This window comes from Microtetraspora malaysiensis (genome assembly GCF_001528665.1).
Lineage (GTDB): Bacteria > Actinomycetota > Actinomycetes > Streptosporangiales > Streptosporangiaceae > Microtetraspora_A > Microtetraspora_A malaysiensis.
The window spans coordinates 374,833-489,470 of sequence record NZ_BBYJ01000007.1; the positions used below are offsets into that span (position 1 = coordinate 374,833).

111 protein-coding genes and 1 tRNA gene (2 of these 112 only partly in view) are annotated in these 114,638 nt (G+C 70.1%); 24 read left to right on the plus strand and 88 right to left on the minus strand.

Annotation, left to right across the window (positions count from 1 at the left end; translation table 11 throughout):
* The 4 genes from AWQ71_RS09475 to AWQ71_RS42585 form a co-directional block, all read right to left on the minus strand.
* On the minus strand, positions 1-65 hold the beginning of the coding sequence (locus tag AWQ71_RS09475; RefSeq protein WP_067129896.1) for a bifunctional glycosyltransferase/CDP-glycerol:glycerophosphate glycerophosphotransferase. It extends 3,259 nt beyond the left edge of the window; 65 of the gene's 3,324 nt are visible here — the first part of the coding sequence; it begins with the start codon at positions 63-65; its stop codon lies off the left edge, out of view.
* A 100-nt stretch (positions 66-165) separates the two neighbouring features.
* Positions 166-3,588 (minus strand): bifunctional glycosyltransferase/CDP-glycerol:glycerophosphate glycerophosphotransferase, encoded by a 3,423-nt coding sequence (locus AWQ71_RS09480; RefSeq protein ID WP_067129899.1) that lies wholly within the window; start codon positions 3,586-3,588, stop codon positions 166-168.
* Between the two features lie 58 nt (positions 3,589-3,646).
* The gene (locus AWQ71_RS42580; protein WP_169806532.1) at positions 3,647-5,317 is read right to left on the minus strand and encodes a glycosyltransferase; all 1,671 of its coding nucleotides are present in this window, start codon (positions 5,315-5,317) and stop codon (positions 3,647-3,649) included.
* Complete coding sequence (locus tag AWQ71_RS42585) at positions 5,314-7,185, minus strand: glycosyltransferase family 2 protein (protein WP_169806533.1); 1,872 nt, start codon at positions 7,183-7,185, stop codon at positions 5,314-5,316. Before AWQ71_RS42585 ends, AWQ71_RS42580 begins: the two co-directional genes overlap by 4 nt.
* A 306-nt stretch (positions 7,186-7,491) precedes the next feature.
* Here AWQ71_RS42585 and AWQ71_RS09495 point away from each other — a divergent pair, with 306 nt between their 5' ends.
* Positions 7,492-8,253 carry a polysaccharide deacetylase family protein gene (locus tag AWQ71_RS09495; protein ID WP_067129906.1) on the plus strand — a complete coding sequence of 254 codons (762 nt, stop codon included), beginning with the start codon at positions 7,492-7,494 and terminating at the stop codon, positions 8,251-8,253.
* Between the two features lie 165 nt (positions 8,254-8,418).
* Here AWQ71_RS09495 and guaA read toward each other — a convergent pair whose 3' ends face one another.
* On the minus strand, positions 8,419-9,981 hold the full coding sequence (gene guaA, locus AWQ71_RS09500) for a glutamine-hydrolyzing GMP synthase (RefSeq protein WP_067129909.1): 1,563 nt from the start codon (positions 9,979-9,981) through the stop codon (positions 8,419-8,421).
* 109 nt (positions 9,982-10,090) lie between these two features.
* Positions 10,091-11,149: an alkene reductase gene (locus AWQ71_RS09505; RefSeq protein WP_067129912.1), complete on the minus strand. Its 1,059-nt coding sequence runs from the start codon at positions 11,147-11,149 to the stop codon at positions 10,091-10,093.
* A 104-nt stretch (positions 11,150-11,253) separates the two neighbouring features.
* On the opposite strand from AWQ71_RS09505, the gene AWQ71_RS09510 reads away from it, so the two are divergent.
* Positions 11,254-11,757, plus strand: a complete 504-nt coding sequence (locus tag AWQ71_RS09510; RefSeq protein ID WP_067129915.1) for a MarR family winged helix-turn-helix transcriptional regulator — start codon at positions 11,254-11,256, stop codon at positions 11,755-11,757.
* 60 nt (positions 11,758-11,817) lie between these two features.
* Here AWQ71_RS09510 and AWQ71_RS09515 read toward each other — a convergent pair whose 3' ends face one another.
* Both AWQ71_RS09515 and AWQ71_RS09520 read right to left on the minus strand, forming a co-directional pair.
* Positions 11,818-13,527 carry a GMC oxidoreductase gene (locus AWQ71_RS09515; RefSeq protein ID WP_281195812.1) on the minus strand — a complete coding sequence of 570 codons (1,710 nt, stop codon included), beginning with the start codon at positions 13,525-13,527 and terminating at the stop codon, positions 11,818-11,820.
* A complete protein-coding gene (locus AWQ71_RS09520; protein WP_067129919.1) occupies positions 13,524-15,059 on the minus strand; it encodes a succinic semialdehyde dehydrogenase in 1,536 nt (511 codons plus the stop codon). The genes AWQ71_RS09515 and AWQ71_RS09520 overlap by 4 nt, the downstream gene beginning before the upstream one ends.
* Positions 15,060-15,221: 162 nt before the next feature.
* On the opposite strand from AWQ71_RS09520, the gene AWQ71_RS43225 reads away from it, so the two are divergent.
* Both AWQ71_RS43225 and AWQ71_RS09530 read left to right on the plus strand, forming a co-directional pair.
* On the plus strand, positions 15,222-17,390 hold the full coding sequence (locus AWQ71_RS43225) for a serine/threonine protein kinase (RefSeq protein WP_067129922.1): 2,169 nt from the start codon (positions 15,222-15,224) through the stop codon (positions 17,388-17,390).
* A gap of 32 nt (positions 17,391-17,422) precedes the next feature.
* Positions 17,423-19,552, plus strand: coding sequence for a beta-propeller domain-containing protein (locus AWQ71_RS09530; RefSeq protein ID WP_067129925.1), 2,130 nt, complete (start codon positions 17,423-17,425; stop codon positions 19,550-19,552).
* A gap of 57 nt (positions 19,553-19,609) precedes the next feature.
* On the opposite strand, the gene AWQ71_RS09535 is transcribed toward AWQ71_RS09530, so the two are convergent.
* Positions 19,610-21,364 carry a glycerol-3-phosphate dehydrogenase/oxidase gene (locus AWQ71_RS09535; RefSeq protein ID WP_067129928.1) on the minus strand — a complete coding sequence of 585 codons (1,755 nt, stop codon included), beginning with the start codon at positions 21,362-21,364 and terminating at the stop codon, positions 19,610-19,612.
* A 351-nt stretch (positions 21,365-21,715) separates the two neighbouring features.
* Between AWQ71_RS09535 and AWQ71_RS09540 the strand changes: the two genes are divergently transcribed.
* Both AWQ71_RS09540 and nagA read left to right on the plus strand, forming a co-directional pair.
* On the plus strand, positions 21,716-22,597 hold the full coding sequence (locus AWQ71_RS09540; protein WP_067129931.1) for an SIS domain-containing protein: 882 nt from the start codon (positions 21,716-21,718) through the stop codon (positions 22,595-22,597).
* An 86-nt stretch (positions 22,598-22,683) separates the two neighbouring features.
* A complete protein-coding gene (gene nagA, locus AWQ71_RS09545) occupies positions 22,684-23,826 on the plus strand; it encodes an N-acetylglucosamine-6-phosphate deacetylase (RefSeq protein WP_067129934.1) in 1,143 nt (380 codons plus the stop codon).
* Positions 23,827-23,956: 130 nt separating this feature from the next.
* Here the strand turns inward: nagA and AWQ71_RS09550 are convergent, their stop codons facing one another.
* On the minus strand, positions 23,957-25,075 hold the full coding sequence (locus tag AWQ71_RS09550) for a GuaB3 family IMP dehydrogenase-related protein (protein ID WP_174550693.1): 1,119 nt from the start codon (positions 25,073-25,075) through the stop codon (positions 23,957-23,959).
* Positions 25,076-25,168: 93 nt separating this feature from the next.
* Positions 25,169-26,650 carry an IMP dehydrogenase gene (guaB, locus tag AWQ71_RS09555; protein WP_067129937.1) on the minus strand — a complete coding sequence of 494 codons (1,482 nt, stop codon included), beginning with the start codon at positions 26,648-26,650 and terminating at the stop codon, positions 25,169-25,171.
* Between the two features lie 495 nt (positions 26,651-27,145).
* On the opposite strand from guaB, the gene AWQ71_RS09560 reads away from it, so the two are divergent.
* Positions 27,146-28,138 carry a helix-turn-helix transcriptional regulator gene (locus AWQ71_RS09560; RefSeq protein WP_067129940.1) on the plus strand — a complete coding sequence of 331 codons (993 nt, stop codon included), beginning with the start codon at positions 27,146-27,148 and terminating at the stop codon, positions 28,136-28,138.
* Positions 28,139-28,336: 198 nt separating this feature from the next.
* Positions 28,337-28,714, plus strand: coding sequence for a DUF5319 domain-containing protein (locus AWQ71_RS09565; protein WP_067130444.1), 378 nt, complete (start codon positions 28,337-28,339; stop codon positions 28,712-28,714).
* Here AWQ71_RS09565 and AWQ71_RS41485 read toward each other — a convergent pair.
* The 4 genes from AWQ71_RS41485 to groES all read right to left on the minus strand — a co-directional run bounded on the left by AWQ71_RS41485 (position 28,675) and on the right by groES (position 31,829).
* A complete protein-coding gene (locus tag AWQ71_RS41485; RefSeq protein WP_157570257.1) occupies positions 28,675-28,845 on the minus strand; it encodes a hypothetical protein in 171 nt (56 codons plus the stop codon). The genes AWQ71_RS09565 and AWQ71_RS41485 overlap by 40 nt on opposite strands.
* Before the next feature lie 52 nt (positions 28,846-28,897).
* Positions 28,898-29,524 (minus strand): sigma-70 family RNA polymerase sigma factor, encoded by a 627-nt coding sequence (locus AWQ71_RS09570; RefSeq protein WP_157570275.1) that lies wholly within the window; start codon positions 29,522-29,524, stop codon positions 28,898-28,900.
* 296 nt (positions 29,525-29,820) lie between these two features.
* Positions 29,821-31,446, minus strand: coding sequence for a chaperonin GroEL (gene groL, locus AWQ71_RS09575; RefSeq protein ID WP_067129943.1), 1,626 nt, complete (start codon positions 31,444-31,446; stop codon positions 29,821-29,823).
* 71 nt (positions 31,447-31,517) lie between these two features.
* Complete coding sequence (gene groES, locus AWQ71_RS09580; RefSeq protein ID WP_067129946.1) at positions 31,518-31,829, minus strand: co-chaperone GroES; 312 nt, start codon at positions 31,827-31,829, stop codon at positions 31,518-31,520.
* Between the two features lie 651 nt (positions 31,830-32,480).
* On the opposite strand from groES, the gene AWQ71_RS09585 reads away from it, so the two are divergent.
* Positions 32,481-33,725 (plus strand): class I SAM-dependent methyltransferase, encoded by a 1,245-nt coding sequence (locus AWQ71_RS09585; protein ID WP_157570258.1) that lies wholly within the window; start codon positions 32,481-32,483, stop codon positions 33,723-33,725.
* Between the two features lie 174 nt (positions 33,726-33,899).
* A complete protein-coding gene (locus tag AWQ71_RS09590; protein WP_067129950.1) occupies positions 33,900-34,724 on the plus strand; it encodes a hypothetical protein in 825 nt (274 codons plus the stop codon).
* A gap of 141 nt (positions 34,725-34,865) precedes the next feature.
* On the opposite strand, the gene tsaD is transcribed toward AWQ71_RS09590, so the two are convergent.
* The 10 genes from tsaD to AWQ71_RS09640 form a co-directional block, all read right to left on the minus strand.
* Positions 34,866-35,903 (minus strand): tRNA (adenosine(37)-N6)-threonylcarbamoyltransferase complex transferase subunit TsaD, encoded by a 1,038-nt coding sequence (gene tsaD / locus AWQ71_RS09595; protein WP_067129952.1) that lies wholly within the window; start codon positions 35,901-35,903, stop codon positions 34,866-34,868.
* The gene (gene rimI, locus AWQ71_RS09600; RefSeq protein ID WP_387408147.1) at positions 35,890-36,360 is read right to left on the minus strand and encodes a ribosomal protein S18-alanine N-acetyltransferase; all 471 of its coding nucleotides are present in this window, start codon (positions 36,358-36,360) and stop codon (positions 35,890-35,892) included. The genes tsaD and rimI overlap by 14 nt, the downstream gene beginning before the upstream one ends.
* Positions 36,357-37,079, minus strand: coding sequence for a tRNA (adenosine(37)-N6)-threonylcarbamoyltransferase complex dimerization subunit type 1 TsaB (tsaB, locus tag AWQ71_RS09605; RefSeq protein WP_067129955.1), 723 nt, complete (start codon positions 37,077-37,079; stop codon positions 36,357-36,359). The genes rimI and tsaB overlap by 4 nt, the downstream gene beginning before the upstream one ends.
* Before the next feature lie 59 nt (positions 37,080-37,138).
* Complete coding sequence (locus AWQ71_RS09610; protein WP_067129958.1) at positions 37,139-37,702, minus strand: class F sortase; 564 nt, start codon at positions 37,700-37,702, stop codon at positions 37,139-37,141.
* Positions 37,703-37,704: 2 nt separating this feature from the next.
* Positions 37,705-38,334: a hypothetical protein gene (locus AWQ71_RS09615; RefSeq protein ID WP_157570259.1), complete on the minus strand. Its 630-nt coding sequence runs from the start codon at positions 38,332-38,334 to the stop codon at positions 37,705-37,707.
* 141 nt (positions 38,335-38,475) lie between these two features.
* Positions 38,476-38,931, minus strand: coding sequence for a tRNA (adenosine(37)-N6)-threonylcarbamoyltransferase complex ATPase subunit type 1 TsaE (gene tsaE, locus AWQ71_RS09620; protein WP_157570260.1), 456 nt, complete (start codon positions 38,929-38,931; stop codon positions 38,476-38,478).
* 286 nt (positions 38,932-39,217) lie between these two features.
* Positions 39,218-40,270 (minus strand): alpha/beta fold hydrolase, encoded by a 1,053-nt coding sequence (locus AWQ71_RS09625; protein WP_067129964.1) that lies wholly within the window; start codon positions 40,268-40,270, stop codon positions 39,218-39,220.
* A gap of 56 nt (positions 40,271-40,326) precedes the next feature.
* A complete protein-coding gene (gene alr / locus AWQ71_RS09630) occupies positions 40,327-41,481 on the minus strand; it encodes an alanine racemase (RefSeq protein ID WP_067129967.1) in 1,155 nt (384 codons plus the stop codon).
* Between the two features lie 40 nt (positions 41,482-41,521).
* On the minus strand, positions 41,522-43,027 hold the full coding sequence (locus AWQ71_RS09635; RefSeq protein WP_067129970.1) for an NAD(P)H-hydrate dehydratase: 1,506 nt from the start codon (positions 43,025-43,027) through the stop codon (positions 41,522-41,524).
* Between the two features lie 129 nt (positions 43,028-43,156).
* Complete coding sequence (locus AWQ71_RS09640) at positions 43,157-43,507, minus strand: holo-ACP synthase (protein ID WP_067129973.1); 351 nt, start codon at positions 43,505-43,507, stop codon at positions 43,157-43,159.
* 252 nt (positions 43,508-43,759) lie between these two features.
* Between AWQ71_RS09640 and coaA the strand changes: the two genes are divergently transcribed.
* From coaA to AWQ71_RS09670, 6 genes are all read left to right on the plus strand, one after another.
* On the plus strand, positions 43,760-44,683 hold the full coding sequence (gene coaA / locus AWQ71_RS09645; RefSeq protein WP_245658196.1) for a type I pantothenate kinase: 924 nt from the start codon (positions 43,760-43,762) through the stop codon (positions 44,681-44,683).
* Positions 44,684-44,691: 8 nt separating this feature from the next.
* Complete coding sequence (locus AWQ71_RS09650; RefSeq protein ID WP_067129979.1) at positions 44,692-45,705, plus strand: DUF389 domain-containing protein; 1,014 nt, start codon at positions 44,692-44,694, stop codon at positions 45,703-45,705.
* A gap of 81 nt (positions 45,706-45,786) precedes the next feature.
* Positions 45,787-46,689 carry an ABC transporter ATP-binding protein gene (locus AWQ71_RS09655; protein ID WP_067129982.1) on the plus strand — a complete coding sequence of 301 codons (903 nt, stop codon included), beginning with the start codon at positions 45,787-45,789 and terminating at the stop codon, positions 46,687-46,689.
* The gene (locus tag AWQ71_RS09660) at positions 46,686-47,552 is read left to right on the plus strand and encodes a hypothetical protein (RefSeq protein WP_067129985.1); all 867 of its coding nucleotides are present in this window, start codon (positions 46,686-46,688) and stop codon (positions 47,550-47,552) included. Before AWQ71_RS09655 ends, AWQ71_RS09660 begins: the two co-directional genes overlap by 4 nt.
* Positions 47,549-48,502: an ABC transporter ATP-binding protein gene (locus AWQ71_RS09665; protein WP_067129987.1), complete on the plus strand. Its 954-nt coding sequence runs from the start codon at positions 47,549-47,551 to the stop codon at positions 48,500-48,502. The genes AWQ71_RS09660 and AWQ71_RS09665 overlap by 4 nt, the downstream gene beginning before the upstream one ends.
* 120 nt (positions 48,503-48,622) lie before the next feature.
* Positions 48,623-49,339: an ABC transporter permease gene (locus AWQ71_RS09670; protein ID WP_067129990.1), complete on the plus strand. Its 717-nt coding sequence runs from the start codon at positions 48,623-48,625 to the stop codon at positions 49,337-49,339.
* A gap of 66 nt (positions 49,340-49,405) precedes the next feature.
* Here the strand turns inward: AWQ71_RS09670 and glmM are convergent, their stop codons facing one another.
* From glmM to rplM, 3 genes are read right to left on the minus strand one after another with little or no spacing between them, the layout of a single operon-like run.
* Positions 49,406-50,764, minus strand: a complete 1,359-nt coding sequence (glmM, locus tag AWQ71_RS09675; RefSeq protein ID WP_067129993.1) for a phosphoglucosamine mutase — start codon at positions 50,762-50,764, stop codon at positions 49,406-49,408.
* Between the two features lies 1 nt (position 50,765).
* Entirely contained in the window at positions 50,766-51,287 is a 522-nt protein-coding gene (gene rpsI, locus AWQ71_RS09680; protein ID WP_067129996.1) for a 30S ribosomal protein S9, read from the minus strand.
* Positions 51,288-51,317: 30 nt separating this feature from the next.
* A complete protein-coding gene (gene rplM / locus AWQ71_RS09685; RefSeq protein ID WP_067129999.1) occupies positions 51,318-51,761 on the minus strand; it encodes a 50S ribosomal protein L13 in 444 nt (147 codons plus the stop codon).
* A gap of 483 nt (positions 51,762-52,244) precedes the next feature.
* Here rplM and AWQ71_RS09690 point away from each other — a divergent pair, with 483 nt between their 5' ends.
* The 3 genes from AWQ71_RS09690 (at position 52,245) to AWQ71_RS09700 (ending at position 56,975) form a co-directional block, all read left to right on the plus strand.
* Positions 52,245-52,979, plus strand: coding sequence for a CAP domain-containing protein (locus tag AWQ71_RS09690; protein WP_067130002.1), 735 nt, complete (start codon positions 52,245-52,247; stop codon positions 52,977-52,979).
* A gap of 127 nt (positions 52,980-53,106) precedes the next feature.
* On the plus strand, positions 53,107-54,495 hold the full coding sequence (locus AWQ71_RS09695) for a hypothetical protein (RefSeq protein WP_067130005.1): 1,389 nt from the start codon (positions 53,107-53,109) through the stop codon (positions 54,493-54,495).
* A gap of 110 nt (positions 54,496-54,605) precedes the next feature.
* Complete coding sequence (locus AWQ71_RS09700; protein WP_157570261.1) at positions 54,606-56,975, plus strand: hypothetical protein; 2,370 nt, start codon at positions 54,606-54,608, stop codon at positions 56,973-56,975.
* Here the strand turns inward: AWQ71_RS09700 and truA are convergent.
* The 49 genes from truA to AWQ71_RS09945 form a co-directional block, all read right to left on the minus strand.
* Entirely contained in the window at positions 56,965-57,870 is a 906-nt protein-coding gene (truA, locus tag AWQ71_RS09705) for a tRNA pseudouridine(38-40) synthase TruA (protein ID WP_067130011.1), read from the minus strand. The genes AWQ71_RS09700 and truA overlap by 11 nt on opposite strands.
* 107 nt (positions 57,871-57,977) lie before the next feature.
* Positions 57,978-58,472, minus strand: a complete 495-nt coding sequence (rplQ, locus tag AWQ71_RS09710) for a 50S ribosomal protein L17 (protein ID WP_067130014.1) — start codon at positions 58,470-58,472, stop codon at positions 57,978-57,980.
* Positions 58,473-58,658: 186 nt separating this feature from the next.
* Entirely contained in the window at positions 58,659-59,675 is a 1,017-nt protein-coding gene (locus tag AWQ71_RS09715) for a DNA-directed RNA polymerase subunit alpha (RefSeq protein ID WP_061253237.1), read from the minus strand.
* A 197-nt stretch (positions 59,676-59,872) separates the two neighbouring features.
* Positions 59,873-60,499: a 30S ribosomal protein S4 gene (gene rpsD / locus AWQ71_RS09720; RefSeq protein WP_067130017.1), complete on the minus strand. Its 627-nt coding sequence runs from the start codon at positions 60,497-60,499 to the stop codon at positions 59,873-59,875.
* A gap of 20 nt (positions 60,500-60,519) precedes the next feature.
* Positions 60,520-60,924 (minus strand): 30S ribosomal protein S11, encoded by a 405-nt coding sequence (gene rpsK, locus AWQ71_RS09725; protein ID WP_020542285.1) that lies wholly within the window; start codon positions 60,922-60,924, stop codon positions 60,520-60,522.
* A gap of 34 nt (positions 60,925-60,958) precedes the next feature.
* Positions 60,959-61,339, minus strand: a complete 381-nt coding sequence (rpsM, locus tag AWQ71_RS09730; RefSeq protein WP_067130020.1) for a 30S ribosomal protein S13 — start codon at positions 61,337-61,339, stop codon at positions 60,959-60,961.
* Positions 61,340-61,727: 388 nt separating this feature from the next.
* Entirely contained in the window at positions 61,728-61,841 is a 114-nt protein-coding gene (gene rpmJ / locus AWQ71_RS09735; RefSeq protein WP_003956441.1) for a 50S ribosomal protein L36, read from the minus strand.
* A 48-nt stretch (positions 61,842-61,889) separates the two neighbouring features.
* On the minus strand, positions 61,890-62,111 hold the full coding sequence (gene infA, locus AWQ71_RS09740) for a translation initiation factor IF-1 (RefSeq protein ID WP_012887858.1): 222 nt from the start codon (positions 62,109-62,111) through the stop codon (positions 61,890-61,892).
* 423 nt (positions 62,112-62,534) lie between these two features.
* On the minus strand, positions 62,535-62,966 hold the full coding sequence (locus AWQ71_RS09745; RefSeq protein WP_067130458.1) for a DUF1707 SHOCT-like domain-containing protein: 432 nt from the start codon (positions 62,964-62,966) through the stop codon (positions 62,535-62,537).
* 73 nt (positions 62,967-63,039) lie between these two features.
* A complete protein-coding gene (gene map / locus AWQ71_RS09750; protein ID WP_067130023.1) occupies positions 63,040-63,867 on the minus strand; it encodes a type I methionyl aminopeptidase in 828 nt (275 codons plus the stop codon).
* Positions 63,868-63,981: 114 nt separating this feature from the next.
* Positions 63,982-64,635 (minus strand): adenylate kinase, encoded by a 654-nt coding sequence (locus tag AWQ71_RS09755; RefSeq protein WP_067130026.1) that lies wholly within the window; start codon positions 64,633-64,635, stop codon positions 63,982-63,984.
* Positions 64,635-65,942, minus strand: coding sequence for a preprotein translocase subunit SecY (secY, locus tag AWQ71_RS09760; RefSeq protein WP_067130029.1), 1,308 nt, complete (start codon positions 65,940-65,942; stop codon positions 64,635-64,637). Before secY ends, AWQ71_RS09755 begins: the two co-directional genes overlap by 1 nt.
* Positions 65,943-66,110: 168 nt before the next feature.
* A complete protein-coding gene (rplO, locus tag AWQ71_RS09765; protein WP_067130031.1) occupies positions 66,111-66,566 on the minus strand; it encodes a 50S ribosomal protein L15 in 456 nt (151 codons plus the stop codon).
* A 2-nt stretch (positions 66,567-66,568) separates the two neighbouring features.
* On the minus strand, positions 66,569-66,751 hold the full coding sequence (gene rpmD, locus AWQ71_RS09770) for a 50S ribosomal protein L30 (RefSeq protein WP_067130034.1): 183 nt from the start codon (positions 66,749-66,751) through the stop codon (positions 66,569-66,571).
* A 3-nt stretch (positions 66,752-66,754) separates the two neighbouring features.
* The gene (gene rpsE, locus AWQ71_RS09775; RefSeq protein WP_067130036.1) at positions 66,755-67,387 is read right to left on the minus strand and encodes a 30S ribosomal protein S5; all 633 of its coding nucleotides are present in this window, start codon (positions 67,385-67,387) and stop codon (positions 66,755-66,757) included.
* Between the two features lie 70 nt (positions 67,388-67,457).
* Positions 67,458-67,835, minus strand: coding sequence for a 50S ribosomal protein L18 (gene rplR / locus AWQ71_RS09780; protein ID WP_067130039.1), 378 nt, complete (start codon positions 67,833-67,835; stop codon positions 67,458-67,460).
* A gap of 2 nt (positions 67,836-67,837) precedes the next feature.
* Positions 67,838-68,380, minus strand: a complete 543-nt coding sequence (gene rplF, locus AWQ71_RS09785; RefSeq protein ID WP_067130042.1) for a 50S ribosomal protein L6 — start codon at positions 68,378-68,380, stop codon at positions 67,838-67,840.
* A gap of 18 nt (positions 68,381-68,398) precedes the next feature.
* Positions 68,399-68,797: a 30S ribosomal protein S8 gene (gene rpsH, locus AWQ71_RS09790; protein WP_066933619.1), complete on the minus strand. Its 399-nt coding sequence runs from the start codon at positions 68,795-68,797 to the stop codon at positions 68,399-68,401.
* Between the two features lie 158 nt (positions 68,798-68,955).
* Positions 68,956-69,141 carry a type Z 30S ribosomal protein S14 gene (locus tag AWQ71_RS09795; RefSeq protein ID WP_061253226.1) on the minus strand — a complete coding sequence of 62 codons (186 nt, stop codon included), beginning with the start codon at positions 69,139-69,141 and terminating at the stop codon, positions 68,956-68,958.
* Positions 69,142-69,143: 2 nt separating this feature from the next.
* Positions 69,144-69,713, minus strand: a complete 570-nt coding sequence (gene rplE, locus AWQ71_RS09800; protein WP_067130045.1) for a 50S ribosomal protein L5 — start codon at positions 69,711-69,713, stop codon at positions 69,144-69,146.
* Positions 69,713-70,003 (minus strand): 50S ribosomal protein L24, encoded by a 291-nt coding sequence (gene rplX / locus AWQ71_RS09805; RefSeq protein WP_245658205.1) that lies wholly within the window; start codon positions 70,001-70,003, stop codon positions 69,713-69,715. Before rplX ends, rplE begins: the two co-directional genes overlap by 1 nt.
* A 9-nt stretch (positions 70,004-70,012) precedes the next feature.
* A complete protein-coding gene (gene rplN, locus AWQ71_RS09810) occupies positions 70,013-70,381 on the minus strand; it encodes a 50S ribosomal protein L14 (RefSeq protein WP_055482781.1) in 369 nt (122 codons plus the stop codon).
* A 342-nt stretch (positions 70,382-70,723) separates the two neighbouring features.
* Positions 70,724-71,008 (minus strand): 30S ribosomal protein S17, encoded by a 285-nt coding sequence (rpsQ, locus tag AWQ71_RS09815; RefSeq protein WP_067130051.1) that lies wholly within the window; start codon positions 71,006-71,008, stop codon positions 70,724-70,726.
* Positions 71,001-71,237 (minus strand): 50S ribosomal protein L29, encoded by a 237-nt coding sequence (gene rpmC, locus AWQ71_RS09820; RefSeq protein ID WP_061253673.1) that lies wholly within the window; start codon positions 71,235-71,237, stop codon positions 71,001-71,003. Before rpmC ends, rpsQ begins: the two co-directional genes overlap by 8 nt.
* On the minus strand, positions 71,237-71,656 hold the full coding sequence (gene rplP / locus AWQ71_RS09825) for a 50S ribosomal protein L16 (RefSeq protein WP_067130055.1): 420 nt from the start codon (positions 71,654-71,656) through the stop codon (positions 71,237-71,239). The genes rpmC and rplP overlap by 1 nt, the downstream gene beginning before the upstream one ends.
* A gap of 2 nt (positions 71,657-71,658) precedes the next feature.
* Positions 71,659-72,507, minus strand: a complete 849-nt coding sequence (gene rpsC / locus AWQ71_RS09830) for a 30S ribosomal protein S3 (RefSeq protein WP_066933634.1) — start codon at positions 72,505-72,507, stop codon at positions 71,659-71,661.
* Positions 72,507-72,860 carry a 50S ribosomal protein L22 gene (rplV, locus tag AWQ71_RS09835; protein WP_067130058.1) on the minus strand — a complete coding sequence of 118 codons (354 nt, stop codon included), beginning with the start codon at positions 72,858-72,860 and terminating at the stop codon, positions 72,507-72,509. Before rplV ends, rpsC begins: the two co-directional genes overlap by 1 nt.
* Before the next feature lie 31 nt (positions 72,861-72,891).
* Positions 72,892-73,170 (minus strand): 30S ribosomal protein S19, encoded by a 279-nt coding sequence (gene rpsS, locus AWQ71_RS09840; RefSeq protein WP_030451498.1) that lies wholly within the window; start codon positions 73,168-73,170, stop codon positions 72,892-72,894.
* An 11-nt stretch (positions 73,171-73,181) separates the two neighbouring features.
* A complete protein-coding gene (gene rplB, locus AWQ71_RS09845; protein ID WP_066933640.1) occupies positions 73,182-74,018 on the minus strand; it encodes a 50S ribosomal protein L2 in 837 nt (278 codons plus the stop codon).
* A gap of 142 nt (positions 74,019-74,160) precedes the next feature.
* A complete protein-coding gene (gene rplW, locus AWQ71_RS09850) occupies positions 74,161-74,463 on the minus strand; it encodes a 50S ribosomal protein L23 (RefSeq protein ID WP_067130061.1) in 303 nt (100 codons plus the stop codon).
* A complete protein-coding gene (gene rplD / locus AWQ71_RS09855; protein WP_067130065.1) occupies positions 74,463-75,110 on the minus strand; it encodes a 50S ribosomal protein L4 in 648 nt (215 codons plus the stop codon). The genes rplW and rplD overlap by 1 nt, the downstream gene beginning before the upstream one ends.
* Positions 75,107-75,760 (minus strand): 50S ribosomal protein L3, encoded by a 654-nt coding sequence (gene rplC, locus AWQ71_RS09860; RefSeq protein WP_067130068.1) that lies wholly within the window; start codon positions 75,758-75,760, stop codon positions 75,107-75,109. The genes rplD and rplC overlap by 4 nt, the downstream gene beginning before the upstream one ends.
* Positions 75,761-75,774: 14 nt before the next feature.
* Positions 75,775-76,083 carry a 30S ribosomal protein S10 gene (gene rpsJ / locus AWQ71_RS09865; RefSeq protein WP_012887830.1) on the minus strand — a complete coding sequence of 103 codons (309 nt, stop codon included), beginning with the start codon at positions 76,081-76,083 and terminating at the stop codon, positions 75,775-75,777.
* Between the two features lie 250 nt (positions 76,084-76,333).
* The gene (gene tuf, locus AWQ71_RS09870; protein WP_067130071.1) at positions 76,334-77,527 is read right to left on the minus strand and encodes an elongation factor Tu; all 1,194 of its coding nucleotides are present in this window, start codon (positions 77,525-77,527) and stop codon (positions 76,334-76,336) included.
* A 102-nt stretch (positions 77,528-77,629) separates the two neighbouring features.
* Entirely contained in the window at positions 77,630-79,678 is a 2,049-nt protein-coding gene (fusA, locus tag AWQ71_RS09875; protein ID WP_067130461.1) for an elongation factor G, read from the minus strand.
* 84 nt (positions 79,679-79,762) lie between these two features.
* Entirely contained in the window at positions 79,763-80,233 is a 471-nt protein-coding gene (gene rpsG / locus AWQ71_RS09880; protein ID WP_067130074.1) for a 30S ribosomal protein S7, read from the minus strand.
* 1 nt (position 80,234) lies between these two features.
* Entirely contained in the window at positions 80,235-80,609 is a 375-nt protein-coding gene (gene rpsL / locus AWQ71_RS09885; RefSeq protein ID WP_067130077.1) for a 30S ribosomal protein S12, read from the minus strand.
* Positions 80,610-81,214: 605 nt separating this feature from the next.
* Entirely contained in the window at positions 81,215-85,090 is a 3,876-nt protein-coding gene (locus AWQ71_RS09890) for a DNA-directed RNA polymerase subunit beta' (RefSeq protein WP_067130080.1), read from the minus strand.
* A 23-nt stretch (positions 85,091-85,113) separates the two neighbouring features.
* Positions 85,114-88,578, minus strand: coding sequence for a DNA-directed RNA polymerase subunit beta (rpoB, locus tag AWQ71_RS09895; protein ID WP_067130083.1), 3,465 nt, complete (start codon positions 88,576-88,578; stop codon positions 85,114-85,116).
* 414 nt (positions 88,579-88,992) lie between these two features.
* Positions 88,993-89,508, minus strand: a complete 516-nt coding sequence (locus AWQ71_RS09900) for an Rv1363c family protein (RefSeq protein WP_084258734.1) — start codon at positions 89,506-89,508, stop codon at positions 88,993-88,995.
* A complete protein-coding gene (locus AWQ71_RS09905) occupies positions 89,505-90,020 on the minus strand; it encodes an Rv1363c family protein (RefSeq protein ID WP_067130087.1) in 516 nt (171 codons plus the stop codon). The genes AWQ71_RS09900 and AWQ71_RS09905 overlap by 4 nt, the downstream gene beginning before the upstream one ends.
* A gap of 139 nt (positions 90,021-90,159) precedes the next feature.
* Positions 90,160-90,549 (minus strand): 50S ribosomal protein L7/L12, encoded by a 390-nt coding sequence (gene rplL, locus AWQ71_RS09910; protein ID WP_067130090.1) that lies wholly within the window; start codon positions 90,547-90,549, stop codon positions 90,160-90,162.
* 81 nt (positions 90,550-90,630) lie between these two features.
* Complete coding sequence (gene rplJ / locus AWQ71_RS09915; protein ID WP_067130093.1) at positions 90,631-91,155, minus strand: 50S ribosomal protein L10; 525 nt, start codon at positions 91,153-91,155, stop codon at positions 90,631-90,633.
* 228 nt (positions 91,156-91,383) lie between these two features.
* Positions 91,384-92,208 carry an SCO4651 family lipoprotein gene (locus tag AWQ71_RS09920; RefSeq protein ID WP_084258735.1) on the minus strand — a complete coding sequence of 275 codons (825 nt, stop codon included), beginning with the start codon at positions 92,206-92,208 and terminating at the stop codon, positions 91,384-91,386.
* 184 nt (positions 92,209-92,392) lie between these two features.
* Positions 92,393-93,106 (minus strand): 50S ribosomal protein L1, encoded by a 714-nt coding sequence (gene rplA, locus AWQ71_RS09925; protein ID WP_067130096.1) that lies wholly within the window; start codon positions 93,104-93,106, stop codon positions 92,393-92,395.
* Positions 93,107-93,180: 74 nt separating this feature from the next.
* Entirely contained in the window at positions 93,181-93,612 is a 432-nt protein-coding gene (gene rplK / locus AWQ71_RS09930; protein WP_067130099.1) for a 50S ribosomal protein L11, read from the minus strand.
* 141 nt (positions 93,613-93,753) lie between these two features.
* Positions 93,754-94,524, minus strand: coding sequence for a transcription termination/antitermination protein NusG (gene nusG, locus AWQ71_RS09935; protein ID WP_067130102.1), 771 nt, complete (start codon positions 94,522-94,524; stop codon positions 93,754-93,756).
* Positions 94,525-94,576: 52 nt separating this feature from the next.
* Positions 94,577-94,834: a preprotein translocase subunit SecE gene (gene secE, locus AWQ71_RS09940; RefSeq protein ID WP_067130467.1), complete on the minus strand. Its 258-nt coding sequence runs from the start codon at positions 94,832-94,834 to the stop codon at positions 94,577-94,579.
* A gap of 77 nt (positions 94,835-94,911) precedes the next feature.
* Positions 94,912-94,984, minus strand: a tRNA-Trp gene (locus AWQ71_RS09945).
* Positions 94,985-95,181: 197 nt separating this feature from the next.
* Here AWQ71_RS09945 and AWQ71_RS09950 point away from each other — a divergent pair.
* On the plus strand, positions 95,182-96,387 hold the full coding sequence (locus AWQ71_RS09950; protein ID WP_067130105.1) for a pyridoxal phosphate-dependent aminotransferase: 1,206 nt from the start codon (positions 95,182-95,184) through the stop codon (positions 96,385-96,387).
* 64 nt (positions 96,388-96,451) lie between these two features.
* Here AWQ71_RS09950 and AWQ71_RS09955 read toward each other — a convergent pair whose 3' ends face one another.
* The 4 genes from AWQ71_RS09955 to AWQ71_RS09970 all read right to left on the minus strand — a co-directional run bounded on the left by AWQ71_RS09955 (position 96,452) and on the right by AWQ71_RS09970 (position 99,950).
* Positions 96,452-97,873, minus strand: a complete 1,422-nt coding sequence (locus AWQ71_RS09955) for a hypothetical protein (RefSeq protein WP_157570262.1) — start codon at positions 97,871-97,873, stop codon at positions 96,452-96,454.
* Complete coding sequence (locus AWQ71_RS09960; RefSeq protein WP_067130111.1) at positions 97,860-98,363, minus strand: SigE family RNA polymerase sigma factor; 504 nt, start codon at positions 98,361-98,363, stop codon at positions 97,860-97,862. The genes AWQ71_RS09955 and AWQ71_RS09960 overlap by 14 nt, the downstream gene beginning before the upstream one ends.
* Before the next feature lie 133 nt (positions 98,364-98,496).
* Positions 98,497-99,453: a PASTA domain-containing protein gene (locus AWQ71_RS09965; protein ID WP_067130114.1), complete on the minus strand. Its 957-nt coding sequence runs from the start codon at positions 99,451-99,453 to the stop codon at positions 98,497-98,499.
* Entirely contained in the window at positions 99,450-99,950 is a 501-nt protein-coding gene (locus AWQ71_RS09970) for a SigE family RNA polymerase sigma factor (protein WP_067130117.1), read from the minus strand. Before AWQ71_RS09970 ends, AWQ71_RS09965 begins: the two co-directional genes overlap by 4 nt.
* 68 nt (positions 99,951-100,018) lie before the next feature.
* On the opposite strand from AWQ71_RS09970, the gene AWQ71_RS09975 reads away from it, so the two are divergent.
* Complete coding sequence (locus tag AWQ71_RS09975; protein ID WP_174550694.1) at positions 100,019-101,044, plus strand: adenosine deaminase; 1,026 nt, start codon at positions 100,019-100,021, stop codon at positions 101,042-101,044.
* A 15-nt stretch (positions 101,045-101,059) separates the two neighbouring features.
* Here AWQ71_RS09975 and AWQ71_RS09980 read toward each other — a convergent pair whose 3' ends face one another.
* The 3 genes from AWQ71_RS09980 to AWQ71_RS09990 all read right to left on the minus strand — a co-directional run bounded on the left by AWQ71_RS09980 (position 101,060) and on the right by AWQ71_RS09990 (position 105,823).
* On the minus strand, positions 101,060-102,175 hold the full coding sequence (locus tag AWQ71_RS09980; protein ID WP_157570263.1) for an ATP-binding protein: 1,116 nt from the start codon (positions 102,173-102,175) through the stop codon (positions 101,060-101,062).
* A gap of 262 nt (positions 102,176-102,437) precedes the next feature.
* Positions 102,438-104,705, minus strand: coding sequence for an ATP-binding protein (locus tag AWQ71_RS09985; RefSeq protein ID WP_067130128.1), 2,268 nt, complete (start codon positions 104,703-104,705; stop codon positions 102,438-102,440).
* On the minus strand, positions 104,702-105,823 hold the full coding sequence (locus tag AWQ71_RS09990; protein ID WP_067130131.1) for a LuxR C-terminal-related transcriptional regulator: 1,122 nt from the start codon (positions 105,821-105,823) through the stop codon (positions 104,702-104,704). The genes AWQ71_RS09985 and AWQ71_RS09990 overlap by 4 nt, the downstream gene beginning before the upstream one ends.
* Positions 105,824-106,001: 178 nt before the next feature.
* Here AWQ71_RS09990 and AWQ71_RS09995 point away from each other — a divergent pair, with 178 nt between their 5' ends.
* Together AWQ71_RS09995 and AWQ71_RS10000 are read left to right on the plus strand one after the other, a co-directional pair.
* The gene (locus AWQ71_RS09995; protein WP_067130134.1) at positions 106,002-106,733 is read left to right on the plus strand and encodes a class I SAM-dependent methyltransferase; all 732 of its coding nucleotides are present in this window, start codon (positions 106,002-106,004) and stop codon (positions 106,731-106,733) included.
* A 138-nt stretch (positions 106,734-106,871) separates the two neighbouring features.
* Positions 106,872-108,749, plus strand: a complete 1,878-nt coding sequence (locus tag AWQ71_RS10000; RefSeq protein WP_067130137.1) for an acyl-CoA dehydrogenase family protein — start codon at positions 106,872-106,874, stop codon at positions 108,747-108,749.
* Positions 108,750-108,844: 95 nt separating this feature from the next.
* Here AWQ71_RS10000 and AWQ71_RS10005 read toward each other — a convergent pair whose 3' ends face one another.
* The 3 genes from AWQ71_RS10005 to AWQ71_RS41490 form a co-directional block, all read right to left on the minus strand.
* Positions 108,845-109,990: an acetyl-CoA C-acetyltransferase gene (locus AWQ71_RS10005; RefSeq protein WP_067130139.1), complete on the minus strand. Its 1,146-nt coding sequence runs from the start codon at positions 109,988-109,990 to the stop codon at positions 108,845-108,847.
* Positions 109,991-110,165: 175 nt separating this feature from the next.
* Positions 110,166-111,065: a class F sortase gene (locus AWQ71_RS10010; RefSeq protein WP_067130142.1), complete on the minus strand. Its 900-nt coding sequence runs from the start codon at positions 111,063-111,065 to the stop codon at positions 110,166-110,168.
* A 10-nt stretch (positions 111,066-111,075) separates the two neighbouring features.
* On the minus strand, positions 111,076-111,849 hold the full coding sequence (locus AWQ71_RS41490) for a hypothetical protein (RefSeq protein ID WP_157570264.1): 774 nt from the start codon (positions 111,847-111,849) through the stop codon (positions 111,076-111,078).
* Positions 111,850-112,788: 939 nt separating this feature from the next.
* Here AWQ71_RS41490 and AWQ71_RS10025 point away from each other — a divergent pair.
* Positions 112,789-114,195 (plus strand): DUF2079 domain-containing protein, encoded by a 1,407-nt coding sequence (locus AWQ71_RS10025; RefSeq protein WP_245658197.1) that lies wholly within the window; start codon positions 112,789-112,791, stop codon positions 114,193-114,195.
* Positions 114,196-114,356: 161 nt separating this feature from the next.
* On the opposite strand, the gene AWQ71_RS10030 is transcribed toward AWQ71_RS10025, so the two are convergent.
* Positions 114,357-114,638, minus strand: the 3' end of a protein-coding gene (locus tag AWQ71_RS10030; RefSeq protein WP_067130151.1) for a class F sortase. The gene runs 753 nt beyond the window's last position; 282 of the gene's 1,035 nt are visible here — the last part of the coding sequence; its start codon lies beyond the right edge, outside the window; it ends in the stop codon at positions 114,357-114,359.

Here is a 114,638-nt window from a genome sequence, read left to right on the forward strand (position 1 = left end):
TCCGTGAAGTGCTCCTCCACGTCGTGGAACGGGACGATCACCGAGAGTCTGAGAGCCGTACGCACGCGGCCAGGATGCCCCGCGATCATCCGATGGAGCCGTGCGCACGTCGGTCGCCTTACCGTCGCTTGAATCATCCTTGACCATGTCCCGCCGCGCGTCGCGCTAAGCCCGCTCAGGCGTCCCGTCCACGATCTCGCCGAAGACCCGGTCGACGACCCGGCGGGCGGCCCGGCCGTCGTCGAGCGGGCAGAACTTCGTCACGAAATCGTGGTACAGCCCGGCGTACTTGGCCGCCACCTCGGCCACGTCGGCGACCGCCGCGGCGACCTCGTCCGTGGTGGTGAGCAGCGGCCCCGGCGCCTCGGCCTCGAAGTCGAACAGGAACCGGCCCGCCCACTCGTCCACGTCGTACGCGAAGAACAGCATGGGCCGGCCGGTGAGCGCGAAGTCGAACATCGCCGACGAGTAGTCGGTGACCAGGACGTCCACGAGCGGGTAGAGCTCGCGGACGTCGGGGTGGGCGGTCACGTCGTGGACGCCGTCGCCGAAGCCGGTCACGGGGGCCTGCGCCGCCAGGGAGGGATGCCTGCGCACGAGCACGATGTGATCGTCGCCGAGGGCCGCCCGCAGCCGGCCGAGCTCGAGCCGCGGCTTCTCGCGGGCGGGACGCCGGGCCGGGGCGTACAGGACGACCTTCCTGCCCTCGGGCAGGCCGAGGCGGCGGGCGGTCTCGGCGGCGACGGCGTCCCGGCCGGGAGCGCTGAGGAAGTCGTTGCGCGGCAGGCCGGTCTCCAGGATCTCGCCCTGGAAGCCGAGCGCGTCCCGCAGCAGCGGCGTGCCGGGCGGCCCCGGTGAGAGCAGGTGGGTCCACCGCCCCACGTCGCGCTCCGCCCGCGTGGGGACGCAGCAGTTCCGGGTCTGCAGCACGGTCTGCCCCGGACGCGGCTCGAACCACGGGGGCAGGTGGTCGTCGACGACGATGTACCGGCAGCGCGCCAGCGCCTCGTAGTACTCGCGACCGGCGGTGCGGACGGGCTCGACCCCGGGCGGCAGCGCGACCTGCCCGTCGCGGACGTTCCACAGGAACGCGAGGTCGGCGCCCCGGTCGCGAAGCTCCTCGTACACGGCGCGCGGACTGCCGGAGAAACGGCGGCCCGCGTGGCTGCTGAAGAACACCTCGGCGCGGAGCGGACGCTCCCGCATCGCCGGGTACACCTCCAGGCGCAGGGCGCGCTGCGCCTTCTTGCCGCGCTCGCTCGTCGCCAGGTCACTCCCCACGGACAGCACGGCGCGTCCGGCGTCGTCGGCGGCCAGCTCGAACCTCCGCCGGGCCGTCTCCAGCACGAGCGGGAAGTCCGGCTCGAACTCCAGCGGCAGGTCGCGCCCTCCGGCTCGTACGGCGAGGCCGTACCGGCCCTTGGGCAGCGGCAGCGGCCCGGCCGGGGTGTCCAGGGCCTCGGGCGCGAGCAGGCCGCCGAAGCGGGCGCCGCCGCCGTCCATCGGGACGAGCCGCTCGACGGAGCGGTCCGACGCCGCGACGACGAGGGCGCGCGGCCCCTCCTGCGGCTCGGCGAACCCGCCCTCGACCAGCAACTCGCCCCCGGCCAGCCACTCGACGTACTCGGCGTACGCGGCGGCGGCCTGGTCCCTGAGCACGAGCTCCCCGGAGGGGTCCCGCAGCACGACGATCTCCCGGTCGCCGCGGCCGACCCGGCGCGGGGCGAGCTCTTCGGCCACGGTCACGGGCGTCACCTCGCCGCCCGCGCGGTCCACGGTGGCCCGCCACCGTACGGGCAGGTCGAGCAGCCCGGCGTCGACGCCGCCGAGGGCGAACCTGCGGGCCGGGAGGAGGGCGGCCAGGTCCACCTCGACCTCGAACGTCCGGCCGTCGGTGCTGACGGGGGCGGCCAGCGGAACGCCGCCCGGCTCACGGGCGAGGCGCAGCACCGGCTGCGGCCCCAGCTCACCCACCACCTCTCCCCGGAGAAGCAGCCGCCCGTCCCGTACGGCGTGGCCGGTGACCCGCGCCGCCTCGCGCTCGACCCGCAGGACGAGCGTGCCCGCCTCGGTCAGCGCGGGCGTGACGTAGTGCCCCGGCAGCGCGGGCTCCAGGCTCCGGGCCCCCGCGTGTTCGGCGAAGGAGGCGCCCGGGTCGGCGAGCGGTCCGCGCCGCATGAGCCCGCGGTGCATCACGTGCAGCTCGACCCGCCACCGCGCGCCGCCCTCGCTCGCGTCGGCGAGACGGCGGGGATCGACGGCGAGCCGGAACCCGCCCCAGTCACGGCGGCCGCGGGGCCTGCCCCGCCGAATGAAGAGCGCGGTACGGGTGACGGCGGCGGGCACCCGGACCCGGCGGCCGCTCCCCTCCTGCACGAGGGTCGCGAAGACCTGCTGGTGGAAGCGCCGGGTCGGCCGCAGGTGCCGGATCGTCACCCGTCCCTCGACGACCAGCCTCCCCTCCGCCCACCGCACCCGGTCGAGGCGGGTCACCGGCGACAGCTCGCCGCGCAGCCGCGACACCTCGGCGGGGACGTCCCGCCGGTTCAGGAGCGGCGTGTCGAGGTAGTGGCCGCGCAGCCGCCGTACGACCTGCTCGCCGGGGTGCGCCCGGCTCTCCCACTCCATGACCGCGAGCAGGTCGGCGAGCCGCCGCTCGCCGACCAGATGCCACTTGAGCCGCCGCGCGGCGGGCAGCGCGGCGAGGACGGACGGCGCGACATCCGCGAGGTACGCGCCGGCAAGGTCGAGGAACCGGGCCTGGAAGGCGTCCGAGGCGGCGTCCACGACGTCGAGGAAGTTCACCATGTCGTGGTCGAGCACGACATGGTCCCAGGCCGGGATGTGCTTCTCCAGGCCGTGCTCGGCAAGGAATCGCCGCACCGAGGCCACCGCCGCGAAGCGGTCCGCAAGTCCCCTGACATGGCTCTTGTCCTGGGTGATCGACGGCCGGCCGCCGTCGCGCTCGCGCCACAGGTAGACGGGCGCGGGCAGCATGTCCACCGAGCGCGCCAGGAAGTGGCCGGTCAGCGCCACCGCGATGTCCTCGTACAGCATGCCCTCGGGAAAGCGGAGGCCGTGCGCGTCCCAGAACGAGCGGCGCCACATCTTGTTGGTGACCAGCCGGTCCTTCAGGAGCACGGGCCGGACGCTGACGTGGGTGGCCGCCGCCGGTGCGGCGAAGATCTCCCGGTGCATCGCGGACTGCCGGGCCCCGCGCGAGTTGAACCGCCGGACGTTCCCCGTCGCCAGGTCGGAGCCGGTACGGCGCAGCTCGGCCAGCAGGTACTCGACCGCGTGGAGCGGGAGCAGGTCGTCGGCGTCGAGGAAGCAGACGAACTCCCCGGTCGCGTGGCGCAGGCCGGCGTTGCGCGCCGCCCCCAGCCCCGCGTTGGCCTGCCGCAGCAGCCGGAACCGGGGGTCGCGCTCGGCGTAGCGCCGGGCGACGGCGGCGCCGCCGTCGGTCGAGCCGTCGTCCACCATGACGGCCTCCAGGTCGTGCCACGTCTGCGCGGCGACCGACTCCAGGCAGGCCTCCAGGTACGGTTCCACGTCGTAGATCGGGATGATGACGCTCACGCGGGGCACGGAGGGGTCCTTCGAGGTCGTCGGACGTCGTCTCTCCCGGGGCCGCTGCCGGGCGCGGTCACACCCGGCCCCGTTGCGCCGCGGGCCACGGCAGCGCGACCGGGCGGGCGACCCGGCGCATGACCGGACGCGCGACGCGCCGGACCATGACGCGGGTGGCGCGGCGGCCGGCGTTCCGCCACCACCTGCGCGTCGCCTGGCCCCGCGTCGCCTGCCGGCGCCACCGGTTGACCCGGTCCTGCAGCACCAGCGACCTGGCCCGGCACTTCTCCAGCTCGGCCTGCAGCCGTTGCGGGCTGACCGTCGTGGCGGACTCGGCGCGCACGATGCCCCACTTCTCGCCGACGTCCCAGAGCGTGCCGAACACCTCGTGGACCACGTCGTCGAGGTCCTCGTCCGGGTCGGCCACCAGGCGGGCCCGGCTCAGCGCCGCCGTACGCTCCAGCCGGGCGTGGACGACCTCGTCCCGCTCGTCGAGGGCGAGCGACAGCACACCGAGGGTGTTGCGGTCGGCGAAGGCGATCAACCGGCCCAGCGCGTCCTGGCCGGGCACCCACCCGGCGGGGCAGTGGAACCGGAACGGCGTCGGGAAGCAGGACTCGGGCAGCTCCTCGGTGAGGGTCACCCGGGCGTCCCCCTCGTATCCCGCCCTGATCAGCCGCAGGTCCAGGTCCGGGTCGTCCAGGGGCGTGCGGCAGGCGTCGCCGAGGCGGCTCCACGGCCCGGTGATCCGTACGGACACGTCCGGGGTCCAGCTCGCCAGCAGGCCGTCGACCGTGGCCCTGACGTCCTCGAGCGAGGCGTCCCGGGCGTCCACGACCGCCTCGACGTACGGCACGCGGTAGCCGCGGCCGGGGGTCGTGCGCAGCCAGCGGAAGCTCGGCACCCGCTCGCCGAGGTAGGGCCAGTTGTGCCGCTTCACCTCCTGCTCGCGCCGCATGACGGTGGAGTCGCCGAGGTGCCAGGCGCGGGCGCCCCGGTCCGGGACGAAGACGGCGCCGGCCTGGGCGAGGCGGTAGCCCAGCTCGGTGTCCGCGCCGAGCGGCAGTGACTCGTCCATGCCGCCGGCCGACCGGAACAGCTCCGCCGGGACCGACGCGGAGGCGCCCACGTGGACCGAGAACGCGTCCACCCCGGCGGTCCGCAGATCGTCAGTGCGGTTCCAGCGCTTCTCCGTCCACTGCGGCGTGCTGTCCTCCTCGTGGAACAGCTTGGCGACCGCGCCCGCCTCGGCGGCGACCAGGACCTCGTTCGGCGTCAGCTCGCCCGGCCGCCACTCCACGAACCTCAGGTGGCTGAGCACGGCGAGGTACCCGGCGAGGTGGTGCCAGCGCATGTGCGCCTCGACGTGCCCGGGGAAGGGCACGACGTCGTCGTCCATCCAGTGGACGACATGGCCCTCGGCCGCCGCCGCGCCCAGGTTGCAGGCGTGCGGCTTGCCCCACCGCCCGTCCTCCGGGCGGAGCAGCCGCGTGCGCTCCGGCCGGATTTCGGGGAGCCGGGCGATCGGCCGCTCCCCGTCGTCCACGACGATCACTTCGAGCAGGTGGCGGGGGTAGGTCTGGGCGGCCAGAGCGGCCAGGGTCAGGGGAAGAATGTCACCGGTGCCGCTGGTCGGGACCACCACGCTCACCGAGAGACAGGGCGTCCACTCGCCCGGCTCGGGAACGCCGTCGAGGACGCCGTGGTCGTTGGCCGGGATGCGCGGCTGCCGGATCGGGGATGTCACGGTTCCTGCCTCCAGTAGCCCACATGGGGCGTCGAAGCGCTTTCCATCAGTTGGTTGAAATGAAGCCCGCGCCACTGCTCCTGGTACGACTTGAGGAACGCCTGGACGGGGTGTCTCCAGGTGTGCGTCCGGGACTGGCGCCGGCGCAGGACGTAGTTGAGGCCGTGGGTGCGGTAGATCCGCCCTCCTGCGGCCTCCACGGACTCCAGGAGCTGGCCGTCCACCGTCTTGGCGATGGGGCGGAACCCGCCGACGGTCTCGAACATCTCGCGGGTGACCAGCATGGTCCCGCCCGCCACCAGCGAGGTGAACCGCTCGGTGCCGAGACGGCGGCGGACGGTGGTGTTGATCGGCTCCAGGTAGACGAACTCGGCGGCCGACCCGACCAGCTCGGCCCCCGAGTACCGCTGGGCGAGCAGGAGGTCGGCCAGGTGGTCGGGGCCGTACCAGTCGTCGTCGTCCACCTTGGCGAAAAACGACCCGGACGCGACGGCGGCCATGCGGTTCAGCAGCTCGCCGAACGGCACGCCCGCCGCGGCCTCGACGACCGTGATCCGCAGCGACGAGTCGGCGATCGCCCCCTGGACGCCGGCCTCCCTGGCGGAGAACCCGTGCAGCCCGAGGATCACCTCGGCGCGCACCCCGCGCTGCCGTTCCATCTGTTCCAGGGCGAAGGCGACCATGTCCTTGCGGCACGTGCGCAGCAGGACGGAGACGGGCGGCTCGTGGGACAGCGCCAGCCCGGCCGAGACGGCGATGTTCCGCCAGCGCGGGATCGCGCCGTGCGTCCGTAGCGCGGCCCGCCGGAGGCGCACGCTGACCTCCTCGCGCCGCAGCTCGGACCCGAGCTGCTCCTCGTCCACGGCCGCGAGCGTGTCGGACAGCTCCGCGCCGAGCGCCGGGTCGGCGATCCTGTCGGCGTTGAGGATCACCGGGATGCCGGCGGCGGCGAGCCCGGCGACGATCCGCGCCCGGACCAGGCCGTCTGCCTCCACCCCGTGGACGGCGACCCCGACCGCGTCGCGGAGCCGGGCGACATCGACGTCCGTCAGCTCTCCCTCGGGGGACAGCCGGACCAGCTCGTCCAGCCCGCTGGTGATCGAATACCCGCCGGCCCGGCCGGTCAGGATGGCGACCGGCCCTTTGGCGTTCTGGCGGAACCCGATGGGGTTGACGACGGTCTCGTCCACCGGCGGGAGCAGGTCGGGGTGCGCGGGGCCGTCCAGGACGGCGGTCAGCGGCGCCCGGTCGGCGACCGGGATCCGCGCGTCCGGCCACGGCCGCGCCGACCGTTCGACGACCCGGAGCACCAGGTCGCAGCCCGGGGCGTCCCGCCGCTCCGCCACGGGCCCCTCCACCGCGGTCAGGGTTACGTTCGGATCGCCGGGCCGCCAGCCGCAGACGCTCTCGCCGGCCAGGCCGACCACCGGCTGGGCCAGGTGGCGCCGTCCCCCGAGCATGCCGTACAGGATGTGGGTGAGGACCTCGCCGCCGGGCACCGGCGCGGAGAACGTCGCCTCCACGCGCCAGCCGCGCCTGCGCCGCGCGATCCGCAGATCGGCGAGGAGGTGCCACGCGGGGCTCTGCCCCGCGACGGGGAGCGGCTGGGCGGCCCACGGCGGCGCCTCCGCGATGACGACGCACACCTGGGTCGCGTCCGGGACCAGCGCCCCGAACGGCGCGGCCCGGCGCAGGTCGGCCGGTGTCCTGGCGGCGACGACGGCGCGCTCGACCGCCTCCCGGGGCGGGGACTGGCCGGGGTCGGCGCCGTCCAGAACGGTCCAGGGGCCGGGGAATTCCTCGCAGACGCGATCGAGCAGGGCCGGGTGGGAGCCGAATCCCAAACAGCCTCCCCAGGTCGTGCCCATGGTGCCACCACCTCCAGGAGTGCCGGATTGCGTCGTTCTGACGCCCGAGCCAGCATCGCGAAGGGCACTCCGGGATCGACCGTGTACCTCCGATCCTTGGGGCAACATTTACCGCCGCTGGAGACGGGGAATACGCCGCGGCGGCCGTCGTGAGCGGCATTCGCCCCCGATCCGGCATGGAGGGAGTTTCGGCAGGCCAGCCAGGCTTTTGGGGAGATTCGACGGTGTGGGCGTTCGATCCCCTTCCAGGGGATTACCAGCTGGACACGTTACGATGCCGCCTTACAACCCCCGAGGAGCACCACTATGGCATTGCATCGTTTAGCACCACTTGCCGCCATTTGTGCGCTAACCCTGTCGGCCACCCTCACTGCACCCGCCCAGGCCCAGGTTCAGACGCACTCCACAGCCACGCAGCAGCGGGCCGCGGAGCCGTACTGCGAGACGCACAAATGCATCGCCCTCACCTTCGACGACGGCCCCGCCGAATACACGAACGACCTGTTGAAGGTGCTGAAGAAATACAAGGCGAAGGCGACGTTCTTCCTCATCGGCAACCGGGTGCAGAAGCATCCGAAGGTGACGAAGAACATCGCCAAGGGCGGCCATGAGGTGGGCAACCACACCTGGAGCCACAAGTACCTGACCGACCTGGAGTACAAGGCCATTTACTCCGAGGTGAAGAAGGGTCAGGACGCCATCAAGAAGGCCACCGGCAAGACGCCGGTGCTCTTCCGCGCCCCCGGCGGGCTGATCAACGATGGCGTCCGCACGATCATCGGGAAGTTCGGGATGGTCCAGATCCCGGGCACGGTGGCCACGCAGGACTACATCAAGGACTATCGCGACGTCGAGTTCCTGACGGGCCGCGCCCTGGACATCGCCGACCAGGACGGGGTCATGCTGATGCATGAGACCGTCAAGGAGACCATCGAGTCCCTGCCCGCGGTGCTTGAAGACCTGACCGCCCAGGGCTACTCGTTCGTGACAGTCTCCAAGCTGCTCGAAGGCCAGAAGCTGACCCCGGGAGAGAGCTATCCCGACCAGCTCCCGATGAGCGGCGACTGATCCCTCCGCCCGCAGGTACGGCGGAAGGCCGCGCCGGGGAGGGCACGGACGGGACGTCGTCCCGCTCGTGCCGCCCTCCCCGGCGCGACACGAGCCTCTCCCCGGCCGCCGCCCGGCCCTTCTCAGAGAGCCGTCAGGCGGCGGCGATCCCCCGCGAGCGCGGGGTCACTCCCACTCGATGGTGCCCGGGGGCTTGCTGGTGACGTCCACGACCACCCGGTTGACCTCGCGCACCTCGTTCGTGATGCGGGTCGAGATCCGGGCGAGCACGTCGTAGGGCACGCGAGACCAGTCGGCGGTCATCGCGTCCTCGGACGTGACCGGCCGGAGCACCACGGGGTGGCCGTAGGTGCGGCCGTCGCCCTGGACGCCGACCGAGCGGACGTCGGCGAGCAGCACGACCGGGCACTGCCAGATCTCCCGGTCGAGGCCGGCGCGGGACAGCTCCTCGCGGGCGATCGCATCCGCCTCGCGCAGGATGTCGAGCCGCTCGCGGGTCACCTCGCCGATGATCCGGATGCCCAGGCCGGGGCCGGGGAACGGCTGCCGCCACACCATCGCGGCAGGCAGACCGAGCTCCTCGCCGGCCCGCCTGACCTCGTCCTTGAACAGCGTCCGCAGCGGCTCGACCAGCGCGAACCGCAGGTCCTCGGGCAGGCCGCCCACGTTGTGGTGGGACTTGATGTTGGCCGTGCCGGTGCCGCCGCCGGACTCGACGACGTCGGGGTAGAGCGTGCCCTGGACGAGGAAGTCGACCGGCCCGTCGGCCAGGATCGCCCGCTGCTCGTCCTCGAAGACCCGGATGAACTCGCGGCCGATGATCTTGCGCTTCTCCTCCGGGTCGACCACCCCGGACAGCGCCTTGAGGAATCGCTCCTCGGCGTCCACCACCCGCAGCTTGACGCCGGTCGCCTCGACGAAGTCACGCTCGACCTGCTCGGCCTCGCCCTTGCGCAGCAGGCCGTGGTCGACGAACACGCAGGTCAGCCGGTCGCCGATGGCCCGCTGCACGATCGCGGCGGCGACCGCCGAGTCGACCCCGCCGGACAACGCGCAGATCGCCCGGCCGTCCCCGACCTGCTCACGCACGGCGGTGATCGCGTCGTCCACGATGTTGAGCATGGTCCACGTGGGACGGCAGCCGGCCGCCTCCAGGAAGTGCTTCATGACGGCCTGGCCGTGCTCGGAGTGGAGCACCTCGGGGTGGAACTGCACGCCGTAGAACCCGCGCTCGGGGTTCTCGAAGCCGGCCACCGGGGTGTCCGTGGTCGAGGCGGTCACCGCGAACCCGGCCGGGGCGGCCACCACGGAGTCGCCGTGCGACATCCAGACCTGCTGGACCGGCGGGAGGCCGGCGAAGAGCGCGCCCTCCTGCACGACCTTGAGCTCGGTGCCGCCGAACTCGGCCGCGCCGGTCTTGGCGACCTCGCCGCCCAGCGCCAGGGCCATCGCCTGGAAGCCGTAGCAGATGCCGAAGGTCGGTACGCCGGTCTCGAACAGGCCCTCCGGGACGGCCGGGGCCCCCTCGGCGTACACCGACGACGGCCCGCCGGACAGGATGATCGCCTTCGGCTTTCTGGCCATCATCTCCGCGACCGGCATCGTGGACGGCACGATCTCGGAGTAGACGTGGCACTCACGCACTCGTCGCGCGATCAACTGCGCGTACTGCGCGCCGAAGTCGACGACAAGGACAGTGTCGAACTCAGACACCGGAAGGACCCCCAAAGGCTGCGAGCGGTACGTCCAGTCTATCGGCGGGCTCCCGGCGCCCGGCCCACGTACGGTTCCCCCGGGGACGGGGATCGCCGCTGATCGCCCGGGGTGCGGCGGGGTCCTACACCAGCTGGGCGGCCAGGGCCGGATAGTCGGTGTATCCGCGGTGGTCGCCGCCGAAGGCGGTGGCGAAGTCGGGCTCGTTGAGCGACGCGCCGAGCCGGAGCCGCAGCGGCAGGTCGGGGTTGGCCAGGAACGCCGAGCCGAACGCGACCAGGTCGGCGCCCCACTCCAGCCGCCGGGAGGCGGTGGCGGCGGGGTCGCCGGCGCCCGGCTCGTTCACGATCAGCGTGTTCGGCCAGAGCTCACGGATCCGCCGGTCGAGGCCGTCGTCGCCGGACGTCAACAGGTGCACGTAACCCAGGTCGAGGCCGGCCAGGGCGGCCACCAGGGCCGGGTAGACCTCGTGCGCGTCCTCCTCGGCCAGGCCCTGGGAGCCGTTCGCCGGCGAGAGGCGGATGCCGACCCGGGACGCGCCGATCGCCTCCGCCGCCGCCTCTGCGACCTCGACGGCGAACCGGATCCGGCCGGCCACCGAGCCGCCGTACCGGTCGTCGCGCAGGTTGGCGTTCTGCGACAGGAACTGGTGGATCAGGTAGCCGTTCGCGCCGTGCAGCTCCACGCCGTCGAACCCGGCGTCGACCGCCCGCCGGGCGGCGTCCGCGAAGTCGCGCACGGTCGCCTCCGTCTCGGCGAGGGTCAGCGCCGCCGGCACCGGGTAGTCCTGCAGGCCGGTGTACGTGTGGATCTGCCCCGGGGCCGCCACAGCCGAGGGCGCGACGGGCAGCAGGCCGGTGTTGTCGGGGTGGCCGACCCGGCCGGCGTGCATGATCTGGGCGAAGATCCGGCCGCCCGCCGCGTGGACGGCGCCGGTCACCTCCCGCCAGCCGGCCACCTGCTCGTCGGTGTGCAGTCCGGGGGTGTTCACGTATCCCTTGCCGGCCGCGCTCGGCTGGACACCCTCGCTGATGATCAGGCCGGCCGACGCCCGCTGGGCGTAGTAGAGCGCGGCCAGGGAAGTGGGGACGCCGTCCGCGTGCGCGCGGGAGCGGGTCATGGGTGCCATGGCGAGGCGGTTGTGCAGCGGCAGGCCGGCGAGGTCGTACGACGTGAACAACATGCTAGATCCTTTCTTGGTCGGCCAACTTGTGCGGCCAAGAAATACTTCTACATCTTGGCTGGCCAACTTGCAAGAGGTAGGCTGATCACCGGAGGGAGGCCGACATGGCGGAGTCGGTGATGTACGAGGCGACCATGGAGCCCGGGTCGCTCCCGGTGGCAGAGGATCACAACGGGCTGAGCTGCCTCATGGCCAAGGCCGCGCTGGGCCATCGCGTCCTGCTCGCCGGCCTGCTGGCCGAGATCGATCTCTACCCCGGCCAGGACCGGGTGCTGCTCGCCCTGTGGGAGCACGGCCCGCAGTCGCAGAACAAGCTCGCCGCCCTGCTCGGCATCGACGTCTCCACGATGACCAGGAGCCTGCAACGCCTGGAGCGAAGCGGTTTCGTCAGCCGCTCCCCGTCCCCGGCCAACCGGCGGGTCAGCATGGTGAGCACCACGCCCAAGGGCGACGCCCTGCGGCCGGAGGTCACCCGCGTCCTCGGCGAGGTCCACCGGCGCATGGTCGAGGGGCTCACCGCCGAGGAGGTCGCCACGCTCTGCGCGCTGCTCGGCGTGGTGCGCGGCAACGTGTGCGGCGACGAGGTGTGCGACGTCGGCCCCTGCTGACGCCGGGGGCTTCGCGAGGACCGCAGTTCTCTTCCGGCGAAGTGACCGGACGGCCGATAGCTAGGTGATGTCCACGATGGGCAGGCGCAGCGCGCCGGGAGCGGCTGCCGGGACGACCGGGCGGCGCGGGGCGACCGGCGCGATCCGCGCGTAACGCGAGCCGAGCGCGGGACGCGGGTCGGGGTCGCCCTTGTTGGGCCAGAACGCCATCGCCCGCTCCGCCTGGGCGGTGATCGTGAGCGACGGGTTCACGCCGGGGTTGGCCGAGACCGCCGACCCGTCCACCACGTGCAGGCCCTCGTAGCCGTAGAGCCGATGGTAGGGGTCGATCACGCCGGTCTCCGGCGAGTCCCCGATCGCGCAGCCACCGAGGAAGTGCGCGGTCGCCGGGATGTCGAACAGGTCCAGCCAGGCCCCGCCCGCCATGCCGCCGATCTCCTCGGCCGCGAACCGCGCCGCCCGGTGCCCGGCCGGGATCCAGGTCGGGTTCGGCTCGCCGTGGCCGGGCCCGGCGCGCAGCTTCCCCCGGCGCATCGAGAGCGTGATCGAGTTGTCCTTCGCCTGCATGACCAGGGCGATGATCGACCGCTCCGACCACCGGCGGAGGTTGAACAGGCGCGGCACCAGACGCGGGCGGCGCGCCGTCTCGCCGAGGAACCGCAGCCAGCGGGGCGCGCCGCCGCCGTCGATCAGCAGCGTCCGCAGCAGTCCCATCGCGTTCGAGCCGTCGCCGTACCGGGCCGGCTCGACGTGCGTGTGCGCGTCGGGGTGGAACGAGGACGTGATCGCCACGCCGCGGTTGAGCTTGTCGCCCTTCGCCGACGGCCGTTCGAAGCCGAGCAGGGCCTCGGAGTTCGTCCGCGTCAGGGTGCCGAGCCGGAGCGAGATCCGCGGCAGCGTGCTCGCGCGCAGGCGGTGCAGCAGCTGTTGCGTGCCGTACGTCCCGGCGGCGAAGACGACCTGCCGGGCGGTCAGGACCCGGCGCACGCGCGGGGAGCCGGTCTTCGTGACGGAGACGGCGTAGCCGCCCTCGACCGGGCGCACGCCGGTGACCGTGGCCTCGGGGTGGACCCGCGCGCCCGCCCGCTCGGCCAGGTACAGATAGTTCTTGATCAGCATGTTCTTCGCACCGTGGCGGCAGCCCGTCATGCACTCGCCGCACTCCGTGCAGCCGCGGCGGCGCGGCCCGGCCCCGCCGAAGTACGGGTCCGCCACCTCGACGCCGGGCTTGCCGAAGAACACCCCGACGGGAGCGGGGCGGAAGGTGTCGCCCACCCCCATCCGCCCGGCCACGGCGCGCATCACCTCGTCCGCCCTGGTGAGCGTCGGGTTGCGCACGACGCCGAGCATGCGGGCGGCCTGGTCGTAGTACGGCGCCAGCTCGGCCTTCCAGTCGGTGATGCCGCTCCACTGCGGGTCGCGGAAGAACGGGTCGGGCGGCTCGTACAGCGTGTTCGCGTAGACGAGCGAGCCGCCGCCCACGCCCGCCCCGGCGAGGACCATCACGCCGTTCTTACCGCCGATCACGTGGACGCGCTGGATGCCCTTCAGGCCGAGCGCCGGCGCCCACAGGAAGTCGCGCAGCCGCCACGACGTCTTCGGCAGCGTGCTCTCGTCGAAGCGGCGGCCCGCCTCCAGGACGGCGACGGAGTACCCCTTCTCGGTCAGCCGGAGGGCGGCGACGCTGCCGCCGAACCCGGAGCCGATGACGACGACGTCGTAGTCCACCGCTTCCTCCTCGCCCGTCCTGCCGACCACCGCGTCCGTCACTTCAGGTGGAGCTTCCTCATCACCTTCAACAGCCCGGCCAAGGTGTCGGCGTACCGGTCGTACGTCATACCCAGGACCGGGTCGAACCCGAGCCAGGACGCCTGACCGGCGACGGTCTGCGACTCGGTGTACTTCAGCAGGCCCTCGGCTCCGTGCCGGCGCCCGAGGCCGGAGGACTTCATGCCGCCCATCGGGGCGTCGTAGGAGGCGTAGGCGGCGGCGTACCCCTCGTTGATGTTGACCGTACCGGCCTTGATCCGCGCGGCGAGGGAGCGGCCGCGGGCGAGGTCGCGGGTCCAGACCGACGCGTTGAGGCCGTAGAGGGTGTCGTTGGCCATCGCGACGACCTCGTCCTCGTCGCGGAAGCGGTACAGCGCCACGACCGGGCCGAAGGTCTCGTTGCCGCACACGTCCATCTCGTCGGTGACGCCGGCGAGCACGGTCGGCTCGTAGAACAGCGGCCCGAGGTCGGGGCGGGCCTGGCCGCCGGTGAGCACCGTCGCGCCCTTCTCGACCGCGTCGGCGACGTGCGCGGTCACCGCGTCGAGCTGGCGGGGGAAGGTGAGCGAGCCCATCTGGACCGACCAGTCCAGGCCGGGGCCGATCTTCATGTTCCGGGTCGCCCGGATGAACCGGTCGGTGAACGCGTCGTAGACCGAGTCGTGGACGTAGAGCCGCTCGATCGAGATGCAGAGCTGGCCGGCGTTGGTGAAGCAGGCCCGCAGCGCGCCATGCGCGGCCCGGTCGAGGTCGGCGTCCTCCAGCACGATCATCGGGTTCTTGCCGCCGAGCTCCAGGGAGCAGCCGATGAGCCGCTTGGCCGCCTCCTCGGCGATCTTGCGACCGCCGCCGGTGGACCCGGTGAACGCGACGTAGTCGGCGCCGTCGATCAGGGGGTCGCCGATGACGGCCGGGTCGCCGGTCACGACCTGCCAGATCTCGCGCGGCATCCCCAGCTCCGCGAGGAGGTCGATCGTCCACAGCGTGGAGAGCGCGGTCTGGCTGTCGGGCTTGTGGACCACGGCGTTGCCCGCGATCAGCGCGGGGACCACGTCGGTCACGCCCAGGGAGAGCGGGTAGTTCCACGGGCTGATCAGGGCGACCGTGCCCTTCGGATGGCGCTGCTCGACCACCTGGGTGGCGATCGGGAAGATGCCCTTGCGCTTTCTCGGGGCAAGCAGCCGGGGCGCCTGCCGCGCGTAGTACAGCGCGCACCCGGCGACGTCGAGCACCTCCTCGAAGGCGTGCCGCCGGGCCTTGCCCGTCTCCATCTGGACGATGTCGAGGATCTCCTCGCGCCGGTTGAGTATGGCGTCGTGCAGCCGGAGGAAGGGGGCGATCCGCTCCGCGGCCGGCCGCGCCGCCCATGCCTCCTGGGCCGCCCTGGCCGCGGCGTACGCCCGGCGGACGTCCTCGGCCGTCGAGACGGGGAGCTCGACGAGGGTGTCACCGGTGAAGGGCGCGGGGACCTCCACGATCTTCCCCTCCGAGGCGACGTGCCGGACAATGCGCTCAAGCATGCGGGGGTCCATGCCCGGAAGGATATTCGGGAGCAACACTCGTGGCTACTGGTCGGTAGGCAACCATCGGGACACGAGGGTTCCGACCGCTGGGATTACCCGCCAGAATCCAGCTATGCCAGGAAATGTCGAGCCATACGGGAATCTGGCGCCGACCGCGAGCACCGCTCTGTGATGGCGGGCCCCGACGTCGCCCCACTGCGGCCGACGGATCCGGGCCGCCTCGGCTCCTACGCCCTCACCGGACGGCTCGGCGAGGGTGGCCAGGGAGTCGTCTATCTCGGTACCGGCCCCGGGGGCGAGCCGGTCGCCGTCAAATGGCTGCGCGGCGACCTTGCGGGCGACCCCTCCATGCGCGAGCGCTTCCTGCGCGAGGCAACCTCCGCCAAGCGCGTGGCGCCGTTCTGCACCGCCCAGGTCATGGACACCGGCGTCGAGCAGGAGCGCCCGTACATCGTCAGCGAGTACATCGAGGGGCTGTCGCTGCAGCGACGCGTGCAGACCTCCGGCCCCATCTCCGGCTCGGCGCTGCACCGCCTCGCCGTGGGCACCGCCACCGCTCTCGCGGCCATTCACCAGGCCGGGGTGGTCCATCGCGACCTGAAACCGGCCAACGTCATCATGGGTCCCGACGGGCCGCGGGTGATCGACTTCGGCATCGCCCGCGCGGTGGACTCCTCGCACACGCTCACCTCGCAGCCGGTCGGCACGCCGTCGTACATGTCGCCGGAGCAGATCATGGGCGAGACGGCCGGGCCGCCCGCGGACCTGTTCGCCTGGGGCTGCACGATCGTCAGCGCCGCCACCGGGCGGGCGCCGTTCGGCAACGACACGATGCCCGCGGTGATCAACCGGATCCTGAACGCCCCTCCCGACCTGGGGAACCTCGACGCGCCGCTGCGCGACGTGGTGACCGCCTGCCTGGCCAAGGACCCGCGGGCCCGGCCCACCGCCGAGCAGGTGCTGCTCCGCCTGCTGCAGAACTCGGCACCCGGCCCGGCCGACCTGAGCGACGCCGCGGCCGCGGCGTCCTCCGGCGGGCCGGCGCCGACGCGCCCCATGCCCGGCGGTCCCCCGATCCCGTCGACGGATCCCGGGGCGTACGCGTACCCGGGACGTCCGTACGCCCCCGGCCCCTACCCTCCCCCTCCCCCGTCGCCGCAGGCCGTCTCGCCGCCCTATCCCGCGGCGTACCGGCCGGGAACCTACCCAACGGCCACCGGCGGACCGGACGGCGGACGCTCCGGTCGCAGGACGGCGCTCGTGGCGGTGACGACGGTGGCGGCGCTCGCCGCCGTCGCCTTGGTGGCCTGGCTCGTGATCCCCGGCGACACGTCCCATCCTCCTGCGGCGTCGTCGGGCGCGGGCACGCCCACCGTCTCGCCGCCCTCGTCGTCGCCGACGACGACGCCCACCCCCACCGTCCCGGCCGTGCCGACGTCCGGGCTGACCAGGGTGAAGCTGCCCGGCGTGCGGGCCACGCTGTACGAGCGCCCGGACGACCCGGTGCGGCTGACCTACTACGAGGTCGAGGACAAGGCCAAGGAAGTCTGGATCAACTACCTCAGGAGCTCGGCGAACGGATCGTTCGCCAAGAACACCAAGTACTGGCAGCAGACGCTCTCCCTGGACGGCGAACTCTCCGCCGGGCGGAGCAAGGAATACACCGATGACGACTACCACGGCGTCGACATCATCACCAGGGCCACCGGCGCCGTCCGCACGGTCAAGACCGTGAAGCGCCCCCTGACCTACGAGTACGGCGAGTGGACCCGCAAGGGCGACCGCCTCCTGTTCAGCATCAGGAACCCGGGCGGCGACACGTGGACGACCAAGGGGTTCGTCGTGGTCGACATCGCCCGCGGAACGGCCCGGGTGAAGCAGATCAACGACCCGGCCATCAAGGAGGGCCGGTTCTACTGGAACGGCGACGAGACCATGGTCGCCACCTACTTCCGCAGCGGGAAGACCGCCGGGGTCCGCTTCTACGACCTCGACGGAAAGGTCGTCAGGACCCTCGACGGCGTCGGCACGCCGTACAACACGTCCTCGGGGCTGTTCTCACCGTCCGGCGACGCGATGGTCACGGAGTGCCGGGACGCACGGAGCAAGGTGTGCGTGTGGGACTCCACCTCGGGGGCGGAGATGTCCCGGTTCGGCTCCAGCTGCTCCAAGGTGCTCGGCTGGTGGGACACGGCGCACCTGTTCTGCTGGAACGCGGCCGAATCGGCTAAGGGGAACGTGATTGTCGTCGATCTCGACGGCTCCACCGTGCGCACCCTGCTGGAGACCACCCAGTCGGACATCCTCGGCCCCTTCTACGTGCGTTCCGGCGGGGGCTGAACCCGCCCGCGGAGTGATCCGTAACTAGGGGCATGAGGACATCGATTCGTACGGCGGGAGCCATCGCGCTCGCCGGGCTGCTCGCCGCGGCGTGTTCCGGAAGCCGTGCGGCGTCCGCTCCCGAGGCGGCCGACCTGAGCGGGAAGATCCGCCTGGTCTCCTACACGAACTGCGACGACATGCTGGCCGGTCTGCGCGGCGCGGCCGAGAAGAACGTCACGCAGTGGGGTTTCGGCGAGGCCGTGATGTTCATGGCCAGGGACGCCAAGGCCATGGACACCATGGCGGAGGGCAAGCAGGCGTCGGTTCCGGAGCAGGCGCACTCCACCACGAACGTGCAGGAGGCCGGCGTCGACGAGCCGGACCTGGTCAAGACCGACGGCAAGCGGGTAATCACCGTGAACCAAGGCATGCTGCGCGTGATCGACGCCGCGACCCGCAAGGTCACCGGGACGCTCCGGCTGGTTCCCGAGGAGGAAAGCTGGTTCCCGGCGGACCTGCTGGTGTCCGGCGACCGCGCGCTGGTGCTGGTCCAGAGCGGCGGCATCATCCCGTTCGGCGCGTTGGCGAAGGTACGGCCGGGATCCGACGGGCCCAGGTACATGCTCGTCGACCTGTCCGGCCCGCCGAAGCTCCTCGGCACGCTCAGCACGCGCGGCTCGCACATCGACGCCCGCCAGATCGGCTCCACCGTACGGATCGTGGTCAGGTCCCAGCCCGAGATCGCGTTCCCGCCGCCGAAGCCCGACGCCACCCCGCAGGACATGCTCGCGGCCAACCGCGAGGCCGTGCGCACCGCGCCCATCGACGCGTGGCGGCCCCGGTTCGAGGTCACCTCCGAGGGGCCGACCCGTACCGACCGGGTGGGGTGCGACCAGGTCAGCCACCCGGAGGAGTTCACCGGGACCTCGATGCTGACCGTCTTCACCGTGGACCTCGCCGGGACGCTCGACGCGGTCCCCCCGATCAGCGTGGCCGCCGACGGCGACACCGTGTACGGCACGGACAACAGCCTCTACGTGACCAGCAACCCCCGCTGGTGGTTCCGTCCCATGCCGATCGACGACGCGCCGCCCACACCGCTGGACGAGCCGACCGGCTCCGACGTCGCCCCCAAGATCGAGCCGACCGCGAGCCCGGCCGAGGAGGTCACCGCCACATCGAAGCCCCAGATCACACCCGAGGAGGGCGGCGCTTCCACGACGGCCACCCCGGTGCCCGAGGAGGTCCGCCCGTCAGCCACCCCGAGCGACGCCCCCGAGGAGATCACGCCCAGGCCCACGCCGACCGCGCCTCCGGAGCAGACCGAGGTGCACCGGTTCGACATCACCGGCACGGGAGCCCCGCGCTACGTCAGCTCCGGCGTCGTACTGGGACGGCTGCTGAACCAGTACTCGCTGTCCGAGCACGCGGGCCACCTGCGGGTGGCGACCACGTCGAACGCCGAGGTGTTCGGCGGCCCCGCCGAGAAGAGTTCGAGCGGCGTCTACGTCCTCAAGGCCGACACGCTCGCCCAGGTGGGCGCGGTGACCGGCCTCGGGAAGGGCGAGCGCATCTACTCCGTCCGGTTCATCGGCGACGTCGGCTACGTCGTCACGTTCCGCCAGGTGGACCCGCTCTACACGCTCGACCTGCGCGACCCGGCGGCGCCCAAGGTCACCGGCGAGCTGAAGATCTCCGGCTATTCGGCGTACCTGCACCCGGCGGGCGACGGGCGGCTGCTCGGCATCGGCCAGGAGGCGAGCGCGCAGGGCCGGACCCTCGGCACCCAGGTCTCACTGTTCGACGTCGCCGACCCGGCGAACCCGCGGCTGCTCTCCCGCTTCCACCAGCAGGACTCCGGCTCCGAAGCCGAGTGGGATCCCCACGCGTTCCTCTACTGGCCGCAGAGCGGGCTCGCGATGCTGCCGCTGCAGAACTACGGCGCCGACTGGCGCAACGGCAGCTCGGCGCTCGTGCTCAAGGTCACCGACGGCGCGATCACGAAGGCCGGCACCATCCGGCACCCGGGCGTCACGGGCAGGGACGACGTCCCGACACCTGACCCGTCCATCCGCCGCTCCGTCGTCATCGGCGACACGGTCTGGACGTTCTCCGGGCTCGGTGTGAAGGTCAGCGACGCCGCCACCCTCGCCGACCGGGGCTGGATCCCCTTCACCTGACGAGCGGGGCAGTACACCTGAGGAGTGTCTGACAAATCAAGCCCTGCTGTGCATTTGTCAGACACGACCCTGGGCCGGGCGGTCCTCGGGGACCGCGACCGGCACGATCTCCGGGGCGCCGAGCCTGATCGCGTCGGCCTCCTGGTCGGTGTCCTGCTCCTGAGAAGCCCGCTCGGCCTGGACCCGCTTGGTGTAGTACTCGACCTCCCGCCTGACCTGCTCGGCGTCCCAGCCGAGCGGGCCGGCCATGAGCTCGGCCACCTCCTGCGCGACCGCGACGCCCCGGTGGAAGGTCTCGATCGAGATGCGGGTCCGCCGGGTCAGCACGTCGTTGAGGTGCCGGGCGCCCTCGTGCGTGGCCGCGTACACGATCTCGGCCCGCAGGTGGTCGTCCGCCCCGGAGAGCGGCCGCCCGAGCGACGGATCACTCTCGACGAGCATCAGCACCTCGTCGATCAGTGAGCCGTACCGCCGGAGCAGGTGCTCGATCCGCGCCACGTGCAGCCCCGAGGACTGGGCCAGCCGGTGCCGGGAGTTCCACAGCGCCTGGTAGCCCTCCGCGCCCACGAGCGGCACCTGGTCGGTGCAGGACGGCGGCACCCGCTGGTCCAGCCCGTGGGCGACCGCGTCCACCGCGTCGGCCGCCATCACGCGGTACGTCGTGAACTTCCCTCCGGCGATCATGACGAGTCCGGGTACCGGATGCGTGACGACGTGCTCGCGGGAGAGCTGCGAGGTCTCCTCGGACTCCCCCGCCAGCAGCGGGCGCAGGCCCGCGTAGACGCCCTCGACGTCGTCCCGCGACAGCGGCACCGACAGCACCTCGTTGACATGGTCGAGCACGTAGTCGATGTCGGCCCGCGACGCGGCCGGGTGCGCCTTGTCCAGCGTCCACTCGGTGTCGGTGGTGCCGATGATCCAGTGCCGCCCCCACGGGATCACGAACAGCACCGACTTCTCCGTGCGCAGGATGATCCCGGTGAGCGACTGGATGCGGTCGCGCGGCACCAGGAGATGCACGCCCTTGGACGACCGTACGTGGATCTGGCCACGCCCGCCGACGAGCTGCTGGATGTCGTCGGTCCACACGCCGGTGGCGTTCACCACCTGCCGGGCGCGCACGTCCAGCTCGGCGCCCGTCTCCAGGTCGCGGACCCGCACGCCGGTGACCCGCTCGCCCTCCCGGAGGAAGCCGACGGCCTGGCTGCGCGAGGCCACGTACGCGCCGTACGTGGCGGCCGTGCGCAGCAGGGTCATCACGTAGCGCGCGTCGTCCACCTGGGCGTCCCAGTACTGCACCGCGCCGACGAAGGCGGCCTTCCGCAGCGACGGCGCGACCCGCAGGGCGTGCCGCCGGGAGAGGTGCCGGTGGCCCGGCACGCCCCGGGTGATGCCGAACGAGAAGCCGAGCGTGTCGTACAGCGCCAGCCCGGCCCCGATGTACGGACGCTCCCAGCCCCGATGGGTCAGCGGGAACAGGAAGGGGACGGGCCGGACCAGGTGCGGGGCGATCCGCTTGAGCAGCAGCCCGCGCTCACGCAGCGCCTCCCTGACCAGGTCGAAGTTGAGCTGTTCGAGATAGCGCAGGCCGCCGTGGATGAGCTTGGATGAGCGCGACGAGGTGCCGGAGGCGAAGTCCCGCGCCTCCACCACCCCCACCGAGAGCCCGCGCGTCGCGGCGTCGAGGGCGACGCCCGCCCCCACCACGCCGCCTCCGACCACGACGACGTCGAGTTCCTCTGCCGCCATCTGGGCCAGGGCGTCCGCGCGCTCGGCCGGGCCGAGCCGCGCCGCGCCTGTTCGCGCCGTCATAGAGCTCCTCTGAAGATACGGCGGTGGTTTGCGTTATGGGTGTTCTACCCCGATTTGTCCAGCCAAACTACCCGCCAGTAACCCCACTGGTGCTCACGCCCCACAGCGCTTATGGCGCTCGCTTCGCTCGCGCGGGCTCGGGGCGCCCTCAGTCGATGTCTTCCCTCGTCACTCGGGGCCTCGTTCCTCAGCCCGCTCGTTCCTCAGTCCAGACACCGCCGCGCCCCGAGCGTGATAGTCCGGCGCCGTAATGAGCACAGGCACTCGCGCGGGCTCGGGGCGCCCCTCGATATGCACAAATGTGCGCGTTTCTGCTATAGATGGTGCAGAAATACACAAAAGGAGCCTGCCTTGACCACTCACACCGAGGTGGAGATCGCATCGCAACCGGCCTGCTGGCGCAGGGCGGCCGAGCTCGCCTCCGCGGCCGGTACGGCGCTGCCCCGCGAGGGCGAGCGAGTGGCCGTCGTGGGATGCGGCACGTCATGGTTCGTCGCCCAGGCGTACGCCGTGCTGCGGGAACGGGCCGGCCACGGCGAGACCGACGCCTTCGCCGCCTCCGAGACGCCCTCCGGCCGCCGCTACGACCGGATCCTCGCGCTGACCCGCTCCGGGACCACCACCGAGGTGCTCGACCTGCTCCGCGGCACCGGGACGCCCACCATCGCGATCACCGCCGACCCCGCGACACCGGTCATGTCCCTCGCCGACGACGTCGTGGTGCTGGACTTCGCCGACGAGCGCTCCGTCGTCCAGACCCGCTTCGCGACCACGCAGCTCGCCCTGCTCCGCGCCCACCTCGGCGAGGACCTCACCCAGGCGATCGCGGACGCCGAGGAGGCCGTGGCCGAGCCGGTGGCCGCCGAGCTGATCGAGGCCGAGCAGTTCACGTTCCTCGGCCGCGGCTGGACCTGCGGCCTGGCCGCCGAGGCCGCGCTGAAGATGCGCGAGGCCGCCCGCACCTGGACCGAGAGCTATCCGGCGATGGAGTACCGCCACGGGCCGATCAGCATCGCCGGGCCGGGCCGGATCACCTGGATGCTCGGGCAGGACGTCCCGCCCGGCCTGGCCGACCAGGTCGCGGCGACCGGCGGAACCTTCCTGTCCGGCGGCCGGGACGCCATGGCCGAGCTGGTGAAGATCCAGCGTGTCGCGGTCGAGCGTGCCAGGGCCCGCGGCCTCGACCCGGACCGCCCGATGCACCTCACCCGATCGGTGATCCTGGAGGCGTGACCCCACCTCCGGTCGCGGCAGGATGGACCCATGCACGAGGACTCCGGGAACCGATCACCGCGACCGCCGCGGGCCAGGAGGGCGACATGAGCATCACCCTTTCCGACGCCCGCGTCGTCACTCTGGACGGCGAGCACGACGGCTGGCTCACCATCGAGGACGGCCGCATCACCCATATCGGACACGGCGCCGCGCCGGGGAACGGCCATAGTCTGGGCGGCCGGCTGGTCGTCCCCGGCTTCGTCGACATGCACAGCCACGGCGGGGCCGGCGGCTCGTTCCCCGACGGCGACCCCGGCACCGCCGCCGAGGTCGCGGCGTTCCACCTGGGCAAGGGGACGACCACCATGGTCGCCAGCCTGGTCACCGCCCCGCTCGACCGGATCGCCCGCGCGGCGTCCGCCCTGGCCGACCTCTGCGAGCAGGGCCTCCTCGCGGGCATCCACTTCGAGGGCCCGTACATCGCGCGGAGCAGGTGCGGCGCGCACGACCCGGCGCTGCTGCGCGACCCGTCCCGCGAGGAGCTCCGGCAGCTGCTCAAGGCGGGCCGGGGGCAGGTCCGGATGCTGACAATCGCCCCCGAGCTGCCCGGCGCGCTCGACGTCATCAGGGACGCCGTCGCCGACGGCGTCATCGCCGCCCTCGGGCACAGCGACGCCGTCTACGACAAGACGATCGAGGGCATCGAGGCGGGCGCCAGCGTGGCGACCCACCTCTACAACGCGATGCCGCAGCTCGGCCACCGCGACCCGGGCCCGATCGCCGCCCTGCTGGAGGACGACCGGGTCACGGTCGAGCTCATCAACGACGGCGTCCACGTCCACCCCGCCATGCTCGAGCTGGCCATGCGGGTCGCCGGCTCCGGCCGTACGGCGCTGATCACCGACGCGATGGCCGCGGCCGGGATGGGCGACGGCAGGTACCCCCTCGGCCCGATGACCGTGGACGTGAAGGACGGGGTGGCCCGCATCGCCGACGGCGGCTCCATCGCGGGCAGCACGCTCACCATGGACGTCGCGTTCAAGCGGACGGTCGAGCAGGTGGGCGTGGCTCCCGCCGAGGTGGCGCGGATGGCGTCGCTCACCCCCGCGCGGGTGCTCGGCCTCGACCACGAGATCGGCTCGATCACGGTCGGGAAGTACGCCGACCTGGTGGTGCTCGGCGACACCCTGGAGGTCGAGGGCGTCATGCGCCGCGGCGTGTGGATCCGCCGCCCCTCAGGAGCGTGAAAAACGACGCGGGCCCCTCGAAATCGAGGAGCCCGCGTTCGTTCGTCCACTCAGGTCCGCGCCCAGAAGGCGGCCGACCCTCTCGTGGCGGACCGGTCACCGCCGGGTCGCCACCCGGGGAAGTGGGATCTCAGGGCTGGGGCGGGGCGACGACGACCTCGACCCGCTGGAACTCCTTCAGGTCGGAGTAGCCCGCGGTCGCCATCGTGCGCTTCAGCGCGCCCATGAGGTTCATGGAGCCGTCGGCGAGCGAGGACGGCCCGTGCAGGATCTCCTGCAGCGTCCCGATTGTGCCGAACTCGACGCGCTTGCCGCGCGGCAGTTCGGGGTGGTGCGCCTCGGAGCCCCAGTGGTAACCCCGGCCCGGCGCCTCGGCCGCGCGGGCGAGCGGCGAGCCCACCATGACGGCGTCCGCGCCGCAGGCGATGGCCTTGGCGATGTCGCCCGAGCCGCCCATGCCGCCGTCGGCGATCACGTGGACGTAGCGACCGCCCGACTCGTCCATGTAGTCGCGGCGCGCCGCGGCCACGTCCGAGATCGCGGTGGCCATCGGCACGACCACGCCGAGAACGTTGCGCGTGGTGTGCGAGGCGCCGCCGCCGAAGCCGACCAGCACACCCGCCGCGCCGGTCCGCATGAGGTGCAGCGCCGCCGTGTACGTGGCGCAGCCACCCACGATCACCGGCACGTCCAGCTCGTAGATGAACTGCTTGAGGTTCAGCGGCTCGGCCCGGCCGGACACGTGCTCGGCCGAGACCGTCGTGCCGCGGATGACGAAGATGTCCACGCCGGCGTCGATGACGGCCTTGTGGTAGCGCGCCGTCTTCTGCGGGGAGAGCCGCACCGCCGTGGTCACGCCCGCCGCGCGGATCTCCTCGATCCGCCGGCCGATCAGCTCCTCGTCGATCGGCGTCGTGTAGATCTCCTGCAGCCGGCGGGTCGCGGCGTCGCTGTCGAGGGTCGCGACCTCCTCCAGCAGCGGCGCCGGGTCCTCGTACCGCGTCCACAGCCCTTCGAGGTCCAGCACGCCGAGGCCGCCCAGCCGCCCGATCTCGATCGCCGTCCGCGGGGACACGACGCTGTCCATGGGGCTGACCACCATGGGCAGGTCGAACCGGTAGGCGTCGATCTGCCAGGAGATCGAGACCTCCTCGGGGTCGCGGGTGCGCCGGGACGGCACGATGCCGATCTCGTCCAAGGCGTACGCGCGCCGCCCGCTCTTGCCGCGCCCGATCTCCACCTGAGTCATATCGTCCTACTCTTTCCCATCTATACGGCTACGGCTCCCGCCGAGAGGCGGCAGCCGTACGGCGTCGCAGTCGCTCGCCACCCGTGACAGAACTTATCGGCGGTGGTAGTTCGGCGCCTCGACGGTCATCTGGATGTCATGCGGGTGGCTCTCCTTCAGACCCGCCGCCGTGATCGGCATGAGCTGCGCCTTCTCGTGCATCTCGGCGATCGTCCGCGAGCCGGTGTACCACATGCCCTGGCGCAGGCCGCCGACGAGCTGGTGCGCGACCGCCGCGACCGGGCCGCGGTAGGGGACCTGTCCCTCGATGCCCTCGGGGATGTACTTGTCCTCGCCGGCCACGTCCGCCTGGGCGTACCGGTCCTTGCTGAAGGACTCGCCGCCGCGCTCGCGGTTGCGCACCGCCCCCAGCGAGCCCATGCCCCGGTACGACTTGAACTGCTTGCCGTTGATGAAGATCAGCTCACCCGGCGACTCCTCGCATCCGGCGAGCAGCGAACCCAGCATCACCGTGTCCGCCCCGACGGCCAGCGCCTTGGCGATGTCGCCCGAGTACTGCAGGCCGCCGTCGCCGATGACCGGGACGCCCGCGGGCGCGCAGGCGAGCGACGCCTCGTAGATGGCGGTGAGCTGCGGCGCGCCCACGCCCGCGACCACACGGGTGGTGCAGATCGAGCCGGGGCCCACGCCCACCTTCACCGCGTCGGCGCCGGCGTCGACGAGCGCCTGGGCGCCGGCCCTGGTGGCCACGTTGCCGCCGATCACGTCGATCTTGGTGTTGGCCTTGACCTTGGCGATCATCTCGCACACGCCCTGGGAGTGCCCGTGCGCGGTGTCCACGATGATGACGTCCACCCCGGCCTCGATGAGCGCCTGGGCGCGCTGCTCCGCGTCGCCCGCGACACCGATGGCGGCGCCGACCATGAGGCGGCCGCGCGCGTCCTTGGTGGCCAGCGGGTACTGCTCGCTCTTGGTGAAGTCCTTGACCGTCATGAGGCCCTGCAGCCGGCCGGCCTCGTCGACCAGGGGCAGCTTCTCGACCTTGTTCTTGCGCAGCAGCCGGAACGCGTCGTCCCGCGACACCCCGACGGGCGCGGTGATCAGCGGCATCCGCGTCATCACCTCGCGGACCGGCCGGTTCTGGTCGGCCTCGAAGCGCATGTCACGGTTGGTCACGATGCCCACCAGCACGCCGTCCGCGTCGGTGACCGGTACGCCGGAGATGCGGTAGGTGGCGCAGAGCCGTTCAACGTCGGCGAGGGTGTCGTCCGGAGAACAGGTCACCGGGTCGGTGACCATGCCCGCCTCGGAACGCTTGACCAGATCGACCTGCGTCGCCTGCTCCTCGACGGACAGGTTGCGGTGCAGGATGCCGATGCCGCCCTGGCGGGCCATCGCCACGGCCATGCGCGCCTCGGTCACCGTGTCCATCGCCGCGGAGACCAGCGGAAGGCGCAACGTGATGTTGCGGGACAGGCGGGTCGTCGTATCAGCCTCGCCGGGCTGTAGGTCCGAGTAGGCCGGAACCAGCAGCACGTCGTCGAACGTGTATCCCTGTGCGGTGAACTTGGCCATCCGTGACCCCTCCTTCGCCTCGGCGGAGCCCTACGCCAGCCCCCTGTGCAAGTGTAGTGGTCTCGCTCAAACCTCCTTGTCAAGGCTTGACACCCCCTCGCCTCGGGAAAGGCGGGCCCACCTGGGGAAGCGACTCCGTACGCGCCTCCCGCGCCGCCTCCGGCGTGACGCACGGCACTGCCCGGACACAAAGAAGTGGGGGGACCGGCTAACCGGTCCCCCCACCATCGGCGACAATCGCGATCCCGCGACCCGAGCCCCCCTCCGCGCCCGGTGGCGCCGGATCGCGGCAACGTGCCGACGCTGTGTTAAGAGTGCGTCACACTCCGTTGATAAGCAATGTCTCACCCTGCAATTGCACAAAGCTGCATATGCGTTCCGCGGAATGCCGGAACCTCCGGACAGGCCCGGAGCCCGGGGATATCCTCGCCAGACGGCGCGCTCGGGGACGTTCCCACCCCCGGCGGCGCCGGCGACCCAAGCGCGGAGCGAGCCATGAACACGACGCGAAACGCCGATCCCCTCCAGGCCCTCGGTCTCGGCGAGGCGGAGACCGCCGTGTACACCACGGTGCTGCGCCTGCACCGCGCCACGCTCGACGAGATCGCCCAGGCCGTGGACGAGCCCGTGGAGAGAGCCGCCGGCCTGCTGGCGACCCTCATCCGGCTCGGCGCGGTGGACGAGGCCGCCGGGGAGTACCTCGCCCGCCACCCCGCGGCCCCCGTCGGCCGGATGGTCACCGAACGGCTCGCCCTGCTGGCTCTGCAGAGCCGCCAGATCGACGACATGCTCGCCGCCGTCGCCGACCTGGCCCACGACTACGACTCCGGCCGCGCCTTCCGTACGGGCGAGTTGCGGGTGCGGTCCCTGACCGGCGCGGACGAGATCTACGAGGCGGTGATCGCGCTGGCCGGACGGGCGCCCCGCGCCGAGTTGGTGGCCGCCCTCCCCGACCGGCGGACGGCCGGCGACTTCTTCGAGAAGTACGCGGACATGTGGATCCACGCGATCAAGGAGGGCGACCTCACGTCGCGCCTGATCATCCCGGTGTCCGCGCTCGGCGTCCCCGCCTTCCGCGAGGCCGCCGGACTCCTCAACCGGGCGGGCGCGGAGGTGCGCTCCCTGGACCAGGTGCCGAGCTGGTTCTTCACCCTCGGCCACGACGCGGCCGGGCTGCCGGTCCAGTGGGGCGCCTCGCCTCCCGAACACGCCTACAACTGCTCCCTGGTGCAGTCCCCCGTCGTCGTCGGCGCGCTGCGCGCCCTGTTCACCGAGCTGTGGGGAAGGGCGGTGCCGGTCGCGCGTCCCGGAGGGACCATCCAGGTGCTCCGGCTCGCCGCCCAGGGGCTCTCCGACGAGTTGATCGCCCGGCATCTCGGCCTCTCCGTCCGCACCGTACGCGCCAGGTTCGCCGAGGCCATCGCCGAGCTGGGCGCCAACTCACGGTTCCAGGCGGGGGTGGAGGCCAGCCGCCGATCCTGGCTCTGATCGCGGCCACACGACTCCGTGCCGGGGTGACGCCCAGCCGCCGATCCTGGCCCCGGCCTCCTGTCGTACCGGTCCAAGCCAGGATTTCCGGCCCGATTTCCTGCCGTATTCAACGCCCGGTTCACCGTGAAACACGTACACCTGTCCGAGTGGGCCCACTTCCGCTCATGGGGGCGGGCCGGGTCATAAGGTGGGATGGTGCTGGAAGACGTCCCCCGCGACCCCTTCGCGGACGACCCGAACGACCCGTCAACCGAACTGGGTGAGCCCGACGACCAGGAGCCGCTGACCCTCGCCGAACGCGACGAGGCCCTGACCGACCTCGCCGACGTCGAGGTCTTCCGCTCCCTGCTCGAACCGCAGGGCGTTCTCGGGCTGGTCCTGGACTGTCCCGAATGCGGCGAGCAACACTACTTCAGCTGGGACCTACTCCGGGGCAACCTGCGGCAGATGATCGACAACGGGCGGCCGCAGGTCCACGAGCCCGCCTTCCAACCCGACCCCAGCGACTATGTGAGCTGGGAGTACGCCCGCGGCTACGTCGACGGCGTGATCGACACAGAAGAGAGCCGCTGACCGTCCACATCGGCGATCAGCGCGCCGAGCAGACGAACGGCGACGTCGCCCGCCCCCTGACCGAGGGCGATGACCTCCCGCCGGGCCAGCGCGTCCAGAAGAGCGTCGGTCCGCGCAACATCCGCATCCACTGCTGCATCGTCGCACGCCGCCGGAGGGGTCGGCGCACGAGGGCCGCGATGATCAAGCAATCGATTCCAGATCGGCCATCTGCCTGAGCCTCGTCAGCGCCCGATGCTGCGCGACCCGTACCGCGCCCGGAGACATGCCGAGCACGTTTCCGGTCTCCTCCGCCGACAACCCGGACACGACCCGCAGGATCAGCAGCTCGCGCTGGTTGTCCGGCAGCCGCGACAGCAGCGCCCGCGCGCGCTCCGCCTCGATGTAGCGCACCACCGTCTCCTCCGGCCCCGGGCCGTCATCCGGCCCGTCCGGCAGGTCCTGCGTCGGCACGGCGGACCGCACCGAGCTGCGCAGCGCGTCCGCGACCTTGTGCGACGCGATCCCGAACACGAACGACGCGAACGGCCGGCCCATGTCCCGATATCGCGGCAAGGCCGACAGGACGGCGATGCACACTTCCTGGGCCACGTCGTCGGCGATGTGATAGTGACCGGAAACCCTTCCCAGTCGTGCACGGCAATAGCGCACCACCATCGGGCGCAGATGCCTCAGAAGCGATTCGATCGCAGTGCGATCTCCTTGTACGGCAAGGCTGGTCAGTTCCCTGAGGTCGGACTCATCCGATCTCGTCGCAAGCCTTACCCCAGTTGCGGCGTCGGCGACGCGTCCCTCGGTCACGTTAGGCATGATGCCCGCCACGATCGCGCATGTCGTCATGGTTGACGGCTACGGATTGGTCACATTGACGCGTCGATAACGGGAGGTAATCGATTGAACACAAGAGGGTTTGAATATTTCAGATGAATGACCCAATAGGCAATTACATGTCAGATGTTCGACGCGGCGACGACGCGCCGGCCGGGACTTAGGTTTACCGCAAAAACAAGTACGGCCCCCGCGTCCGCGAGAGCCGTACTGTGCTGCGCTTCTTGATCGGGCCATCGGCCCGACACGCGGCGTTTCCTGGCCGGGCCTACGACCCGTCAGTGGCCGTGACCGTGCCCGTGGCCGTGACCGCCGCCGGCGGCCGGGGCCTCCTCCTCGGGCTTGTCCACGACGAGGGCCTCGGTCGTGAGCAGCATGCCGGCGATGGACGCGGCGTTCTGCACGGCCGAGCGGGTGACCTTGACCGGGTCGATGACGCCCTGGCCGATCAGGTCGCCGTACTCGCCGGTGGCGGCGTTGAGGCCGTGGCCGACCGCCATCTCGGCCACCTTGGAGGTCACGACGTACCCCTCGAGGCCGGCGTTCTCGGCGATCCAGCGGGCGGGCTCGACGAGCGCCCTGCGGACGACCGCCACACCGGTGGCCTCGTCGCCGGACAGACCGAGGTCGTCCAGCTCCTTGGCCACGTGCACGAGCGCGGAGCCACCGCCGGAGACGATGCCCTCCTCGATCGCGGCGCGGGTCGCGGAGATCGCGTCCTCAAGGCGGTGCTTCTTCTCCTTGAGCTCGACCTCGGTGGCCGCGCCGACCTTGAGCACGCAGACACCGCCCGCGAGCTTGGCGAGGCGCTCCTGGAGCTTCTCGCGGTCCCAGTCGGAGTCGGACTGCTCGATGGCGAGCTTGATCTCCTTGACGCGGTCCTCGATCGCCTTCGCGTCGCCCGCGCCGTCCACGATGGTGGTGGAGTCCTTGGTGACGACGATGCGGCGAGCGGTGCCGAGCACCTCAAGGCCGACGTTGTCGAGCTTGAGGCCGACCTCCTCGCTGACGACCTCGCCACCGGTGAGGATGGCGATGTCCTGCAGCATGGCCTTGCGGCGGTCGCCGAAACCCGGAGCCTTGACGGCGACCGAGGTGAAGGTGCCGCGGATCTTGTTCGTCACCAGGACGGCCAGGGCCTCGCCCTCGACGTCCTCGGCGATGACGAGGAGCGGCTTCTTCGTCTGGACGACCTTCTCCAGGATCGGCAGGAAGTCCGCGATCGAGGCGATCTTGCCCTGGTTGATCAGGATGTAGGCGTCCTCAAGGACCGACTCCATGCGCTCGAGGTCGGTCGCCATGTGCGGCGACAGGTACCCCTTGTCGAACTGGAGGCCCTCGGCGAAGTCCAGCTCCAGACCCATGGAGTTGGACTCCTCGACGGTGATGACACCGTCCTTGCCCACCTTGTCGAACGCCTCGGCGATCAGCTCACCGATCTTCGCGTCCTGGGCCGAGATCGTCGCCACGTTGGCGATCTCCTGCTTGTCGGCGACCGGACGGGCGCCGTCGAGCAACTTGTCACTGACGGCCTTGGCCGCCGTGTCGATGCCCCGCTTGAGCGACATCGGCTGCGCGCCGGCGGCGACGTTGCGCAGGCCCTCACGGACCATCGCCTGAGCCAGCACGGTGGCGGTGGTCGTGCCGTCGCCCGCGATGTCGTTGGTCTTGGTCGCCACTTCCTTGGCGAGCTGCGCGCCGAGGTTCTCGTACGGCTTCTCCAGCTCGACCTCGCGAGCGATGGTGACACCGTCGTTGGTGATCGTGGGAGCACCGAACTTCTTGTCGATGACCACGTTCCGGCCGCGGGGGCCGAGCGTAACCTTCACGGCGTCCGCGAGGGCGTTCACGCCACGCTCAAGAGCGCGCCGCGCGTCCTCCTCGAACTCCAGGATCTTGGGCATTCACGTCTCCTTATGAGAGCGCCGGAGCCCCGGGAACGGACGTCCCGGGGCTCCTCATGCTTCTGCGCGGCCTACTTCTCGATGATGGCGAGCACGTCACGGGCCGAGAGCACCAGGTACTCCTCGCCGCCGTACTTGACCTCGGTGCCGCCGTACTTGCTGTAGAGGACGATGTCGCCCTCCTTGACGTCGAGCGGAATGCGCTTCTCGCCGTCCTCGTCCCAGTTGCCCGGGCCCACCGCGAGGACCTTGCCCTCCTGCGGCTTCTCCTTGGCGGTGTCCGGGATGACCAGACCGGAAGCGGTGGTCTGCTCGGCCTCAAGCGGCTGGACCACGATGCGGTCACCAAGCGGCTTAACGGGAACCTTAGTGGCGGTCGTCACGATCGGACCTCCCCTTCAGATTGCGATGAATGAGCTGAAGAGGCGACCAGCGGCCTGCCGTCGCGGGTGTCAGACCTGCCTCGTCGCTGTTGGCACTCTCGCTAGGCGAGTGCCAACACGAAACAGTATGCAAGGGGACCCTGACAGTCAACACGAACCCCCGCCGCAGGTCAGCTACGGCGTGCCGCTGTGCTTATTTGCCTCGCTCCGCTCGGCGGGCTCGGGGCGCCTTCAGCCGATGTCTTCCCTCGTCACTCGGAGTCGCTCGTCCCTCGCTCCCCACTCGTTCCTCAGTCCAGACACCGCCGCGCCCCTCGCGGAGCCGCTCGTCCCTCCGTCCAGACACCGCCGCGCCCCTCGCGCCCCACTGTTGGCTTTCTCACCGTGACAGCTCTCACAGTGTCTATTTGCGCTCGCTTCGCTCGCGCGGGCTCGGAGCGCCTTCAGTCGATGTCTTCCCTCGTCACTCGGAGTCGCTCGTCCCTCGCTCCCCACTCGCTCCTCAGTCCAGACACCGCCGCGCCCCGAGCGTGATGGTTGGGCACCGTAATGATTGATGGTGCTCGCGCGGGCTCGGAGCGCCCTCAGTCCAGACACCGGCGCACCCCTCGCGGGTGGGTTGGGCTGGGGAGGGCGATAGCGTCGGGAGGCGTGGACCTTGAGGCGTTCCGGGCGCTGATGACACCGGAGGGGCGTACCGCACTGGCCGAGGCCGTACGGGTGACGAGCGAGGGGCTCAATCCGGTGGCGGCGGCGACCAGGCTGCGGCGCTCGTACGAACCGGCGCTGACCTCGGCCGCCCTCACCCAGGCGGCCCTCCGGCGGCGGGCGGAGGCCAAGTTCGGCGTGGACGCCGCCCTGATGTACTTCACCCCGCACGGCCTGGAACAGGCGACCCGGACCGAGGTGGCCGCGCACCGCGCCCGCCGCGTCGCCGCCGCCGTGCCCGCCGGAGCCGGAGCGACCCCGGCGATCGGGACGGCGGGGCCGCGCGTGCTCGACGTGTGCTGCGGGATCGGCGGTGACCTGATCGCCCTCACCCGGGCGGGCTGCGCCGTGGACGCCGTGGACCTCGACCCGCTCACCGCCGAGGTCGCCCGGGCCAACGCCGCCGCGCTCGATCTCTCCCACCTGGCCACGGCTCGTACAGCCGACGCCGCCGACACCGACCCGTCCGCGTACGACGTGCTGTTCGCCGACCCCGCCAGGCGCGGGGCGCGCGGAAGGGTCTTCGACCCCATGGCCTACTCGCCCACGTGGCCGGTGACGCTTGAGCTGGCCTCTCGCGCCCCGGCGGCCTGCCTCAAGGTCGCGCCGGGCATTCCGTACGAGCTCGTCCCGGAGGGGGCCGAGGCCGAGTGGGTCTCGTACAAGGGCGAGGTGAAGGAGGCCGCGATCTGGCTCGGCGGCCTGGCCCGCGTCCCGGAGCCGGGCGCCGCCGTTCCCGGGCGCGGCTTCGCGCGGCGGGCGACGCTGCTGCCGTCGGGCGAAACTCTCGTCCCGACGGGGGCGGAGGCCGGAGTCGGCTCGGTGGCCCGCTACCTGTACGAGCCCGACGGGGCGGCGGTCCGGGCGCACCTGGTCGCCGAGGTCGCCGACATGGTCGGCGGCCACCTGATCGACCCCCGGATCGCCTACATCACCGGCGACGCGCTGGTGCGCACGCCGTGGGCCGCCGCCTACGAGGTACACGAGGTCATGCCGTTCTCGCTGAAGCCGCTGCGCGCGGCGCTCAGGAAACGCGGCGTCGGAAACGCGACAATCAAGAAGCGCGGCTCAGCTGTCGATGTCGACCAATTGTCGCGAAATCTGCGACTTTCGGGGGATAACTCAGCGACAATCGTTCTCACCCGGATCGCCGAGCGCCCTTACGCATTCATTTGCCAGCCCGTCTGACCTGGTGTTATTACCAATCCCGGACAATCCGGCGATAACCGCGACGTTTCTCCGTCCGACCGAAGAGCGGCGCCGTACGCGGCTACAGTGGGCGGTCGGGCGTGCCTCGCCCGATCACGTATCCCTCGAAACCGGACCAACCCGCCGTTTTTTCGGTGGGCGAAGGAGCTTTCGGTGGACCACTCGAGCCACGGCCTCCTCCAATCTGGCAGCCAGACCGCCGTCTCCGAGCGGATGCGCGAGCTCCTGGCCCGCGCGGCGCAGGATCACGTCTACGAGCAGCGCACCCAGGGCGCGGTGCTCGACGAGATCCGCCAGCGCCTCGAAGGCATGGAATGGCTGCTCCGCGAGCTTCGTGAGCGCGGGCTCGGGGGGATCGGCGGCCTCGCGAGCATGATCGAGGCAGTCGGCGACCAGATCGACGTCCTTTCCGCGAAACCCCCGACCTGGGCCGAGAACCTCGCCCGGCACATCGAGGTGGTCCGCGACCAGATCGAGGACGTCGGAGAGCGCGTGGACCGGCTCCAGACCGGCGTGGACGCGGCCGCGGGCCGCTTCAGCCGGCTCGACCGCGCCATCGGCGAGCTGGCCCGGGCCGCGGAGCGGCTGGGCGGGCAGCTCGACGGCGTCGAGGGCCGGATCGCCGCCGTGGAGGGCCGCCTGGTGGCGACGGAGGAGCACCTGACCGACGTACGGGCGCACATGGGCGGCGTGACCGCCGCACTCAGCGCCACGGACGCCAGGATCAACACGATCGACGGGCATCTGAGCCGCCACGACGACCGCTTCGACGTCGTGGAGGGCCGGATCGACGGCCGCTTCACCGCCCTCGACGAGCATCTGATCTCGACCGAGACCCGCCTCACCGGCCGCGTGGACGCCGTCCGGCAGCGGGTGGACGAGGTCGGCCGCCGAGTCACGGAGATCCAACGCGAGGCCGCCGCCCCATCGAAGGCCGCACCGGCCCCGAACGCCGTGGCCCGGCACCGGCAGCTCTGACACCGGCCCCATCCGTCCCCTGGCCGGCTCAGAGCCGGCCACACGAGACGCGGGCGCGCATGACCGCCCGCCACCTCGGCGGGCCGAGCTCGCGAACGGCCGGCACAGCCACACCCTCGCCTGTCCAGGCGAGGGAGCGGGTCAGACGTTGACGGTCGTGATGGGCAGCGACGAGTCGGCCGGAATGTCCAGCGTGGACGGCTGGATGCCCGCCGCGATCAGCTCGGAGCCCAGCGCGGCCACCATGGCGCCGTTGTCGGTGCACAGGCCCGGCCGGGGCACGCGGAGCCGTACGCCCGCCGCGTCGCAGCGCTCCTGGGCGAGCGCGCGCAGCCGCGAGTTGGCCGCCACACCGCCGCCGATGAGCAGGTCCTTCACGTCGTAGCGGCGGCACGCCTGGAGCGCCTTGCGGGTCAGCACGTCCACGACCGCCTCCTGGAAGGACGCGGCCACGTCGGCGACCGGGATCGTCTCACCCGCGGCCGTGCGCGCCTCGATCCAGCGGGCGACCGCCGTCTTGAGCCCCGAGAACGAGAAGTCGAACGTGCCGTCGTCGTACTTGCCGCGCGGGAACGCGATGGCCGTGCCCGAGCCGGACGTCGCGGAGCGGTCGATGTGCGGGCCGCCGGGGAACGGCAGGCCGAGCACCCTGGCCACCTTGTCGAACGCCTCGCCAGCGGCGTCGTCCACGGTCGAGCCGAGCGAGATCACGTCCTGGGCGACGTCGGGGACCAGCAGCAGCGACGAGTGGCCGCCGGACACCAGCAGGGCGATCGACGGCTTGGGCAGCGGCCCGTGTTCGAGCTGGTCCACCGCGACGTGGGCGGCGAGGTGGTTGACGCCGTAGAGCGGGACACCCAGCCCCAGCGCGTACGCCTTGGCCGCGGCGACGCCGACGAGCAGCGCACCGGCCAGGCCGGGGCCCGCGGTGACCGCGACGGCGTCGATGTCGGAGAAGCGCAGCCCGGCCTTGGCCAGCGCGCTCTCCACGGTGGGGGCCATGGCCTCCAGATGCGCGCGCGAGGCCACCTCGGGCACCACGCCGCCGAAGCGGGCGTGCTCCTCCATGCTGGAGGCGATCGTGTTCGCCAGCAGCGTGTGGCCGCGGACCAGGCCGACCCCCGTCTCGTCGCAGGATGTCTCGATCCCCAGGACGATCGGCTCATCACGCCCGCTCATGCGCACCTCCTCTGAGATCCCGCACCATGGTGATGGCGTCGGTCCCGTCGTCGTAGTAGTTCCGCCGGACGCCGAGCCGCTCGAAGCCGAACCGCTCGTACATCGCCTGAGCGGGCGCGTTGTCCGACCGGACCTCCAGGAAGACCTCGCACGCGCCGCGCCGCTCCGCCTCGGCGAGCAGCTCGGTCAGCAGGGCGGCGCCGACGCCGGACCTGCGGTGCCCGGCGAGGACGGCGATCGTCTGCACATCGGCCTGGTCGGCGGCGGCGGCCAGGCCCGCGTATCCGACGATCGTGTCGCCGTCCACCGCGACCACGTAGTGCCGGGTGCGCGGCTGGTCGTCGATCTCGCCGCGCAGCATCGCCTCGCTCCAGGCGTCGAGCGGAAACGTGATCCGCTCGATCTCGACCACGGCGGGAAGATCCTCCCTGGTCATCTGGCGCAGGACGGCGGTCACGCGGTCACCTTCTTCGGCGCGCTGGGAATCTGCGCGTCCGGCCTGCGCAGGTAGATCGGCCGCGCCGGGCCGAGCACGGCCAGCTCGCCGGCCAGCTCGACCGAGTCGATCCGCCCGTCGGGCATCCGGGCCGCCTCGGCCGCCTGCTCCGGGGTCAGCCCGGCCAGGTGCTCGGCGGCGAGCGCGGCGAGCGCCCCCGCGGACGGGTACTCCGGGTCGGCGACGCGGTCCGGCCCGATCGTCTCGGCGTAGATGCGGGCACCCGCGCCGATCACCGGAAGCTCTGCCGGCAGGTCGTGCGGCCGGTCCACGCGCGGCCCGTCCAGGCGGGTGCGCGCGTCGCCGTACCGCGCCCAGAAGACCTCCTTGCGCCGGGCGTCGGTCGCCACCAGGAACGGCTCGGCGCGGCCGGAGGCGAAAGCGATCGCGTCAAGCGTGCAGACGCCGTACGCGTAAACGCCGACGGTCGCCGCCAGGGCGCTCGCGGTCATCAGTCCGACCCGCAGCCCCGTATACGGCCCGGGGCCGGCTCCGGCGACGACGGCGGTCACATCACGTAGGGAGGCGTCGCACTCACGCAGGACGCGCTCGACCGCGGGAGCGAGCAGCTCGCCGTGGCGTCGGGCGTCGACCGTCGTCGACTCGGCCAGCACGCGGGCGCCGTCGTGCAACGCGGCCGTGACTGCGGGGGTAGCGGTATCCAAGGCCAAGACCAGCACAAAGGCCAAGCCTAGCCGCTGTCGGGTCTCCTCCGTCCCGGCGGAGCATGACCTGGGCACTACGCGTGAGGATCGCTCCCGGCCCGGGAGGCGTAGACGATGACGTTGTCGCGGTACTCGTGCCGGGCCCAGTCGAAACTGCCGCCGCAGGTGATCAGGCGCAGGCCGTCTTCGGTGTACACCCGCTCGGCGGGGAAGTCGTTCTTGGGCACCCGCTCGACGGAGTCGACGCGGTATTCGGCCGTTTTGCCGTCGCTCCGCAGCACTTTGACCACCTGGCCCTTGCGCAGCTCGCGCAGCCGGTAGAAGACCGCGGGCGCGGTCTTCGTGTCCACATGGCCGATGATCACGGACGCGCCGCCGTCGCCGGGAACGGAACTGCCGGTGTACCACCCGGCCGTCCCGGGCTTGTCGAACGGCGGGAGCTCCACGTCGCCCTCCTTGGAGAGGCCGAGTTTCATCAGCGGGGCCTTCAGCTTCAGCGCGGGGATGTCGATGCGCTTGGGCACGACCCCGGCGACCGGGGCGGCGGCGGGTTGCTCACCCTGCCGGTGGCTCATCGCGAACAACACCAACCCGGTGGCGATCCCGGCTATGACCACCTTCCGGGACGAACCGGCCAAATTCAGCCCCTCGCGCGCCTGCGCGCCACTCCGACCGCGACCGCGGCGGCCACGACGACGATCGCGGTCGCGCCTACGGGCATGCCGGAGTCCTCCTCGGGCGCGCCCGCCGCCGTGCCGCCACCACCCGCGTGCGGGGCGCGGGTGGGGATCTTCGTGGGCGTGTGCTCGGGGGCGGGCTTCCCGGTGACCTTGAGGGAGGCGCTGCCGATGTCGTTGGTGGCCTCACAGCGCACCTCGACCTTGTAGCCGCCCGGCTTGGCATCGGCCCGGACATTGGCGCCGCCACGGACCTGCGGGACGCCCGGAGTCGAGTCGGGCGAGGCCGTGTCGGTGGGCGCGACCAGCGTCACCAGGCCGGTGAACGCCTCCGAGCGCGCGGTGGCGCGATAGTCGGTGCCGCCCTGCGGCAGCGGGCAGTACGCCGTGATGTGGACGGTCCGAGTGGAGCCGCCCTCGACCTTGGCCGGGTCGACCGTGACCCGGATGTCCTGGCGGGGCACGGTGGCCGACGGCGACGCCTGATCCTCCGATGCGGAGGGCGTGGATCCAGCCGTCTGCGCTTCAGCGGTACAGCCCAGCCCGCCGAGCAGGATCATTCCCGTGACGGCAGCAAGCCTGACCTTGATCATCCGACCACCCCTCCGGACCCTGTATACCCCGAAAATCTATGCCAATCCATGGCTAAGGATCTTCTTATTGGGTGATTCACAACGAATCAGTTGGGCCCCAGATCAGGCCGGATATCGGCAGCCCCCGGGAGGAGGTTTCGGCTAGGCCAGAGACGCCGGGACGGCGGACCAGCGCTCGCCGACCCCGCGCAGCCGTACTCGCCGGTCCTCGCCCTCGGCGTCACGCTCGATGAGGACCTCCAGCCGGTCCTCGGCGAGGCCCTCGACGAGCCCCTCACCCCACTCGACGACGGTGACCGAGTCCTCAAGGGAGGCGTCCAGGTCGAGATCGTCGACCTCAAGCGCGCCGCCGATGCGGTACGCGTCCACGTGCACCAGGGCCGGACCGCCGGACAGCGACGGATGGACCCGCGCGATGACGAACGTCGGCGACGTGATCGGGCCGCGCACCTTCAGCCCCTCGCCGATGCCCTGCACCAGCGTGGTCTTCCCCGCCCCGAGAGGCCCGGTGAGCACCACCAGGTCACCCGGGCGCAGCAATTCCGCGACCTCCGCGCCCAGTGCCCGTGTCTCCTCGGTGGTACGGACGGTTCTCACTGGTCGCTCCTCCGCCCGGCCGGGATCACCCAGCCGCTCGCCTGACTTCCACACCGGTAACTCACTGTACGGGTGCGCTCATGGCGCTCGCTCCGCACTTATGGCGCTCGCTCCGCTCGCGCGGGCTCGGGGCGCCCTCAGTCGATGTCTTCCCTCGTCACTCGGGGCCTCGTCCCTCAGCCCACTCGATCCTCAGTCCAGACACCGCCGCGCCCCGAGCGTGATGGTTCAGCACTGTAATCAGTGAGGTGCTTGCGCGGGCTCGGGGCGCCCTTTCGGCGGGGGATCAGGATTGGTCGCGTTCGACGCGCTTGAGGAGCTCGCGGAGCGCGTTGTTGACCGCGGCCGGGCTCTCCAGCTGGACGAGGTGCGACGCGTTGGAGACGGTGGTGAGCTGGCCCGTCGGCACGGCCGCGGCGATGGCACGGCTGTGGTCGGGCGGGGTCAGCCAGTCGCGCTCGCCGACGATGATCGAGGTGGGGACGTTGTTGAGCACGTCGAGCGCGGTCAGCTTGTCGTGGGACATGAGCGCCGGATAGAAGTCCGCGATCACCTCGGACGGGGTGGCCCTGATCATGGACTCGACGAAGTCCACCACGGTCGGGCTGACGTTCTTGGAATCGCCGAACCCGAGATGGCGCACGGCGAGGAAGGCGACGTCGTTGCCCGCCTCGCGCCCCCGGTCCACCAGCTCGCCGCGCTTGCGCATGATCGACACCGCCGACGGGACCGCCTTGTGCACGACCTTCGACATCAGCGCGGGCAGGCCGAGCGTGAGCTCGGCGAGCTTGCCCGCCGACGTGGAGATGAGCGCCACGCCGCGCACCTTGTCGTCGAACAGCTCCGGCCGCCGCTCCGCCAGCGCCATGATCGTCATGCCGCCCATGGAGTGGCCGACGAGCACGCACGGGCCGGGAACCAGTTTCTCGATCACGAGCGCGAGGTCCTCGCCCAGGCGCTCGATCGTGCAGTCGCTCGCCTCCGCCCGCGCCGACGCGCCGTGGCAGCGCTGGTCCCACGTCACCAGCCGGTACGTCCCGCGCAGCTCGCGCCGCTGGTAGTGCCAGGAGTCCGAAGCCAGGCAGTAGCCGTGGCACAGCACCACGGTGAGGGGAGCGTCCTCCGGGCCCTCGACCTCGGCGTGGATCAGCACGCCGTCGGAGGTGGTCAGCGTCACCTCGCGGCCGCGGATCTCGCCGAAGGGCTCACTCGCCTCCAGGTCGGGGCGCAGCCGTATCCGGCCGACGGCGTACCGCTTCGCCATGGCCGCTGCCGCCGCGCCCGCCGAGGCGGCGCCCACGACGGCACCGGCGAGCCCGACCTTGCGGCGTGTGCTCATTCCTGCCCTCCTCGTGACGGCGGCGCGCTGCCGGCCCGGTCCACGTGATCTCTCCGCTAGTCCGCGTAAACGCGCGGGACGCGGGATCCGATCCTGGTCACGATCTCATGGGTGATCGTGCCGAGGGAATCGGCCCACTCCTGGCAGGTGGGCTCGCCTCGCGTGCCGGGCCCGAAGAGGATCACCTCGTCACCCTCGGCGACGGCGTCGTCGCCCGCGTCCACGACGAACTGGTCCATGCAGACCCGGCCCGAGACGCGCCGCCGGTGGCCGGCGAGCAGCACCTCCGCCCGGTTGGTGGCACCCCGCAGGATGCCGTCCGCGTAGCCGAGGGGCACCAACGCAAGCGTCGTCTCGCGCTCGGTGACGTACAGGTGGCCGTAGGAGACGCCGGAGCCGGCGGGGACCCGCTTGGCCTGGGCGAGCCGCGCCACGAGCGTCATGGCCGGGCGCAGCCCGAAGTCTCCCATCTCGGGGATCGGGCTCAGTCCGTACGAGGCGATGCCCGGCCGGACCATGTCGTACCGCGCCTGGGGCAGGGTGAAGGTGGCGGCGGAGTTGGCGATGTGGCGGATCGCGTCGCTCGGCACGCGCATCGCGTCGGCGATCCGCAGCGCCTCGCCGAACGCGGCGAGCTGCGCCTCGGTGGCCGGGTGCCCGGGGATGTCCGCGCAGGCGAAGTGGGACCACATGCCCGCGATCTCGACGACGCCCTCGGCCCGCGCGGCCAGCGCGGACTCGATCAGCGCGGGCCAGGCCGACAGCGGCGCGCCGCCGCGCGACATCCCGGTGTCCACCTCCAGGTGGACCCGGGCGGTGCGGCCGGTGCGCGCCGCGGCGGCCACGATGGCGTCGATCAGCCAGGGGGCGCTCGCGGACAGCTCCACGCCCTGGAGCAGCGCCTCGTCCAGCGGCTCGTCCGGCGTGATGAGCCAGGCGAGGATCGGCGCGGTGATCCCCTCCGCGCGCAGCGCCAGCGCCTCGCGGACGAACGCGGTGCCCAGCCTCGTCGCCCCGCCCTCCAGGGCGGCCCGCGCGGAGGGGACCAGGCCGTGGCCGTAGGCGTCGGCCTTCACCGCGACCATGACGTCGGCGCCGGCCGCCTGCTCGCTGAGGAGTCCGACGTTGTGCCGGATCGCCGCGAGGTCCACCCTCGCCTCGGCAGGGGTCCGGACCTGGTCTTTTGTGTCGACGACGATCGGGAAACTCATCGTTCCAGTTTGTCAGGTGATCGCGACCGGTCGGGCCGTGTCACAGCGCGCGGACCACGTCGGGAAGGGCCTCGGCCACGTCGAGCGCCGCGATCGCCGCCTCGCCGCCGGGCCGCGCGCCGCGCGCGGAGCCGGCCGCCGCGACCCGCCCCGCGAGCCCGTGCAGGTACGCGGCGCAGGACGCGGCGTCGTAGCAGCTCAGCCCGCCGGCGAGCAGGGCGCCCGCGATGCCGGACAGGACGTCTCCCGTGCCGCCGGTGGCCAGCCACGGCGTTCCGGTGGAGTTGACCCGCACCGGCCGGTCCTCCTCGGCCACCAGGGTGGTGGACCCCTTCAGCAGCACGGTCGCGCCCAGCTCGTGCGCCGCGCGGCGGACGTGCTCGATCCGCCGCGCCTCGACGTCCTCGCGCGGCACGTCGAGCAGCCGCGCCAGCTCCCCCGCGTGCGGGGTGAGCAGCGTCGGCCCTGTCCTGCGCAGCAGCGACCTGTCCCGGGCGACGTGGGTGAGGCCGTCGGCGTCCACGAGGACGGGCAGGCCGGTGCCCAGGATCTCGGCGACGAGGTCGCGGGCGTGCGACCCGGTGCCGAGGCCCGGCCCGACCACCCACGCCTGCACCCGGCCGATGTCGCCGAGCACGCCTGCCGAGCCGGGGGCGAGCACCGTCGTGACGGCCTCGGGCCAGCGGGCCCTGACGTAGTGGACGGGCTCCTCGACGCTCGCGAAGCGCACCATCCCCGCCCCGGCGCGTACGGCGCCGCCCACGGAGAGCACGGCCGCGCCGGTGAAGGTGTCGCTCCCGGCCACGATGCCGATGACGCCCCTGCGGTATTTGTCCGACTCGGCGGCCGGGCTCGGCAGCAGGCCGGCGACGTCGCCGGCGGTCAGCGCGGCCACGTCCGCGTCCGGCAGGTACGGCCCGAGCCCGATGTCCACCAGCTCCACCGTCCCGCAGAACGACGCGCCCGGATCGACCAGCAGACCGATCTTGTACGCGCCGAACGTCACGGTCGCGTGGGCCCGGACCGCGGACCCGTCCACGCGGCCGGTGCTCGCGTCCACCCCGCTCGGCACGTCCACCGCGACCACCAGGCCGGGAGCGTCCGCGACGAGCCCGGCCAGCGTGCCGTACGGCTCGCGCAGCGCGCCCGCGCTCCCGATGCCGACCAGGCCGTCCATGACGAGGTCGGCGGCGGAGACCAGCTCGCGGGCCGCGTCGGGGGCGAACTCGACGGCCCGGCCGCCCGCGGCGCGCAGCGCGGCCAGGCCCGCCTGGTGGGCGCGCGACCCGGCGAGGATCGCGTCCACCCGGGCGCCCCGCGCGGCCAGCCGGGCCCCGGCGTACAGGGCGTCTCCCCCGTTGTCACCGCTCCCGATCAGCAGGACGACGCGGGAGCCGTACACGCGGCCGCGGACGCGGGCGAGCGCCCGGGCACAGGCGGAGGCGAGCCCGGAGGCGGCGCGGCTCATCAGGGTGCCCTCGGGCAGTCGCGCCATCAGCGCCCGCTCGGCGGCCCTGATCTGGTCGGAGGTGTACGCGGTCCGCATGGGTCCGACGCTATCCCGGGGACGATCACGCGCGCGACGACCGGTCGCGGCGCGTGACGGCGAGGCGCCGCCAGCCCGCCCGCCCACGCGCACCTGGCCGCGGCCGGCGCCCATCGACGAGAGAGGGGCCTACGACTCGGCGATCACGTAGGCGATGGCGACGCCTCCGTCATGGGTCAGGGAGATGTGCCACCTCTTGACCCCGAGGGCGCGGGCCGCCTCGCCCGCCGTGCCGGTGACGCGGAGCAGGGGCCGGCCGTTCTCGTCATTGACGACCTCGGCCTCGGCGTGGGCGGTTCCGGGCGGGCAGCCGAGGGCCTTGGCGACCGCCTCCTTCGCGGCGAACCTGGCGGCCAGCGACTCCGTGCGCAGCCCGCGCTCCGCCTCGGTGAACAGCCGCTCCCGGAGTGCGGGGGTGCGCTCCAGCGTGGCGCCGAACCTCGCCACGTCGACGACGTCGACTCCGATTCCCAGGATCACAGGGCGAGGCTACCCGCCCTCCGGCCGTCCGGACCCGACCCGCCGGAGCGCCGCGGGCCGGCTCGCCCATGTCACCCGTGCACCATTTTGTGCCAATTTGCCCCCAATTTGGGGGCTGTCGGTCGCTGCCGACTCCTTGGAGCCCCATCCCATTCCCCGGAATCCGCGGCCGCAATCCACCGGTTTCATCCACAGGCTGTGTACCGCTCCCGACCGAAGACGTTTTCGACCGGCTGAGTAGGCTTGGCCGACGTGGCAGATGGAGACGTGTACGTCGAGCTCAGCCGTGCCCAGTGGAGGGACCTCCGCAAGAGCACGCCGCTGACCCTCACCGAGGCGGACCTGGAGGATCTGCGCGGCGTCGACGATCCGATCGACCTCGCGGAGGTCACCGACATCTACCTCCCGCTGACCCGGCTGCTCAACCTCCACTTCACCGGGTCCCGCCAGCGCAGCGCCGCCGTGGGGGCCTTCCTCGGCGAGCGCGACGAGCGCGTGCCGTACGTGCTGGGCATCGCGGGCAGCGTCGCGGTCGGCAAGTCGACCACAGCCAGGGTGCTGCACGCCCTGCTGGCCCGCTGGCCCGAGCACCCCCGGGTCGATCTGATCACCACCGACAGCTTCCTCTACCCGAACAAGGTGTTGGAGGAGCGCGGCATCATGCACCGCAAGGGCTTCCCGGAGAGCTACGACCGGCGGGCGCTGGTCAAGTTCGTCGCCGACGTGAAGGCGGGCACCCCGGAGGTGACCGCCCCGATCTACAGCCACCTGGAGTACGACATCGTGCCCGGGGCGAGCCAGAAGGTGCGGCGTCCGGACATCCTCATCGTCGAGGGCCTCAACGTGCTGCAGCCCGCGCCGCCCACGTCCCTCGCCGTGTGCGACTACTTCGACTTCTCGATCTACGTGGACGCCCGGATCGAGGACATCAGGTCCTGGTACATCGACCGGTTCCACAAGCTGCGCCGCACGGCGTTCGCCGACCCCAAGTCGTACTTCGCGCACATCGCGGACCTGTCGTACGAGGAGGCGACCGAGTTCGCCAAGAACGTGTGGCGTGACATCAACGAGCGCAACCTCGTCGACAACATCGCGCCCACCCGCGGCCGGGCCGGGCTGATCCTGCGCAAGGGACCCGACCACTCCATCAGCCGCATCCGGCTGCGCCGTACATAATCGTCGTCGTGCTGCATCTGCGCGTGATCATCCCGGCCGGGCGTACGGACCGGGTGCTGAAGGCGGTCGACCGGGCGACCGGGGTCGCCAACATCGTCGTGATGCCGAAGGCGGCGCGCCGCCCCAAGGGCGACGTGCTGCTGCTCGACGTGGCCCGCGAGGCGGCGAACGACCTGATCGAGGAGCTGAAAGGCCTCGGCCTCGAAGACGACGGCGCCATCGCGATCGAGAACGTCGAGCTGACGATCTCGCGCGCCGCCGAGGAGGCGCAGGAGCAGGCCCCGGGCGAGGGCGACGACGCGGTCATCTGGGACCAGCTCGCCCAGCGCGTGACCGCGGACTCCCGCGTTACCTGGGCGTTCCTGGCCTTCCTGGCGATCGCCACGCAGATCGCCGCGATCGGCGTGCTCATCCCGTCACAGATCCTGATCGTCGGCGCCATGGTGCTCGGCCCCGAGTTCGGCGCGGTCGCCGCGATCTGCTTCGGCCTCCTGCGCCGCGAGCCACGGCTGATCGCGGTGGCGGTGCGGACGCTGGCCGTCGGGTTCGGCGCGGCCATCCTGGTCACCTTCCTCTGCGCGTTCGTGTCGCGCGGCATCGGCTGGGTCGAGCCCGAGATGCTGCGGCACAACCAGGAGGTGTGGTTCATCGTCTCGCCGGACAGGTGGTCGTTCATCGTCGCCGTGCTGGCCGGCGCGGCGGGCGTGCTCTCGATCACGGCCGGCAAGTCCTCCGCCCTGGTGGGGGTCTTCATCTCGGTGACCACCGTCCCCGCCGCCGGTTACATGGCCGTCGCGATGGCACTCGGCCGCTGGGACGAGGTCGGCCACTCGCTGGCGCAGCTCGCCGTCAACATCGCCGGCATGGTGGCCGCCGGCACGGCGACCCTGTTCGCGCAGCGCTTCCTCTGGCAGCGGTACGGCGGCCGGGTCCCGGTCGTCTCCCCGCCGCCGCGCCCGGCGGCCCCCGCCGTACGGCACCGCGCCAACGGCGGGACCAGGCGCACCGGCACCAGGAGATGAGGCACCCCCGCCACGGTATGACAGACGGCTCCTCCTCTTGACGGAGGTATCGGAGGGTACCCGGCGAGTAGTCTGCGGATCATGACAATCCTCGCAACCGAGGGTCTGACCAAGCGGTTTCCCCGTGTGACGGCGCTCGACCAGCTCTCGATCACCGTCGGCACCGGCGTGACCGGGCTCGTCGGCGCGAACGGCGCCGGCAAGTCCACGCTGATCAAGATTCTGCTCGGCCTGCTCCCGGCCACCTCCGGCCGGGCCGAGGTGCTCGGCATGGACGCCGCCACCCGCGGGCCGGAGATCCGCCGTGTCGTCGGCTACATGCCCGAGCACGAATGCCTGCCGCCCGACCTGTCCGCCACCGAGTTCGTGGTGCACATGGCGCAGATGTCCGGCCTGCCGCGCACCGCCGCCCGCGAGCGGGCGGCCGACATCCTGCGGCACGTCGGCCTGCACGAGGAGCGGTACCGCCCGATCGGCGGCTACTCCACCGGCATGCGGCAGCGGGTCAAGCTGGCTCAGGCACTCGTCCACGATCCCCGGCTGGTCTTCCTGGACGAGCCGACCAACGGTCTCGACCCCCAGGGCCGTGACGACATGCTCGCGCTGATCCGGCGGGTCGGCGCCGAGTTCGGCATCAGCGTCCTGGTCACCTCCCACCTGCTCGGCGAGCTCGAGCGGGTGTGCGACCACGTCATCGTGATCGACGGCGGCGCCCTGCTCCGCTCGTCCGCGATCGGCGAGTTCACCCAGGCCACCCAGGCCATCGCCGTCGAGGTCGAGGAGGGACTCGAACCCCTCGCGGCCCGGCTGGCCGAGCTGGGCGAGGCGGTGGCGGTACAGGGCCGCATCCTGACCGTCCAGGTCCGCTCGGAGGGCACCTTCGACGCCGTACGCGACGCCGTCTGCGATCTCGACCTCCACCTCGTCCGGCTCGAACAGCGTCGCGGCCGCATCGAGGACGTCTTCAAGGAGCCGGCGGCATGACCGAGCACACCGCGATCATTCACGACATCGGCTACCGGCACTATGAGGGGCCCAGGCTCGGCCGGGGGAGCGCGGCGCGTGCCCTCACCCTGCACAGCCTGCGCGGTGTCTTCGGCCTCGGCCGGACGACCCGCGCCAAGATCATCCCGTTCCTGCTTGTCGCGATCATGGTGCTGCCGGCCGTGGTGTCGATCGCCGTGATGGCCCTGGCCAAGCAGCCCGGCATCCCCTATTACTCATACGCGGTGGCGATGCAGGCCGTGCTCGCCATCTTCCTGGCCTCGCAGGCGCCATATCTGGTGGCTCCCGACCTGCGCTACCGCGTGCTGCCGCTGTACCTGTCCCGCCCGGTGACCGTGCTCGACTACGTCGGAGCCAAGTTGGTCGCCATGACGACCGCGCTGTTCCTGCTGCTCGCGGTGCCGCTCACCGTCATGTACGTCGGCGAGCTGCTGGTGGACCTGCCCGGCCCGCCGCGCACCCACGACTACATCGCCTCCGTGGTGTCCACCCTGCTCATCGCCCTGCTGCTGGCCTCGATCGGGCTGGCCCTCGCGTCGTTCACGCCGAGACGCGGGCTCGGCGTCGCCTCGGTGATCGCGTTCTACCTGTTCACCTCGGCGGTCTCCGGGGTGTTCTACGCCGTGCTCGTGAGCACGGGCCGCGAGGCCGCCGCCGGCTGGACGATGCTGATCAGCCCGTTCTTCCTCGTCGACTCCGTGCAGGTGGCGCTGTTCGGCACCCCGCCCGCCAACAGTGGGGGTTATCCCGCGGGCCCCTGGCCGGCGCTGATCCTGCTGGCCGTGATCGCCCTCGCGCTGACGGCGCTCATCTCGCGCTACCGGAAGGCGGCCTCCTCATGACGGTCACCACCGTTCCCACCGTCGCGACCCGGCCGGGCGTCGTCGAGCTCGCCGGGGTCTCCCGCTGGTACGGCAACGTGGTTGCGGTCAACGACGTCACGATGACGATCGGGCCCGGCGTCACCGGCCTGCTCGGCCCCAACGGCGCGGGCAAGTCCACGCTGCTGCACATCATGGCGGGCTTTCTCGCCCCGTCGAACGGCACCGCCACGCTGGGCGGGCAGCAGATCTGGCGCAACCACGACATCTACCGCCACATCGGCCTGGTCCCGGAACGGGAGGGCGTCTACGGCTTCCTGACCGGATGGCAGTTCGTACTGTCCGCCGCCCGCCTGCACCGGCTGCCGAACCCCGAGGAGGCGGCGACCCGCGCCCTCGACCTCGTCGACATGACCCCCGCCAAGGACCGCCGGGTCGAGACGTACTCCAAGGGCATGCGCCAGCGGGTCAAGGTGGCCGCCGCGCTGGTCCACGACCCGCACGTGCTGCTGCTCGACGAGCCCTTCAACGGCATGGACCCGCGCCAGCGGCTCCACCTGATGGACCTCGTCCGGCGGATGGGCTCCGAGGGCCGGACCATCCTGTTCAGCTCGCACATCCTGGAGGAGGTCGAGCGGGTCGCCGAGCAGATCGAGGTCATGGTCGCGGGACGGCACGCCGCCTCGGGCGACTACCGCGAGATCCGCCGCCGGATGACCGACCGGCCGCACATCTTCCGGCTCCGCTCCAGCGACGACCGGCTGCTGGCCGCCGCGCTGATCGCCGACCCCAGCTCGGGGGCGGTCTCCCTCACGGACGGCGGGCTGGAGGTGCAGGCGCTCGATTTCGGCCGCTTCACCCGGCTGCTGCCGAAGGTGGCCCGCGACGCCGGGGTCCGCCTCTGGCAGGTGTCCCCCACGGACGAGGACCTGGAAAGCGTCTTCTCCTACCTCATCCAGCCCCGTGCGTGACCACAGGCCGGGACCACCCGGACGATCCCCCGGAACCGTATCTCACCGGGCTCCGCGCGCGGCGGCTCCCATCCCTGACCGCACGCAGGACGCCCGGAGCAGTCGAGCGGAGCGAGACCAATGAACACCGTCGTAGCTGACATCACGTACCGGGCGATGCTCGGCCGCAAGCGGATCCTGCTGCTCGTGCTGCTGCCGCTCGCGCTGGTCGCCGTCGCCGGGCTGCTCCGGCTCATCGGAGGGCCCAGCGAGGGCACGGCCGTGATGCTGATGAAGTCGTTCGCCGTCGGCACGATCCTGCCGCTTCTCGGGCTCGTCGCCGGCACCGGCGTGATCGCGCCCGAGATCGAGGACGGCACGATCATGCATCTGCTGTCCAAGCCGATCTCGCGGCCGGTGATCACCTTCACCAAGTTCGTCGTGGCCGCGTCCCTGATGGCGGTGTTCGCCGCCCTGCCCACGTTCCTCGCGGCGTACGTGCTGATCCAGACCGAGTCCGGCATCGCGTTCGGCTTCGCCCTCGGCGCCCTCCTCGCGGGCATCGCCTACGCGGCCGTGTTCCTGCTGCTCGGCGTGCTCACCCGGCACGCGGTGACGATCGGCGTCATCTACGCCCTGATCTGGGAGGGCCTTGTCGGCGGCTACGTGCCCGGGGCGCGCACGTTCTCGATCCAGCAGTGGGCCCAGTCGATCGCCGACCAGGTGTCGACGTCCGCGTTCTTCAAGGCGGACGTCTCGATCGGCTTCGCCATACCGGCGATCGTCGTCGTGACCGTCGCCGCCCTGCTGTTCGCCGGGCAGCGCCTGCGCAGCCTGTCCCTGACCGGCGAGGAGTGACGTGAAATCACTGTGGCCTCCGCCGGACGGCGGAGGCCACAGTGATTTCTCAGGCTTTCGACGGGATCACGCGCAGCAGGCGCGCACGACCTCGGCGAGACGGTCGGCGACGGCCTCGGCCTGGTCGTGCGACCCGGCCTCGACCATGACCCGCACCATCGGCTCGGTCCCGCTCGGGCGGATCAGGACCCGCCCCTCGTCACCGAGCTCCGCCTCCGCCGCGGCCACGGCGGCGGCCAGCTCCTCGGAGGAGCGCACCTTCACCTTGGAGACGTCCCGCACGTTGACGAGCACCTGCGGAAGCTTCGTCATGACGGAAGCCAGGTCGGCCAGCGACCTGCCCGACTTCGCGACCGTCGCGAGCAGGTGCAGCGAGGTGAGCAGCCCGTCGCCCGTGGTGGCGTGGTCCAGCATGATCACATGCCCGGACTGCTCGCCGCCGAGGGTGAATCCGCCGTTCTGCATCGCCTCAAGGACGTACCGGTCGCCGACGGCGGTCTCCACCATGGTCAGCCCGGCCTCGCGCATCGCGATCTTGAAGCCCAGGTTGGACATCACGGTCGCGACGACGGTGTTCTCGGGCAGCCGGCCCTCGGCGTGCATGGCGGACGCGAGGACCGCCATGATCTGGTCGCCGTCGACCTCGTCGCCCGCGGCTGTGACGGCCAGGCAGCGGTCCGCGTCGCCGTCGTAGGCGATGCCGACATCCGCGCCGCACTCGACGACGGCCCTCTTCAGCTCGTCCGGGTGGGTGGAGCCGACGCCGTCGTTGATGTTCAGCCCGTCAGGAGCGACGCCGATGGTCTCCACCACGGCGCCCGCACGCAGCAGTGCCTCGGGGGCGACCATGTGGGCCGCGCCGTGCGCGCAGTCCACGACGACCCGCAGGCCGTCAAGGGGATGCGGCAGGGTGTCGAGCAGGTGCGAGACGTACCGGTCGGCCTCGCCGAACGCCTCACGGACCCGGCCGACGGACGCGCCGACGGGCCGGTCCCACTTCTCGCCCAGCCGCTCCTCGATCTCGTTCTCCACGGCGTCGGCCAGCTTGAAGCCGCCGCGCGCGAAGAACTTGATGCCGTTGTCCGGGGCGGGGTTGTGCGATGCGGAGAGCATCACCCCGAGGTCGGCCCCCAGAGCCGAAGTCAGGTACGCGACCGCCGGGGTGGGCAGCACGCCGAGCCGGAGGACATCCACGCCAGACGACGCAAGGCCGGCGACGACCGCGGCTTCCAGGAACTCTCCTGAAGCTCGCGGGTCCCGGCCTACGACGGCGATCGGGCGGCCACGCCGCCCGACGCTCGCGTGGAACGCCCCGGCATCGCCGAGGACATGAGCCGCCGCCACGGACAGATCCATGGCCAGCTCGGCCGTGAGGTCGCGACCCGCGACCCCACGTACCCCGTCGGTGCCGAAAAGGCGCCCCAACTTAACGCTTGCTGTACTGCGGAGCCTTGCGGGCCTTCTTGAGGCCGTACTTCTTCCGCTCCGTGGCGCGGGCGTCACGGGTCAGGAAGCCGGCCTTCTTCAGCGGAGGCCGGTTGGTCTCGGCGTCCAGGATGGCGAGCGCGCGGGACAGACCCATGCGCAGGGCGCCGGCCTGGCCGGTCACGCCGCCGCCGCCGATGCGGGCGATGACGTCGAACTGGTCCTCGGCGCCGAGCGTCACGAAGGGCTCGTTGACGATCTGCTGGTGGACCTTGTTCGGGAAGTAGGCGTCCAGCGAGCGGCCGTTGATGGTCCACTTGCCGGTACCCGGCACGATGCGGACGCGGGCCACGGCCTCCTTGCGGCGGCCGGTGCCGTACGAGTTGCCCGTGGTGACGGGGCGGCGCACGACGCCCTCGGCGCCGGGGGCGGACTCGGTGGTGTACTCGGAGGGAAACTCCTCGGACGAGAACTCGTCCTGCTCGCCCTCGACGAGCGTCTCGATACCGTTGGACTCGGCCACGGTTCTCCTCTTACTTTCCTGGCTCGGCGATTACTGGGCGATCTGGGTGATCTGGAAGGGCACCGGCTGCTGCGCCTGGTGCGGGTGCTCGGAACCGGCGTAGACCTTGAGCTTCTTCGCCATCCTCCGGCCGAGAGCGTTCTTGGGGAGCATTCCCTTGACCGCCTTCTCAACGGCGCGGTCCGGGCGCTTCTCCATGAGCTCGCCGTAGGTCACGGAACGCAGACCGCCGGGGTAACCCGAGTGACGGTAGGCCTTCTTCTGCTCGAGCTTGTTGCCGGTCAGGGCCACCTTGTCGGCGTTGATGATGATGACGAAGTCACCGGTGTCGACATGCGGGGCGAAGATCGGCTTGTGCTTGCCGCGGAGCAGGGTCGCGACGTGGCTGGCCAGCCGGCCGAGCACGACGTCGGTGGCGTCGATGACGTACCACTGACGTTCGACGTCGTTGGGCTTGGGTGAGAACGTGCGCACGGCAGTGCCTTCTGTCGGAAATGTGAACTCACGGTAGGTTGCGCAGGCACGACGGCAACCTTCCGTCTCCACATACATGGGAGAAGACGCCGGACGCGCCGTACACAGGTCACAGGAGGACCGGTGCACACAACGAAACAGCAGATTATCCGGCCTCGCCCTCCTGGTCAAAACGCGATGCCGACGAGGGGGCCCGGCGATCACACAAGGAGCCGGCCGCAGACGGCGGCACGCGGGCGGGACGCCGCCCGCTCACGCGAGCCGGGAGACCTGAGACGCCGAGACACCGGCGCGCGGACGGCGGTCCGTGCCGGAACGCGGGCGGCACTGGGGGAAACACAATGAGCACGCGGGGAAACACAGGGAGAAGCAATCCCTCGCTCCTCTTCATCCTCATCGCCGTACATCCCTATATTTGACTGCGGTATGTGGCAGCCCCCTCACACCCGGCACCCCCAACGGAAGCCCCGCCGCGGGACTCACGTGGGTCTGCTCGCCTGCGCGGTCACCCTTGTGCTCGCCGGCGTCGTCATCGGCCGGGTCACCACCAAGAGCGGCGTCGACCAGGTCTATCTCCGCAACTCCGAGCCGTCGCCCTCGAAGACGTCCGACTCCTCGCCCCGGCACCGCCCGCCACTCGATCACGTGGCGCGGGCCGAGGGGCCGTCGTCCCTCGCCCGCTCGGCTCCCCCGACCCGGCCGCCGACCAGGAAGCCGTCCAACATGATCGACGGCTCGTACGGCGGGACGCAGTGGAACACCTTCGGCCCCGGCTACGACGGCGAGTCCGGCACGCTGGGCGGAGACCGCGGCGGAGACGGCGCGGGCGCCGCGGTCCTCAGCGGCCTGGAGGCCGAGGTCATACGGCTGGCGAACGCCGAGCGGCGCAAGCGGGGCTGCGCGCCCATGCGGGTCGACAAGCGGCTCGTCCGCTCCGCCCGCCTGCACTCCCGGGAGATGGCCGCCAGCAACACCTTCGAGCATTCCTCGCCGGACGGCCGCTCACCCTGGGCGCGCATGGAGGCGGCGGGCTACCTCGACGGCGGCGCGGAGAACATCGCCCGCGGCTACCAGACCGCCCGCGAGGCGATCGAGGGGTGGCTGGCCAGCAGCGGCCACCGGCGCAACATCCTCAACTGCGGTCTGGTCGCGACCGGTGTGGGCGTCGATCTCGGGCCGGGCGGCCCGTGGTGGACCCAGGACTTCGGCTACTCCTGACCTTCCTCCGCCGCAGGTCACGCCCGCCGTCGGGGTCGATCTCAGGCCGGGCGCCGCACGGCCGGACCAGCACTCCGGTTATTCCTGACTTTCCTCATCTGCCGTGATACGCGGCTAATCTCAGCGCATGGGTTATCCCGGCGACCAGCAGCCACACCGCCAGCCGTACCTCCCCCAGGGCGAGCCGCCGGCCGCCGCCCGCCGCCCGGAGGCGCGGCCGTACGGCTCAGCGCCCGCGCAGCCCGGAGCGCTCGGGCATCCGGGCCCGGGGGCCCCGGCGTTCGATCCGTGGCGGCGGCCGCAGCAGGTGGGCGACGACCCGGGCGGGAACCAAAGCGGCAACCAGGGTGGCCGGTCGGGGAGCCGCCAGGCCGGAACGTGGGCCGAGGCGGCGTCGCGGCCCGGCGGCCCCGCGGGCGCCGGCTGGGGGCCGGAAGACGCATCGGGCGGACGCCCGGGAACGGCGCCCTGGAACGCGGCCGGGCTCTCGGGAGACGCCACAGGCGGCCACGGGCAGCCGGGCGCGGGCACCCCGCCCGGCACCCAGCAGCAGGGCGGCTTTCCCCTGGGATCTCCCACGGGCGGCTTCCCGTCCGGCGCGCAGCCGGGTGACCACGCGCCCGGCGGCCCCGGGCCGAGCGGCACAGAGTCCGGCGGCGCCCGGCCGAGCGGGACGGAGTCCGGCGCGCCCCTCGCCACGGATCCACGAGGCGGCCGGGCATCCGGCCCCAGTGAGCCGTCCCGGGCCGAACAGCGCGCTGCCGAGTCGTCCGAGCCGCCGTGGGACCCGTACGGACCGGTCCCCTTCTGGCGTCGGCCGCTCGTGCTGGTCCTGGCCGGGCTCGCGCTGATCGGCGCGCTCTTCGCCGGCCTGTGGGTCGCGGCGAGCCGGGAGGAGCCGCCGCGCGCCGCTCCGAAGCCGAGCCCCACGCCGCCTCCGATCTCCCCCGCCCCCGGCGGCAAGTACGGCTACGCCGGCTCGCGTACGACCGACAAGACGCCGCTCACCGCCACGGAGCTCTTCGGGCAGAAGAAGGTCACGGCCGGCAGCCGGTCATACCTCCGGACGAAGGTGAACAAAGAGAAGAAGTGCGCCGACGGCGTCTCCGGCGAGAAGATCACCAAGGCCCTGAAGGACGGAGGCTGCACACAGCTCATCCGCGCCAGCTACAAGGACACCAAGGGAAAGATCATCGGGTCTATCGGCGTCGCCAACGTCAAGACCACCACCGCTGCCAAGAAGGTGGCGTCGGCGGGCGGCGGCAAGGAACGGCAGGACTTTCTCAAGCCGCTGCCGGGCACCGACGACATCAGCAAGTTCCTCGGCACGGGAGACGCGTACGCGGGCGGCTGGATCCACGGGCACTACACGATCCTGCTGTGGTTCCAGTTCAAGGACGGCCATAACCCGAGCAAGACCGAACTGAAGCGCCTTTACCAGGCGGCTCTGGACATCACGGAGAAGACGGTCTTCCCAGCGCTCGACACGAGGTCGCTGACCGGAGGACACGGCTGATCCGCGAAACCATCTTTCCGCCGATCTTTCTGGACAAACGCCGCTCCCTGGCTGCGCACGAACGCCCATAGCGGCACGATGATCTCGTCTGCGCCGATACGCTTCCGCATATGCGTGGCCAGGATCCCGTTTCCGAGCACGAACACGGCGCCGACGGCTCAACGGCACCCGCTGTGCCACCGCCGAGCTTCGGCCACCCCGACGAGATATCGCCCGACGTCCCCGACGAGGCGTCGCCGGGCTATGACTGGTTCGCCCGTCCCCAGCACGAAGCGGCAGACGAGGCGTCGTCGCCTCAGGACTCGCCGAGCGCCGTTCAGGGGACGGAGCGCGCGGTCGCGCCCGCCGCCTCGCCCGACGATCAGTCTCCCGCCTCCGCGGAGGCTCCGCGGCACCCGCCGACCGCCTTCGGCACGCCCGCCCTCCCCGCACAGGGCGACCCGCAGGAGGCCGACGCCCCGCGCAGGCCGTTCCGGGAGATCTCCGAGGGCGACCAGTACGAGACCATCGACTTCCCCGCGATCGACGTCACCAAGCCGTGGGTGCCGCCCAGCGGCCAGGGCCACTCCGGCGCGGGCGCCGGGGCCGCGCGCCCCGCCACGACCGCGGACCACGATCCAGAGCCCGCCGCTGCCACCGCGGAGTTCGACAGCCCCGCGGAGCCCGGCACGGCCACCGAGCCCGCCGAGGATGCCGAGAACGACCGGTCCGAGGCGACGGCGGCCACCACGATATGGCCGGCGGCGCGGCAGGAAGCGGCCGACGACGCCCCGGCGGATCACCCCGGCGGCCCGTTCGCCCCACCCGCCGAAGCGCCGCACGCCGCCGGGCAGGCAGAGCCCGAGCCCGTACGCGCTCCGTCGGACGCCGCGCCCCGGGGCGAGGACGCCACGCCGGGTCCCCGGGATCACGCGGGAGAGCCGTCCGCTTCCCCCGCGGAGCCGACGTCTCCGCTGCCGCGCCCCGAGGCGGAATGGGCGACGCGTTTCGACGAGGACGCCGCCCCGGACGACACCGATGCGCCGTCGCAGCAGGCCACCGACGCCCGCGGGCCGGCGGAAGGGGAGGCGGATCCGCACGACCGCCCCCCGCTCCCCGTCTCGGACCACGATCCGGACGCCGAGCCCGAAGCCGCCGCCGAGCCAAAGGCCGATGGCCACGAGCCGGAAGGCGCCGAGCAGGCGTCGCCCGCCGCGGGCGAACAGGGGCCGACCGTCCCGCTCAAAACGCCGGCGGCGCAGGAGGAGCCCTCCCGGCCCAGGATCCCGGCCGAGCCGGGCGACGTCCCCGTGTGGCCGCCCCGGCTTCCCGGCGAGGCCGCGGCCGCGCCCGACGCCCCCGCCCCTACGGCATGGCCCCCGGCCGACTCGCCCACCCCCGCCGCACCGGCTGGTCCGGCCGGGGACGGTGTGGTCGGTGACCGCGCCGACGCGGCCGCCGAGGTCCCCGCCGAAGCGAACGCCGACGGCGCACCAGGCTCCCCTGGCGGTCTCGCCCCCGCGCACCCCGCCGCGCCCCGGGAAATGGCCGCCGACCTACCCCCAGACCGTACGGACGACCACGCGGCGGCCTTCCACGCCGGCGCGGCGGCCGCGCCGACGGTGTCCGGGACGGCGACCCAGCCGCTGTCGCCCGGCGCGGCGCAGGGCCAGGTCCTGCTCGCGCCCGGGCCCGCGCCCCGGCCCGGCGGCCTCCCTGTCCCGGTCACCGCCCCGGCGACGGCGCCCGCGAAGCGTTCCGGCGCCGGCAAGCGAGTCCTGCTCGGCGCGGGCACCGGCGTCGCGGTGGTCGCCATCGGCGCCGCCGCCTATCTCGCGTACACCGGGGGGCCGGAGGAGTCCGCGGCCCCAGGCAGCGCGCCGGCGAACGCCGGCGCGCCGACGGCCACCGCGCCCGCGGCGGAGCCGAGCACGGCCGCGAGCGCGAGCACCGGCACGGGCCAGAACACGGGAGCGCCCTTCGACTCGGAAGAGACCGATCCGGGCAAACTCACCCTGACCGAGACCTTCCCGGATGCTCGGATCACCCTCGCCGGGCGCAGCTTCAAGCGGGTCAAGGTCAACGTGACCGACAGCTGCGAGCAGGCGGCGGCCGGGGCCTTCGCCGAAGCGCTCAAGCAGCGGGAGTGCCGCCGGGTCCTCAGGGCGACCTACGTGGACGCGAAGCAGCGCTACGCCGTGACCACCGGCATCGCGGTGCTGCCGAGCAAGGAGGCGGCCCTCGCGGTCGACCGGACCAAGAATCTGAGCGGCAACCTCTGGTTCCGCGGGCTCAACGGCGACACCGGCAGCGGAGCCGACCGGGTGGCGATCTCCGGCGGGTACGCCGCGGGCATGGTGTGGGGCCGCTACATCGTGTTCAGCTACGCGACCTACGCCGACGGCCACACGCCGACCACCAAGGAGCAGGACCTCGGCCCGGTCAGCGGCGCCTTCCGCGACCACACCGCCGAGGTGATCGGCAAGCGCGTCACGGACTGAGCGTGCGCACCCGGCGCGTCGCCGTGGCGCGCCGGGCCAGCTCCTCACCCACCGGATAACCGACCTCCTCCAGGGTCAGCCCGTGCGCCGGGGCCACGTGGACCCCCGATTCGCGTACGGCGCGGGCCAGCACCTGCCCGGGCCACTCGACGGGCTGCCTGCCCTCGCCCACCGCGAGCAACGAGCCCACCAGCGCCCGGACCATGGAGTGGCAGAACGCGTCCGCGATCACGGTCGCCTGGACGATTCCGTCCTCGCCCCGCACCCAGTCGAGCCGCTGCAGCTCGCGGATCGTCGTGGCGCCCTCACGCTTGCGGCAGAACGCGGCGAAGTCGTGCTCGCCGATCAGCCGTTCGGCGGCGGCGTTGAGGAGATCGACGTCCAGCGGACGGTTGTGCCACAGCACCTCCCGCCGCCGCAGCGGGTCGGTCCCGCCGGAGGCGTCGCACACGCGGTAGACATACCGGCGGAAAAGGGCGGAGAATCGGGCGTCAAACCCCTCAGGAGCCACCGAGACGGCATAAACACGCACATCCAGGGGTAGCACCCCGGCCAGCCTTCTCGTGAGCGCAGCGAGCCAATGAGCCCCCTCCGCGCGCCAGGCGTCCTCGGGGTCGGTCTCCGGATCCCGCTGCCGGGCCCGCGCCGTGTCGGCCACCGCGAGCCGCGAGAGCGGCAGGTCCACATGCGCCACCTGCCCGCGCGCGTGCACCCCGGCGTCCGTACGGCCGGCCACGGTCAGCTGAGGGGCCGGGGCCATCCGGAGGATGCGGCCCAGCGCGCCTTCCAGCTCACCCTGAACGGTCCGCCGTTCCGGCTGGCGGGCCCAGCCGGAGAAGTCGGTGCCGTCATAGCCCAGATCGAGCCTCAGCCGAACTTCGCGGTCCACGTTCATCCTCCCGTACGGCGCACGACGGCCCTACCAAAACGAAGAGCGGGCCCAGCGATCCCGCAGGGAACGCTGGACCCGCTCACAGGCCTTTGATCAGCACAGGCCCTTGATCAGGCCTCGTCCTTCTTGGCCTCGGTCTCGGCGGCCTCGGCGGGAGCCTCGGCGGCCGGGGTCTCAGCGGCTTCCTCGGCCGGAGCGGCCGGGGCCGGAGCCTCGGCGGCCGGACGCGTGACCGTGACCGGGTTCAGCTGCTCGGCGACCAGCTCGATGAGCGCCATGGGAGCGGCGTCGCCCTTACGCGGGCCGAGCTTGGTGATGCGCGTGTAGCCACCGGGACGCTCGGCGAACGTCGGCGCGATCTCGGTGAAGAGGTGGTGCACGACGCCCTTGTCACGGACGACGGTCAGCACCTGGCGACGGTTGTGCATGTCGCCCTTCTTCGCCTTGGTGATCAGCTTCTCCGCGAGCGGGCGAAGACGCTTGGCCTTGGCCTCGGTGGTGCGGATCCGGCCGTGCTGGAACAGCTGGGTGGCGAGGTTCGCCAGGATCAGCCGCTCGTGCGCCGGGCTGCCGCCGAGACGGGCGCCCTTGGTGGGCTTGGGCATGTCGTTTCTCCTTGAGAGACAACCCGCTCCGGCCGTATCAGGTACCGGAGTCGGGGCGGCGGACTCCGGAGAGCCCGCCTTCGGCAAATCTGTGGTTCCGCCGCTTCACCCGGACGGCCGGGCTGCGTTCCGGTGCCGCGGCGGTGGTGCGCCCACCGCCTCGGCGCCGGAACGCTGAGACACGATCTAGTACTGCTCGGTCTCGATGAAGCCGCCGTCCTCGTCGTCGTACCCGCCGCCGGCGACCGCGCTGGGGTCGAATCCGGGCGGGGAGTCCTTGAGGGCGAGGCCCATCTCGTGCAGCTTCTGCTTGACCTCTTCGATCGACTTGGCGCCGAAGTTGCGGATGTCGAGCAGGTCCTGCTCGCTGCGGGCGACGAGCTCACCCACGGTGTGGATGCCCTCGCGCTTGAGACAGTTGTACGAGCGAACCGTGAGGTTCAGCTCCTCGATCGGCAGCGCCAGGTCCGCGGCCAAGGCGGCGTCGGTCGGCGACGGGCCGATGTCGATGCCCTCGGCCTCGACGTTCAGCTCGCGCGCGAGACCGAACAGCTCAACCAGGGTCTTGCCGGCCGAGGCGACCGCGTCGCGCGGCTTCATCGACGGCTTGGTCTCGACGTCCAGGATCAGCCGGTCGAAGTCCGTGCGCTGCTCGACACGGGTGGCCTCGACCTTGTAGGTGACCTTGAGGACCGGGGAGTAGATGGAGTCGATCGGAATCCGGCCGATCTCCTGGCCCGGCTGCTTGTTCTGGGCCGCGGAGACGTAGCCGCGACCGCGCTCGACGGTCAGCTCCATCTCCAGCTTCGCCTTGCCGTTCAGCGTGGCGATGTGCAGGTCGGGGTTGTGCACCTCGACACCGGCCGGCGGCGCGATGTCGGCGGCGGTGACCTCACCCGGGCCCTGCTTGCGCAGGTACATCACGACCGGCTCGTCGTGCTCGGACGAGACGACCAGCGACTTGAGGTTGAGGATGATGTCGGTGACGTCCTCCTTCACCCCGGGCACGGTCGAGAACTCGTGCAGCACGCCCTCGATGCGGATGCTGGTGACCGCCGCCCCCGGGATCGAGGACAGCAGCGTGCGCCGCAGCGAGTTGCCGATGGTGTAACCGAAGCCCGGCTCCAGCGGCTCGATGACGAACTTGGACCGGTGCTCCTCGAGCGACTCCTCCAGGAGGCTCGGGCGCTGTGCGATGAGCATGTGGGATCTCCCCTGTTTCCGGGATGATTCCGCCGCGTCCCCCACCGCCGGTCGCTGCTCGCGACCCGGCCGTACCAGGACCGGTTTCCTCTCCCTGTACGGCGGCGCCCGCTATTTGACGCCACTCGCCTACAACCATGATGCCGTACGGCCCGCACCAGGCGAGCCGTACGGCCATCGATGTTGCTCTGGAGCTCTTACTTGGAGTAGAGCTCGACGATGAGCTGCTCCTGGACCAGCGTGTCGATCTGCTGGCGGACCGGGAGCTGGTGCACGAGGATGCGCATGCTGTCCGGCACGACACCCAGCCACGCCGGGACGGTCTTGTCACCGGCGGTGGCGCGGGCCACCTCGTACGGCAGCAGGTTCCGCGACTTCTCGCGAACCTCGATGATGTCGTGCTCGCGGACGCGGTACGACGGGATGTCGACCTTCTTGCCGTTCACCAGGATGTGCCCGTGGCGCACCTGCTGGCGGGCGGCGTCGCGCGACTCGGCGAAACCGGCGCGGTAGACCACGTTGTCGAGACGGCTCTCCAGGATCTGGAGGAGGTTCTCACCGGTCTTTCCGGCCTTGCGGTTGGCTTCCTCGTAGTAGTTGCGGAACTGCTTCTCGAGGACGCCGTAGATGCGGCGGGTCTTCTGCTTCTCACGAAGCTGGAGCTGGTACTCCGACTCCTTCGGACGGCCGCGACCGTGCTCACCCGGCGGGTAAGGACGGATCTCGATGGGGCACTTCGCGGACTCGCACTTCTTGCCCTTGAGGAAGAGCTTGGTCTTCTCCCGGCGGCAGAGCTTGCAGTCCGCACCCGTGTAACGAGCCATTTCTCTCTATCTCCTGGAGCTCAGACGCGGCGGCGCTTCGGCGGACGGCAACCGTTGTGCGGAACCGGAGTCACGTCCTGAATGGACCCGACCTCGAGCCCGGTCGCCTGCAGCGAACGGATCGCGGTCTCACGGCCGGAACCGGGGCCCTTGACGAAGACGTCGACCTTGCGCATGCCGTGCTCCATGGCCCGGCGGGCGGCGTTCTCAGCGGCCATCTGCGCGGCGAACGGGGTGGACTTACGGGAGCCCTTGAACCCGACGTGGCCGGCGCTGGCCCAGGAGATCACGTTCCCGTTCGGGTCGGTGATCGAAACGATCGTGTTGTTGAACGTGCTCTTGATGTGGGCGTGCCCATGAGCGACGTTCTTCTTTTCCTTGCGGCGCACCTTCTTCGGTGCGCCCTGGCGGCTCTTCGGCGGCATTTAAGCGCTATCTCCTGGAATGTGGCTGCTAGGACTACTTCTTGCCCGGCTTCTTCTTGCCGGCCACGGTCTTCTTCTTGCCCTTGCGGGTACGCGCGTTCGTCTGCGTCCGCTGACCGTGGACCGGCAGACCCTTGCGGTGCCGGATGCCCTGGTAGCAGCCGATCTCGATCTTGCGTCGGATGTCGGCCTGAACCTCGCGACGGAGGTCACCCTCGATCTTGAAGTTCGCTTCGATGTAGTCACGCATCGGCACGAGCTCGGCATCGGAGAGCTCGTGGACGCGCAGGTCCGGGCTGATGCCCGTCGCGTCCAGGATCTCCTGGGCGCGAGTGCGGCCGATTCCGAAAATGTAGGTGAGAGCGATCTCCAGCCGCTTGTCGCGGGGGAGGTCGACGCCAACCAGGCGAGCCATGGTCGGGCATTCTCCTTCGTAGTGGCGGAGGTCCTACGCCTCACTTCCCCTCCCCATGCCCGGGGCGAGGGCCCCGGCCTCCGACCGGGGGTCTCCCGTGCGGTACGGCTTCCCATCGGGAACGCCGCCTTCACGGGTGTGACGCGCGATTACTTTTCACTGGTCCCACATGGCTCGAGCCCGCTACTTGAGCGGACTCTCATGGGGACCTTCTCTGCGACCCTGGACGAGTCCGCCTTGCCTCTGCCCCGTCGTGGCCCGCTATTCAGCGCGCCACCGGATGCCCGGCTCGGCTTTCCTCACGTCCGGACTGGTCGAGTCCGCCTCACCTTGCACACATCCGGTCCGTTCTCACGGACCGCACCGTGCCCGGCTCGGCTTCCTCTCCTTAGCCCTGGCGCTGCTTGTGACGCAGGTTGTCGCAGATCACCATGACACGACCGTGCCGGCGAATCACCTTGCACTTGTCGCAGATCTTCTTGACGCTCGGCTTGACCTTCATAGTCCCTAGTTCGTTCCTCAGACGGCCCGCCCTGTTGTGAAGGGGGGCCTACTTGTATCGGTAGACGATCCGCCCGCGACTCAGGTCGTAGGGGCTCAGTTCCACGACCACTCGGTCGTCCGGGAGAATTCGGATGTAGTGCATCCGCATCCGTCCGCTGATGTGGGCCAGGACCTTATGGCCGTTGTCGAGTTGCACCCGGAACATCGCGTTCGGGAGCGACTCAACCACAGTGCCCTCGATCTCGATGGCGCCGTCTTTCTTGGCCATGTCCCTCGCGTTTCACTGATCGGTCGTCTGAGGTTTCGGATCACTACGCAGCCGCGACCTTCATGAGCGCTTCCAGAGAGCGGCAGCCAGCAAGGCCACCTACAGCGCAAAAGGTCATAGTGAGCCGACAAAGGAGTGTACGACAACCCGCCCAGAAATGCGAAACGGGCTGCGGTGTCTCCACACCAGCAGCCAGGCTACCCCAGATCACCGTCTCGTCACACACCGCCGTACGCGATGGGGACGGGGCGGCTCAGCTCGCCCCGCCCGCGCGGTTCCGGAGCCACCGATCACCCGGCGAGGCGGACGCGGCGGGACCGAGCCGGCTGTCGCAGAGCACCTACCCGGAGGCCGTCGTCGCGATCACATCTGGCGGGTAAAGAGTGCGCCCGTCCCTCGCACGGGCCGGCGCACCCGCCCGGGTCACTGCCGGCGCTGGTCCTTGCCGAAGATCGTGCCGGCCAGCAGGATGGCGCCCCACGGCCCCATTACCCACAGCGGCCACGGATAGACCCACTGGACGGACGTCACCACGACGATGAGCCAGATAACCCAGTTGATGGCACTCGCGGTCGCCCAAGCGGCCCAAGCGGCCTTGAGCCCCGTCTGGCGGCCGCGGGCGGGCCTCTGACGCGCCTGACCGGAGACCGTCGCGGGGAGCCGGTGGAGGTCGATGTCCGGCAGGTCCCCGGTCAGCGTGGCCAACTCGCCGTACGTCTTGCTCTCGTAGACCTGCGCCAGCCGCTCGTTGAACTCGTCAACGGACAATCTGCCCTCGGCGACGTGCTCCCGCAACGCGGCGGCCACCCGATCACGGTCGCCGTCGGAGGCTCGCATCTCCGGAGTTGCCGCCATCACCATCTACTCCCGCCGCTCCGCATAGTTAGCCCCATTATGTGGCACGCGTGGGCGAAGGAGGGTCAGGGAATCAGGCCTGTTCGCCCGAAGGCGCGGCGAGCTCGCCGAAGCGGGACGCGCCTCCGTCGATCGCGGTGAGCACCAGGGGGCCGTTCTCCGTCACCGCGACGCTGTGCTCGAAGTGCGCCGACGCCTTGCCGTCCACCGTGACGACCGTCCAGTCGTCGCCCAGGACCCGGGTGCGGTCGGTGCCGAGGTTGACCATCGGCTCGATCGCGAAGCACATGCCCGGCTCGAAGCGCGGGCCCCTCCCGGGACGGCCGTGGTTGGCGACCCACGGGTCCATGTGCATCTCGGTCCCGATGCCGTGCCCGCCGTACTCCTGCGGGATGCCGTAGCGGCCCTGGGAGCGGACGTACTTCTCCACCTGGAAGCCGATGTCCGACAGGTGGCCGCCGACCCGGAGCGCGGCGATGCCGCGCCACATGGACTCCTCGGTCACCCGCATCAGCTCGGTCAGCGCGGGATCGACCTCACCGACCGGGACGGTGATCGCGGAGTCGCCGTGCCAGCCGTCCAGGATCGCCCCGCAGTCGATGGAGATGACGTCGCCTTCACGCAGCTTGCGCTGGTCCGTGGGGATGCCGTGGACGACCTCGTCGTTCACCGAGGCGCAGATCGTGGCGGGGAACCCCTGATAGCCCTTGAATGACGGAATCGCACCCGCGTCCCTGATCGCCTTCTCCGCGACGACGTCCAGGTCGAGCGGAGTCAGGCCGGGTTCGACCGACGAGCGCAGCAGTTCGAGCGTCCTGCCGACGACCAGACCGGCCGCCCGCATCTTCGCCACCTGCTCAGGCGTCTTCACCTGGATTCCGTGCTTGTTCTTCTTGAACACTCTGGCACCCCCTGGGGTGTTCTAACGGCCGGACTATCAGGCCAATTCCCCCGATTCTGCCCTAAAGCGCCGGACGCCATCCCACGAATGGGATGGCGTCCGAAAGGGAGAGCGTCAGGTACCGGACGTGCGCAATGCCGCCAGCGCCCGTCGGGTGACCTCGTCGACCGGTCCGGTCGCGTTCACCCGTACGAGGATGCCCTCGTCCGAATAGAAGTTGACCAGCGGGGACGTCTGCTCCTGGTAGACCTCCAGGCGCCGCCTGATGGTCTCCTCGCGGTCGTCGTCGCGCTGGAACAGCTCGCCGCCGCACGCGTCGCACACGTCCGCCACGGAAGGGGGGTCGAAGTCGACGTGCCACACCTTGCCGCACTGACGGCAGGTGCGCCGGCCGGCGAGGCGTCGCACGACCTCCTCGTCGTCGACGACCAGTTCCAGAACGATGTCCAGACCGGTGCCGAACTCGGCGAGCATCTTCTGCAAGATCTGCGCCTGCGGCACGTTGCGCGGGAAGCCGTCCAGCAGGAAGCCCTGCTGCGCGTCCTTCTCGCTCAGCCGATCGCGGACCATGGCGACCGTCACCTCGTCGGGGACGAGGTCGCCACGGTCCATGTACCCCTTGGCAAGCTTGCCGAGTTCCGTGCCGCCGGAGACGTTGGCGCGGAAGATGTCACCTGTCGAGATTTTCGGGATCGACAGATGCGATGCGATGAACTGGGCCTGCGTCCCCTTGCCCGCTCCGGGGGGCCCGACCAAGACGACGCGCACTATCTCAGGAAGCCCTCGTAGTTGCGCTGCTGAAGCTGGCTCTCGATCTGCTTGACCGTGTCCAGGCCGACACCAACCATGATCAGAATGCTGGTCCCTCCGAACGGGAAGTTCTGGCTCGCACCGACCACCGCCAGTGCGAGGATCGGGATCAGCGAGATGACACCCAGATACGGCGCACCGGCGGCCGTGAGCCGCGTGAGCACGTAGTTGAGGTACTCAGCGGTCGGCCGACCCGGACGGATGCCCGGGATGAACCCACCGTACTTCTTCATGTTGTCGGCGACTTCAACGGGGTTGAAGGTAATGGACACATAGAAGTAGGTGAAGAAAAGGATCAGCAGGAAGAACGTGGCCATGTAGACGGGGTGGTCGCCCGTCACCAGGTTCTGGGCCAGCCACTCGACGACCGGGCCGGGGTTCTCGCTCCTACCGAAGATGGTGACCAGCAGCTGCGGCAGGTACAGCAGCGACGAGGCGAAGATGACCGGGATGATGCCGGCCTGGTTCACCTTGAGCGGGATGTAGGTGGAGGTTCCGCCGTACATGCGGCGGCCCACCATGCGCTTCGCGTACTGCACCGGGACGCGGCGCTGCGCCTGCTCGATGAAGACGACCACGGCGATCATCACGATGCCGACGATCATCACCATGACGAACTTGAACGCGCTCTGCCGGAAGATGTTCATCAGCTCGGACGGGAAGACCGCGACGACCTGCGTGAAGATCAGGATCGACATACCGTTCCCGATACCGCGGTCGGTCACGAGCTCACCCAGCCACATGATCACCGCGGTGCCCGCAGTCATCGTGATCACCATGGTGATCAGCGTGAAGATGTCCTCGTTCAGGAGGATCGGCAGGTTGTTGTTCGGGAAGAGCTGTCCCGAGCGCGCCAGGGCCACGAAGGCCGTCGACTGAAGGATGGCAAGGCCGATGGTCAGATATCGCGTGTACTGCGTGATCTTCGCGGTGCCCGCCTGGCCTTCCTTCTTCAAGGCCTCGAGGCGGGGAATCACGACGGTCAGCAGCTGCAGAATGATGCTCGCCGTGATGTACGGCATGATGCCCAGGGCGAACACTGAAAGTTTCAGCAGCGCGCCACCGCTGAACAGCTGGACCATCCCGTAGATGCTGCCGCTGTTGCCCGCTTGCGCCTGCTGCAGCGCTTTGGCGACGTTCTCGGAGTTGACACCCGGGGTCGGCAGCACCGAGCCGAGCCGGAACAGCGCGATGATGCCCAATGTGAAGAGCAGCTTCTTGCGCAGGTCAGGCGTCCGGAATGCCCGGGTAATCGCGGATAGCACGGTACCTCCTGCGCGCCTGTGACGCGGTAAAGGTCGGCGATGACGCGAAGGCGTGCATCGGGATGTCTATTTGCGAGTGATCGACGGGACGGAGCCCGCGTTCAGCGAACTCTAACGCACTACGGGCGCGGAGGCTCATAACGAACCTCCGCGCCTCGCATTACGTGCCTAAAGCTCGGAAACCGAGCCACCGGCCGCAGTGATCTTCTCCTTGGCCGAACCAGAGAAGGCATGCACCTTCACGTTCAACGCCACAGAGATCTCACCGGTTCCCAGCACCTTGACGAGCTGGTTCTTGCGGACCGCACCATTCGCGACCAGACCCTCGACGGTGACCTCGCCACCCTCGGGGTACAGCTCGCCGAGCTTGTCCAGGTTGACGACCTGGTAGGTCGTCTTGAACAGCGCGTTCGAGAAGCCCTTCAGCTTCGGCAGCCGCCGCTGGAGCGGAACCTGGCCACCTTCGAAGCCGAGCGGGACGGTCGTACGCGACCTGGTGCCCTTCGTACCGCGACCGGCGGTCTTCCCCTTCGATGCCTCGCCGCGACCCTTGCGGATCTTGGACTTGTTGGCACCGGGAGCCGGGCGCAGGTCGTGGAGCTTGAGCGGAGCGTTCTCAGGCATGACTAGTCGACCTCTTCCAGCTCGACGAGGTGCGTCACCACGGCGACCATGCCCCGGATCTCCGGGCGGTCCTCCTTGACGACGACATCGCCGATTCGCTTCAGGCCCAGCGAGCGCAGCGAGTCACGCTGGTTCTGCTTGCCACCGATCTTGGAGCGGACCTGGGTGATCTTCAGACGCGCCATGGCCTAGCTCACCGCCTTCGCCGCAGCGGCAGCCTCGGCCAGGCCCTCGGCCCGAGCCTTCAGCATCGCCTTGGGAGCGACGTCCTCGATCGGCAGGCCACGACGGGCGGCGATCTCCTCGGGCCGGCTGAGGCCCTTCAGAGCCGCCACCGTGGCGTGCACGATGTTGATCGGGTTGTCCGAGCCGAGCGACTTGGACAGGACATCGTGGATGCCGGCGCACTCCAGGACCGCGCGCACCGGACCACCCGCGATAACACCGGTACCAGGTGAGGCCGGACGCAGGAAGACGACGCCTGCGGCTTCCTCGCCCTGCACGGTGTGCGGGATGGTGCCCAGGATGCGCGGCACCTTGAAGAAGTGCTTCTTGGCCTCCTCGACGCCCTTGGCGATCGCCGCGGGCACCTCCTTGGCCTTGCCGTATCCGACACCGACCAGACCGTTGCCGTCGCCGACGATGACCAGCGCGGTGAAGCTGAAGCGCCGACCACCCTTGACGACCTTGGCGACTCGGTTGATCTTAACTACGCGCTCGATGTACGAGACGCCCTTGTCAGCGGCGCCACCGCGGCGATCGTCACGACGGTCCCGCCGCTCGCCACCGCCGCCGGCGCCGCGACGCGGAGCTGCAGCCATCAGTGGTTCCTCTTCTCATTGCTCATCAGACGGGCCATTCGGTGCATCTCGCACCCTCGGAACGGAGTCATCAGAACTCCAGCCCGCTTTCGCGGGCGCTGTCCGCGAGGGCCGCGATGCGTCCCGCGTAACGGTTGCCACCGCGGTCGAAGACGACAGCGGTGATCCCGGCGGTCTTGGCCCGCTGAGCGAGAAGCTCGCCGACCTTCTTCGCCTTGTCGGTCTTGTCACCCTCGGCGCTGCGCAGCGTGGGGTCCATGGTGGACGCGCACACCAGCGTGTGGCCCTTGGTGTCGTCGACGATCTGCACGAACAGGTGCCGGGCAGAGCGATTGACGACCAGGCGCGGACGCTCCTGCGTGCCGAAGAGGTTCTTGCGGACACGGATGTGACGGCGGGCTCGCGAAATGGCGCGAGCGGCGGTGTGCTTGCCGTACTTCGCGGTCATCGCTACTTACCAGCCTTTCCGACCTTGCGGCGGATAACTTCGCCCTGGTAGCGCACGCCCTTGCCCTTGTAGGGGTCAGGCTTGCGCAACTTACGGATGTTCGCGGCGACCTCGCCGACCTTCTGCTTGTCGATGCCGTCCACGTGGAACAGCGTCGGCTTCTCGACGCGGAAGGTGACGCCCTCAGGGGCGTCCACGATCACCGGGTGGCTGAAGCCGAGAGAGAACTCCAGCTGCGTCGGGCCCTTGGCCTGGACGCGGTAACCGACACCGACGATCTCGAGCGTCTTGCTGTAGCCCTGCGTCACACCGGACACCATGTTGGCGATCAGCGTGCGAGACAGGCCGTGCAGCGCACGAACCTTGTTCTCGTCGTTGGGGCGGGTGACGGCGATGTTGCCGTCCTCGGCCCGAGCCACCTCAATGGGCTCGGCGACCGTGTGAGAGAGCGTGCCCTTCGGGCCCTTGACCTGGACATCCCGGCCGTTGATGGTGATGTCAACACCACTCGGTACGGGGATGGGCAGCCGTCCGATTCTCGACATGCTGGATTCCTCCCCTCGTTACCAGACGTAGGCGAGGACTTCCCCGCCCACTCCACGCTTGCCGGCCTGCTTGTCGGTCATGAGGCCGCCGGACGTCGAAATGATCGCGACGCCCAGGCCGCCCAGAACGCGGGGCAGGTTGTCCTTCTTTGCATAGACCCGCAGACCGGGCTTGGATACCCGGCGCAGGCCCGCGAGCGAACGCTCACGGCTCGGCCCAAACTTGAGCTCCACCACGAGGTTCTTGCCGACCTTGGCGTCCTCGACGCTCCAGGCCTGGATGTAGCCCTCCTGCTGGAGGATCTCGGCGATATGCGCCTTGATCTTCGAGTACGGCATGGTCACGGTGTCGTGATACGCCGAGTTCGCGTTACGCAGACGCGTCAGCATGTCTGCGATCGGGTCGGTCATCGTCATGGCCGGTGGCCTTCCTCACCGTGGTTTCCACCCATGATCTGTCTAGGACACGTGGTGGACCTACGGTGCGGTCGTGGACGCCTGATGGCGTCCGGTTGATATGACTTCTTGGTGCGGCGGGCGCCGCGCGGGGCCAAGGTGTCGGCCCCGCGACGGGACTACCAGCTCGACTTGGTGATGCCGGGCAGCTCGCCCCGGTGCGCCATCTCGCGGAAGCACACGCGGCAGAGCCCGAACTTGCGGTACACAGCGCGGGGACGGCCGCAGCGCGAGCACCGAGTGTACGCCCGGACCTCGAACTTCGCCTTACGCGCTGCCTTGACCTTCAGCGATGTCTTCGCCATGATCAGGCCTCCTTGAAGGGGAATCCGAGGTGCTTGAGCAGCGCCCGGCCCTGGTCGTCGTTCGTTGCGGTGGTCACGACCGTGATGTCCATGCCCCGCTGCCGGTCGACCTTGTCCTGGTCGACCTCGTGGAACATGACCTGCTCGGTGAGCCCGAAGGTGTAGTTACCGTTGCCGTCGAACTGCTTCGGCGAGAGGCCGCGGAAGTCCCGGATACGCGGGAGCGCCAGCGACAGCAGCCGGTCGAGGAACTCCCACATGCGGTCGCCGCGCAACGTCACGTGGGCGCCGATCGGCATCCCCTCACGCAGCTTGAACTGCGCGATGGACTTGCGGGCGCGGGCCACGGCGGGCTTCTGACCGGTGATCACGGTGAGGTCGCGGACGGCGCCCTCGATCAGCTTGGAGTCGCGAGCGGCCTCACCGACACCCATGTTCACCTTGATCTTGGTGATCGTGGGCACCAGCATGATGTTCTCGATGCCGAAGTCCTCACGCAGCTTCGCGATGATCTCCTCGCGGTAGCGCTGCTTGAGACGCGGGATCGTGCGCTCTTCAGTCGTGGCGGTCATCAGTTGTCCTCACCCGTCTTGTCGGCCTTCTCGTCGGCCTTCTTCTCGGGCTTCTCGTCATCCTTGAGCTTCTTGACGTTGCTCACGTGGATGGGAGCCTCCATGGTCTGCACGCCGCCTTCCTTGGCGCCACGCGGGCCCTGGTGGGTCACCTTGGAGTGCTTCTTGACCAGGTTCACGCCTTCGACCACCACGCGGTCCTCGCGCGGGAGGGCGGCGATGATGCGGCCCTTGGCACCCTTGTCCTTGCCGGCGATGACCTGGACGAGGTCACCCTTCTTCACATGCAGCTTCGACATTTACAACACCTCCGGAGCGAGCGAGATGATGCGCATGAACTTCTTGTCGCGCAGCTCACGGCCGACGGGGCCGAAGATACGCGTGCCCCGGGGGTCACCGCTGTCCTTGATGATGACGGCGGCGTTCTCGTCGAAGCGGATGTAGGAGCCGTCGGGGCGGCGGCGCTCCTTGACGGTGCGCACCACGACAGCCTTGACAACGTCGCCCTTCTTCACGCCGCCACCGGGAATGGCATCCTTCACCGTCGCAACGATGATGTCGCCGATGCCCGCGTAGCGCCGGCCCGAGCCGCCGAGCACGCGGATGCAGAGAATCTCCTTGGCACCCGTGTTGTCGGCGACCTTGAGTCGCGACTCCTGCTGGATCACGTCAACTCCTGTTTGTCGCGCCGGTTCTCACCTGGGAGGTGAGCCTGGCGGAACCTGATGTGGTCTTGTTCCCCCGGCGACAGCCGTCCGGTCGAGTCCACCTCGCCGCGCACCGCGCCGTACGGCTTACGCCGTCCGGCCGTGCGCGCCTCGGTCGCCCCTCCGGCGCACCGCCGCCGCAGGCGGACCGGGCCCGTCTGGGCCCGACCCCTTGGACACCGTCATGGGGGGCGGTCTCCCACCCCCCACGAGGCGCGCTCTGTGCGGGTGGTCCGGGGGCCTACCCGGCCGATGCGGCTCTCGCCGACCGCCCGAGGACAGACCCGCCGTCCCTACCCTGGCTTACTTGGCCTTCTCGAGGATCTCCACGACCCGCCAGCGCTTGCTGGCGGACAGCGGCCGGGTCTCCATCAGGAGAACGCGGTCGCCGACACCGCAGGAGTTCTGCTCGTCGTGAGCCTTGTACTTCGTCGTACGGCGAATGATCTTGCCGTACAGCGGGTGCTTGACGCGGTCCTCGACGGCGACGACAACGGTCTTGTCCATCTTGTCGCTCACCACGAGACCCTCACGGGCCTTGCGGTAGTTCCGCGCCGACTTCTCGGTTGTCTCAGTTGACTCAGCCATCGCTCGACTCCTTCTCGACCGTGACGATTCCGAGCTCGCGCTCGCGCATCACGGTGTAGATACGGGCGATCTCGCGGCGGACGGCCCGCAGCCGCCCGTGGCTCTCCAACTGTCCGGTCGCCGCCTGGAAGCGGAGGTTGAACAGCTCCTCCTTGGCTTCCTTCAGCTTCTGGACCAGAACATCCTGGTCCTCCACACGCAGCTCACCGGCGGTCAGGCCCTTAGCCATCACGCCTCACCCACTTCACGCTTAACGAACCGGCACTTCATGGGGAGCTTGTGCATCGCGCGCCGCATGGCCTCACGGGCCACCGGCTCGGCGACACCCGAGAGCTCGAACATGACGCGACCGGGCTTGACATTGGCGATCCACCACTCCGGCGAACCCTTACCGGAACCCATGCGGGTCTCGGCCGGCTTCTTGGTGAGGGGACGGTCCGGGTAGATGTTGATCCACACCTTGCCGCCACGGCGGATGTGCCGGGTCATGGCGATACGAGCCGACTCGATCTGGCGGTTGGTCACGTAGGAGTGCTCAAGCGCCTGGATGCCGAACTCGCCGAACACGACCCTGGTGCCGCCCTTGGCGGCGCCGCTGCGGTCGGGCCGGTGCTGCTTACGGTGCTTGACCCTGCGCGGGATCAGCATGGTCAGCTCCCTTCGGCACCCGGCTGCTCCGCCGGGCCGGTCTCAGGGGCGGCCTGTGCGGCAGCCTCGGTTCTGGGGGCGCGGTCGCCACGACCACCGGCGCCACGACGCGGACGGTCGCCGCCGCCACGACGCGGACGGTCACCGGCGCCACCACGACGGTCGTCGCGCTCACGACGCTGGCCCGCACGGGCACCGGCCGCGGCGGCCTCGCGCTCGGCGCGGCTGGTCGGGGCCTCACCCTTGTAGATCCACACCTTCACGCCGATGCGGCCGAAGGTGGTGCGGGCCTCGTAGAAGCCGTAGTCGATGTCGGCGCGGAGCGTGTGCAGGGGCACGCGGCCCTCGCGGTAGAACTCCGAGCGGGACATCTCAGCGCCGCCCAGACGACCGGAGCACTGCACCCGGATGCCCTTGGCGCCGCTCTTCATGGCGGACTGCATGGCCTTGCGCATGGCCCGGCGGAACGAGACGCGGCTGGAGAGCTGCTCGGCCACGCCCTGCGCGACGAGCTGCGCGTCGATCTCGGGGTTCTTCACCTCGAGAATGTTCAGCTGGACCTGCTTCTTGGTCAGCTTCTCCAGGTCGCCGCGAATGCGGTCGGCCTCGGCGCCGCGGCGGCCGATGACGATGCCCGGCCGGGCGGTGTGGATGTCGACCTGAACGCGGTCCGTGGTGCGCTCGATCTCGACCTTGGAGATACCGGCCCGCTCCATGCCCTTCTGCAGCATGCGACGGATCGCCACGTCCTCGGCGACGTACGACTTGTAGAGCTTGTCGGCGTACCACCGGCTCTTGAAGTCGGTCGTGATGCCGAGGCGGAACCCGTGCGGGTTAACCTTCTGGCCCACTAGCGGGTCCTTCCCTTCGGCTCGCGGGACTCCACAATCACGGTGATGTGGCTGGTCCGCTTGTTGATCCGATAGGCACGACCCTGGGCACGCGGCCGAAACCGCTTCAGCGTCGGTCCCTCGTCGACCCACGCGCGGCTCACGACGAGCGTCTCACGGTCGAGCTTGAAGTTGTGCTCAGCGTTCGCGATCGCGCTCGAGAGCACCTTGTAAACGGTCTCGCTCGCCGCCTGGGGAGCGAACTGCAGCACGGCCTGCGCCTCCGAAGCGGGCAGCCCGCGAATGAGGTCCACCACACGGCGGGCCTTCCGGGGCGTGTGGCGCGCGTACCGCGCCTGTGCCCTGGCTTCCATCGCTGTCTCCTTGATGCTTGCTTGAAGGCGCTTACCGCCGGCTGCGGCGGTCTTCCTTGACGTGGCTGCGGAACGTCCGCGTGGGAGCGAACTCTCCGAGCTTGTGACCGATCATCGACTCGGTGACGAACACCGGGACGTGCTTGCGGCCGTCGTGCACGGCGATCGTGTGACCCAGCATGTCGGGCACGATCATGGAGCGCCGCGACCACGTCTTGATGACGTTCTTGGTGCCCTTCTCGTTCTGAGCGTCCACCTTCTTCTGAAGGTGGTCGTCCACGAAAGGACCCTTCTTAAGGCTACGTGGCATTTCGGCTGCTCCTACCGCTTCTTCCTCTTGCTCCGACGACGGATGATCAGCCGGTCGCTGGCCTTGTTCGCCTGTCGGGTGCGGCCCTCCGGCTTACCCTTCGGGTTCACCGGGTGACGACCGCCGGACGTCTTACCCTCACCACCACCATGCGGGTGGTCGACCGGGTTCATGGCGACACCGCGGACCGTGGGGCGCTTGCCCTTCCAACGGTTACGGCCGGCCTTACCGATGTTGATGTTGGCCTGCTCGGCGTTGCCTACCTGACCGACGCTGGCTCGGCAGCGGACGTCGACCTGGCGCATTTCACCGGAGGGCATACGCAGCGTGGCGTACGCGCCCTCCTTCGCCAGCAGCTGGATCTGCGCGCCGGCGCTGCGGCCGAGCTTCGCGCCACCGCCCGGACGGAGCTCCACCGCGTGGATGAAGGTACCCGTCGGGATGTTGCGCAGGGGCAGGCAGTTGCCCGGCTTGATGTCGGCGCCAGGGCCGTTCTCGATGCGGTCACCCTGCTTGAGGCCGGTCGGCGCGAGGATGTAGCGCTTCTCGCCGTCGGCGTAGTGGAGCAGCGCGATCCGGGAGGTCCGGTTCGGGTCGTACTCGATGTGCGCGACCTTGGCCGGGATCCCGTCCTTGTCGTGCCGGCGGAAGTCGATGATCCGGTAGGCGCGCTTGTGCCCGCCGCCCTGGTGCCGGGCGGTGACCCGGCCGTGGACGTTACGGCCGCCCTTGCTGTGCAGGGGAGCAAGCAGCGACTTCTCGGGCGTGCTGCGCGTGATCTCGGCGAAGTCCGAGACGCTCGCGCCGCGGCGACCCGGGGTCGTCGGCTTGTACTTACGGATGCCCATCTTTTTCGTTCATCCTTCGTCGGTTCATACCGGTCGGAGTCCGCCTCACGGCGGTCCCCCCGGTGCTAACTACGTGGGTCGGGTGCCCGGCGCCGAACCTCAATCGGTACGGCAGGGCACCCTTCCCTTACGCGGCGGACCCTCAGCCGATCTGGCCGAAGATGTCGATCCGCTGACCCTCAGCCAGGCTCACAATCGCGCGCTTGGTGGTGGGGCGCTGACCGAAGCCCGTCCGGGTCCGCTTGCGCTTGCCCTGGCGGTTGATCGTGTTAACGCTGGTGACCTTGACACCGAAGATCTGCTCGACGGCGATCTTCACCTGCGTCTTGTTGGCACCCTTGCGCACCAGGAACGTGTACTTGTTGTGCTCATCGATCAGGCCGTAGCTCTTCTCAGAGACGATCGGCTTGAGGATGATGTCGCGCGGGTCGGCGATCTTCTCCATCAGACCTCTTCCTTCCCGCTGTTCGCGAGCCGCGCCACGACCTGGTCGTAGGCCTCCTGAGTGAAGACCACGTCGTCGAAGCACAGAACGTCGTAGGTGTTCAGCTGCCCGGCGTCCAGCAGGTGGACCTCGGGCGCGTTGCGCAGGCTGAGCCAGGTCAGCTCGTCGTTCTCGTCGACGACGAGGAGGACGCTGCGAGCCTGCGTGATCTTGCGGAGCGACTCGAGAGCAGCCTTGGTCTTGGGCGTCTCACCCGTGACCAGCGTGCTCACGACGTGCACACGGCCGCCGCTCGCCCGGTCGGAGAGGGCGCCACGGAGCGCGGCGGCCTTCATCTTCTTGGGCGTCCGCTGGTCGTAGGACCGCGGCTGCGGGCCGTGGACGACGCCACCGCCGGCGAACTGGGGAGCACGGGTCGAGCCCTGGCGGGCGCGGCCGGTGCCCTTCTGGCGATACGGCTTCTTGCCGCCACCGCTGACGTTGCCACGGGTCTTGGTCGCGTGGGTGCCCTGCCGGCGAGCGGCGAGCTGGGCGACGACGACCTGGTGGATCAGCGGGATGTTGACCTTGGCGCCGAAGATCTCCTCCGGCAGGTCGACGGTGCCCGTCTTGGCACCGCTGGCGTCGAGGACGTCAATGCTCGTCACTTCGCAGCCCCCTTCTTGGCAGCGGTGCGAATCAGGACCAGGCTGCCGTTGGCGCCGGGAATCGCACCCTTGATCAGGATGAGGTTCTTCTCGGCGTCCACGGCGTGGACCTTCAGGCTCTGGATGGTGGTACGGGCGTTACCCGAACGACCAGCCATGCGCAGGCCCTTGAAGACGCGGCCCGGGGTGGCGCAGCCGCCGATGGAGCCCGGAGAGCGGTGCTTACGCTGCGTACCGTGCGAGGCGCCCAGACCACCGAAGCCGTGGCGCTTCATAACACCGGTGAAGCCCTTGCCCTTGCTCTTGCCCGTCACGTCGACGTGCTGTCCGGCCTCGAACGCGTCCGCGAGGACCTCCTGGCCGACCGTGTACTCGGACGAGTCCTCGGTGCGAACCTCGACGAAGTACCGGCGCGGCGTGATGTCGTGCTTGCGCAGGTAGTCGCCCAGCGGCTTGTTGACCTTGCGCGGGTCGATCTGGCCGTAACCGAGCTGGATGGCGGAGTAGCCGTCCTTCTCCGGCGTGCGAACCCGGGTCACCACGCACGGACCGGCCTCGACAACGGTGACCGGGACGATCCGGTTCGCCTCATCGAAGACCTGGGTCATGCCGAGCTTCTTGCCCAGGACGCCCTTGATCTGCTTAGCCATGTCAGTGCGTTCCCTCAGAGCTTGATCGAGATGTCAACGCCGGCAGGGAGGTCGAGACGCATGAGCGAGTCGACGGTCTTCGGCGTCGGGTCGATGATGTCAATCAGCCGCTTGTGCGTACGCATCTCAAAGTGCTCGCGGCTGTCCTTGTACTTGTGCGGCGACCGAATGACGCAGTACACGTTCTTCTCGGTCGGCAGCGGCACCGGGCCAGCGACCTTGGCGCCGGTCCGCGTCACCGTCTCGACGATCTTCTTGGCCGAGCTGTCGATGACCTCGTGGTCATACGCCTTAAGCCGGATGCGGATCTTCTGTCCCGCCATAATGGCCTCGGTGTCCTTCGCTGTCGTCCTATTAAGCTTCGTACGGCCTACTGCCGCTGGTAGTCCCACGTAACAGACAGTCCGGAGCAGGTCCGTTCTTCCGTGATCCGGCAGTCGTTTCGGTCACATTCCGTCCGAAACGGCTGCGAGATCACGGTCAGGTCTCCCGTGGGGTGAGGAGCCGGAGGGCTCCCCTCGTGGATCGGCGGTCAGGCCCTGCTGCGGGCCCGACCGCCGCCCCGCGATCGTACTACTTGATGATCTTCGTCACGCGGCCGGCGCCGACGGTGCGGCCACCCTCGCGGATCGCGAACTTGAGGCCGTCCTCCATCGCGATCGGCTGGATGAGCTGGACGGACATCTCGGTGTTGTCACCGGGCATGACCATCTCGGTGCCCTCCGGCAGGTTCACGACACCGGTCACGTCAGTGGTCCGGAAGTAGAACTGCGGACGGTAGTTGTTGAAGAACGGCGTGTGGCGGCCGCCCTCGTCCTTGGACAGGATGTAGACCTGAGCCTCGAACTCGGTGTGCGGGGTCGTGGTGCCCGGCTTGATGATGCACTGGCCGCGCTCGACGTCCTCACGCTTGATGCCGCGCAGGAGCAGACCGACGTTGTCACCGGCCTGGCCCTCGTCGAGCAGCTTGCGGAACATCTCGACACCGGTGACGGTGGTCGTGGTGCTCTTCTCGCGGATGCCGATGATGTCGACGGTCTCGTTGACCTTGACGATGCCGCGCTCGATACGGCCGGTGACGACGGTGCCGCGACCGGTGATCGAGAACACGTCCTCGATCGGCATCAGGAACGGCTTGTCGGTGTCACGGGTCGGCTCGGGAACGTTGTCGTCCACGGCGGTCATGAGCTCGACGATCGCGTCGCCCCACTTCTCGTCGCCCTCGAGCGCCTTCAGCGCCGAGACGCGAACGACCGGCAGGTCGTCGCCCGGGAACTCCTGGGCGGAGAGCAGCTCGCGAACCTCGAGCTCGACGAGCTCCAGGATCTCCTCGTCGTCGACCATGTCAGCCTTGTTCAGGGCGACGACGATGTAGGGAACGCCAACCTGGCGAGCCAGGAGGACGTGCTCCTTGGTCTGCGGCATCGGGCCGTCGGTGGCGGCGACCACGAGGATCGCGCCGTCCATCTGCGCCGCACCGGTGATCATGTTCTTCACGTAGTCGGCGTGACCGGGGCAGTCCACGTGAGCGTAGTGGCGCTTCTCGGTCTGGTACTCGACGTGAGCGATGGAGATGGTGATCCCGCGGGCCTTCTCCTCGGGCGCCTTGTCGATCTTGTCGAACGGGGTCGCCTCGTTGATGTGCGGGAAACGGTCGTGAAGCACCTTGGTAATCGCCGCGGTCAGAGTGGTCTTGCCGTGGTCGATGTGCCCAATGGTGCCGATGTTCACGTGCGGCTTGGTCCGCTCGAACTTGGCCTTGGCCACTGGTCTGTCTCCTTAGAGATTCTGACTTGACTTTCGTCTTCTAACTCAGGTTCCGCACGGCGGGGCGTGACGAGCACGCCCCGCGTACGCGGGCGAGGTGCGTTACTCGCCCCGAACCTTCGCGACGATCTCCTTGGCGATGCCCGGAGGCACCTCCGCGTAGGAGTCGAACTGCATGCTGTACACGGCCCGGCCCTGGGTCTTGCTGCGCAGATCACCCACGTAACCGAACATCTCGGACAGCGGGACGAGGGCCTGGATGACCTTGGCCCCGGTCCGGTCTTCCATCGACTGGATCTGTCCGCGGCGACCGTTGAGGTCACCGATGACGTCACCCATGTAGTCCTCGGGCGTGGTGACCTCAACGGCCATCATCGGCTCGAGGATTACGGCGTCAGCCTTACGAGCGGCCTCCTTGAAGGCCATCGAACCGGCAATCTTGAAAGCCATTTCGGACGAGTCGACCTCGTGGTACGCACCGTCCTGCAGCGTGACCTTCACACCGACCATCGGGTAGCCGGCGAGCACGCCGAACTCGGCGGCCTCCTGGGCGCCCGCGTCGACCGACGGGATGTACTCCCGCGGGATGCGGCCACCGGTGACCTTGTTCTGGAACTCGTAACCGTCGTTGCCGTCGCCCAGCGGCTCCAGGTCGATGATGACGCGCGCGAACTGGCCGGAACCACCGGTCTGCTTCTTGTGCGTGTACTCGACCTTCTGCACCTTGCGGCGGATGGTCTCGCGGTAGGCGACCTGCGGACGACCGACGTTCGCCTCGACCTTGAACTCGCGGCGCATACGGTCGACGAGGATCTCCAGGTGAAGCTCGCCCATGCCCCAGATGACCGTCTGACCGGTCTCCTCGTCACGCCGGACCTGGAAGGACGGGTCCTCCTCGGCCAGCCGCTGGATGGCGGTGCCCAGCTTCTCCTGGTCGCCCTTGGTCTTGGGCTCGATGGCCACGTTGATGACCGGCGCCGGGAAGTTCATCGACTCCAGGACGACCGGGTTCGCCGCGTCACTGAGCGTGTCACCGGTCGTGGTGTCCTTGAGGCCCATGACGGCGACGATCTGACCAGCCGCCGCGGACGGGCGCTCCTCGCGCTTGTTCGCGTGCATCTGGTAGATCTTGCCGATCCGCTCCTTCTTGCCCTTGGTCGAGTTGACGACCCCGGTGCCGGTCTCGAGCTTGCCCGAGTAGATGCGGATGTAGGTGAGCTTGCCCAGGTGCTGGTCGCTCATGATCTTGAAGGCCAGCGCGGCGAACGGCTCGTCCACGTCCGCGTGCCGCTCGATGATCTGGTCCTCGTTGCCGACCGCGTGGCCCTGGAAGGCCGGAATGTCGGTCGGCGCCGGCAGGTAGGCGACGATCGCGTCGAGCAGGGGCTGCACGCCCTTGTTCTTGAACGCGGTGCCGCACAGAACCGGGTTGAGCGCGCCGCTCAGCGTGGCGCGGCGGATCGCAGCGACGAGCTCCTCCTCGGAGGGCTCGACACCCTCGAGGAACTTCTCCATCAGCTCGTCGTCGTTCTCCGCGACGGTCTCGACGAGCTTGTCGCGCCACTCGCGAGCCGCGTCGGCGTGGTCGGCCGGGATGTCGACGACGTCGTACATCTCGCCCTTGGCCGTCTCGGCGCTCCAGAGCAGGCCCTTCATCTTCACGAGGTCGATGACGCCCTTGAAGTCGGCCTCAACGCCCCACGGAAGCTGGACGGCGAGCGGTGTCGCACCGAGGCGCGACACGATCATGTCGAGGCACCGGTGGAACTCGGCACCGACCCGGTCCATCTTGTTCACGAAGCAGATGCGGGGCACGTCGTACCGGTCGGCCTGCCGCCAAACGGTCTCGGACTGCGGCTCGACGCCGGCGACGGCGTCGAAGACGGCTACGGCACCGTCGAGGACACGCAGTGAGCGCTCCACCTCGACGGTGAAGTCCACGTGACCAGGCGTGTCGATGATGTTGATCGTGTGATCAAGCCAGCTACAGGTCGTCGCGGCAGACGTGATCGTGATGCCGCGCTCCTGCTCCTGCTCCATCCAGTCCATCGTGGCGGCACCCTCGTGGGTTTCGCCAATCTTGTAATTGATGCCGGTGTAGAACAGGATGCGCTCAGTCGTGGTGGTCTTGCCCGCATCGATGTGGGCCATGATCCCGATGTTGCGGACCCTGGCCAGTTCAAGAGCGGTCGTGGTGGCCACTGCTTTGCGTCCTTAACTCGTCGTTGGTGCCGACTACCAGCGGTAGTGGGCGAAAGCCTTGTTGGACTCGGCCATCTTGTGCGTGTCCTCGCGCCGCTTCACGCTGGCACCAAGGCCGTTGCTGGCGTCGAGGAGCTCGTTCATGAGCCGCTCGGTCATGGTCTTCTCACGCCGAGCCCGGGAGTACTGGACGAGCCAGCGGAGAGCCAGGGTGGTGCTGCGCGCGGCGCGCACCTCGACCGGGACCTGGTAGGTGGCGCCACCGACGCGGCGGCTGCGGACCTCCAGGGTGGGCTTGACGTTGTCGAGCGCACGCTTGAGCGTGACGACCGGGTCGTTGCCGGTCTTCTCCCGGCAGCCCTCGAGGGCGCCGTAGACGATCGACTGCGCGATCGAACGCTTGCCGTCCAGGAGAACCTTGTTGATCAAGGCAGTCACCAGCGGCGAGCTGTGCACCGGGTCTGCGATCAGCTGGCGGCGGCCAGGGGAACCCTTGCGCGGCATGTCAGCTCTTCTCCTTCTTAGCGCCGTAGCGGCTGCGGGCCTGCTTGCGGTTGCGGACACCCTGGGTGTCCAGCGAGCCGCGGATGATCTTGTAGCGAACACCCGGCAGGTCCTTCACACGACCGCCACGCACGAGCACGATGGAGTGCTCCTGAAGGTTGTGACCCACACCCGGGATGTAAGCCGTGACCTCGATGCCGTTGGTGAGCCGAACACGGGCCACCTTACGCAGCGCCGAGTTGGGCTTCTTGGGGGTCGTGGTGTAAACGCGGGTGCAAACGCCGCGCCGCTGAGGGCTCCCCTTGAGGGCAGGGGTCTTGGTCTTAGTGACCTTGTCCTGCCGGCCCTTGCGGACCAACTGCTGAATCGTGGGCACCGCGTCTCCGTTTCGTGCCTAGCCGGTGATACGTGAACCCCGGATCAGACCACCGCCCCGGCACGATCGCGGCCCGCTGACGCGAACCCCTCACTGCCCGGATCGGCACCCATTCCAGGTTGTACTTTCGCAGGTACTGCCGGTGTCATGACCTGCTGGTTTTGGAACCCCTTCGACCCCCGCGCTCGGGCGTGTCGCGCACTTGTCGCACCACACCCGGTCGGACCCGGTCGATCTGGAGGAGTCCTGCGGCGCTCGCGCCCACCCCCGGCATCGGGGACGACTCTTCAAGCACACGCATGCGAGCCCATGAACCATGGGCACGAAGGAAAAGACTACCCAGCCCCTCGCAACACGTCAAAACGGATGCGGGGGGTGGCTCATGATTCGTGTCATGGTCCGCGTGACCCACTCTGCCGCAGGTCACTACAAGCTCGGAGCGATTATACCCGAACGACGCGCCCTTCCGTGCAATTCCGCCGATGCGGGCCGGCGCCGGTCGGCCACGCGTGTCCGACAGACTCCCGCCGCTCCGCTTGTACGGCCCCGTACGCGGAAGCGCCCGGCATCTGGGCTTCCAGATGCCGGGCGCTTCCGTCGCCTGACTAGCGGCCGTACTGGCCGAAGTCGTATTCCTCCAGCGGCACGGCCTCGCCACTGCCGGTACCGAAGGTGTACTCCGCGGCGGAGCCGTCGTAGCCACCGACCGTGTACATCGCGGCCTTGGCCTCCTCGGTCGGCTCCACCCGGATGTTGCGGTACTGGGGCATGCCCGTACCGGCCGGGATGAGCTTACCGATGATGACGTTCTCCTTGAGGCCGAGCAGCGAGTCCGACTTGGCGTGGATCGCCGCGTCGGTGAGGACCCGCGTCGTCTCCTGGAAGGACGCCGCCGACAGCCAGGACTCGGTCGCCAGCGAGGCCTTCGTGATGCCCATCAGGACCGGACGGCCGGAGGCCGGCTGGCCGCCCTCCGCCACGGTCTGACGGTTCATCTGCTCGAAGCGCGGCCGCTCGACGAGCTCACCGGGCAGCAGCTCGGTGTCACCCGACTCCAGCACGTTCACGCGCTTGAGCATCTGCCGGACGATGACCTCGATGTGCTTGTCGTGGATCGACACACCCTGCGAGCGGTACACCTGCTGGACCTCGTCCACCAGGTGGAGCTGCACGGCGCGCGGGCCGAGGATGCGCAGCACCTCGTTCGGGTTGCGCGCACCCGCGATCAGCAGCTGGCCGACCTCGACGCGCTGCCCCTCGGTGACCAGCAGACGCGACCGCATCGAAACCGGGTAGGCGATCTCCTCGGAGCCGTCGTCCGGAGTGATGACGATCTTGCGGGTCTTGTCGGTCTCGTCGATCCTGACCCGGCCGGTGACCTCGCTGATCGGGGCCACACCCTTGGGGATGCGGGCCTCGAACAGCTCCTGGACACGCGGCAGACCGTGGGTGATGTCGGCGCCCGCCACACCACCGGTGTGGAAGGTCCGCATCGTGAGCTGGGTGCCCGGCTCACCGATCGACTGGGCGGCGATGATGCCGACGGCCTCGCCGACGTCGACCAGCTTGCCGGTGGCCAGCGAACGGCCGTAGCAGGTGGCGCAGACGCCGATCTTGGCCTCGCACACCAGCGTGCTGCGGGTCCGGACCGTCTCCACGCCCGCCGCGACGAGCGCGGTGACCGCGGCGTCGTTGATGTCCACGCCGGCCGACGCGATGAGCTTGCCGTCCACCTCGACGTCCTCGGCCAGGATGCGGCCGTGCACGTTGCTCTCGGCGTTCTCGGCCTTGACCAGGTTGCCCTGGGCGTCCCGCTCGCCGACGTGCAGCGGGACCGCGCGGTCGGTGCCGCAGTCGATCTCGCGGACGATGACGTCCTGGGCGACGTCGACCAGACGACGGGTCAGGTAACCCGAGTCGGCGGTCCGCAGCGCGGTGTCCGCCAGACCCTTCCGCTGGCCGTGGGTGGAGATGAAGTACTCCAGCACCGACAGGCCCTCGCGGAAGGAGGACTTGATCGGCCGCGGGATCGTCTCACCCTTGGTGTTGGACACCAGACCGCGGATGCCCGCGATCTGCCGGACCTGCATCTTGTTACCGCGGGCGCCGGAGTTGACCATCATCCAGACCGGGTTCGTCGCCGGGAACGCGTTGACCATGTCGGTCTCGACGTCCGCGGTGGCGTGGGTCCAGATCTCGATGAGCTCCTGACGGCGCTCCTCGTCCGTGATCAGACCGCGGTCGTACTCACGCTGGACCTTGTCCGCGCGCTTCTCGTACGACTCCATGATCGCGGCCTTGTTCGGCGGGGCGACGACGTCCTCGATCGAGATGGTGACACCGGCGCGCGTGGCCCAGTAGAAGCCCGCGTCCTTCAGCGCGTCCAGCGCCTGCGCGACCTCGACCTTCGGGTACCGCTCGGCCAGCTCGTTGACGATGGCAGAGAGCTGCTTCTTGCCGACCTGGTAGTTCACGAAGGGGTAGTTGCCGGGCAGGGTCTGGTTGAACAGAGCCCGACCGAGCGTGGTCTCCAGCCGGATCGGCTGACCGGCCTCCCAGCCCTCCGGAGCCTCCCAGCCGCGCGGCGGCGGGACGTCCTTGAGCCGCACCTGGATCTTGGCCTGCGGGTCCAGCTCGCGACGGTCGAACGCCATGAGCGCCTCCGCCACGGTGGCGAACACGCGACCCTCGCCCAGGGCGCCGTCCTTCTGGGTGGTCAGCCAGTACAGACCGATGACCATGTCCTGGGTGGGCATCGTCACCGGCTTGCCGTCGGCCGGCTTGAGGATGTTGTTCGTCGACAGCATCAGGATGCGTGCCTCGGCCTGAGCCTCGGCCGACAGCGGCAGGTGCACGGCCATCTGGTCACCGTCGAAGTCCGCGTTGAACGCGGTGCAGACGAGCGGGTGGATCTGGATGGCCTTGCCCTCGACGAGCTGCGGCTCGAAGGCCTGGATGCCCAGGCGGTGCAGCGTCGGCGCACGGTTGAGCAGCACCGGGTGCTCGGTGATGACCTCTTCGAGCACGTCCCACACGACCGGGCGGGCGCGCTCGACCATGCGCTTGGCCGACTTGATGTTCTGCGCGTGGTTCAGGTCGACCAGACGCTTCATCACGAACGGCTTGAACAGCTCCAGCGCCATCTGCTTGGGCAGGCCGCACTGGTGCAGCTTGAGCTGCGGGCCGACGACGATGACCGAACGGCCGGAGTAGTCGACACGCTTGCCCAGCAGGTTCTGACGGAAGCGTCCCTGCTTACCCTTCAGCATGTCGCTGAGGGACTTCAGCGGACGGTTGCCCGGGCCCGTGACCGGACGGCCGCGGCGGCCGTTGTCGAACAGCGCGTCGACGGCCTCCTGGAGCATCCGCTTCTCGTTGTTCACGATGATCTCGGGCGCGCCGAGGTCGAGCAGACGCTTGAGGCGGTTGTTCCGGTTGATGACCCGGCGGTACAGGTCGTTCAGGTCGGAGGTCGCGAACCGGCCACCGTCGAGCTGCACCATCGGGCGCAGGTCCGGCGGGATGACCGGGATGCAGTCCAGGACCATGCCACTCGGCGAGTTCCGCGTGTTGAGGAACGCCGCGACGACCTTGAGCCGCTTGAGGGCGCGAGCCTTCTTCTGGCCCTTGCCGCTGCGGATGGTCTCGCGCAGGTTCTCGGCCTCGGCATCCAGGTCGAAGCTGTTCAGCCGCTCCTGGATCGCCTGGGCGCCCATGCCGCCGCGGAAGTACCGGCCGAACCGGTCGCGCATCTCGCGGTAGAGCAGCTCGTCGCCCTCCAGGTCCTGGACCTTGAGGTTCTTGAACCGGCTCCACACCTCGTCGAGGCGGTCCAGCTCACGCTGGGCGCGGTCGCGGAGCTGCCGCATCTCGCGGTCGGCTCCCTCACGCACCTTGCGCCGCGCGTCCCCCTTGGCACCGGCGGCCTCGAGCTCGGCCAGGTCGGCCTCGAGCTTCTTCTGCCTGGCCTCGATGTCCGCGTCACGGCGCTGCTCGACGTGCTGCCGCTCGACGGAGATCTTCGCCTCCAGCGACGGCAGGTCGCGGTCGCGCATCTCCTTGTCTACGTGCGTGATCATGTACGCCGCGAAGTAGATGACCTTCTCGAGGTCCTTCGGCGCCAGGTCCAGCAGGTAGCCCAGGCGCGAAGGAACACCCTTGAAGTACCAGATGTGCGTGACCGGAGCGGCCAGCTCGATGTGGCCCATCCGCTCACGGCGCACCTTGGCCCGGGTCACCTCGACGCCGCAGCGCTCACAGATGATGCCCTTGAACCGGACGCGCTTGTACTTACCGCAGTAGCACTCCCAGTCCCGGGTCGGGCCGAAGATCTTCTCGCAGAAGAGCCCGTCCTTTTCCGGCTTGAGCGTCCGGTAGTTGATCGTCTCTGGCTTCTTCACCTCGCCATGCGACCACTGACGAATGTCGTCAGCCGTCGCAAGGCCGATCCGCAGTTCGTCGAAGAAGTTGACGTCTAGCACTTTTGATCCCCTCAGCTTCTAGATCAGACCTCTTCGACACTGCTCGGCTCACGCCGGGACAGGTCGATGCCGAGTTCCTCAGCGGCACGGAAGACGTCCTCGTCGGTGTCCCGCATCTCGATGGACATGCCATCGCTCGACAGGACCTCGACGTTGAGGCAGAGCGACTGCATTTCCTTGATGAGGACCTTGAACGACTCGGGGATGCCCGGCTCGGGGATGTTCTCGCCCTTGACGATGGCCTCGTAGACCTTCACGCGGCCGAGAACGTCGTCCGACTTGATCGTCAGCAGCTCCTGCAGCGCGTACGCGGCGCCATAGGCCTCGAGGGCCCACACCTCCATCTCACCGAAGCGCTGGCCACCGAACTGGGCCTTACCGCCGAGCGGCTGCTGGGTGATCATGGAGTACGGACCGGTCGACCGCGCGTGGATCTTGTCGTCGACCAGGTGGAGCAGCTTCAGGATGTAGATGTAGCCGACCGAGATCGGGTGCGGGAACGGCTCGCCGGAACGGCCGTCGAACAGCCGCGCCTTGCCGTTCTCGCCGACCATGCGTGAACCGTCCCTGTTGACCAGGGTGTTGCTCAGCAGGCCGACGATCTCCTCCTCGTGGGCACCGTCGAACACCGGGGTGGCCACGTTGGTGCGCGGCTCGACCTTGCCGAGCCCCTTCTCACGCAGGCGCTCCGCCCAGGCCTCCTCGACGCCGGAGACGTCCCACCCTCGGGCCGCGATCCAGCCGAGGTGGGTCTCCAGCACCTGGCCGACGTTCATTCGTCCCGGAACGCCCAGCGGGTTCAGGACGATGTCGACCGGCGTGCCGTCCTCGAGGAACGGCATGTCCTCCACGGGGAGGATCTTGGAGATGACACCCTTGTTGCCGTGACGGCCGGCGAGCTTGTCGCCGTCGGTGATCTTACGCTTCTGGGCCACGTACACGCGGACCAGCTCGTTCACGCCGGGCGGAAGCTCGTCGCCCTCCTCGCGGCTGAACACGCGGACGCCGATGACCTTGCCGGACTCGCCGTGCGGCACCTTCAGGGAGGTGTCGCGAACCTCGCGCGCCTTCTCACCGAAGATCGCGCGCAGCAGCCGCTCCTCCGGGGTCAGCTCGGTCTCACCCTTGGGAGTGACCTTGCCGACGAGGATGTCACCGGTCGTGACCTCGGCGCCGATGCGGATGATGCCGCGCTCGTCGAGGTCGGCGAGGACCTCCTCGGAGACGTTCGGGATGTCCCGGGTGATCTCCTCGGGGCCGAGCTTGGTGTCACGGGCGTCGACCTCGTGCTCCTCGATGTGAATCGAGGAGAGCACGTCGTCCTGCACCAGGCGCTGGGACAGGATGATCGCGTCCTCGTAGTTGTGACCCTCCCACGGCATGAACGCGACGAGCAGGTTCTTGCCGAGCGCCATCTCGCCGGTGTCGGTGCAGGGACCGTCGGCGACGACCTGGCCGACCTCGACCCGGTCGCCCTCGTGCACGATCGGCTTCTGGTTGAAGCAGGTGCCCTGGTTGGAACGCTTGAACTTCGCGACACGGTAAGTGGTGCGCGTGCCGTCGTCGTTCATCACGGTGACGTAGTCGGCGGAGACCTCCTCGACCACACCGGGCTTCTCGGCGCTGATGACGTCACCGGCGTCCGTGGCGGCGCGGTACTCCATGCCCGTGCCGACCAGCGGGGCCTCGCTCTTGAGCAGGGGCACCGACTGGCGCTGCATGTTCGAGCCCATGAGCGCGCGGTTGGCGTCGTCGTGCTCGAGGAACGGAATCATGGCGGTCGCGACCGACACCATCTGGCGCGGCGAGACGTCCATGTAGTCGACCTCGGACGGGTGGACGGCCTCGAACTCGCCGCCCTTCCGGCGGGCGAGCACGCGGCTGTCGGCGAAGGAGCCGTCGGCGTTCAGGGTCGTGTTGGCCTGGGCGACGACGTGCCTGTCCTCCACGTCCGCGGTCAGGTAGTCGATCTCGTCGGTGACCCGGCCGTCGGTGACCCGGCGGTACGGCGTCTCCACGAAACCGAAGGAGTTGACCCGGCCGAAGGACGACAGCGAGCCGATCAGACCGATGTTCGGGCCTTCCGGCGTCTCGATCGGGCACATGCGGCCGTAGTGGGACGGGTGCACGTCACGGACCTCGAAGCCGGCCCGCTCACGGGACAGACCGCCCGGACCCAGGGCCGAGAGACGACGCTTGTGCGTCAGACCGGCCAGCGGGTTCGTCTGGTCCATGAACTGGGACAGCTGGGAGGTGCCGAAGAACTCCTTGATCGACGCCACGACCGGGCGGATGTTGATCAGGGTCTGCGGCGTGATCGCCTCGACGTCCTGGGTCGTCATGCGCTCACGGACGACGCGCTCCATGCGGGCCAGGCCCAGGCGGACCTGGTTCTGGATGAGCTCGCCCACCGTGCGCAGACGGCGGTTGCCGAAGTGGTCGATGTCGTCCGTCTCGACGATCACCGAGCCGTCGGGACCCATGGTCTCCTCGCCGGCGTGCAGGCGCACGATGTACTCGATCGTGGAGACGATGTCCTCGTCGGTCAGCGTGCCCTGAGTGATGTCGGCGTCGACACCGAGCTTCTTGTTAATCTTGTAACGCCCGACCTTCGCGAGGTCGTAACGCTTGGGATTGAAGTACAGGTTCTCCAGCAGCGTCTGCGCGGACTCCTTGGTCGGAGGCTCGCCCGGACGCAGCTTGCGGTAGATGTCGAGCAGAGCATCGTCCTGGCCGGACGTGTGGTCCTTCTCCAGGGTCGCCCGCATCGACTCGTACTGGCCGAAACGCTCCAGAATCTGCTCGCTCGTCCAGCCGAGCGCCTTGAGCAGCACCGTGACGGGCTGCTTGCGCTTGCGGTCGATGCGAACGCCGACGCTGTCACGCTTGTCGATCTCGAACTCGAGCCAGGCGCCGCGGGAAGGGATCACCTTGCAGCCGAACAGGTCCTTGTCGGAGGTCTTGTCGACCGAACGGTCGAAGTAGACACCCGGGGACCGCACCAGCTGGGAGACCACGACACGCTCGGTGCCGTTGATGATGAAAGTGCCCTTCGAGGTCATGAGCGGGAAGTCGCCCATGAACACCGTCTGGCTCTTGATCTCACCGGTGGTGTTATTGATGAACTCCGCCGTGACGAACATCGGGGCGGAGTAGGTCATGTCCTTGTCTTTGCACTCGTCGACCGAGTACTTGGGCGGCTCGAACCGATGGTCGCGGAACGACAGGGACATGGTTCCGGAGAAGTCCTCGATGGGACTGATCTCCTCGAAGATCTCTTCGAGACCTGACTGGGCCGGAACGTCCTTGCGCCCGGCCTGGCGAGCCGCCTCGACCCGACCCTTCCACTTCTCGTTGCCGAGCAGCCAGTCAAACGACTCGGTCTGCAGGGCAAGAAGGTCGGGAACTTCGAGTGGCTCCTCGATACGTGCGAACGACACGGTACGGGGACCGGCGGGTACGGCGGAGGCGTTGCGCGAGGCTGCCAACAGATGTCCTTCCGAGGGCTCGCGGACTGACTACACGCACGCCAGACGACCATGCAACAGAGTTACTCAGAGAAGCGGGTCGTCAAAGGGCAGCGCAAAGGGGCAGTGTAGCCGATGGGCATACACCTGTCCACTCCGCTCTCGCTCTGCGCTCCACGTTGGTGGCAGCATCACCCGTCAGCGGCGATACGTCAAGCCCGAGGCCCGACATTTCGGCCGACTAATGCCCAGCACGCTGCGTTTTCCCGCTCACATGAGCCGTCGAACGTCACCGGACCCAGACGATACCCGCGAGCCCGTCCGGCTAACGCTCTGTCACGTGGCGAGCCGAACGCTGACCAACGGTCGACACTGCCAGTGATCGATATGTCCTGCCGTAGCCAGCGCCAAACATAGTCTTTGCTAACAATTGAATTAAGGGGCCCCGAGAACGGGCGTGTCGCCCAGGAGCGTGGAGAGATCAGAGACCAGCCAGCGGCCGTTCTCCCTGCTCATCACGAGACGGAGCCGGTTCTGCCCGACCTCCTGGGTCGGCCGGTCCTGTCCGGTTTCGCGCCCACTGGTGACCGTGTTCAGGAAAACCAATATCCGGACCTCCTCGGAGGTCGCCGACTCGACCGCGGCGCCCGCCACGACGGCCTGCCGTACCTCCTGCCGCTGGCGGGCGAGCCGCGGCAGCGTGGCGGCGAGCCGGGCATAGCGTGCGGCCAGCGCTCCGGTCGTGTGGCTCCTCGCCCGGGCGAGATCCTCGTCCATCGTCCGGTAGTCGTAGGACAGCATGTCCGCCGCATACGAGCGGGCCGCGGTCACAGCCTCCCGCCCGGCCGAGACATCGCCCTGAAGGCGGCCCAGATCCGCGTACAGCCAGGCCACGGTGGCGGCGAGGCCGGCCGCCGCGGCGGCGAGCAGCACGGCGAGAGTCCGTCTCACTGCACCAACTCCGCCCTGGAGACCAGCCAGCGGTCCCCCACCTTGGCCACCTCCATGCGCCATCGGTAGGCACGTTCCTCGGGCTCGCCCGCCCCGCCCGGGTCGCCGCCGCCCCTCTTACCGTCCGCTCCCCAGCGGATCAACGCGTCGCCCACGACCATGACCTCGGCGGAGCGTCCGCCGTCCGCCATCGACACGAGGCCGGCCGCGCGCAGCACCCCGGCCTGCGAGACCTCGCGCCGGAGGGCGGCCTGTCGCATCGCGTCCCGGCCCTTCACGTAGCCGTCGCGGGCCTGCCCGGTCGAGGTGGCGACGAGCCGCGCCACGTCCTGGTCCACCGTGCGGTGGTCCAGTGTGAGCAGGGCGGCCGCGTGGACGGCGGCCGCCCGGACGGCAGCCTGGCGGTCCCGCTCGTCCTGCCGCGCCTCGTTCCGGGCCACCCCGAGCAACAGCGCGGCCGCGGCCAGCCCCGCCACGAGTACCGTCAGCCCCGCGATCAGCGTCCGTCCCACCGATGCATCACCCCCGACCATGTCATCGCACGCCGGAGGGTCTCCCGCTACACATTCCGGCCGGAGCGGGCGCGGCCGTATGAACGCGGAAAGGGCGGCCACCCGAAGGTGACCGCCCTTTCGCGGAAAAACGTCAGTGTTACTTGACGCTGACGGTGGCGCCGGCGCCCTCCAGGGCAGCCTTGGCCTTCTCCGCCTGCTCCTTGTTGACCTTGCCGTCGAAGACGGCCTTCGGAGCGCCGTCCACGAGGTCCTTGGCCTCCTTGAGACCCAGGCTGGTGAGGGCGCGGATCTCCTTGATGACCTGGATCTTCTTGTCGCCGGCGGCCTCGAGGATGACGTCGAACTCGTCCTGCTCCTCGGCCTCCTCAGCGGCGGCGCCACCGGCAGCCGGGGCGGCGGCGACGGCGACCGGAGCGGCGGCCTTGACGTCGAAGGTCTCCTCGAAGAGCTTCACGAAGTCGGACAGCTCAAGGAGGGTCATCTCCTTGAAGGACTCGAGCAGCTCGTCGGTGCTGAGCTTCGCCATGGTGTGTTCCTCCGTGTGGATCTAGCAAAAAAGTTCAGGGACCGCGGTGTGCGCTTCCCCCCAGGCCCGTCGTGGACGGACCTACTCGCCGGCCTCTTCGCGCTTGGCGCGCAGGGCCTCGGCCAGTCGAGCCATGTTGGTGGGCAGCGCGGCGAAGGTGGCGGCAGCCTGGGACTGCTTCGCCTTCAGCGCACCGGCCAGCTTCGCGAGGAGAACCTCGCGGGACTCAAGGTCGGCAAGCTTGGAGATCTCGGCCGGGGTCATCGACTTGCCGTCGACGACGCCACCCTTGATCACCAGAAGGGGGTTGGCCTTGGCGAAGTCACGCAGACCCTTGGCCGCCTCGACCACGTCGCCCTTGACGAACGCGATCGCGGTCGGGCCCTGGAGCAGCTCGTCCAGGGCGTTGATCCCGGCGTTCTGAGCCGCGATCTTAGCCAGCGTGTTCTTCGCCACGGCGAACTTCGCATTCCCACCGAGAGCAACGCGCAGCTCCTTGAGCTGCGCGACGGTGAGACCGCGGTACTCGGTCAGAACGGCGCCGCTGGAGCCCTCGAACTCGCTCTCGAGTTCGGCAACCGCGATCGCCTTATCCGCCCTCGCCATGGGCCTCCTTCCAGATGTGCCACCGGCGAAGGCGTCCGAAAAAGGAGGAGCCCCGGCGCAGGCGCACGGGGCTGGCACAGGCGCGCGCACGCGCCCGGAAGCTCACATCACACCTACGCGGGTCGCCCACAGAGTGGATCCTTCGGTCATCGGACTGGTGGCAGCCCGGCGACGACCGGCGGTCTTTGGCAAACGCCACAGTAGGGCATCAATCCGCCTGATGCCAAATCACTGAGCGTGGAGGTTCCGCGGCAGCTCTCCGACCTCGTCCGCGGAAGGCGCCTTGATCGTCGTGGGCTCGTTGAACGAGGTGAAGGCGACGGTGGCGTTGAACGCGCCCTTGTCGGTGGGGCCGCCCTTCAGCGTGACCTTCCGGGGCAGGCCGTCGGCGTCGATCCACGCGTCGAACTTCATGTCGTCGACCTTGGCCAGGCCGCCCTCCGCCTTGACGCGCTCCTCGGGGGCGAGCTGCTTCACGGCCTCGGCCACCGGGAACGTGCCCGAGTAGTGCGTGGTGTCCACGCCGCCCACCTGCTCGGCGCCGACGGCCTTGGCGTCCTTGGAGGCGGTCAGGAGCGCCGCGCTGGTCTTGAGGTCGATCTGCTGGGCCCGGCCGAGGACTTCGTCCACGTTGACGCCTCGGGCGTCGCCGACTTCCTTGAGGTCCACCTTGATCCACGGCTTGGTGTTGCCCAGCAGGGTCTTGAGGGCGTCGGACTTCAGGTACACCGTGTCGCCCACAAGGATCACCCGGAGCCCGCCGGGGACGTTCTGGCCGGCGAAGGTGATCTGGTCGAGGGTGAGGTCGGTGGCCAGCGTGGGCTTCTGCTGGGAGCGCAGCTTGCCCTGGATGATGCCGGTGCGGTCCGCGCCGGCCGAGAGGTCCACGACGAGGTCGGCGGTGTAGGAGGTGACCTCCTGCGCCTTCTGGGAGGCCTGCTGCAGCACCTCGGACGCGGACAACCTCACGTTGCCCAGAGACGTGGCGGCGGGGGCGCACCCCACGACACCGATTACGGCGGCCGCCCCGGCGGCCAGCAGAAGTCGACGCATGTCTTTGTCCTTTCTTTACGGACGACTGCTCTCGACCCTATGGCGCTCGCGCGCTATCTGCGCGACCTGCGCTATATCCCCGCAATATTCCGACATATCGCAGCCGGACTCCGCAGTTCTGGGGCCGTACACGCGAGAACCCCCGCCCGGATGCCCGGACGGGGGTTCTCGTCGACAGATGAGATCAGGCGTCGATCTCGGCGGTCAGCGACCGCGTCACGTTCGGGTCGACCGGGATGCCGGGGCCCATGGACGTGGTGAAGGTGACCTTCTTGAGGTAACGGCCCTTGGCGGCCGACGGCTTGAGACGCAGCACCTCGTCGAGGGCGGCGGCGTAGTTCTCGACGAGCTGACGCTCACCGAAGGACGCCTTGCCGATGATGAAGTGCAGGTTCGCGTGCCGGTCGACACGGAACTCGATCTTGCCGCCCTTGATGTCGGTGACAGCCTTGCCGACGGCCGGGGTCACGGTCCCGGTCTTCGGGTTGGGCATGAGACCACGTGGACCGAGCACGCGGCCGAGGCGGCCGACCTTGCCCATCAGGTCCGGCGTGGCGACGACGGCGTCGAAGTCGAGCCGGCCCTTGGCCACCTCGTCGATCAGCTCGTCGGCGCCGACGATGTCGGCGCCCGCGGCGCGAGCCTCCTCGGCACGGTCGCCGGTCGCGAAGACCAGGACCCGGGCGGTCTTACCGGTGCCGTGCGGGAGGTTGACGGTGCCGCGGACCATCTGGTCGGCCTTGCGCGGGTCGACGCCCAGACGCAGGGCGACCTCGACGGTGGCGTCGAACTTGGCGGTCGCGGTCTTCTTGGCCAGCCGGACACCCTCAATCGGGCTGTACAGGCTGTCGCGGTCGACCAGTTCGGCCGCGTTCTTCCAGCTCTTGCTGCGCTTCACTTCTCGCTCCTCATGGAGTTCGTGGTCCGGGCCTGCGCGGGCCCTGCCACAGTGCTGTCTTCGTCGGTCGGGTACTACTCGGCGATGGTGATGCCCATCGACCGGGCGGTGCCGGCGATGATCTTCTCAGCAGCCTCGATGTCGTTGGCGTTGAGGTCCTGCATCTTGGTCTCGGCGATCTGACGCAGCTGGTCCTTGGTGAGCTTGCCCACCTTGTCCTTGTGCGGGTTCGCGCTGCCCTTCTGCAGACCGGCGGCCTTCTTGATCAGCTCAGGCGCCGGCGGCGTCTTCGTGATGAAGGTGAAGCTGCGGTCTTCGTAGATCGTGATCTCGACGGGGATGATGTTGCCCCGCTGAGCCTCCGTCGCAGCGTTGTACTGCTTGACGAAGTCCATGATGTTGACGCCGTGCGGACCGAGCGCGGTACCGACCGGCGGCGCGGGCGTGGCCTGGCCAGCGGGAAGCTGGACCTTGACCAGGGCCGCGATCTTCTTCTTGGGAGGCATGCTCTCTCCGGGTCCTTGACTAACTTGAATCTCTCAGCCCGGGCCCTCACCACGTGAGGACACGGCGGCACCGCTAACGGTGCCGCCGCCCAGGCCCACCCTCACGACCGTGAGGACGACTTAGGAGTGTATGCCAGGCCGTCAGATCTTGGAGACCTGGTTGAACGACAGCTCGACAGGGGTCTCGCGGCCGAAGATCGACACGAGCACCTTGAGCTTCTGGGACTCGATGCTGATCTCGCTGACCGTGGCGGGCAGCGTGGCGAACGGGCCGTCCATGACAGTGACGGACTCGCCGACCTCGAAGTCGACGGTCGCGGCGGTCGCCTTGGAGGCCGCCTTCTTCACTTCCTCGGCCGGCTCGGGCGCCAGCAGCTTGGCGACCTCGTCGAGGTTGAGCGGGCTCGGCTTGTTCGACAGCCCGACGAAGCCGGTGACGCCGGGCGTGTTGCGCACCGCGGCCCAGGACTCGTCGGTGAGGTCCATCCGGACCAGCACATACCCCGGAAGCACACGCTCCTTGATCGGAGTCTTCTTGCCGCCCTTGAACTCAGTGATCGTGTGGGTCGGCACCTCGACCTGGAAGATGTAGTCCTCCATGTTGAGGGAGCTGGTACGGCTCTCGATGTTCTGCTTCACGCGGTTCTCGTAGCCGGCGTACGAGTGGATGACGTACCACTCGCCGAACTGGCCGCGGAGCTGACGCTTGAACTCCTCGACGGGGTCGACCTCCGGGACGACATCGCCGTCCTCGTCGACCTCTGCCACGGCGTCGCCCGAGTCGGCGTCAACGTCAGCGTCAGCGCCGTGCTCGCCGGCGGCAGCGGTGTCGTCGACCTTCTCTACGGCCTCGTCCGGCTCGGTCTCCCACTCTTCGCGGGAGCCATCGACCGGCAGCGGGGACTCGGACACGGTGACTCTTCCTCTTTCGTCGGTGACATGACGTGCGACGATCAGGGTCGGATCACGATCCGCCGAAGACCGCCAACACACCCTTCGTCAGCAGGAAGTCTATCCCGGCCACGATCGCGACCATGATTAGAACAAAGCCGAGGACCACAGAGGTATAAGTGATCAGGTCCTTACGCCTCGGCCAGATGACCTTACGCAGTTCGGCGACAACCTGCCGGTAGAAAAGTGCGGGAGAGGTGCGCTTTGCCTTCTTCTCACCGCTTGGCTTGCCTGGCTTTCCTGCGGTCTCACCGCGGGTGTCGATCGCCACAGTCCTCACCTGATCCGTCGTGTCCATCGCAACTTGCGGCGCGCTTTCACGCCAGTTGGTGCGCGGACCGCACTCCGCAGGGCACGAGGGACTCGAACCCCCAACCGCCGGTTTTGGAGACCGGTGCGCTACCAATTGCGCTAGTGCCCTAAGCCGTGCACCACCATACCGGAGAAACGGATCGACATTGCCGAACGTTCCCGTCGTGGCCCACTAGACGCAGAAGTGTACGTGGGAATGGCGACTTCGTCGAACCAGATCGTCCGCGCGGTTCAAAGCTACCCGGCCGACTGTCCAGATGGTGGTAAGCGGCGGAAGGATTCCCGCAGGTCTGAAACGATGGAGGCATGACCCGACCTCGCATCTCCGCGCGCATTTCCGCGATCTCAGAGTCCGCGACGCTGGCCGTGGACGCCAAGGCCAAGGCCATGAAGGCGGCCGGTCGCCCGGTCATCGGCTTCGGCGCGGGCGAGCCCGACTTCCCGACGCCCGACTACATCGTCGAGGCGGCCGTCGAGGCGTGCCGGAACCCCCGGTTCCACAAGTACACGCCGGCCGGCGGCCTGCCCGAGCTCAAGCAGGCGATCGCCGAGAAGACGCTGCGCGACTCCGGGTTCCAGGTGGACGCCTCCCAGGTCCTGGTGACCAACGGCGGCAAGCAGGCCGTCTACGAGGCGTTCGCCACCTTGCTGGACCCGGGTGACGAGGTGCTTGTCATCGCCCCGTACTGGACGACGTACCCGGAGGCGATCAAGCTCGCGGGCGGTGTCCAGGTTGACGTCGTGACCGACGAGACGACGGGCTATCTCGCGTCGGTCGAGCAGCTTGAGGAGAAGCTGACCGAGCGGACCAAGGCGCTGCTGTTCGTCTCGCCGTCCAACCCGACGGGCGCCGTCTACTCGCCCGCGCAGGTCGAGGAGATCGGCCGCTGGGCGCTGGACAAGGGCCTGTGGGTCGTCACCGACGAGATCTATGAGCACCTCGTGTACGGCGGCGCCTCCTTCTCCAGCATCGCCACGGCCGTGCCCGAGCTGCGCGAGCGCGTGGTCGTCCTGAACGGCGTGGCGAAGACGTACGCGATGACCGGCTGGCGGGTGGGCTGGCTCATCGGGCCGTCCGACGTGGTGAAGGCCGCGACGAACCTGCAGTCGCACGCCACCTCCAACGTGTCGAACGTGGGGCAGGCCGCCGCGCTCGCCGCCGTCTCCGGCGACCTTTCCGCCGTGGCGATGATGCGCGAGGCGTTCGACCGTCGCCGGCAGACCATGGTCCGGATGCTCAACGAGATCCCGGGCATGGTGTGCCCCGAGCCGCTGGGCGCGTTCTACGCGTACCCGTCGGTGAAGGCGCTGCTGGGCAAGGAGCTGCGCGGCCGGCGGCCGGCCTCCTCCGCCGAGCTGGCCGAGCTGATCCTCGAAGAGTCCGAGGTGGCGCTGGTGCCGGGTGAGGCGTTCGGCACCCCCGGCTACTTCCGGCTGTCGTACGCGCTGGGCGACGACGACCTGGTCGAGGGCGTCAGCCGCGTGGCCAAGCTGCTCGCCGAGGCGCACTGAGCGACCTCTTCTAGACGAAAAGGCCCGGACCATCACGGCCCGGGCCTTTCCGGCGTTTCCGCCCCTACGGCTGCCGGGCGCCGAGGCTGCGTACCAGCCGGTCGAGGTCGAGATCGGGATGCGCGGTCGAGGACACGGTGTCCTCGGCTGTGGTCACCACGACGGCGAGGCCGGTCCGCGGCTCCCAGGCGAAGCTCCGGGTCCACATGAGCCGCGGCCGGCCGCCGACCCGCACCGTCGTGGTGGAGTCGGCCCGGAGGCCGCGGACGCCGCCGACGGTCGCGGTTTCGGGTGTCGTGCGGAAAGCGTCCTTCCGCCACAGGTCGGTGCCGACGAGCCCACCTCGGTGGACGGACAGGGCGACGTACCAGCCCTTGCCGGGGGGATGCCCCCAGTACGTGGTCGTGGTGGTCCAGTTCCACCCCAGTGCGCGGCCCCTGGCCGCCTCCGGCACGGATCGGAGGGCGGGGGGCACCTCGACGCCGTCCACAGAGGGCCCGGCCAGCGGTGGAGCCGGCTCGATGCCCTCGGCCACCCGCCGCATCTCGTCCTCGGTCGCGCCCACCGCCCAGATCCGCATGCCGAGGCCGGGCTCGATGAGCCACATGAGCATCCGGCCCTGGTTGAGCCTTCCGCCATCGCCCACGACACGTCCCTCCATGGCGCGGGCCCGGCCTACGGTGGTCGCCCGCACGTCAAGGAACTCCTCGTTGGTCGGCCAGGCGACCCGGCGCAGCGCGCTCAGGTCCTTCGCCCGGTCACCGCGCACGACCTCGACGGCCATGGAGGCGTTCTGATCATCGCTCCACCACCGGCCGAGCCCGTCGAGGATCCCCCGCGGCTCGCCGGAGACCAGGCGGTAGCGTGCCGGCATGTAGGTCACACGCATCGTGTCCAGGATGGGATCCCAGGGCACGTGCAGGCCCATCGCCACCGGTTCGAGGTACTTCTTGGCGGAGGCCGAAGTCGTCACCCGCAGCACCAGGCCGTCCCGCTCCCACCAAATCAGGTCGTCGCGGCCGGCGGACATCAGGCCGCCTCCGCGGTGCCGCCAGAGCGTGCCGCCGGGCAGGAACCCGCGCTGCTGGAGGTCGAGGTAGCCGCCCGCGAGATCCTTCGGCCGGTAGACGGTGACCTGGATGGTGCGATCGCCCTGGCTCCAGCGGGCGGCCTTCCCCCGCAGACCGTGATCGTTCACCTCGAATGTCGCGGGCCGCCCGAATCCGTCGGGAAGGTCGCGCACCTCGACGCCGTCCACGTTCTCCGCCGCCGTGACGGAGACCACGTGCCGCTGTTCCTGGATCACGTGGTACGCCGGGACCGCGGCCAGTACGACAGAGACGACGGCGGCGGCCGTCGTCGCCGCCCTCGCGGTCTTCCTCCGGCGGGTACGCCGGACGACCCGGTCGGCGAGGTCGGGGGCGATCCGCAGCTCGGCCGTCGCCTCGGTCATGGCGTGCCTGAGCCGACTCTCAAGATCCGACAAGGCCGGTCACCTCCTCACCGAGCCACGCGCGGAGCCGTACGAGTGCCTTGAACGCCTGGCTCTTCACCGTGCCGATGGAGCACCCGAGGATCTGGGCGGTCTGGGACTCGGTCAGGTCCTCCCAGTACCTGAGTACGACGACAGCGCGCTGGCGCGGTGGGAGGATGCGCAGGCCGTCCACGAGGATCTGGCGCAGCTCGACGTCCGAGGTGGCCGGCGCGGGCCGGTCGGGCGGGGAGTGCGTCGGGATGAACTGCAGGATCGCGCGGCGCCGGGCGCGGCTGATCGCAAGATTAATGATGATCTTTCGGACGTAAGGCTCCGGTGCGGCGTCCGCGCGGAGCCGGTGCCAGTTGCGGCAGGCCCGTTCCAGCGCGCTCTGGAGGACGTCCTCGGCCTCGTCTGGGGAGTCGCAGGCGAGATACGCCGTGCGCAGCAGGCTCGTGCCCCGGGCAGCCACGAACTCCGCGAACCCCTCGGGAGGATTCACTCGGCTCTGTCCAGTGTCATGTCCTCTTGTACGCCCCAGGCGGGAAAAGGGTTGCCCGGCCGCAAAGCGGCCGGGCAAGGCGTCCCTGTGGAAACCCGACGAAGCACAGAGGCGCGGGCGAGTCGCGGGACGGTCAGTTCCGGACGACCACCCCCTCGGCGATCTTCTGGATCTCCGTCTTGTCCGCGTCACCCAGCTTCGTGGCGAACGTGGGACTCATCATGATCTCGACCGCGCGGTCGGCGCGGGGGAACCAGACGAGGGTGAGGGTGTTGTCCTCCGCCCTCTCCGCGACCAGCTCGCCGCCTTCGGTGAGCCGGCCGAGGTATCCCTGCCTGCCGTGGATCGTCACCGGGTCGCCCTTCGCGATGCCGCGCCGGGCACGGGCGGCCTTCCCCTGGTAGACCACGGCCTGCACGGAGTACTCGCCGCTGCCCGTCTTGCTCGGCTCGTCCCACGTGGTCGTGTAGCTCGTGTCGCCGAACCCGTTCTTGCCGGACCACTTGCCCCATTCGAGGCCAGCAGGGAGGTAGCCGAAGTGGACGCCGCCGAAGGTCCGGCCGTCACCCAGGTCGCCGAGGTCCTGCGGTAGTTCGTCCGTGGTGGGTGTCGCCGACGGATCAGGCGCGGCCCTCGTCGCAATGGTGACCTCCACCGTGGATCCCTCCGGGGCCACGGCCCCGGCGGCCGGCTTCTGCTCGGTGATCGTTCCGTGCGGGGCCCCGTCGGTGACAACCTTCTTCCAATCCGCCTTGAAGCCCGCGGCCTTCAGCGCGGGCAGGACCTCGTCCACGCGCAAACCGACCACGTTCGGTACGGCGTTCCCCGAGACGGCGATGTCGTCGGCCGCGGACTCGGGCGTTTCGGCGGCGGGCGCTCCGACCTGCGCCGGGGCCGGGCCGGAGGTCGCGGAAAGGTACACGGGAACGGCTCCGGCGACGGCGACCGTCAGGAGCGCCGCTCCCGCCGTACGAAACCTGACCACGTTGCGGCGGCTGCGCCGCCGGATGCGCTGCCCCATCGAAGGCGGGGCCTGGACGGCGGCCACCCGGGAGGCCATCGCCTCCTTCAGCGTCTCTTCCACGTTCATGCTGACACTCCTTCCAGTGTTGCGAGACGTGTGCGGATTCGCGCCAGGCCACGGGCGGCCTGGCTCTTCACGGTCCCGGCCGAGCAGCCGAGCGCCGCCGCCGTCTCGGCCTCGGACATGTCCTCCCAGTAGCGCAGGACCAGCACGGCCCGCATCCGCGCCGGGAGCTTCCCGAGCTCCGCGAGCAGCAGCTCGCGCAGGCCGGGGTCCGGCGACTCCACGGGCGTGTCCGGAGGGCTGGCGAAGGTGATCTCCTGGATCACCCGCCTCCTCCGGGCCCTGCTGATGGCGGCGTTCACGACGACGCGACGCGCGTACGCCTCGGGGTTGTCGCGCCTGATGCGCGGCCAGTGCCGGTACACCTTCTCCAGGGCGCTCTGGACCAGGTCCTCGGCATCGTGGGGGGACGCGCCGCAGACCAGGACCGCGGTGCGGAGCAGGGCGGTGCTCCGGGCGGCCAGGAACTCGTCGAAGGCCGCCTCGTCTTCTTCGGTCATCAGCTCCCCTTTCGTCCGTCCACAACGCGCGAAGGCCGGACCAGGTTGAGACGCGAATGCGGCAGGATATGGAAATGCCGCGCTCTCTCGTCACGCTCCCCAAGGCCCACCTGCACCTTCACTTCACCGGCTCGATGCGGCATTCGACGCTGATCGAGCTGGCCCAGGAGCACGGGGTCCACCTTCCCGACGCGCTGGTGCAGGACTGGCCGCCGAAGCTGCGCGCGACCGACGAGCGGGGCTGGTTCAGGTTCCAGCGGTTGTACGACATCGCCCGATCGGTGCTGCGGCGCCCCGAGGACGTCTACCGGCTGCTCAAGGAGGCGGCGGAGGACGAGGCCGCCGAGGGGTCGCGCTGGCTGGAGATCCAGGTGGACCCGTCCGGGTACGCCGCGCGATTCGGCGGGCTGACCTCGACGCTCGAGCTGGTGCTCGACGCCGCGGCGCGGGCCTCGGCCTCCTCGGGCGTGGGCGTCGCGGTGATCGTGGCGGCCAACCGCACCCGGCATCCCCTCGACTCGCGGACCCTGGCCCGGCTGGCCGCGCAGTACGCGGGGCGGGGCGTGGTGGGGTTCGGCCTGTCGAACGACGAGCGGCGCGGCCGTGCCCGCGAGTTCGACACCGCGTTCCGGATCGCCAAACGGGCCGGGCTGCTGGCCGTGCCGCACGGGGGAGAGCTGATGGGCGCGGCCAGCGTCGCCGAGTGCGTCTACGACCTGGACGCCGACCGGGTGGGGCACGGCATCCGCGCGGCCGAGGACGACCGGCTGCTCGAAAGCCTCGCCGACCGGCAGATCGCGTGCGAGGTGTGCCCGCTGTCGAACGTCGGGCTCGGCGTGGCCGAGAGCCCGCACGACGTGCCGGTGCGCAAGCTGTTCGACGCGGGGGTGCCGATCGCGTTCGGCGCGGACGACCCGCTGCTGTTCGGGGCCCGGCTGCTCCCGCAGTACGAGCTCGCGCGGGACGTCTACGACTTCCGCGACGCGGAGGTCGCCGAGCTGGCCCGGCAGTCGATCCGCTCGTCCACGGCGCCCGACTCACTCAAGAAGGAGCTCCTCGGCGAGATCGACGTCTGGCTCACCCGGCCGGAGTAGCCGCCCGGAGCCGGTTCAGTGTCCCGGGCCGGGGTGCGGGCGGCTGGACTCGGGCCTCCTGGCCGGGTCGCCGCAGGCGCGCCGTCCGGGGTGACGCATCCCGCGCCGCAGGGCAAGGGAGTGCTCGCGGTGGCGGCGGACGACCGCGCGTTCCTCATCGATCGCGCGGAGCCACTCCCGGCCGTAGTCCCGCATCATGCCGAGCATCCGGAACCGCTGGCCGTGCCGGATCAGTACGGACTTGTCGGCGAGCCGGGAGAGCAGGCCGGGCACGCCGCGCAGCCGCTCGTCGGCGCAGACGTCCGCGGCCGCGGCGGCGTCGAACGTCCCGGCGAAAACGGAGAGCCGGGCCCACAGCAGCCGTTCCTCCGGGGTGCACAGCTCATGGCTCCACCCGACCGCGGTGCGCAGCGTCCGGTGCCTGCCGGTACGGCCCCGCCCGGCGAGCAGCGAGAAGCGGTCGTCCATGTGGTCGAGCAGCTCGCCCGCGGTCAGGGCGCGCAGCCGACCGGCGGCGAGTTCGAGCGCGAGCGGCACGCCGTCCAGGCGGCGGCAGAGCCGTACGACGGCGTCAGAGGGCTCGAACCCGGGACATACGGCGCGGGCCCGGTCACGGAACAGCCGTACGGCGTCGCAGTCCTCGGCGGTGACCGGGAGCGGGCGTACGGTGTGGACGCGCTCGCCCGGGAGGCCGAGGGGCTGCCTGCTGGTGGCCAGGACGCGCACGCCGGGAGCCGCCCGCAGGATCTGGCCGACCAGCTCGCGGCACGGGCCGAGAAGGTGCTCGCACGTGTCGAGGATCAGCAGCATCCGGCGGTCGGCGAGATGCTCGGCGAGGACGTCCCCTTGGGGGCGGGCGGCCTGCTCGGGCAGGCCGATCGCGGCGCCGATCGTGTGGGCCAGCAGGGCGCCGTTGCGCTCGCCGGACAGCTCGGCCAGCCAGGCGCCGCCGGGCAACTCCCCCGCCGCCTTGAGCGCGAGCCGGGTCTTCCCGACCCCCGCGACCCCGGTCAGCGTGACCAGGGACTCCTCCTGTAGCAGCCGCCCCACCTCGGCCAGGTCCTCGTCCCGTCCCATGAAGGTGCTCGTCTCGGCGGGCAGGTTGCCTCGCCGCCCCAACGCATCGATCACCAAATCCGCCCTCTCATGCATGGCCGGCCCAGCCAATCATGAGTGCGTAATCGACTGACTACTCAGGGTTGAAGATTGCCCCACCCCGGTGGAGATTCACCACCCCGGGGGAGGAGGTTCGACGGCGGGACGATCCCCCTCGACCCGAACCCGCCGCCGAACCCTGCCGCAACGTCGTCCCCCGCCGCGCGGCGATCGACCGGTCGGCTTCCCCCCTATTCGGCCAACCGGACACGATAAGTATCTGAATGATCGCCGTGTGTTACATCGGGAGGATGCCCGATCCCTTCTCCGATGTGGGCCTGGTGGGGGTGGAGCGCCGCACCGCCACCCAGGCGGCGATCTGCACGCGGGACGACATGCGCAGCTTGGCCAGGATGTTCTCCACGTGGGTGTCGGCCGTACGTTCGGCGATCATCAGTCGTTCCGCGAGCTCCCGGTTCGACAGGCCGTCCGCGATCAGCTCGGCCACCTGGAACTCCCGCGGTGTGAGGCAGGCGCCCTCCTTCGGCGGGTCTCCGAGCGCCCGCCGGTAGACCGCGTCCAGGTCGAGGCCGGCCCCTTCGGCGAGAGCCGTACGGAACGTGGGGCCGCCGGCGAGGCCGCGCGCGATCTCGGCACAGGTGGAGTGGCGGGCACCCCAGTAGGGCGCCTCGTCCAGCCGGATGCCGGCCTGGGCGCCGAGCCCCTCGACCGCTCCCAGCAGCGTCGCGGCGAGTCCTCCCCTGCCCGTGGCGGCGGCGAGCCACGCCTGGATCTCGAACCCGGCGAGCGCGCCGGCCAGGTCGCCGAGGTCGCGACCGAGCCGGAGTGCCTCGTGGTTGCGCTCCTCGGCCTCGGCCAGGTCGCCGTTCTCCCAGGCGAGTACGGCCAGGCCCTGGTTGGCGACGGAGCGGCTCCAGCAGTCGCCGTTGAGCGTGCCGCGCCACACCGCGTCGTCGAGCACCTCCTTGGCCCGTACGCCGCCGGACCTGGCCAGGGCGAGGCCCGCCTGGCTGAGGACGCAGGCGGGGTTGCGGCCGAGGAGCCAGGCCGGGCCGGTGCCTCTCCGGGCGGCGAGCAGCCCGTCGAGCCGCCGGGCCGCGTCCTCGTCGTCGCCCCCGGCGAACGCGAGGACCGCCGCCGCGTGGGCGCCCCACACGTGCGCCCCCGGGCCGCGGCGGCACTCCTCCATCCGCGTACGGGCCCGGTGCACGTCGAAGTGGCGGGCCTCCACCCACGCGGCGGCCCAGAGCGCCTTGACGCGGTGCGGGGTCGGCCGCCCGGTCGCGGCGAGCGCCCGGTCGAGGTAGCGGCGGCCCTCCCGGTGACTGCCGCAGGCGATCCACAGCGGCCACAGCGTCCCGGCGAGCTCGACCGCGACCCGGGGATCTCCGGCGAGGGCGTGGTCGAGGGCGGCCAGGAAGTTCGGCAGCTCATCGGCCATCCGGCGGGCCCACGCGACCTGTCCCGGCCCGGCCCACTCCGCCTCCGCGCGGCGCGCGAGCCGCAGGTAGGCGTCCCGGTGGCGGTCGCGCACGGCCTCCTCCTCGCCCAGCTCGCGCAGCCGTTCCGCCCCGTAGGCGCGTACGGCGTGCAGCAGGCGGTAGCGGTCGCCCTCGCGCAGCAGGACGGATTTCTCGACCAGCCGGGCCAGCAGCGCGAACACGTCGTCACGAGCGAGCGCGCCGTCGGCGCACACGTCCTCGGCCGTCTCGCGTTCGAAGCCGTGGGAGAACACCGAAAGCCGGGCCCACAGCAGCCGTTCGTGGGGCTCGCACAGCTCGTGGCTCCAGCCGATCGCGGTGCGCAGGGTGCGGTGCCTGCTCTCCCCCGTCTCGGACTCGGCGCGGCTCAGCAGCCGGAACCGGTCGGTCAGGCGGGCGCTGATGTCCTGGACGGACAGCGCCCGCAGCCGGGTCGCGGCCAGCTCGATCGCGAGCGGCACGCCGTCGAGCTCCTCGCAGAGCCGTACGACGTGGGCGCGGTTGGCGCGATCGACCACGAAGTCGGGCACCGTGGCCACGGCCCGGTCGGCGAACAGCGTCACCGCGTCGGCGCCGAGCGGGAGGACGGTCACGACGTGCTCGCCCGGCGCGTCGAGGGGCTCTCTGCCGGTGGTCAGCACACGCAGCCCCGGGCAGCGCTCCAGCAGGTGTCCGGCCAGTTCGGCGCACGCGGCCGGCAGGTGCTCACAGGTGTCGAGGACGAGGAGCATCCGCCGGCCGCCGACGCGCGCGGCCACCACGGCGACCTCCGCCTCGCCGGGGCCGCCGGGATCTTCACCGTCTCCCGGACCGGCCAGGGTCGCGGCGACGTGCGGGAGGAGGTCGCGCGGGTCGCGGAGCGCGGAGAGCTCCACCAGCCAGACGCCGTCGGGGAACCGCCGGTACGCGTCGGCTGCGACCTGGCGGGCCAGCCTGCTCTTGCCGACTCCCGGAGCGCCGGTCAGGGTGACCAGCCGGGCGCGGCCGAGGAGCCCCGCGACGTACTCCCGCTCGTCCGCGCGGCCGACGAAGCTGGCCGGCTCGGCGGGCAGGTTCCCGATCATCGGTCTCCCCGTCTCCGGACGACCCAGGCGGCGACCTGCGTACGGGAGGAGAAGTTGAGCTTGGCCAGGATGTGCTCCATGTGCGCCTCGGCGGTGCGTTTCGAGATCACCAGCTTCTCCGCCACCTCGCGGTTGGACAAGCCGTCCGCGACGAGTTCGGCGACCTCGTGCTCGCGCCGGGTCAGCACCGGCGGGCCGCCCATGTCGGACGTACGGCGCGGGCAGGGGACGGGCCGGTCGCGGTTGTGACCGCGCGGCGGCCGCCCGGCGCCCGCCCGCGGCACGCGGAAGCGGACCTCGCCGCCACTCTCCTCTCGGATCAGGAGGGACTTGTCGATCAGGCCGATGAGAGCGTCGAGCAGCTCGGCGGGCGGCGGGATGTCCGCGCAGACCCGTTCGGCGTCGGCCAGGCCGAACAGGCCGGGGAACGCGGCGACCCGCGACCACACATGCCGTTCGTCCGGCGAGCACAGTTCGAGGGCGCGGTCCAGGGCCCCGCGCGCGGCCGTCTCGTGGAAGGGGTCGTCGAGCAGGTCCTCGATCGCCGGCTCGGGTTCGGCGCACAGCCGTCGCGCCGCCAGCTCGATCGCGGAGGGCATCCGGCCGAGCCGTTCGCACAGCCGGGCGGCAGCCTTGCGGTTCACGTCCGCGATGCCGCGGCCGGGCGCGCGGCCGGCCAGCAGCGCGACGGCGTCGGCGGGCGGCAGCGGGCCGACGGGGAGCAGGTGCTCTCCCACGACGCCGAGTGAGCGCCGCCCGGTCGCCAGGATGCGTAGGCCGGGCGCGTTCCTGAGGAGCGACTCGGCGAGCGCCGCGCAGGGCCCGGCCAGGCGCTCGACACCGTCGAGGAGGAGCAGGAGGCGGCCGTCCCCCGCGCCGACCGCCTGGACGGCGGTGCGGGCGAGCGCCGCCGGGCCGGCTTCCCGGGACACGTCCACGACGTGGACCCCGCCGGAGAAGGCCTTGCGCACGCTCCACGCGGCTTCCTCCGCCAGCCGCGACTTCCCGACGCCGGAGAGCCCGGTCAGGGTCACCAGTCGCGAACGGCCGAGCAGCCGCCTGATCTGTGCGATCTCGGCCCGGCGGCCGAGGAAGGCCGGAAGATCGCGTCGCTCCATCGCAGCCTCGAATCGTGGGGGGACTTCACTGCACCCGGCGCTCCGGTGCACGAATGGTAACCCCGGCATCGCGCACGGGAACGGGCGTTTCACCGGTTGCCGTGCGGGAACCGCAATCGCCGCTTCGAGGCGGGCATTAGACTCTGCGCCACTGCCAGCACGCGCGAACGAGGATTGTATGTCTGGGTATGACCGGGTAGTCCAGCCGGCGGCTGGAGACGAGGCACTGGAGAACCACCTCGGTGGGGACGAGGCCAAGAACTACCGGCAGTACGAGTTCGACATGGTCGCGCCGCACGTGGGCCGCTCGATGCTGGAGATCGGATCGGGTCTTGGGCACTTCGCGGAGCAGTTTCTCCCCCGGCTCGACCGGCTCGTGGTGAGCGACTTCGACCCCTACTGCGTGGACCAGCTCAAGCAGCGCTTCACCGAGCGCGACGACATCTCGGTCCTCCAGTTCGGCCTGCCGACGGAGATCCCCCTGGACGACCCCGTCGACACGGTGATCATGATGAACGTCCTTGAGCACATCGAGGAGGACGTCGAGGCGCTGCGCTCCCTCGCCAAGGTGACCAAGCCGGGCGGGCGCATCGTCATCTGGGTGCCCGGATACATGCAGCTGTACGGCGAATTCGACCGCAAGGTCGGCCACGTCACCCGTTACACCCCGGCGACGCTGGGCCGTTCGGTGGTGGCCGCCGGGCTGCGTCCCCAGGTGCTCAAGCCGATCAACTTCCTGGGCGGCATCGCCTGGTGGGCCGCGGTGCGGCGCGGCGGGGTGGGCTACCCCGACCCGCGGCTGGTCAAGATCTACGACCGGACCGTCGTCCCGGCCACGCGCTTCATCGAGCGGTTCGTCCGGCCCCCGTTCGGCCAGACGGTCTTCTGCGTCGCCCGCGTTCCCGGCTAGCCATCACACGCTCGGCCGCACGATCGGGCGTTTCGTGACGAATCCGGTCCGCCGCCGTCCGGGGCTTGCCCGTTTCCTGGGGGTTTCTGGTGCTACTCGCGGGTAGCACGAAGGCATCCACTGCCTCAGGAGGTCGGCATGACCGAATACGCCAAGGCACGCGAGGTCGCCGAGCAGGCCCGAGAGACTGAGTGGGCCCGGCCGAGCTTCGGCAAGCAACTGTTCCTCGGGGACTTCCGGCTGGATCTCGTCCATCCCGCGCCGCGGCTCAGCGAGCGGCAGACGACGAACGGCGAGCGGTTCCTCCAGACGCTCACCGCGTTTCTGCGCGACAGCGTCGATCCCGCGGTCATTGAGCGTTCCTCCGTCATCCCGGACGAAGTGGTCAAGGGCTTGCGCGGAATCGGCGCCTTCGGGATGACGATCGACGAGCAGTACGGCGGGCTCGGACTGAGTCACCTTTACTACTGCCGCGCGTTGATGCTGGTCGCGTCTTACTCTCCCGCGCTCGCGGCGCTCTTGTCGGCGCACCAGTCCATCGGCGTGCCGCAGCCGCTCAAGCTCTTCGGCACACCGGAGCAGAAGGAGCGTTTCCTGCCTCGATGCGCGCAGGGTGAGATTTCCGCATTTCTCCTGACCGAGCCGGATGTGGGGTCGGATCCGGCGCGGCTGGCGACGACGGCGACGCGCGACGGCGACGCGTACGTTCTCAACGGCGTCAAGCTGTGGACGACCAACGGCGTCGTGGCCGACCTGCTCGTCGTCATGGCCAGGACCGGCGCCCGGATCTCCGCCTTCGTCGTCGAGGCCGACTCCCCCGGCATCACGGTCGAGCGCAGGAACGCGTTCATGGGCCTGCGCGGCATCGAGAACGGCGTGACCCGCTTCCACAAGGTCCGGGTCCCGGCGGAGAACCTCATCGGCCGCGAGGGGCAGGGCCTCAAGATCGCGCTCACTACGCTGAACACGGGCCGGCTGTCGCTGCCCGCGACGTGCGCGGGGGCGGCCAAGTGGACCGCCAAGATCGCCCGCGAGTGGGGCGCGGAGCGCGTCCAGTGGGGCCGACCGATCGGCGAGCACGAGGCCGTCGGTCGCAAGATCTCCTTCATCACCGCCACCGCGTACGCCATCGAGGCCGTGGTGGATCTGGCCGGGCGGCTGGCCGACGACGAGCGCAACGACATCAGGATCGAGGCCGCCCTGGCCAAGCTGTACGGCTCGGAGATGGCCTGGCAGATCGCGGACGACCTCGTCCAGATCAGGGGCGGGCGGGGCTACGAGACGGCCGAGTCACTCCAGGCCCGTGGCGAGCGCGGGGTGCCGGCCGAGCAGATGCTGCGGGACCTGCGCATCAACCGCATCTTCGAGGGCTCCACCGAGATCATGCACCTGCTCATCGCGCGCGAGGCCGTGGACGCCCACCTGACGGTCGCCGGCGACCTCATCGACCCGAAGGCCGACCTTCGGGCCAAGGGCCGGGCGGCGACCCGGGCCGGCGGGTTCTACGCCCGGTGGCTGCCCGGGCTCGTGACGGGGGCCGGCCAGCTCCCGAACTCGTACTCCGAGTTCGGGCCGCTCGCCCACCACCTGAGGTACGTCGAGCGGACCTGCCGCAAGCTCGCCCGCTCCACCTTCTACGGCATGTCGCGCTGGCAGGGGAAGCTGGAGCACCGCCAGGGGTTCCTGGGGCGGATCGTCGACATCGGCGCCGAGCTGTTCGCGATGACCGCGACCTGCGTCCGCGCCCAGGAGGACGCGGTCACGCACGGGAACGCCGCGCTGGAGATCGCGGACACCTTCTGCCGCCAGGCCCGGCTGCGCGTGGACGCGCTGTTCGCGCGGTTGTGGATCAACTCGGACACGGCCGACACCCGACTCGCCCGCCGGATCCTGGCCGGCCGCTACACATTCGTCGACGAGGGCATCCTCGACGCCTCGACGGACGGTCCGTGGATCGCGTCCGGCGCCCCGGGGAAGTCGACCGCGAAGGACGTCCACCGCACCATTCCGTCATAACCGCCGCAAACACGGACCGGCCCGGGCGGTCACCCCGCCCGGGCCGGATCGCTCTCATCAGGCCCGGCCGGGGAGAACCCGCCGGGCCTTCGGCGTCAGAGACGCTCGATGATGGTCACGTTCGCCTGGCCGCCGCCCTCGCACATCGTCTGCAGGCCGTACCGGCCGCCGGTGCGCTCCAGCTCGTGGAGCAGCTTCGTCATCAGGATCGCGCCGGTGCCGCCAAGCGGGTGGCCGAGCGCGATGGCGCCGCCGTTCGGGTTGGTCCGGGCCGGGTCGGCGCCGATCTCCTTGAGCCATGCGAGCGGCACCGGGGCGAACGCCTCGTTGATCTCGACGACGTCGATGTCGTCGATGCCCAGCCCGGCCTTCGCCAGGGCCTTCTTGGTCGCCGGGATGGGCGCGGTCAGCATGTACACCGGGTCGTCGCCGGTGAGCGTGAGGGTGACGATGCGGGCCCGGGGCACCAGGCCGTGCTCGCGGACCGCGCGCTCCGACGCGATCAGCACCGCTCCGGACCCGTCGGAGATCTGCGACGAGGTCGCCGCGGTGATCCTCCCGCCCTCGCGCAGCGTCTTGAGCCCGGCCATCTTCTCCAGGGTGGTGTCCGGCCGGGGGCCCTCGTCGTCCTCGACGCCGTTGACGGGGGCGATCTGCTCCTTGAAGTAGCCGTTGGCGACGGCCTTGGCGGCACGCTGGTGGCTCTCGTAGGCGAACCGCTCCAGCTCGTCGCGGCTCAGGTCCCACTTCTCGCACATCAGCTCGGCGCCGCGGAACTGCGAGATCTCCTGCGTGCCGTACCGCTCGACCCACCTGTCGCCGAACGGGAGCGGCATGCCCTTCTCCAGCGCGGCGGTGATGGTCGACCCCATGGGGACGATCGACATCGACTCGACGCCGGCGGCCACGACCAGGTCCTGGGTGCCGGACAGGACACCCTGCGCGGCGAAGTGGATCGCCTGCTGGGACGAGCCGCACTGCCGGTCGATGGTGACCCCGGCGACGTTCTCCGGCAGACCGGCCGACAGCCAGGCGTTGCGGGCGATGTCCATCGACTGGGGGCCGAACTGCATGACGCAGCCCATGATCACGTCGTCGACGGCGGACGGGTCGACGCCGGTGCGCTCGACCAGCGCCTGGAGCGTGTGCGCGGCCAGGTCGGTGGGGTGGACCGCCGACAGCCCGCCCTTCTTCTTACCGACAGGGGTGCGGACCGCCCCGACGATGTACGCCTCTGCCACAGTGCCTCCCACAGGAAACCGAGCAATGTTCGGTTATCTGGAGGCTACAACAGAACGTTCATCCATGTATGCCGCGATATGAGAGTTAACCGAAGCCATACCCGGCACACGGCCGCAGACCCCCCGTGAACCGGGACCGTGCGGACCGTGGTCGGCCGCCCCCGCGCCGCGGCGCTCAGTCCTCCGCGTAGCGGGTGCTCGTCATGGTGGCGTACACGATCACGTTGTCCACATAGTGGCCCGTGTTGCGGTTGTACGACCCGCCGCAGGTGATCAGCCTCAGCTCGGCGTTGTCCTGGGAGCCGTAGACCCGGTCCGTGGGGAAGGTCTGCTTGTTCGCCTGCTCGACCCCGCCCACCGTGAAGATCGCCACCGTGCCGTCCATCCGGACGACCTCGATCGTGTCGCCGTGCCTGAGTTCGTGCAGCCGGGTGAAGACGGCGCTGCGCGTCGTGGTGTCCTTGTGGCCCAGCATGACGGCGGGACCCGGCTCACCCGCCGTGGGGCCGCCGCGATACCAGCCGACGAGGTTGTGGTTGTTGATCGGCGGCGTCTCGATGGCGCCGCTCTTGTCGGTGCCGACGGACTTGATCGGAGCGCTCACCCCGATCTTGGGGATGATCAGCCGCTTGGGTGACGACGGTTGCATCGCAGGGGCCGCGGGAAGCGGCGCCACCGGCGGGGGCGCGGTCGCGGCGGCCTGCGTCAACGGCTGGTCCGTGCCGCCCGGCCCGACCGTGGGGGCCAGGCCGTCCGACCTGATCTTCAAGGTCTGCCGGGCCGGCGACTGGTACTCCTCAGGCGAGCCGATGATGAAGAACACGCCGACGACCACGGTCACGATGCCCGCGATCGCGGCCAGGATCAGCACCCCGCGGATGGCCGCCGTGCCGCCGCCCTGCGCCTGCGGTTGCGGCTCCGGCTCCTGGTACGCCTGCGGATACACGACCGGGGCCGGGTGGAACACCGGCTGGCCGTACACGGGCGGCGGCTGGCCGGGCGCGCCGTAGGGCGGCACCGGCTGCCCCGCCGGGTACTGGCCCGGCGGGTACTGGCCCGGCGGCGGTGTGGTCACTGCGGGGGCCTCACCGTTCGGCGGTGCGCCGCCGGGCCCGCAGCACGAGCCCTCCGGTGGCCGCCGCCAGGACCAGGGCGGTTCCCGTGAGCACGAACATCCGGCCGTCCGGCCCCGCGTCCGCGCCGCCCCCGGTGGCCGCGCCGCCGCCGGGGGTCTTCTTGACCTGCGTGTCCTTGGACGGCTTCGCGGTCACGGTCTTGAGGACGGTGTGCGTTCCCAGCGGCGACGGGGATTCCGTCGGGCTCGGCGAGGCAGAGGGGGAGGCGGAGGGAGAGGCGGAGGGAGAGGCGGAGGGAGAGGCGGATGGGGAAGCCCCGGCCGCCGTCAGCTGAACCGTCGCCAATGCAGGAAGAGTGTTCGAGGGAGCATCCGCCGCGATCTTGCACTCGTACAGCTTCGCCGGCGTGGCGGCCGCTCCTTCCGCGGCGGGCTTCACCACGTTCAGTGCGAAGTCCTTGGCCGTGAGGACGATGGACGACGCCCCGGCGGACGGGGTGATGGTCAGCGTCGCCGCGGGCAACGGCCCGAGCGGAGATTCCTTGGGTATCTGGGCCGCCACCGAGGCGGAAGGCGAGGGCGTGGAGACCGCCGCCGTCGCGGTATCCGGGCTCACCGACGCCACGACCGTGGGGTGCAGCTGGATCCACGCGCCCGCCGGGATCTCCTCGGGCGCGGTCAGCGGGGAAGCCGTGAGGGCCGTGATGGTCAACGTGGCCGTGAACTGCGTCCCGACCGTCGCGGACGTCGGCGCCTGCAGGTTCACGGTGAAGTCATGGGTCACGGCCGTCTGCGCCTGACCGTCGACATACGGAGTGCAGCTGTATGTCACAGACTTGCTGTCCGCGAGCGCCCCGACCGCCGAAAAGACGCCGATCAGGACGGCTGCGCTGGCTGCTCCGGCGGCGGCTCTCGTGGCGATACGACGCCGTGCCTTTGACTTCAGCACTTCCTTCACTCCCGTGGTCGGTTTCGGTCGGGGCTTTACCAGGCGTACCAGGATTCCGCGCTTGTGTCTCAGTTAGGTAGAGATCTTATGAACTCTGTCTGGGAATCGCCTCATATGTAGCAAAACAGAGTCAAGAAAGCCCGGAGAACCTGGAAGCCTCACTGACCGGTACGGCGCAGCACCATGTACCCCTCACGGTCGAAAACCGCCTGGTAGCCCTGCTGAAGCAGCTCGTCGACCCGGGCGGTGAACATGCCGAGCACGGGGCTCCCTGGCCCCGAGAAGTGCGCGTACCCTCGCACCGGCGGATCGGCAGGGGGCCGAGGTGGGCCTGTTCGACGTTGCGTGGGGCGATCGAGGTGCCGACTCGTCGCGCCGAAGAGGAGCTCGCCCGAGATCACCCCGGCCGCGTCGTCGACACCCCGATGGGACAGCCTTCCCAGACGCCCCCAAAGGGGGGAATCACCGGCGCTGACTGCGACCAACCACTTCCCATCAGGCGTCCGATTTGGCGCTTTCATGGCAATATCCGAGGTGCTAGCTTTGGTCGGCCTCGCGGAACGAGTGCCATCGGCCTTGACCGTGCGTCACCACCGCCGGCTCCACCCGCGGCACCTTCCCGGATCGAGCGCCTCAGGGAGAGGATCACACATGGGCTTACCGCCCAGCGCCACGAAGCGCACGGCGCAGGCAGCCGGTACTTCGCGGCGCCTCCGGGCCAAAGCCCTACGTGCCGCCGCCGCGGCACTCCTGTCGACGACGCGCTCGCGGCACGTGATCGCCTTGACGGCCATCGTCCTCGCCGCCACAGGCGTCTACTGCCTTCTGGGGCTGGTCAGGTTCCATCTGTACCGGGCGACCAGTTTGGACCTGACGCTGTTCGACCAGATGGTGCGGGGATTCGCCTCGTTCAGCACGCCAACGAGCCCGCTGCGCGGCGAGACGCTGGACCGGGGCATGGATTTCGTGCAACTGGGCGAGCACTTCTCCCCCATCCTGGCGGTCCTGGCCCCGCTGTACTGGCTACATGATGGACCCGAGACCCTCATCGTGGCCCAGGCCGTTCTGTTCGCACTGGCGATACCACCCCTGTGGCTGTTCACCCGACGCGTGCTCGGCACCGGCTCCGCCTATCTTGTCGTCGTCGCCTACGCCGTCTCCTGGCCCGTCGCCCAGGCGGTGAACTTCGACTTCCACGAGGTCGCTTTCGCCCCACTGCTCACCGCCGTCATGATCGAACGGTTCAACGCGGGCAGATACACAGCCACCGCGTTTGCCGCAGTGGCACTGCTGCTCGTCAAAGAGGACATGGGGCTCATGGTCGTCGGCTTCGGTGGATACGTCGCACTACAGGGCCAGCGCTACACCGGGATCCTGTACATGGGCATCGGCATGCTCTACACCGGCCTCGCCCGCAGCATCTTCATACCGTCCGTCGGCGGCGACCCCGGCATGTACTGGGCTTACGGGCAGCTCGGGAACAGCGTGTCGACCGTGGCCGTCAAGGCGCTCACCGATCCGCTCAGCATCCTCGGCACCTTCTTCACCCCTGAGATCAAGGTCGACACGCTGGCGCTCCTGCTATGGCCCGTCCTGCTGACCTGCCTGTTCTCCCCTCTGATGCTGATGGCCCTGCCGCATCTCCTGGAGCGCATGCTGTCGGACCGCTTGCACTGGTGGGTCACCGACTTCCATCACAGCGCCTTCACAGTGATCGTTCTGCTGTGCGCGGGGGTCGACGGGGCCTCCAGGCTGATCCGTTGGTCACGGCGCCGCCAGCCCGGCCTCGGCGAACGGACCGCGTCACTGATGTGGGCGGCGGGCGCCTGCGCGATCGCACTCACGCTGGTGCCCCGGTTCCCGTTCGACCAGCTCGTCAGGCCGGACTTTTATGAAAAGCACCCCGATGTGGCCGCTGCGGAGCAGGCGGTCACGGCCGTCCCGTCCGGGGTGGTCGTCGAGGCCGTCAACCACGTCGGGCCTCACCTGTCCGCCCGGACAACGGTCCTGCTGTGGGAGGACAAACCCCCCAAGGCCCCATGGATCGTGGCCGACGCCGTCCGGCTCGCTTACCCGTGGGGCTCGACGGAGAGACAGCAGCAGCGGGTGGACGAGCTGATCGGCCTCGGCTACCAGGTCGTCTTCAAGAGTGAAGGCTATGTGGTGCTACACCGTGGCTGATTCACGCCTGCGAGAACCAACCGTGGTTCGCCACACGAGCGGCTCTCACCGAGATTCGCAACTCCAAGGCCGCCCGTAGCTGCGAGGGCTGGGAAGGCCACCGGAAGACCCGCGCCGTCCCCCTTGGCGGGCGGCGCGGAGGTCTCGGAGCCCACCGCCCGCTATTTCGCGTTGCGGGTGCCGGTCATGGTCGCGTACACCACGATGTTGTCCGTGTAGCTGTGGTTCTTGGCGTTGTAGACGCCGCCACAGGTGATCAACCGGAGCCCGGACGTGGCGATGTTGCCATACACCCGGTTCGTCGGGAACGTCGTCTTGCCCACCTGCTCGACGCCGTCCACCGTGAAGATCGCGCTCTTGCCGTCCGCGCGGCGGACCTCGATCTTGTTGCCGCGCCGGAGCTCGCGGAGCCGGCTGAAGACGGCCGCGCCGGAACGGGTGTT

Bases quoted from the DNA above. Each gene is read 5' to 3' on its own strand.
- AWQ71_RS42585 (WP_169806533.1), bottom strand. From the start codon at position 7,185: ATGGGCACGACCTGGGGAGGCTGTTTGGGATTCGGCTCCCACCCGGCC.
- AWQ71_RS09495 (WP_067129906.1), top strand. From the start codon at position 7,492: ATGGCATTGCATCGTTTAGCACCACTTGCCGCCATTTGTGCGCTAACC.
- AWQ71_RS09505 (WP_067129912.1), bottom strand. From the start codon at position 11,149: ATGTTGTTCACGTCGTACGACCTCGCCGGCCTGCCGCTGCACAACCGC.
- AWQ71_RS09510 (WP_067129915.1), top strand. From the start codon at position 11,254: ATGGCGGAGTCGGTGATGTACGAGGCGACCATGGAGCCCGGGTCGCTC.
- AWQ71_RS09520 (WP_067129919.1), bottom strand. From the start codon at position 15,059: ATGGACCCCCGCATGCTTGAGCGCATTGTCCGGCACGTCGCCTCGGAG.
- AWQ71_RS43225 (WP_067129922.1), top strand. From the start codon at position 15,222: ATGGCGGGCCCCGACGTCGCCCCACTGCGGCCGACGGATCCGGGCCGC.
- AWQ71_RS09530 (WP_067129925.1), top strand. From the start codon at position 17,423: ATGAGGACATCGATTCGTACGGCGGGAGCCATCGCGCTCGCCGGGCTG.
- AWQ71_RS09535 (WP_067129928.1), bottom strand. From the start codon at position 21,364: ATGACGGCGCGAACAGGCGCGGCGCGGCTCGGCCCGGCCGAGCGCGCG.
- nagA (WP_067129934.1), top strand. From the start codon at position 22,684: ATGAGCATCACCCTTTCCGACGCCCGCGTCGTCACTCTGGACGGCGAG.
- AWQ71_RS09550 (WP_174550693.1), bottom strand. From the start codon at position 25,075: ATGACTCAGGTGGAGATCGGGCGCGGCAAGAGCGGGCGGCGCGCGTAC.
- guaB (WP_067129937.1), bottom strand. From the start codon at position 26,650: ATGGCCAAGTTCACCGCACAGGGATACACGTTCGACGACGTGCTGCTG.
- AWQ71_RS09560 (WP_067129940.1), top strand. From the start codon at position 27,146: ATGAACACGACGCGAAACGCCGATCCCCTCCAGGCCCTCGGTCTCGGC.
- AWQ71_RS09570 (WP_157570275.1), bottom strand. From the start codon at position 29,524: ATGCCTAACGTGACCGAGGGACGCGTCGCCGACGCCGCAACTGGGGTA.
- groL (WP_067129943.1), bottom strand. From the start codon at position 31,446: ATGCCCAAGATCCTGGAGTTCGAGGAGGACGCGCGGCGCGCTCTTGAG.
- tsaD (WP_067129952.1), bottom strand. From the start codon at position 35,903: ATGAGCGGGCGTGATGAGCCGATCGTCCTGGGGATCGAGACATCCTGC.
- AWQ71_RS09615 (WP_157570259.1), bottom strand. From the start codon at position 38,334: ATGATCAAGGTCAGGCTTGCTGCCGTCACGGGAATGATCCTGCTCGGC.
- AWQ71_RS09625 (WP_067129964.1), bottom strand. From the start codon at position 40,270: ATGAGCACACGCCGCAAGGTCGGGCTCGCCGGTGCCGTCGTGGGCGCC.
- alr (WP_067129967.1), bottom strand. From the start codon at position 41,481: ATGAGTTTCCCGATCGTCGTCGACACAAAAGACCAGGTCCGGACCCCT.
- AWQ71_RS09635 (WP_067129970.1), bottom strand. From the start codon at position 43,027: ATGCGGACCGCGTACACCTCCGACCAGATCAGGGCCGCCGAGCGGGCG.
- AWQ71_RS09655 (WP_067129982.1), top strand. From the start codon at position 45,787: ATGACAATCCTCGCAACCGAGGGTCTGACCAAGCGGTTTCCCCGTGTG.
- AWQ71_RS09660 (WP_067129985.1), top strand. From the start codon at position 46,686: ATGACCGAGCACACCGCGATCATTCACGACATCGGCTACCGGCACTAT.
- AWQ71_RS09665 (WP_067129987.1), top strand. From the start codon at position 47,549: ATGACGGTCACCACCGTTCCCACCGTCGCGACCCGGCCGGGCGTCGTC.
- AWQ71_RS09670 (WP_067129990.1), top strand. From the start codon at position 48,623: ATGAACACCGTCGTAGCTGACATCACGTACCGGGCGATGCTCGGCCGC.
- AWQ71_RS09695 (WP_067130005.1), top strand. From the start codon at position 53,107: ATGGGTTATCCCGGCGACCAGCAGCCACACCGCCAGCCGTACCTCCCC.
- AWQ71_RS09700 (WP_157570261.1), top strand. From the start codon at position 54,606: ATGCGTGGCCAGGATCCCGTTTCCGAGCACGAACACGGCGCCGACGGC.
- truA (WP_067130011.1), bottom strand. From the start codon at position 57,870: ATGAACGTGGACCGCGAAGTTCGGCTGAGGCTCGATCTGGGCTATGAC.
- rplQ (WP_067130014.1), bottom strand. From the start codon at position 58,472: ATGCCCAAGCCCACCAAGGGCGCCCGTCTCGGCGGCAGCCCGGCGCAC.
- AWQ71_RS09715 (WP_061253237.1), bottom strand. From the start codon at position 59,675: ATGCTCATCGCACAGCGCCCGAGCCTCCTGGAGGAGTCGCTCGAGGAG.
- rpsD (WP_067130017.1), bottom strand. From the start codon at position 60,499: ATGGCTCGTTACACGGGTGCGGACTGCAAGCTCTGCCGCCGGGAGAAG.
- rpsK (WP_020542285.1), bottom strand. From the start codon at position 60,924: ATGCCGCCGAAGAGCCGCCAGGGCGCACCGAAGAAGGTGCGCCGCAAG.
- rpsM (WP_067130020.1), bottom strand. From the start codon at position 61,339: ATGGCTCGCCTGGTTGGCGTCGACCTCCCCCGCGACAAGCGGCTGGAG.
- rpmJ (WP_003956441.1), bottom strand. From the start codon at position 61,841: ATGAAGGTCAAGCCGAGCGTCAAGAAGATCTGCGACAAGTGCAAGGTG.
- infA (WP_012887858.1), bottom strand. From the start codon at position 62,111: ATGGCCAAGAAAGACGGCGCCATCGAGATCGAGGGCACTGTGGTTGAG.
- AWQ71_RS09745 (WP_067130458.1), bottom strand. From the start codon at position 62,966: ATGGCGGCAACTCCGGAGATGCGAGCCTCCGACGGCGACCGTGATCGG.
- rplO (WP_067130031.1), bottom strand. From the start codon at position 66,566: ATGCCTGAGAACGCTCCGCTCAAGCTCCACGACCTGCGCCCGGCTCCC.
- rpmD (WP_067130034.1), bottom strand. From the start codon at position 66,751: ATGGCGCGTCTGAAGATCACCCAGGTCCGCTCCAAGATCGGTGGCAAG.
- rpsE (WP_067130036.1), bottom strand. From the start codon at position 67,387: ATGGCTGCAGCTCCGCGTCGCGGCGCCGGCGGCGGTGGCGAGCGGCGG.
- rplR (WP_067130039.1), bottom strand. From the start codon at position 67,835: ATGACCGCGAAGTACGGCAAGCACACCGCCGCTCGCGCCATTTCGCGA.
- rplF (WP_067130042.1), bottom strand. From the start codon at position 68,380: ATGTCGAGAATCGGACGGCTGCCCATCCCCGTACCGAGTGGTGTTGAC.
- rpsH (WP_066933619.1), bottom strand. From the start codon at position 68,797: ATGACGATGACCGACCCGATCGCAGACATGCTGACGCGTCTGCGTAAC.
- AWQ71_RS09795 (WP_061253226.1), bottom strand. From the start codon at position 69,141: ATGGCGAAGACATCGCTGAAGGTCAAGGCAGCGCGTAAGGCGAAGTTC.
- rplE (WP_067130045.1), bottom strand. From the start codon at position 69,713: ATGACCGCCACGACTGAAGAGCGCACGATCCCGCGTCTCAAGCAGCGC.
- rpsQ (WP_067130051.1), bottom strand. From the start codon at position 71,008: ATGGCTGAGTCAACTGAGACAACCGAGAAGTCGGCGCGGAACTACCGC.
- rpmC (WP_061253673.1), bottom strand. From the start codon at position 71,237: ATGGCTAAGGGCCTGACCGCCGGTGAGCTGCGTGTGGAGGACCAGGAT.
- rplP (WP_067130055.1), bottom strand. From the start codon at position 71,656: ATGCTGATCCCGCGCAGGGTCAAGCACCGTAAGCAGCACCGGCCCGAC.
- rplV (WP_067130058.1), bottom strand. From the start codon at position 72,860: ATGGAAGCCAGGGCACAGGCGCGGTACGCGCGCCACACGCCCCGGAAG.
- rpsS (WP_030451498.1), bottom strand. From the start codon at position 73,170: ATGCCACGTAGCCTTAAGAAGGGTCCTTTCGTGGACGACCACCTTCAG.
- rplB (WP_066933640.1), bottom strand. From the start codon at position 74,018: ATGGGCATCCGTAAGTACAAGCCGACGACCCCGGGTCGCCGCGGCGCG.
- rplW (WP_067130061.1), bottom strand. From the start codon at position 74,463: ATGGAGAAGATCGCCGACCCGCGCGACATCATCCTCAAGCCGATCGTC.
- rplC (WP_067130068.1), bottom strand. From the start codon at position 75,760: ATGGCTAAGCAGATCAAGGGCGTCCTGGGCAAGAAGCTCGGCATGACC.
- rpsJ (WP_012887830.1), bottom strand. From the start codon at position 76,083: ATGGCGGGACAGAAGATCCGCATCCGGCTTAAGGCGTATGACCACGAG.
- fusA (WP_067130461.1), bottom strand. From the start codon at position 79,678: ATGGCCCACATCGATGCGGGCAAGACCACCACGACTGAGCGCATCCTG.
- rpsG (WP_067130074.1), bottom strand. From the start codon at position 80,233: ATGCCGCGCAAGGGTTCCCCTGGCCGCCGCCAGCTGATCGCAGACCCG.
- rplL (WP_067130090.1), bottom strand. From the start codon at position 90,549: ATGGCGAAGCTCAGCACCGACGAGCTGCTCGAGTCCTTCAAGGAGATG.
- rplJ (WP_067130093.1), bottom strand. From the start codon at position 91,155: ATGGCGAGGGCGGATAAGGCGATCGCGGTTGCCGAACTCGAGAGCGAG.
- AWQ71_RS09920 (WP_084258735.1), bottom strand. From the start codon at position 92,208: ATGCGTCGACTTCTGCTGGCCGCCGGGGCGGCCGCCGTAATCGGTGTC.
- rplK (WP_067130099.1), bottom strand. From the start codon at position 93,612: ATGCCTCCCAAGAAGAAGATCGCGGCCCTGGTCAAGGTCCAGCTTCCC.
- AWQ71_RS09950 (WP_067130105.1), top strand. From the start codon at position 95,182: ATGACCCGACCTCGCATCTCCGCGCGCATTTCCGCGATCTCAGAGTCC.
- AWQ71_RS09965 (WP_067130114.1), bottom strand. From the start codon at position 99,453: ATGAACGTGGAAGAGACGCTGAAGGAGGCGATGGCCTCCCGGGTGGCC.
- AWQ71_RS09970 (WP_067130117.1), bottom strand. From the start codon at position 99,950: ATGACCGAAGAAGACGAGGCGGCCTTCGACGAGTTCCTGGCCGCCCGG.
- AWQ71_RS09975 (WP_174550694.1), top strand. From the start codon at position 100,019: ATGGAAATGCCGCGCTCTCTCGTCACGCTCCCCAAGGCCCACCTGCAC.
- AWQ71_RS09985 (WP_067130128.1), bottom strand. From the start codon at position 104,705: ATGATCGGGAACCTGCCCGCCGAGCCGGCCAGCTTCGTCGGCCGCGCG.
- AWQ71_RS09990 (WP_067130131.1), bottom strand. From the start codon at position 105,823: ATGGAGCGACGCGATCTTCCGGCCTTCCTCGGCCGCCGGGCCGAGATC.
- AWQ71_RS09995 (WP_067130134.1), top strand. From the start codon at position 106,002: ATGTCTGGGTATGACCGGGTAGTCCAGCCGGCGGCTGGAGACGAGGCA.
- AWQ71_RS10000 (WP_067130137.1), top strand. From the start codon at position 106,872: ATGACCGAATACGCCAAGGCACGCGAGGTCGCCGAGCAGGCCCGAGAG.